We start from the raw sequence: 112,077 nt of genomic DNA, 5'->3' as shown, positions 1-112,077 counted from the left end.
CGTAGGGCAGAACGGACCGCCGGCTGTCGCAGCGGGAGGCGAGATCCTTGGCCAGCCTCACGGTCCTGTCGAATGTGCCGCGGTCCCTTCCGGCGGAGCCGATGCTGACAGCCGGCCAGTGGCACTTGAGAGGTGTGCTGCGTCCGACGAACCGGGGATCCATGCCGATCACGTCGTAGCGGGCAGCCAACGCGGGGGCGACGCGGCGGAGTTGCAGCGAGAGGTACCGGACGGGCAGGCCAGGGCCGCCGGGGTTGTAGAGGAGCGTGCCGTGCCGGTGGGCGGTGTCTTTGGCCGACAACCGGGAGACGGCAACCTTGATGTTCCGGCCGTCGGGAATCCGGTAGTTGAGCGGCACGGTGAGCTCGGCGCACCGGGCTCCGGCCTCGTCCAGTGCCGCGCCTTCGGTGTCCTCCGGTCCGTCCTTGCAACCGTGCCAGATGATCTTCTGGTGCTCGAATCGGGCCAGTCCGTCGTCCCGGGCCGGGATGGCGCCCCGGGGCGTGCACGCGGTGACCAGGGATGCGCTCGCCAGAACCGCCACGGCGGCAATCACAGCTGTCCCACGAACTCTCAGCATGGTCTCTCCTCCGGTTCGTTCGGTGTCACATGACGTGATCGACAGCGGGTACGTCAGCTGCTCCGCATGTCGACTACCGAAGCTAGGCTGCGGGACCTGCTCGGCACATCAGCTCACGGTCGGTCGCCCAGGCTCCGCGGCCATGGCGGCGCAGTCCTCGAGACGGATGTGTTGTACGGGGCTGTGACCTGCCGTTTCGGCGGTTGAGCCGCATCACGTGCGACGCGTCGTCTACGACTGCGGGCGCAGTTGCGGGGTCTACGCACCCCGCCACCGCGCCCGGGCCCCTGACGAACGGTGCAGGGCCCCAGGTCAGAGGCCGACTTTGCCACCGGGGTAGGACCGTCGCTCCTCCTGAGGGAGCAGTCCGGAAGAGGCGCGTTCAGACGACGGGCTCATGTCGCCGTCGTCCCAGCGGCCTAGCGTTGTCAAGCGTCACCACCGACACGGCCGTCACCACCGATACGGCCGTCACCACCGATACGACCTGCCGACCTGCACGACCGGCTGTCGACCTGCACGACCGGCGCAGGCGTTATCCGCGAGGGAACAAGCACATGATCACAGCAGCAGCACTCAACTGGCCCGCCACCAGGGCCCGGTGATCGATGACACCGCCCCGTGTCTACGCACTCCTGTCCGCCCGGCCGGCAACGGCCGTGCTTCATGCCGGCGCTCGGAACATCCCGAGCCTCGCGTGGGACGTCCTGCTGGTGACTGCGCTGGGGGCGGCCACGCTGCCCGCGGTCGCCGCCGAACCCGCGGCAGTGGCGGTCAGCTCAGGGCTTCTCCTGCCCCTGATCTGGCGCCGCCGGACTCCCTGGGCGGTGTTCTGCGCCGTGGCCGCCGCAGCGTTCGCCCAGTGGCTGCTGGGCTACCAACTGCCTGCTGAGATCAGCTTGCTCGTCGCCCTGTACACGGTGGCCGCATACACTACGCGGCAGCGGCTGCTGATCGCCTGCCTCATCATGGAGGGCGGCATACTGCTGGCCTGCCAGCGCTGGGCGACCGAGGGACGCTGGCTGCCCACCGCCGTCGCGCTCAGCGCGCTCGCTGCTGCTGCCGCCTCCCTCGGGGCGAACACGCGCGCCCTCAGAGAGCGAGCGGCACAGCTCCAACGCGAACGGGACCAGCAGGCGCGGCTCGCAGTGGCGGAGGAGAGGAGCCGCATCACCCGCGAGATGCACGACATCGTCACCCACAACCTGTCCGTCATGGTCGCCCTGGCCGACTCCGCTCCTTACGCACAGTCGGCCGACACGTCGTCAGCCGCACTGCGCCAGATCTCCGAGACCGGCCGGCAGGCGCTGACCGACATGCGGCGCTCCCTTCACCTTCTGAGGACCGACGAGCCGGACGCGCAGCGACACCCGCTGCCCGGCATGGCCGACTTGGAGAGCCTCGCCGAGCAGATGCGCCGTGCCGACTTGCCGACCCGCCTGGAGATCAGGGGCGACCCGGCGCGCGTTCCCGTCGCCGCACAACTGACCGTCTACCGCTTGGTGCAGGAAGCCTTGACCAACACGCTCAAACACACGCCTCGCGGCACCCGCGCGCGCATCAGGATCCAGTGCCTGACCGATACCGTCACGGTCGACGTCACGGACGACGGACCGCCCCGCTGGGATGCCGACGCCGCATCGGGCCTCGGTATCCGAAGCATGCGCGAACGAGCTGCCGCCCACGGCGGGACGCTGCGGGCCGGACCACTGCCGAGCGGTGGCTGGCAGGTCGCCGCCCGCCTCGACCTCGGCCGTGAAGCGGACGTGGTAGCGTGACCATCCGCGTTCTCCTCGCCGACGACGAGGCACTGCTGCGCATGGCATTCACCACCGTGCTGGACGCTCAGCCGGACATGAGAGCGGTCGGGGGCGCCGCGGACGGCGACGAAGCGATCCGGCTGGCCCGGCAGTTGCGCCCCGACGTCGTCCTCATGGACGTCCGCATGCCGGGTACGGACGGCATCGAGGCGACCCGTCGCATCACCCGGGTCTCACCGCAGAGCAGGGTGCTCATCCTCACCACCTTCGACCTCGACGAGTACGCGTTCGCCGGGCTCAGGGCCGGTGCAGCGGGCTTCCTGCTGAAGAACGTCCGGCCCGAAGTGCTGCTCACCGCCATTCGCGACGTCGCCGCCGGAGACGCGGTCGTCTCCCCCCGGATCACCCGGCGGCTGCTGGAGAAGTTCTCCCCGCACATCCCCAGCGGCTGCAGTGACCGGCAGCAGGAACGGCTGCGCCTGCTCAGCACCCGCGAACGCCAGGTCCTCGTCCAGGTGGCCCACGGCCTGTCCAACGCGGAGATAGCGGCCACGCTGTGCCTCGCGGAGGCGACAGTGAAGTCCCACCTGGGGCGCATCCTTCAGAAGCTTGAACTGCGCGACCGCGTCCAGGCGGTGGTCTTCGCCTACGACAGTCGCATCGTCCACCCCGACTGATTCGGCCCATCCGTGCACCTGCCGACCGTTCCCCATGGCGGCGAACGGACCGCACTGATCGTGGGCGCCTACCGAGCCTCGGGCCACCGCCACGAGCGGCTCCTGCGTGCCCTGCCGCCCGTCCTGGTGATCAAGGAGGACGTCGAGGTTTGGGCCTGGCTGGAGACGGCCGCCGCCGACGCCGCCCTTCTCTCGGCCGGTTCTCAGGCGCTGATGGACCGGCTCCTCGACTGGGTCCTGGTGTGCACGTTGCGCACCTGGTTAGACCAGGCCGGCGCCGACGCGCCCTGCTGGTACCGGGGCCTCGTCGACCCAGTCCTCGCTCACAAGCCTTCCACGACCGGCCCGCCGAGACCTGGACCGTGGCGTCGCTGGCCACTCGAGCCGACGTCTCCCGGGCGCTGTTCGCCAAGCGCTTCACCAAGCTGATGGGTCGCCCGCCCCTCGCCTACCTCACGGAATGCCGCATGGACGAGGCCGCGGCGCTTCTGACCGACACCGACCTCAGCATCGCGCAGATCGGAAGGTCAGTCGGCTATGCCGATGCTTTCGGCTTCAGTGCCGCGCGCAAACGTCGCAAGGGTCTGAGCCTAGCCCCAGTGCGTTCCGCGCCGCGGCGGCCGGAGTTCCCGTCCAGCGACCAGCGGTGCTCTTCTCAAGGTGATCAGCGCGGTCCTGGCGACCTTTGTGCTGCCGGTCCCGGTGCTCGTACTGTCATTTACCGGCGCCGCGCAGGTTGCACGGCAGCGGAGAGGACGCCGACCCGCTGCTGGTTCGCGGAAGCCGCGGACAATTGCCGGGATGACCGTTATCGTCTACACGGCCTCAGCAGCCGTCGCATATCGCGCTTCGTCCAGCACCGCCGCCTGAGCCACCGCCGCCGAAGACGACCAGCTGCGCACCTGAGTCATCGCCCGGGAGGCCACGGTCCCACTCGATTACGGCATCCCTAAGGGCTGTCCGGTAAATGATCTACGGCATGCGGGTTGACCAGTGTCTTGGTCTGTCACCCGGCGAGGGTGAGGTTGTGCATGAGGCTGATCCTTTGGAGTGGACACCCTGACAATGGATCTTGATGGTCCAGGGAGGGATGTCCAGGTGGGAGGTAAGTCTCCGTATTCGGAGGAGTTCAGGAGGGACGCTGTCGCGCTCTACCGCGCCGCGGGCGGGAAGCGGACGTACCGCGCCCGCCGGGTGCCGCACCACTCCCTGCCCCGCCATCGCCCACGGTGCAGCACTGCACCGAGGTGTCCCGCATCCGGTACGCGGTGCGCTGCGCGTACTGCCGCAGCTCGTGCCGCTGGCGCTCGCCCCGGCCCGGGTCGTACAACAGGGCGGCCGCGAGGACTCCGCTGCCGATCAGGTCGTAGATCTGCCGTTGCTGGGCGACGGCGGCCTCCAGGGTGGCGATGGCCTCCGCGCACTCGTCCACTTGGTCCCGGCTGCTGGCCAGTTGAGAAGTACAGACAGCTCCGACACGGCGGGCCGTCGGACCCCGGCCACGAGCCCGGACGACGTGGTGTCGCCCGCCCACCTGGGCCGACGAAACGCCACTACGGCGGTTCAGCCGACGGCGTCGCGCAGCAGGTCCCGCAGTTCCAGTGCCGCTGGCAGGGGGGTTGCGGGCAGGGCCACGTGTAGGGTGCGGCGCAGGGCGGGGTCGGTGAGGCGGCATAGGACGAGTTCGTCGGGGAGGGCCCAGGCGGCCAGCGAAGGGACCAGTGCTACGCCGAGTCCGGCGGCGACGTAGCCGAACTTTCCGGTCCACTCCGCGATCCGGATGATCTTGTGGGGGGTGAAGCCCGCCCGGGCGCAGGCGTCGGCGAGCATCGTCGGGCGGTCGCCGTAGGCGCTCTGTACCCAGGACTCGTCGCGGAGTTCGCGCAAATCGACCGTCCCGGCTTCGGCCAAACGGTGCTCACGGGGGAGGGCGACGAGCAGTTCGTCCTCGCACAGTTCGGTCGTGGTGACCCCGTCGGCCGACGGCAGCCCGGAGGGATAGTCGCTGACGACCGCGAGGTCGAGCGCCCCGTCCGCGATGCGCCGCATCAGCGTGTCGGTCGGGCCCTCGACCGCGACGACCTCGACGTCCGGCCTGGCCTGATGGAGGGCGCGCAGGGCGGTGGGCACCAGCCGGATGTTGGCGGTGGCGAACGCGCCCACGTGCAGAAGTCCGCCGTGCCCCGCGTGCAGGACGACCAGTTCCCGCTGCGCCCGCGCCAGCCGGTCGAGCACCTCCACGGCGTGCCGGTGCAGCGCGCGTCCGGCGGGATTGAGCCGTACGCCCCTCGCCAGCCGTTCGAACAGAGGCCCGCCCGCCTGCTGTTCCAGCGTGGCGATCCGCCGGGACACCGCGGACTGCGTGTAGTTGAGCCGGGCGGCGGCATGCGTGAACGACCCGGTCTCGGCCACGGTCACGAGCAGCCGCAGCGCGTCGATCTCGAACACGTTCCTCCCACCGCCAAGACCCCGGCCGCCACGACCCTCATCCGGCCGCTCGACCATCATGCCCGAACACATTCCTGTGGCGCATAGATCCCATGCAATCCAGTCGCTGGTGTCATGCCTGGCCCAGTCTTAACGTCGTTCACGCGGCGGCGCACCGGAGGAGAGTGCGCCGCTGCTGCCCCAATGGCCCATGAGACGCGAGGGGGAAGTGTGCTGTCACGACGGGGAATTGAAAAGGGGCGGGGCCGATGACCCGGGGGGCCGCGCTAACCCTGCCGGCGATGCTGGCCGATCTGAAGGAACTCGTCACCTGCGAGTCCTTTTCGGCCGACCATGCGGCGGTGGCCCGCAGCGCCGAGGTGGTCGGCGCCCTCGGCGCGAGGCTGCTGGGGACCGGGCCGGAGCGGATCGTCATCGACGGGGTGACCCATCTGCGGTGGGCCTTCGGCACCCCGCGGGTGCTGCTGCTGGGGCACCACGACACGGTCTGGCCCATCGGCTCGCTCGAGGAGCGTCCCTGGTCGGTGGCCAACGGGATCGCCCGGGGACCCGGGGTCCTGGACATGAAGGCCGGCCTGGTGCAGATGTTCCACGCGCTGGCCTCACTGTCCTCCTTGGACGGGGTGTGCGTACTGGTCACCGGGGACGAGGAGGTCGGCTCCCCAACCGCCCGGAAGCTGATCGAGGAGGCGGCGCGGGCATGCGCGGCCGCCCTCGTGCTGGAAGCGGCCGCGGACGAGGAGGGCGCGCTCAAGACCGCCCGCAAGGGCACCTCACGGTACGAGGTCGTGGTGCACGGCAGGGCCGCGCACGCCGGGCAGGAACCGCACCAGGGGGTCAACGCCGCCGTCGAGGCCGCCCACCAGGTGCTAGCCGTCGTCGGCATCGGGGCCGCGATGGGCGCCGTCGGGGCCGCCCACCCGGTCCTGGGCGTCTCGACGGTCACCCCCACCCTGCTGTCGGCCGGCAGCGCGCGCAACACGGTGCCCGCACAGGCGCGGGTGTCGGTGGACGTACGCGTCCCGACCGTGGACGCACAGGAGTGGACCGACGAGTTGATGCGGGAACTCACCGTGCAAAGTCCCGGCGCGCGGCTGGAGATCCGGGGCGGTGCGGAACGGCCGCCCATGCAACCGGAGTCCTCAGCCGACCTGTTCGCCCTAGCCTCCCGCCTCGCCGCCGAACTGGGCCAGGACCCCCTGCGGGGGATCGCCGTCGGCGGCGCCTCGGACGGCAACTGGACCGCGGCTGCGGGCTGCCCGACGCTGGACGGCCTAGGCGCGGTGGGCGGCGGCGCCCACGCGGACACCGAGCACGTCCAGATCGCGCAGCTGATCCCCCGCGGCCTCCTCCTCGCCCACCTCATCGACAGGGCCCAGCGATGAACCGGCCCGCGCGTCATCCCCCGCGCATCCGCACCCTGTTCCTCACCGCGTTCACCGCCTCAGCGCTGGCCGCCTGCTCGGGCGGCCCGCAGACCACACCAACCGACGAGCCGACACCGGCGCAGACAGCGACGCCCGCGCTGACACCGGTGGACACCGCCACGCCGACCACCCACTCGGCGCTGACCGCCGATCCCTCGTACATCGCCAACAACGTCATCTACTGGTGGAATTCAGGAGGCGAATCCGAGTTCGTCAGCCTGGTCAGCCAAGCCGTCGACATCCAGGACCTCCAGACCCAGGACGACTGGGTGCACGACTTCGGACCCTTCTTCGACACCCTCGACCGGGTCCGCGAATACGGCCCCATCCCCGACCGCAAGACCCAGGCCACCTGGTCGGCCGCCCTCAGCCATCTCCGCCACGGCGCAGGCGGCATTCTGAACGCGAACCGGCTGGCGAGCCCGCAGAGCAAGAGCCCCAGCGAGGCCGCGCAGGAGGCCCGGGGCTGGAAACAGTTCAGCGAAGGCATCAAGGACCTCAAGGCGACCCAGACGCGGCTCCACCGCACCTTCGGTCTCACTCCGCTGAACGACCCCTGGGAGAAGGACGTGCCGTGAAATGCCGCACCCAGCAGATCACCGACAGATGCTCTGCCCCTGGGGGCGGGGCAGGCAGCCGAGACGCACAGCGACGAAAGGACTCATGTGCTCGCGGCGGCCGAGGTGGCGGGCCAAGGCTCGCCAGTTCTTCAGGTGGGCAATGCCGTGCCCGGCGTCTCGTACGACGACGCCCCCACGACCCGGCTGCACCGCCGTCGACGGAGCAGCAGATCCTCGGCGAGCGCCGGCCGTCGGGCTGGGTCCCGCAGAAGCTGGACGGCGGCCCCGGTTCCGGCCGGGGCGTCATCCACGCCGTCGACTGCGAGGAAGCGCCTGCCGGGGTGCCGGTGCTGCCACTGGATAAGGCGTTGGACGCCGCGGAACTACCAGAACCCGGCTGTGTTTCTCTGTGCAGCGCAGCGAGCGAGCTGGACCCGTAGTCAAGGGGTTCGAGACGGCTTCGACGACGGCGATAGGCCTGTCCGGCTTCTTGCCCAGCTGCGGTGCACGTCTTGAGGACGGCTACTCCATCTTCACGAGCCCTGTAACTCCGAGACGACAGAAAGGGGAACGAGCACGCCCTGGAGCAGCACGTTGACGTACGTGCGGGGCGGGAGGTCGTGCATGTACGGGCCGGTGGCACTGGGCTCGTGCTCGGTGATCAACCTCCAAGGAGCCGGCGAACGATGCCGACCGCCGCCCAGCCGTGTTGCGGAGCCTGGGCCGACGCCGGGCAGTGCTGCCGACAGAGCTGTGCAGCCTAGAACAGCGGCGCGGATCTATCTGACGGAACGACCTGATGTGACCTACTGAAGCCCGAAGTCCACTCATAACGTCGGTCGTTCCTCACACGTTCAACGGAGACTCTCAAGAGGAGGAAGCTTGCGGGGAAGCCACTTAGCGCGCCTGCTGACGGTTACGGCGGCCGCGCTCTTGATCGCATCCCACGACCACCTATGCCGCCGACGAACCCGGCTCGGGGGCCTACGGAACGGATTGTGCAGGTATCCGCGAACAGCGCCACCCCATCGGACGACACCGTCACTTGCACCTTCCGCGCAGAAAAACCGAACTACAGCGGCAACAAGATGACTGATGTGGGCGGCATCAAGAGCTGCACACCGCACGCCCCGTTCTCGTGCAACAGCGAGTCCGAGATCGAGTGGTGCAACCCGGGACCGGGCCGGTGGCTCACCGTCGCTCAGTCCGGCCGGCAGTACCAATGCCCGCCCCCTACCGTACGACCACGGCGAAGTACACCTGTGAGTACCGCAATTCGGACCCGCTCTACAGCTACCGCACCCGAGTAATCGGCTCCGTGTTCTTCGGTGAGACGCAGTCTGCTGACGTCAGCGGGCAAATCCTCAACGCGCGCTGCCTTTAGCCATGGCCGCGGTGTGTGCAGGCCCCGGCACACCACCACTGCATGCCGAGACGAACGTGAGGCGATCGCGGACATCTGGCCGCAGTGCACCGCTTGGAGCAGCCGTATCATGGAGGCAGCCGATCAGATCCCGGGAGAACGCGGCGACCGCCATGAACGCTACCGGAACTGGTCGATGCAGCCCGCCTCAGCCGACAGGCTGCTGCAGACCCTGCTCGCGCTGAGCATCCATGCCCTCGCCCTTGACGGGGCCAGCGACAGCAGTCAGGACGTCCCTGGAATGCTCGGCCAGCTCCGCCTCACCGACATCGCGCTCGCCGCGACCGCAAGGCCGTCCCACGAACTACTCGCCGGCCTGCCGCACCTGTCCAGCACCGACCAACTGCATGTGAACTCCGTCAAGGTACTCATCCACGATGATGCGTCCGCCCTCGCTCTCGGCCGCTTGAGTCAGATGATCCGCATCACCCTGATAGCGCTGGCGGCCACGCTCCAGAACGAGAATCCGGTATGTGCCGACATTCCCGGCGGATGACGGTCACAGGATTCAACGTCACCGCCCACGCAGAGCCGCCAGTCACGGAGTGGCCGCGTGGCACCGCGGGCGCCGGCCGCCAGCTCATGACGTCGCCCCTCCTCATACCTCAGGTGTGGAAAGGGGCGGCGTCGTCGTTGCCCGGTCGCGTCAGTCGGCACAGCAGGCCGCGCAAGCAGCCTGTGGCGACGGGTGCGACGGGACCAACAACGGCACCACTTCTCGGGCTTCGTACGGGAAGTGAGGCCGCCGTCTCCCTCGCGTCACATCTAGACCCGAACTCCCTCCCTCTGTGATGCTCGTGCGTCCTGTGCTGCGCACTGGCACAGGCGCCGAGACGGACAACTGTCGTGCGCGATTTGCGTCCATCGGCTGCCTCGCGCCGTGGGCTGGGGCCGCGCCGGCCGGCAGGCGATCTGCGTCCGATTGAGGGTGGGTTCATGAGGCGAGACAAGCAACAGCCGTCGCATCGCTGGACCGGCGGCGGTACGTCCCGCTCTGCGACGCAGCTGGCGGGCTGCCGACAACGTTCAGCCCATCCAGGGGGTGGCCGCTCGAGGCGGGGTGGAGCAATGCGGCGGCCGCGGCGGCGGCATGAGATCCGCGCCTGGCTCACCACCATGCACCAAGGCAGCACGGTCACGCCGCGGCGCCACCCGCTCAGAGACGACCATCCGCCTCCACCTGCGCCGGCGCCGGGCCGTGCCCGCCCTCACCCGATGGACCGAGAACGACAAGACATCCCTGAACCTGGTTCCGCCCGCCCCGCGGCCGGGCCAGGAATACGTCGTGCTTGCGCGCCGCCCGCTCCCCACCCGCAAGTCCGGCCCGCTCCCCCGACGTCAGATCACGGCGGATCGCCCGGTGCAGCGTCGTCAGCGACGGTGCGTCTGCAGGCGGAGACTGCCTGGCAGCACGCAGGACCAGTTCGCGGTGGACCGCCCGCACGTTCCCCTTCCACAGCGCCAACAGTCCACGGACCTCGGGCGTGACCGTGAACCTTGCATCGACCCGGGAGCGTGCGCCGGGGTTGGCGACCGCGGTCTCATCGCTCTGAGCGGTGGCCAGCCAGCGCCACACCGTGCGCTCCGACACCCCAGGCGCGTCCGCAGCCACCCGTACATGGACTGCTGTCAGCTTCTTCCCTGCCCGCAGTGCGAGCAGCCGCCGCACGGCCGGACCGCGCAGCGCCGTCCTCGACGCCGCAGGCAGTCCGCCGTCTGGGCGGATGGCGTCGCCGTCCTTCATGTCAGCTCCCCCTCACGCGGGTGGGACGTCGTGTGCTTGCCGGTGGCCGGGAGCATGCGATCGCCCTCCCGTCTCTTGCAGGAGTGCTCCGTTCACAGTGGCGGCGCGACCCGCTGGAACAGCCGCCTCGGCAAGGCCCGGTCGATGGATGCATCAGCGGTGGTGAGCAGCGCGTTCTGCAGGTTGCGCAGTCAAAGCGGCCCACGTGCGGAACGTGCCGTGAGCGCACGACCGGTCGATCCACGTCAGGTCCGGGGCCGGTACGGTGCGCCACAGCGGATGGAAGCCGGTCACCACGGTTGCCACTTCCGCTCCGGTCAAGCGTGGAACCTCCTGCCATGCGCCGATACGCGATGCCAGCTGCGGCAGCCGGGACAGCGCCCGCTCGCTGCCCGCCCCGCACAGCACCAGCGTGATCCGGGTGCCGGAGTGGTCCCACAGGCTCTGCAGGTACGCCAGGCACGGCACGGGCAGGCGCTGTGCCTCATCGACCACCAGCACCTGCGCCTCACTCAAGGCCCCCGTGACCGTGGCGTCGGCCAGCGCCGACGTGTGCGGGAAGCGGCCCGCCAGCGCCAGCGCGTCGAATACCGCACGCCTCATGCCGGCCACCGACGGGCGCACCGGTACCGGCACCCACGTCACCTTCCAGCCCGGGGGCACTGCGCTGAGCGCCGTCCGCACGGCGGCGGTCTTGCCCCGGCCCGGGTCACCGAACAGTCACACCGCCCCCTGGGTCGCCATCGCCTGCCCGACCGCCTCGGCCACGGCCCGCACCGACGACGTCCGCACCAGCTGCGCTCCCGCCGGCAATGCCACACCGGCCAGCGCACCGTTCTCCCCCACCGGCAAGCTCCCGGTCACCTCTGGTACGAGACGCGGCAGCCGGCGCGCAGCCACTTTCGCCGCGCCTGCTTCACTCGGTCCGGCCAGGGCGAGGTCAGCCAGCGCCTGCCGCGTTTGCTGCTCTTCCCGCTCCCGCCGCGCCACCGCGCGGTCCGGCAGGACCCTGCCGGTGACAAGAAGCCGGCGATCGGCCGTGTGTGACAAGGACAACGCCTCCCTGGTGACGGTCCAGCTGCTGACGCGGGGCCGGCTCCTGCGCAGCCTGTGCCCGGCCAGCTCGCCGCGGCACCCACGCCCCCGGCCACACCCTGGTGCCGAGCGCGGTCCGCACGGCCGGCCCCGCCGTGGTCACCGCTCATCCGGAAGGAAAGCCGAACAGGCCGGGCCTTTACGTGCTTCAGCTGCCTACAACGAGCGCGGCCCCCCTCAGCGCAAAAGCCACAACCCCAGCTCACACACGCCGGCAACACACCAGGTCAGTCGACGCCCCGTACACCGACAACCGGCCCGCGCACCGTCCGTCCCCGACGCCGTGTCACCGACGCCGGGGCTTGTCCTCCCGACGGGCGTCATCCGGTCAGGAGCCGTCCTTCATCGGCGGGGCCTGCTCATGGCGCAGGTAGCGCTCGACCGAGCGGGTCAGCACCTCGTTGCCGCCGGCGGTGACCACGCGGTCCCACCAGGCGCCGTAGATCCGGTCGAAGCGGTAGCCGACGAGCAGTTCACCGGCGGCTCGGACGGCGTCGGGGCGCTCGGGGACGTGGTTGGCGTAGCTGTACATGATGCTGACCCACCGGGGGTCGGGGCCGACGTTGACGATGTCGCCGGTGAACAGTGCGCCCCGGCCGGTGTTCCAGTGCATCACCGCGCTGCCCGGAAAGTGGACGCCCGGGTTGATCAGAGTCAGTTCGTCAGTCAGCCGGTGAGTCTGCCCGCTCCAGAAGTGCAGGGCGGGGTCGGGGCGGCCGACCCACTGCCGGTCGGCCTCGTGCAGGTACACGGGCGCGTCGAAGGCGTGCGCCCAGTCGACCATGGCGGAGTAGAAGTGCGGGTGGCTGATGGCGATCGCGGTGATGCCGCCGAGTTGCCGCACTTCGCGGATCACGGCGTCGTCGAGGTAGGGCACGCAGTCCCACAGCACGTTGCCGTCGGCCGTGCGCACCAGCAGCGCGCGCTGGCCGATGGCGAACTCGGGGGTGCTCCCGATGCCGAGGACGTCCGGGCCCTGTTCCTCGACGCGGCTCCGGTGGCCGTCGGCGCGCAGCTCGGCCAGGCTGGTCCACTGCTGGCCGCCGCGTCCGACGTACTGACGCTCGTCCAGGCAGACCGGGCAGTCGGGGCGCGGGACGGCGTACTGGGTGCCACAGGTGCGGCAGACGGGCAGCGTCGTGCCGGTGAGTTCAGCCACGGTCGCCTCCGGCCAGCTCGGTGAGTACGTACGGGCGGCTGGGCCGCCAGCCGAGTTCGGTGACGGCGCGCTGCCCGGACACCACCTGGTTCAGACCCAGGGCCTCGGCGAACGGGCCGCCCAGGGCCTGGGCGGCCTGCTCCAGCGGCCAGGGCTCGGCCCGGCCGGTGCCGCCCGCAGCGAAGTCGGCGGCCGCGGCGAGCGCCACGACCGGCACCGCTTCGTGCGCCACGCCGTGCAGCACGCTGCCCGGGTCGGCCTTGGTCACCGCCAGCACGAAGAGTTCAGCGAGGTCGTCCACGTGCACCATCGGCCAGCGGGTCGCCGCCGAGCCGACGTACCGGCCGGTGCCGTGCTCACGCGCCCAGTCGGTCATCAGGCCGGGAATGCCGCCGCCGTGGCCGTACACGATGCCGGGCCGCACGACGACGGCGCGGACGTCGTCCCGGCCGGCGTCCAGCACGCGCTGCTCGATCCGCGGGCGGTAGCCGACGATGGCGATGGCGTCGGTCGGCGCGTCCTCGTCGAGGGCCGCGTCGCCGGTGGCGCCGAGCACCCAGACACCGCTGGTGTACACGAAGGCCCGTCCGGTGCCGCGCAGCCGCTCGGTCAGCGCGTCCACGGCCGCCGCGTCCACCGCCTCGTCGCCGGTCGGCGTGGCGAGGTTGACCACGGCGTCGATGTCGTCGGTGACGGCTGCCCGCAGCGCGGCCGGGTCGGCCAGGTCGCCTTGGAGTGCCGTCGCCCCGGCGGGCAGCCGGCTTGCGTCCTTCACGAGATGGACCACTTGGTGGCCCTGCGCCTCGAGCCGCCGCACCACGGCCGATCCGATGTAGCCGGTCGAACCCAGCACAAGTGTCTTCATAGCTGGTCTCCATTCGTTGGCTGACGAATACTTGGGGTTGGTCGTGCCCGCCTCACGGACGTGCACGGAATTCGGGCGACGGGGCGCCGCCCGTGGTCTTGCCGTAGCTGAGGGATTCGACGATCCGGCCGTCCCGTACCAGGACGAGGTTCACGCCGCGTACGGAGTCGGCCGGTCCGTCACCGAAGCGGTACCGCCAGCGGACCGTGGCCCGTTCACCGGTGACGACGACGGCCTCCGGCTCGAAGCGGCCCGCGCGGTCCTCGGCGAGGGCCCGGCAGAACTCCAGGCATGCGGCGAGCCCTTCGTAGCGGGCCCCGTCGGGTGCCGGGCCCCTCGCCTCCATCACGCAGTCCTCGGCGATCAGCTCGGCGAGCGATGAGGTGTCACCCTCGAGGAAGGCCCGGTTGAAGCGGTGGACGACCTCGGCCGTGGTACGGAACGACATGTCGCGCCCTTTCAGCAGCACCCGACAGGTCAGTCACGGGTTGCCCCGACCAAGCTCGGCCGCCGCGTCTTCGACCGCGGTGGCGGGGCCGGGGATCGCGTGTTCGGCGGCGCGGCTGACCTGCTCCCACGCCTCCCAGGTGGCCATGCGCGTGCGGGCGATGTCGAACGCGAGGTCGTAGACCATGCTGCCGAGGAGGAGGCGCAGCGGCGGCTCGTCGCTGTCGACCAGGGTGAGCAGCGCGGCCGCGGCGAGCTTCGGGTCGCTGTCGACCGAACCTTCGGCGAACTGCTCGGCCAGCTTCTTGCGCAGCGGCGCGTACGCCTCCAGGGGACTGGTGCTGTGCATGGCGGTGTACAGGTCCGTCCAGTAGCCGCCGGGCTGGAGGATGCTCACCTTGGTTCCGAATGTGGCGGCCTCCGCGGCGAGGGCCTCGCTGAGGCCTTCCAGGGCGAATTTGCTGGCGCTGTAGAGGCCGGTGCTGGGGAAGCCGCCCAGGGCGGCGATGCTGGACACCTGCACGAGGTGACCGGAGCCCTGCGAGCGCAGGACGGGCATGACGGCCTGGCTGACCCACAGGGCGCCGAAGAAGTTGACGTCCAGTTGGGCGCGGGCCTCGGCCTCGGTGAACTCCTCGACCATGCCCATCGACAGCATGCCCGCATTGTTGACGACGACGTCGAGCCGGCCGAAGCGGCCGACCGCCTCGGCGACGGCGGCGAACACCGCTTCGCGGTCGGTCACGTCCACCCCGAGGGGCAGCACCCGCCCGGGGTGGGCGGCCGCCAACTCCTCCAGCGGGGCCACGGTGCGGGCGGCCCCGGCGACCCGGTCGCCGGCGCTCAACGCGGCCTCGGCGAAGGCGCGGCCGAGGCCCCGGCTGGCGCCGGTGATGAACCAGACGCGGCCGGTGGTGTCGGCTGAGGTGTGCATGTGCGGTACTCCTGTCCGAGAAATGAGGCACCCGTGCTGGGCGTGCTCGATCGGGGCGACGAGCCCGACGACGGCGTCCACGTCCTCCTGCGAAACGGTGACGCCGGCGACGAGCCGCTTCATGAGATGTCTGCCTTCTGGGTGCGTGGGCGTACTACGTCTTGGGCAACGGCTTGTCTCCCGTCCGGCACGCTCCGGCGGCTGCAGGCAGTCCGCTGGGCGGTACGGGGTCACCGGTACGGGCGCCGCACCGCCCGAAGATCGCCGAGCAGCGGTTCCGGGCTGCTGTCGATCTTTCAGCGTCCTCCCATGCCCATCAACATCGAAGATCAGTAGGATCCGATAACTCAGGCTTATGACGGGGGTCGACGGCAGGTGGAAGTACGCGACATCGAGATTTTCCTGACGCTGGCCGAGGAACTGCACTTCGGCAGGGCCGCCGCCCGGCTGCACCTCACGCAGGCGCGCGTCAGCCAGGTGATCGGACGTCAGGAACGCCACCTCGGCGGCCTCCTGTTCGACCGCTCCAACCGCCGCCAGATCCGCCTTACCCCGCTCGGCCGACAACTGCGTGCCGACCTGCGGCCGGTCTACGCGAGCCTGCGCGAGAGCCTCGAACGCGCCCGGATGGCCACCCGCGGCAAGACCGCACGTCTGCGCGTCGGCATGATGCCGTTCAACGTGCCCGACCTGTACCGCTACTGGGACACCTTCCGCTCCCGTCATCCCCAGTGGGAACTACAGCTACGCCGGGCGCCCTACGTCGACCCCTTCGCCAGACTGCGCGAGGGCGACATGGATGTCTTCCTCACCTGGCTACCGGTGGACGAACCCGATCTCACCGTCGGCCCGGTCCTCTTCCGCGACCCCCGCGTCCTAGCCGTCGCCGCCGACCACGAACTCGCCGAACGGCTCGTCGTCCCGTTCGAGGCGCTGGCAGACTTCGCCCATGCCATGCCACCCGACATGCCCGACTACTGGGAGGACGGCTACCTGTCATTCCACACATCCCGGGGGAAGCCGATCGAACGCACTGAGCAGGTCACCAACGCGGACGAGCTGATCCACCTCGTCGGCACCGGCGAGATCGTCCACCCCTTCCCCTCCCACGTCACCCGCTACTGGTCCATGTCCTACGTCCGCTTCATCCCCGTCCCCGACATGGGCACGATTCCCTACGCCCTGGTGTGGCGCAGGGACGCCGAGAACGACCTCATCCGCGCCCTCGCCCAGACCGTCCGCGACATCGGAGTCCTGCACTTCTGACGATCCCGCGCGCAAGCGGCCTGGAAGCAGAGGCGGCTTTCCCAGGGCGGCGAGAAGGTCGTGGGCGAGGCCGTCTCCGCTGGTGGTGCCTGGGCCGGGGCGCAGGGTGATCCGGCCGGACGGCGGATGGTGGGCGGCCAGGCGGTATGCGTGTGCATCGCATCGTCGCCTGAGTCGATGACCACGCCGCACCGCCGCAATCCGGCAGCACGCCCCGGCCTCCGGCTCGAGTCCCACCCTCCGGCCCTCCTGCGAGCCGGTGACGACGCCGGGGACACGCTCGTCGTCGTAGACCAGTTCGAGGAATTGTTCACCCTCTGCGCCGATCCCGCAGAACGGCAGGCGTGCCTGAACCTGTTCCTGACCGCGAAATACCCACCAACACAATCCGGCCCCGACCAGCCGCATACAGGAATAGCCAACCCCATGACAGCCACCCGCCCTGCTGCTACGCAGCCTGTGGCAGCAGTCTGGTCACCCCATGACAGCCAAGATCACAACTCACACCATCGAGAGACCAGACACAACCCACCCCATCCCCACTGACGACCAACCAATGCCACCAGGACACCCGTTCACAGGCGTCACCTCATCGATCTATGGACTGGTGGTCCGTCAATGTTGCTGATCAGGATACGAGTTGTCCCTGTTGTGCGGGTCATGGTGCGGGTGCCCCGTATCCTGAGCCCTGGTCTTTCGCAGAGTTCCACTCACGCTTCACCAGGAGGCGGCAGAGAGGTCCCTCGTCGTGGAGGCCCGGCCGACCGGCCGGGCGGATGAGACGGACGAGCAGGAACCTGCCGAGCGGCGCCGGAAACGGCGTCGGATGCTCGGGCAAGTCCTGCTCGACTGGTCGCCGGTGCTGGCGAGACTGACCACCATCGTGATGCAGCACCTCTCCTGACAGGAGAGCGGCACGAGCGGGTCGCATGGCCCGGGCAGCAGTGAGCCCGGCCGATGCATGCGCGACCGGGCTCACTGCTGTATCGCGGGGAGGGCCATGAAACCGGGGGTAGGAGCCCGGGGACGGGGCCCTGCCGTGTGTAGACGTTGTGTCTACACTCGCACCTCGATCGTAGCGTGTGTAGCTACATAGGGGTCGCCGCGCAGCTAGAGCAGGATGAGCAGACAGAGCAGGAGCGCACCGCGCAGAGGTGTCCCGGCTGTTCCGGCCCAGCGCAGGGCCCGCCGCGAGTACGAGTACCGCGTCAGCGCGCTCACACCGGCCTGATCATGATCACCGGCTTAGCGTTAACCGCTGCAGGCACAGTGCTGGAAGCAGTCAGCCTGTCGAGGCAGTTCTCCCACTTGGTGTCGGTCGCTAACCACCGACCGCGGCGCGGGATGATACGCGATCTGCCCACCGGCGTCGGCCCACAGCTGGGCGTCTGCCGTGTCAGCGGAACGTGTTGCAGTCGGCGACGCGGCCGGAGCGGTAGCCGGTGGAGAACCATTGCTGGCGCTGGCTCGCGGAGCCGTGGGTCCAGGTGTCGGGTGTGGCCTTGCCCTGGTAGCGCTGCTGGATACGGTCGTCTCCGACGGCGGCGGCCGCGTCCAGCCCGCGGTTGATGTCGTCCTTCGTCAAGTCGGTGACCAGTGGCTTACCGCTGTTGGGGTCGGGGGTGGTGGTGGCGTGGTGGGCCCACACTCCGGCGTAGCAGTCCGCCTGCAACTCGAGTTTCACCGAGCCGCTGTTCTGGCCCTTTCCGCTGCCGCGGGAGATCGTTCCGCTGAGGTCCTGGAAGTGGTGGCCGTATTCGTGCGCGATGACGTAGGCCTCGGCGAACGGGCCGCCCTTGGCGCCGAACTTGCTGCTCAGGTCGTTGAAGAAGCCGAGGTCGAGGTAGACCTTGTCATCGGCTGAGCAGTAGAAGGGGCCGACGTCGGAAGTCGCGTTCCCGCAACCGGTGTTGACACTGCCGGTGAACAGGAACGTGGGGGCCTGCTGGTAGGGCTTGCCGGCGGCTGTCTCCGTCTGCTTCCAGAATGCCTGCACGCTGTCGACCACGGCGACGATCCGGCACTCCTCCTTGCGGTTGGCGTCGGCACCGGTCCGGCAGTCCGCCGCGAGGTCCGCGGCTGCCTTGCCGGACGAGGGCGTGTCGCTGCTGCCCGAGCCGAACATGCCGGGGTCGACACCCAAGAGCACGGACGCGACCAGCACCACGAGCCCGACCAGTCCCCCGCCGATGGTCTTCCCGCCGCCCGGGATCCCGCCCAGCGCACCTCCCCGCCCGTCTGTGACCTCGGACGTGTCCAGAGCAGCATCGTCGTCGAATTGCATACGTTGAACCTCCTTCACGCAGCGCGCCGGACCGCCCGCGTCGTCCCGCTCGCCTACCCCGTACGAGGACATCTTCATCCCGTCCTCTTCCTGCTCGGCCTCTTGGAAGAGCCGGCGGGCGACGCCGCGACGCCGCTCTGTGGGCGAACGGCGGACCGCCCGTGTGCGGTAACGCCCCCTCCATGCCGTCGACCGCGCAGCGGGGCCCTGCCTGTCGCCGGTGCCGGGACCGTACCCGCGAGATTCAGACGCCGCGGGTCGGTCGGAACGTTCGCGTACTCGTCGAAGAGCCGCTCAAGGGCTTCGTGACCGTGCGTGCGGCGGTACTCCATCACGGCCGCCGTCACCGACAGCACCCAGAGAATGCGGGCGTGTCCGTCGGCCAGCGGGCACTTCTCCAGATTGGGGCCGTGGAAGTAGGGGGCTGATCAGCAGGTGGTCGCAGTGGGACCCGGGCAGCCACAGCTCCCCGATGGACAGGCTGTGCGCGACGCCGGTGCAGGTGGTCGTCGTGTTGCTCAAGCCAACCATCGACAGCGGCCGTTGGCCTTGTTCGCAGGCCAGGTGGATTTTGGTGATTGAAGTCTCCCCGGGACCGGTCCAGGCCGTGGTCGTCGGGCTCGGTGCCGGCCGTGAAGCCAAGCAGCCGGTTCGGCATCGGACGCCGTCGGTAACTGCCGTCACCACGGACGTGCCCGGCAGCCCAGGCCGGGCCATGGAGGTCGGGTCACCCGGCGCGCTGGGTTGTCTCTCCGGCCTGAGCCGGTACGGCGGGCAGGGAGACGGTGCAGGAGGCGCAGCGTCGGGCCTGGGCGGGTACGGGGCTAAGGCATTCGGGGCAGTCCCGTTTGGGGGCCTGGACGTCTTGGTGCGGGGCGAGGCGTTCGTGGAGCTTGTTGATCGGGAGCACGACCAGGAAGTACAGGGCGCTGGCGAGGAGGAAGAAGCTGATCGCCGCGTTGACGAAGGCGCCGTAGGGGAACTTGGTGGCGCCTACGGTGAAGGTCTTGCGGCTCATGTCGCCCGTGGCGCCGGTGGCCAGCCCGACGAGTGGGGTCAGGAAGGCGCTGACGAAGCCGTTCACCACGGCGGTGAACGCCGCCCCGATGACGATGCCGACGGCCAGGTCGACCACGTTGCCGCGCAGGATGAAACTGCGGAAGCCCTTCACCTTCTCACCCCTAAGAGGTTCTTGACGTCGACGAGCTGCACCGAAAGCACGGTCAGCCCACCCCTTCACCTCGAATGCCCTGCCACCCCTCACCCATGCCGGCTCCGCCGCGCGGCGCGGCGATGTACCAGTTCACCAAGTGGCGCGACGACGACAGACCATCCATGACCTGCTGCGCCGACAGGTGCGCTGTGACCGCTGAGCGTTGAGGTCAGCCGCTGGCGAGTATCGGGCCCGCCGGGGCAGAGAGTGTCTGATGAACGTGGGGGCAGGGCGTGGCAGAAGTGGTTGTGAGAATGCGCATCCGGCGCAGGAGAGCACGGGTGGTGCGCTTGCTCAGCGTACTGCGCCAGGTCAGTCCCGGGTGGCGGGACCGTAGGTGTGACAGCGCACGGGTGCCCAGGCCGGTGCTGTGGAAGCGCTCGTCGATGACGACGGCGGTGATGACACCCTGGGCGCAGTCAGTGCAGATCCGGTACCGGACCTGGCCGACGACCTGGCGGGTGTGCACGAGGAGCAGGCATTCGTCGCCCGGGCCGGGGTCGTCCGGGATGTGCGTGGACAGCAAATCGATTGCCCGGTAGGCGAGGACGCGGCGGCGCAGGCGGCCGGTGCGTCGGCCTCGGTGTGAGTGTTTGGCGCCGTCGTGACCGGGCGGCGGTGTCTCGGCTGTGGAGACCTTGGCGATGAGACTGCTGCTGGTGGGACGCGCATGTAGTCCGTGCATGACGTCTCGTGTGCCCGAACAGCCGACGGATACCCGTTTCAGCGGGCGGGGCATCCCGCCCGGGCGCACCTCGGCGTCATGGGCTCGCTGCCGCCCATCACCTTTTACCAGTACCACCAGTGGCGGCGGCAGATGGCCCGCTGTTTCGACGACCTCGCCGCCGAGCTCGCCGAGACAGGCACCGTCCGCCCGCGCTGCAGCGGCGAGGAGATGGCCCTGCATCTGGGCATCGACCGGGCCAAGTCGCTGACGCGGAACCAGCCGCGCCTGGTAGCGGAAACAGTGGCGGGCCTGGATGAGGACCGTCGCGATTTCGACTGGGACTGGTGCTCGACCGTGTTGTTCGAGGACCACGACGTGCTGATGCTGTTCGACGCCTCCCTGGACGGGATCGAAGACAGCGGCAATGAACTCAACCATGCCCTCGGACTTGCCAACCTGGCCGCTGCGGCCTGGTTCGCGCCCTTCCGCCCCGACCAGGCCCGCGACCCCGACCGCTGCTTCCGCACCTCCTGACCTGCCCCAGGCTGCCCGGCAGCCTCGCGAGACAGCAGCCTCCTACCTCACCCGCCTCGCCGCCACCTACCACCTCACCGCCCACCTCCTCGACGGCCCGCACATCACCGCCACCGGCACCCCCACGGCCCCACCCCCGCCGAAATCCACGCGCCAGATGCCAGGGTCACCATGAACTCCACCCAGCCTTGGCCGCGATAGCGGGGAACTCTTCGAGGGAGGTGACGCCAGCTTCCGGCTTGTGCTGCTCGTCGCACCAGGTGGGGCACATGAATGGAGGAAGGGGCGATTGCGCGGTGGCAGCGTCCACGACCCTACATCCTGCCCAGTGCCACCTGGAAGGTGGCGCAAGGCGCGCCGGTCGGCGACGTCTATGCGAGTGATGCGCGAAGGAGTTTCGTCGGTCCACGCCCGCCGAACAGCACGGCGAGCAGGGTCGCCGTCGAACAGGCAGCGAATCACACGTGTGGCGGATCCATGTGCTCGGCATGGCGCCACGCGCAATGCCGGGGACCGCTCTGCGCGGGCCACAATTCCGGCGCACGCGCGGCCTCAAGGAGGTCAGGTCTGCAGGCCGCTACACGGGGGCGCCGGCGCCCCGTCGAGCAGGTCTCCAGCGCGATGCGCGCCGAGGTCAAGGGCGACGTGAACGCCTACTTCACCTCCCGGGTGGCGGCTGCCTCCTGGCGCCGCAGGAACCGCATGACCACCACCATGCCCTGGTGGCCCCGCGTCACCGGCGCAGCAGGCGCGGCCCCGCACACCTGGCAGAACCGCCGCGAGCGGGTAGGGCCCGGGGGCCTGCGGATACCGCGCCGGTGTCGGCGCGTACGGTCCCGGCACCTACGCGAAGGCCCCGCAGGCGGCTGGTACGGCCCCGGCGTTTGCGGGTGGGCGGGGTGCGGGGGCGGCGGCGTGCTCAACTGGGGCCTTTTCCAGGGGGACACGTCGGAACGGCATAGCACCCTACTCGGTGAGCTGTCCCGGCAGCGGTCCCGCGTGCGCGACGAGCAGAGGGGCGTCGACGTCTCTGGGCGGTCAGGCTGGGCGTACGCCCGGCTGGGCGCTTGCGCGGAGGAGTTGTGGGCTTGGCGAACCTGTTCCGCGGCGGGATCGGTGCGTGGTGCGGCGGGCGCGGTGGCCCTGGAGCATTCACGGGGCTGCGCTGCGATCCGGGCGGCGCGTGCGGCCGGCGCATCGGACGCAGACGGTTACGGACGCTGCGCCGTCGAGGGCTCTGAGTGCGCGGGTTGTGTTCGGGCGGCTGATGCGCATGTCGGCGAAACGGGTCTCGGCCCGCTGCAGTGCTGCGCGGGCCGCTCAACGTCATCATGCGATACGGACGGACGGCCGAAGGACACCGCGCCGCTGCGATAGGCGGCTTCCACGCTCTGAAGCTTCCGTGCGCTCTCACCGTTCGCCTGATAGGCCTGGTGGTAGGCGTCGATACCGAGCCCGGAGTTATCGAGCAGGTTCCTGCGTACCGTATGCAGGCCCGTGCTGGTCACCACGTAGGGGAAGATCCGCTACAGTGCCTCACGTGTCAGCTGGCGCTGCTCTGAGAGAGCTGAGCGATCAGGTCCTCGGCCCCGTTGATGTATGTGCTGCCAGAAGCTCCGCGTGATCTTGAGGTGGGGCCGGCAGCGGGGCCTTGCGACGGACCCGGGCCGCTGGCCCGCGGCCACCTGGCAGCTGTTCCTGGACGAGCTGGCCGCGACCGTCGGCGAGGCGACGGTGGCCAACCACGTGGGCGCCGTCCGCACCTTGCGGGATCTCGCTGCCGCCGTCACCGGCGTCACGCCTTTCGACGACCCCTGGGACGGCCGCTCCGCCGCCGAGATCGGACGGCAGGCGGTGCTCAACGCCGCCCTGGGCGAGGCTGCGCTGGCCACTCCGACGATCCCGCCGCAGACCTGGTGGCCCCTGATCCGCGCCGCCTGGACCTACGTGCACACCTTCGCCCCCGACATCCTGCGCTGGAAGGAGCAGTTAAAGCGCCGGGCCGTGGATCTCGGCCAGGGAGCGCCACCCCGCCGGCACGTCGCCAGGACCGCCGACGCCACCGACGCCCAGATCGCGGCCTGGCTGGCCTACCCGGAGAACCGCGTCCCGGTGCACGCCGTCAACCGGCCGGGCAGCAAGTCCGGCGAACCCGTCTGGACCGTGCTCAGCGAGCTGATCACCGCGGGGCAGCAGCAGAGCATCTGCGACACCCACAGCGGCTCGCCGCGCGCACGCGCCCTGGCCCGGCGGGAGGCTGTCCTCGCCGTGGTCGACCAGGGCCGCACTCTGGCCGTCCGAGGAAAGGTCGCCAGAGCCATGATGAATGCTCCCCGCCATGTCCCCACCAGCGCCCGCCCGTCCGCCGCCGTGATCGACGAAGAGCTCCGGCAGTGGCTGGCCGACCCGGAGAACCGCGTTCCCGTCCGGTCGGCCGACGACGGCGTCGGCCGGGCGGGAACGGTCATCTGGAGCACTCTCGCTCGTCTCATCTGGGGCATCCCGACCGGCGACCGCTTCACCTCGCACGCGGCCTCGGGACGGGCCCGGCGCCGGCTCGTCGAGGAGGCGGTCGCGGCAGGGCGAACCACGGTGATGGCCGCCAACCGCTACTGGTCACTTCCGACGCCCTGCCCCGACGCCGCCCTCACCCTGCGGACGGACGGCACCACCCGGCCCTGGCGCACCCACATCACCCAGTCCGAGCTGGCTATCGAACTGCGCATGCTCCGGGCCGCCTGCTACATCTTCGTCACCGCGATGAGCCTGATGCGCGATTCGGAAGTACAGGAGATCCAGCGCGGCGCCCTGACCACCTACTACGGCTCCCCGGCCATCAAATCCACCAAGGTCAAGCACGACCCGGAACGTCCCGAGTCGTTCTGGTGGATCACCGAGCCGGTCGCCGAGGCCATCGCCGTCGCCCAGCAGCTGTCCTGGCATCCCACCCACCTGTTCGCGAGCCTGAAGCCACCCCGCGGCAAGAAGAACCGCGGCAGCCGGGGCATCATCGCCGCAGACGACATCGACTACTTCATCGAGCGCGTCAACGTCAACGCCGACGCCTACGGCCTGGACCCCATCCCCACCGCGCACGTCCGCTCGCACATGTTCCGCCGCACGATGTCGGTGATCACCGGCCGTGAACCAAACTCCGAGATCGCCCTCGGTTCCAGCTCAAGCACGCCGCCCGCCGGGCTCTGGCCAACTGCACCACCCAGGGATACGCACAGATGGACACCGCCTGGGCCGCGGAGTTCGACCAGCAACTCGAGCGCGCCGCCGCCCTGCGGCTGGTCGACCTGCTCAAAGCCCGCCGAGCAGGCAAGAAGGTCGCGGTCGGGCCCGGCGCCGACCGGCTCCACGCCGGCCTGGACCACGTCATCACGGCCATGGACCACGACCCCGTGCAGCGCAGATCGCCGATGAACGGGCCGAAGCCGCCCTGCTCGCTACGCAGTTCCCTCACCTGCACCTAGGCACCGTCAACCACTGCATGTTCGACGCCCCGCAGGCCGAGTGCCAGACGCAGTTACCCGCCGATCAGCGGGGCACGGCCCCGCTGATCGGCGCCTGCCAGCCCGACCGCTGCCGCAACTCCGTGATCACTCGCCGACATCACCGATCTGGATCGCCGAGGAAGACGACCTGACGACCAGGGCGAAGGACCCTTCTCTGTCAACACCGGGCCGCAAGGCCGTCCTTGTCCGTCTCGCCAACGTCCAGCGCATCACCCGCGCACACTTCAGCACGAAGGAGTGACCCCCTGATGCCGGTCTCCGCCGCGAGTGCCGCCAGACTTCGCGAGGCCATGGACCGGCTTCTGGCCGGCCAGCCCCTGCACACCGACGGCGCCCTGACCAAGGAGAACCTCGCCCGCGAGGCCCAGGTCAGCCACGCCACCGTCCACCGCGCCGAGGACATCCTCGCCGAGTGGGACGCCAAAGTCGCCCGGCCCATCCTGCGCACACCCGGCGAAGTAGCCCGCGACGAGACGATCACCGAGCTCCGCAAACAGCTCCGCGCGGCCAAGGCCGAAGTAACCAAGCTGAACGGCAGGCTCGACGCTCTCGCGACGGTGACCGCAAACCTGTACCACGAAAACCAGGCCCTCAAGAAGCGCGACAGAGACCGCAGACTCGCGTCTCTTCCCTCCGCCCACTGACCGCGTGTCGCGATGACGCTGCCTTGGTCGGGTATCGGGCACATGTACGGGGTGGGTGAGTCGGAGGCCGACGAAGTCTCCGGTCAGCGACTGACCCACCCTGACGAGCGTCACTCTGATCACAGAGGACTAGGCAGTTTCGTTTGGATCAGTCGGTCGTCGGTCCGGGTGTCCCGTTGACTGACGCGCAGTCGGCGCGGCAACTCTCTCGAGGCCTACGCCGTGGCGTTCTAGCGTTGATGCAGCTTAGCGCTGGCACTGCTGGAGATACACAGCGCAACAGGTGAGGTGCTGTCGCTGGTTCGGGTGGTGGGCTGAGACAGCCATGCACAGGGATTGGCGGGCCCTCGGTGCACCTTTCGGCGACGGACAGGGCTTACGGGTGAAGCCTGCAAAGACTATGCGTTTGCTGGATCCATGAGCGGTCCCGGCCGGGGTGGGACGTGGAGGCGTCTCACCCCGGCCGGGTGTCATCGGATGTGCTTCGCCGGCTTGGTGGCGGCGTTGAGCAGGTACTCCAGGGGGCCGCGGCGGAAGAAGCGGGACCAGATCGTGGCGAACACGATCGCCCCGAGGACGTACATGATCAGCGGCAACCATGACTGCTGGGTGCTGGTCCCGGCGGGCGTGGACAGCACGGACTGTGCGACGAAGTGGCCGACGCATGCGGTCAGGGACATGGTGCCCACGGCGATGACCGGTTTCGCCAGACGGCGCAGTCGCGGCAGGCGGTCCATCAGCACCGTCGCGCCCACGATCACGAGGATCGCGACTCCGACGCTGCCGATGATGTCGAACGTGGTGCCGCTGTGCGGCCCGGCCGAAAGAAGCGACGACGCCGGCATATCGGGGAACGACCCGCCGTCGAGGGGCATCGACCCGCTGCCGGGGGGCATCGAACCGGAGCCGCCGGACGACGACCCGTCTTCCGCCGTGCTCCTCAGTGCGTTCTTGCCGGCGAGCAGCAAGGACATGCCGTACGCGGCCACGGTGAGGGAGGCACCGACTGCGGCCAGGCGCCGCCGGACAGTACTGGAGGACAGGTCGAGGCGGCCCAGCGCCATGCCTGCGATCACGAACGACATCCAGGTGAGCGCCGGGTAGAAGCCGGTGAGCAGCAGATCGAGCACTCCCACCTCGCTGAGGCGGCGGAGCGGGTCGTAGGCGTTGATGCTCTCCTGGACCGACGGAGTCAGCAGCGAGGTCAGGACGAACGCCAGCTGCGGTGTGACGAGGGCGAACGCGGCCGCGATGATCGCGAGCGTCTTGGCGCTCAGTCGCACCAGGGGCAGGGCCAGCAGGAAGTAGACACCGTAGAAGCCGAGGATGATCACTCCCCCGTACTCCATCGCCATCACGGTGCCCAGCGCCAGCAGGACCACGGCGCGGATCGCGATCCGCGCCTTCGCCTGACGGCCCGCCAGGCCGGTCTTCGGCTCCCGGCGGCCGGCGATCAGCATCAGTGAGAACCCGGCGAGGGTGGCGAACAGAACCGACGAGTGACCGTCCGCCACGTACCGGATCCAGCTGCCGACACCGGTCGTGGCGGACAGCGGGGGTCCGATGTGCACGATGTACATGCCGAACACCGCCAGCGCGCGGGCCAGATCCACCCCGACGAGGCGTCCCATCGAGGGACCGGGCGAGGCCAGCACGGCGGACTCGGGGGAGGTTCGGGGCGGCGGAGGCGAGTTCTCCTGCGGAGCTGACGTCTCCTGCGGCGGCTGTGTCTGTGTCATACGGAGAACCTCGCGCGGACGCCAGGGGGCTGACCATCCGGCAGTCTTCGGTAACGCCCCCGCCGATCGGGGGGGAGCGCCCTGCCGACCGGTGGAACCTCGGTGCCCGGCCGGTCCGGTGCGACCGGACGGCGGTCTTTCTTCAGCCACTCGGCGGAGGTGGCCCCGACAGTTGCCGGATGGGAGCGGGGTGGGCGGGCTTCCAGGCTGGAGGCATGACACAGCGCGCGACACGACGAGCGCGAGGGCTTCCGCGGAACATCGGCCGACGTACCGGGCCGTGACGCCGTCCCTGGCAGGGGCGAGTTTCTGGAGTTCCTCGGTATGGCGCTGGCGGCGGGCGCCTTCGTCCTGTGCGTCGTCCGCCCGGAGGTGACCGAAGCGTTGGTGCGCCACCTCGCCATGCGCACCACCGGACTCGGCCACTGACCCGGCACATGCTCACGCCCCGGCACACAAAGAAGAAGGGAATTTCGTGAACACCGCATACGCCCCGATGACGGATGAGACGTCCCCGTCCGCCCGAGAGACGCTCAAGGCACTGGGCTCGTACGTCCGGCCGCACCGGTGGGCCGTCGCCCTCGATCTGCTGTGCGCCTTGGTCGGGGCCGCCGGGGGACTGCTGCAGCCGCTGGCCACGAAGGCACTGGTGGACCGGCTCGCCGCCGGAGAGACCATCGCCGGGATCCTGATCGCGCTCACCGTGCTGGTGCTGGTGGGTACGGCGGTCGAGGCGTTCGGCGCGTACGTGCTGGAGCGGACGGCGGAGTCGGTGGTCCTGGCTGCGCGGCGCACCCTCGTGGGGCGGCTGCTGCGGCTGCGGATCGCGGAGTGGGAGCGGACCCCGCCGGGCGATCTGATGTCCCGGGTCACCTCGGACACCACGCTGCTGCGGGCGGTCAGCACCCAGGCGGTCGTCTCCGCCGCCACCGGCGTGGTGGCCTTCGTGGCGGCCATCGTGATGATGGCGTACCTGGACGTCGTACTGCTGGGTGTAACGCTCCTGGTGGTCGTGCTGGTCGGCGGGGCCGTCGCCCTGGTCATGCCCAGGATCGCGCAGGCCACCCAGCGCTCCCAGGAGGCGGTCGGAGAGATCTCCACCGTGCTGGAGCGGGCCTTCGGGGCGTTCCGTACGGTCAAGGCGTCCGGCGCCGAGGAGCGGGAGACCGCCCGGGTGGAGGCGGCGGCACGGCGGGCGTGGCGGCACGGCGTGAAGAGCGCGAAGTGGGAGGCCGTGGCGGGCTCGGCGGACGAACTCGCCGTCCAGCTGGCCTTCCTCGCGGTGCTCGCGGTCGGCGGGGCGCGGGTGGCGTCCGGGGAGATCCCCGTGTCCACCCTCATCGCCTTCCTGCTGTACCTCTTCTACCTGATCGAGCCGGTGTCCAGGCTGGTCGACGCCGGGTCCTCGTATCAGGAGGGGGCGGCCGCGCTGTCCCGGATCGCGCAGGTGGAACGCCTGTCGACGGAGTCGGCCGACCGTCGGACGGGCGCCCTGCCCAGGCAGGGGGCACCGGTCCCGGGTCCGGCGTCGGTCCGCTTCGAGGACGTGTCCTTCCGCTTCCGACCTGGCCAGCCGTACGTCCATCAGCAGGTGAGTTTCGAGGTACCGGGCACCGGGATGACGGCCTTCGTGGGCCCCTCCGGTGCGGGCAAGTCGACGGTGTTCGCACTCCTCGAGCGGTTCCACGAGACCACCGGCGGCCGGGTCCTGGTCGACGGCAAGGACGTACGGGACTGGTCCCTGTCCGAGCTACGGTCCGCCATCGGGTACGTGGAGCAGGACGCCCCGGTGCTGGCCGACATGCTCCGCGAGAACCTCGTCTTCGCGGCGCCCGGCGCGACGGACGACGACATCCGCGACGTCCTGGCCCGCACGAAGCTCGACACCCTCGTCGAGCGCCTGCCCCACGGCCTGGACACCCCGGTCGGACACCGCGGCTCGAAGCTGTCAGGCGGTGAGCGGCAGCGCGTCGCCATCGCCCGCGCCCTGTTGCGCAGGCCACGCCTGCTGTTGTTGGACGAGGCGACCTCGCAGCTCGATGCCGTCAACGAGCTGGCGCTTCGGGACGTCGTCGCGGAGGTGGCCCGCGAGACCACCGTGCTGGTGGTGGCCCACCGCCTGTCGACGGTGACGGGCGCCGACCGGATCGTCGTCATGGACGCCGGCCGGGTCCGGTCGGTGGGCACCCACGCCGAACTGGTGGCCCAGGACCATCTGTACGCGCAACTATCTGTACGCGCAACTGACGGCCACCCAGTTCCTGGCTCCCGCGCGATGACGCACCACACGCAGGGTGTCCGGTCGTCCACTGCCGCGTTCCCGGCCGGACACCCCCAAGCACCGACACCCACGCAAACCAAGACCGTGAAAGGCCCCGTATGCGCACCGAGTCCACCATCCGTTGCAGAGGTGCGGTGTGGGACTGGCTGGCCCAGCCGACCGCGCTGTTCGGCGGCGTGTACGGGCTCCTGGTGTCGAGTTCGGCCGTCGCCGCGCTCACCCAGTTCGGCGAGACGAGTCGAGCGGCACGCATGGACGACGCCCTATGGGTCCTGTTCACCGCCCTCGCCTCGGCCCTGGCCCATGGCTACGCCCACCAGATCGCCCACCGCGACGCGCAGGGCCATCCCGGCGTACGGGGTGTGGTGCGTGCCGTGCTCGCCGAATGGCCGCTGGTAGTGGCAGCGTTGCCCACCACGCTGGTGCTGTGGGGGGCGGGCCTTGGCTGGTGGCGCTCCACAGGCATCGAGTACGTCGCCTTCGGAATCAACACCGTCCTGCTGCTCGGCTGGGGCCTGCTCGCCGCCCGGGCCGCGGGCCGGACGTGGGGACGAGCCGTCAGGATCGGCTGTATCGAGGCGCTTATGGGAATGGCCGTCGCCGTGCTCAGCACCCTGCTGAAGTGACGAGGCGATGTCGCGGATGCCGCTGAGGGGGGCGGGGTCGATGTCGTCGGCCGCGTATCGGCCCCTGTCCGGCCCCTGTCCGGCCTCCGTCAGGCGCTGACGCCGGGCCGGGGCGTCGGCGAGCGTACGAGATCCACGCGGATCAGCCCACGGACCGAGGGCTCAACACCGTTCTGAAGGGGCCCGCGACAGGACACATCCCGCCGCCGGGCGGCGGACGAGCGGAACTTCGATTCGCGGCATGAGGTCTGGACGTGACCGATGGGCTCATCCAGTCACCACCACGGCACAGCATGAGGTGGCGTGCCGTGGCAGGCGGCCGGGCGGCGGCTGCGCCGCCCGCCGCCTGGTCGGTCAGTCCGCGCTGAGGGGAATGCGCAGCCGCACCCGGTAGCCGCCCTCCGCGGTCGGGCCCGCCTCCAGAGTGCCGTGCAGAATGTCGGCCCGTTCCCGCAGACCGACCAAGCCCTGCTGCGAACCGGGCAGGGACAGCGAAGGCCGGGTGGGCGGGGTGTTGGTGATGGTCACTCCGATGCCGTCGCCGGCCTGCCACAGCTCGACGCGCGCTCTGGCGCCGGGGGCGTGCTTGCGGACGTTGGTCAGGGCTTCCTGGACCGTGCGGTAGAGGGCCCGTTGCGCGGGTGTGCCCGCGGTGGGCGGCAGCTCGCCCGACAACTCCACGTGAGGGCCGCCTGATTCCACCAGTTTGCGCAGGTCGGCCAGGGTGGGCTGAGGCGTCAGCTCGGTGGCGTTGCCGCCGGAGGCGCGCAGCAGCGTGACCATGGTGCGCAGTTCGTCGAGCGTGGTGACGCTCAGCGAACGGATCGTGCGGGCGGCTTCCTTGGCGTCCGCGTCCTTGGTGGCGACCTGAAGCGCCCCGGCCCGTACGGCGATCAGGCTGACCTGGTGGGAGACCACGTCGTGCATCTCGCGGGCCAGTTGGGCGCGTTCGCGGGCGAGCACTGCCTGGGCATGCAGGGCCCGCTCATGCTCCCTGGCCTCCTCGATCTCGGCCAGCCGCCGCGCCAGGTCCCGTTGCGCCTGGAGAAGCTGGCCGAAGAGGACCGGGGCCGCGGCGGTCGCCAGGCCGTACACGAAGAAGACCAGTGTCATGGTCCGGTCGACCTCGGCCAGGGGCCACGGAGTACTGCTCGCGACGGCGGACAGGGCGACGCACACTGCAAGGAGACGACGATTTCGGGAGCGTTCGGCCAGGGTGAACAGTGCCGCGAGCACAGCAACGGCGACATCCTGCATCAGCGCGACGGGCAGGGTCAGCAGGAACACGCCGAGCGGGAAGCGGCGCCTGAAGGCAAGCGCGGTGCAGCCGATAGCGGCCAGCGCGAGCTCGAGGGGCGTGTGCTCCCACATGTTGAGCCATACATCCACGGCCGCCACCGCCACCAGGGCGAGGTCGGTGACCGGCGTGGGAAGCCGCTGCAAGATGGCGCGTGCGCGGCTCATCGGCCTGCCTCCTGCGCGTGCCCGTCGAGCAGTCCGGCCCGCTGGACCAGCAGCGCGGCCTGCACCCGGCTCGACACCCGGAACTTGGTGAGGATTGCGCTGACGTGGTCCTTGACCGTTCCGGCACCCAGGTGGATGCGCGCCCCGATGTCGGCGTTCGACAGCCCCTCCGCCACCAGGACGAGGACATCGCGTTCACGTGCGGTGAGCAGCCGGACCCGGGCCGCGTCCTCGTCGACGGCCGCCCCGGCGCGGGGGTGGCTGTGCAGCAGTGTCCGCGACGCCTTGGGGGAGAGCACCACACCGCCCGCGGCCAGGGTGCGCACCAGGTGGGCGAGTTGCTCCGGTTCGGTGTCCTTGAGGAGGAAACCGGCCGCGCCGGAGTGCAGCGCGGTCAGGATGTATTCGTCGGCGTCGAACGTGGTCAGCATCGCCACCACCGGGGCGTCCGGCGTCGTCCGCAGCTCGCGCAGGACGGTGAGCCCGTCGACGTCCGGCATACGTATGTCCAGCAGAACCACGTCGGGCCGCTCCCGGCGGACCGTCTCGACGGCTTCGCCGCCGCTCGCGGTCGCGACGACCTCGATGTCTTCGGACGCGCCCAGGATGAGTTCGAAGCCCGAGCGGACCAGTGCCTCGTCGTCGACCACCACTACCCGTATCACGCGCGCTCCGCCCCAAGTTCGTTCGTGCCGTTCGGCCCATGCCGCCTCGACCCTAAAGCTCCGCGGAGCCCCCGCGGCCCGGCGAGCGGCAGCTCCAGCCACACGGCGGGGTGGCACGGCAGCCTTCTGCCGGGTAGTCCATGATCGGCCCGGTCTTCAGCCTGAGGGTCAATGACCCATCACCCAGACTCCGTGCTGCTCCCGGCCGACGCCGCGCCCCCTGACCGTGAGCGTGGTGAGCCCTCGACCGGTGGGCCCGGGGTGGGCCGGCTGATCGGGCTGGACCTGGCCCGCGGCCTGGCCGTCTTCGGCATGTACGCGGTCCATGTCGGCCCCGCGCCGGATCAGGGCGGTGTCATCGGCTTTCTGATGGAGCTGGCGCAAGGCCGCTCCTCCGCCCTGTTCGCCGTCCTGGCAGGCTTCGCGGTCGCCCTCATCACCGGGCGCCGCACACCGAAGACCGGCTTGGCCGGCCGCCAGGCCGTAGCCAAGGTCGTCATCCGAGCCGTGATCCTGCTGGCCCTCGGCACCGTCCTGACCATGACCGGCACCCCGGTCGTGCCGATCCTCGCCTTCTACGGACTGTTCTTCCTGCTCGTGCTGCCGCTGCACCGGCTGAGCGCCAAACCGCTGGCGCTGATCGCCGCAGCATGGGCTCTGGTGGGCCCGCAGCTGCTGTACCTGCTGAAGCCGGTGGTCGGCGGCCGCTCGTTCCCCACCGTCGGCCAGGCCGACGGTGTCGTCTCGCTACTCTTCACCGGTGGCTATCCGGCCTTGACCTGGGTCCCGTTCGTCATCGCCGGTATGGCCGCCGCCCGCCTCGACTTGGCCGCCACGGCTGTCCGGATACGTCTCGCCCTCGCCGGCGTCGCCCTCGCCGTCACGGGCTATGGCGGCTCCTGGCTGGCGCTGCGTCTCGTGCCCGGTGCGGCCGCAGCCGTCCGGGAAACCGCAGGGGCACCGGGTATGTCGTCCATGTCGTCCGCCTCGCCCGGCAGCGAGGGCGTCTTCGGCGACACCCCCGCCGGGATGCTGGTCGCCTCCCCCCACAGCGAGGCGACCCTGTCCATCGTGGGCAACACCGGTGTGGCGATCCTGGTGATCACCGCCTGCCTGGCCGCCATGGACGCCTTCCCCCGGCTGCGCCGCCTGGCCACGCCCGTCATCGCGGTCGGCTCGATGTCCCTGACGGCGTACGTCTACCACATCGTCGCCATCTGGCTCCTGGACACCGAGGAAGCGACCGTCCCGCCCCTGTACATCCTGCTCGGCTTCATCGCGTCCATCACCGTTCTCGCCACCCTCTGGTCCCGCTTCTTCCAGCGCGGGCCGCTGGAATGGCTGATGGGCAGGGCGACCGGACTGGCCCGACACATCCCGTAAGACGTGTTCTTCTGGTCGTGGTGAGCCTGCTGACCCGCGGCATCCCGGCGACCTGCTCGACGACCACAGTCGTTCGTGTATGGCCAAGATCGACCCCTGCCAACCGGAGGGGGTCGGTCGGCCGACCGGCGGGACACCTCCTGAAGTTCGGCGGATGGTCGACCGTCCGCGCCTCGGCGAGGTTGTCCCGGTGACCGACATCGAAAGCGCCAAGAAGGCGCCTGTCCAGCCCTTACGCTCACCCGAGTCCGCCACGGCGACGGAACGCCCTTCGTCGACGGCGCGGCTGGTCGGAGTGGACCTCGCCCGTGCACTGGCGGTGTTCGGCATGTTCGCCGTGCACACCGGCCCCTTCAACCCCTTCCCCACGTCCGGCGACGGCGTTGGCACCTGGTTCGTCTGGCTGGCGAGCGGCCGGGCCTCGGCGCTGTTCGCCACCGTCGCCGGGTTCTCCGTGGTGCTGATCGCCGGCCGCCTGGAGCCGAAGACCGGACTGGCCGGCCGACAGGCGAAGGTCAGGATCGTGATCCGGGCCGTGATCCTGCTGGTGGTGGGCAGCGCGCTGGCGATGACCGACTTCGGCGGCGCCGTAATCATCAACTTCTACGCGGTGTTCTTCCTGCTGGCCCTGCCCTTGGTGCGACTGAGAGCCAGGACGCTCGCGACCATCGCGGTCGCGCTCGCGGTCGTCACGCCGCAGTTGGCGTACTGCCTGCGGGCGCTGCTCAGCCAGTCGATCGTGAACACCATCGACTCGTACGACTCGATCGCGCGAATCTCCGGTGTGGGCGTGCTCGACTTCCTGCTCACCGGCTTCTTCCCGGCCATCACCTGGATGACGTTCGTGGTCACCGGCATGGCGCTGGGGCGGCTGGACCTGACCTCCGGCGCGGTGCAGCGGCGGCTGGCCGTGGTCGGTCCCGCGCTGATCGCGTTCGGATACGGCGTCTCGTGGCTGGCGCTCCGGTTGACCGGCGGCGCGGAGAAGATCATGGGCGGGATGCCTGAGATGAAGGACTTCGACGTCCTGAAGGATCCCGGCATGGCAGAGGGATCCTTCGACCTGCCGGTCGGTGGTGGGCTGTGGGGCCCGGACGCGTGGGGATTGCTGGCGGCCGAGCCGCACAGCGCTTCCACGTTCGACCTCGTCGGCTGCCTGGGAGTCGCGATCACCGTGCTCCTGTGCGCGACGGTGGCGATGGACCGACTGCCGTGGCTGCGCCGGCTGGCGGCGCCGGTCATCGCCGTCGGCACCATGTCCCTGACCCTCTACGTGAGCCACATCCTGGTGATTCTCGCCCTGCCCGGCGAGGCGGTCACCCCACCGCAGTCCGCCTCCTTTGAGCTGTTGCTCTGCTTCGTCGTCGGGGCCACTCTGTTCGCGGCAATCTGGTCCCGCTTCTTCCGCCGCGGCCCGCTGGAGTACCTCCTCAACAACGCCACCCAACTGGCGAACCGCGTCCGCTGAGCCGCGGGCGGGCAGCCCGGGAGGTCCGTACAAGGAAGTGACTGCTCCCGGGATCACCGCCCCAAACGGGCAGGGCTCGGCCCGGCGGCGGTCAGATGGCTGTGTTGGGGGTGTGCGGCCGCCGCCACCGGCGACCTTGGCGGTTTCTGTCGGCGTTTGTCGTGGCTCTGGCGTTCGCCGTCTGGAGCAATGCCGAACGGGACGTCCCCGAGGCCGTCCTCAGCCGTCCAGAAGCACAACTCCGAGGACCGAGGGGCGCCCCCCGGTCCTCGGAGTTGTGGTTCTGGACGCGGGGCGCGCTGCAGGGCGCCGTTGACCAGAGCGTCGCCGATCTGCGGGCAGCGGCCTCGGACTTCGGTGGCTCGAAGCCGGGACGAGCCGGCCCTCACCGTCACTGCGCCGCTGTCGAGAGGCTGTCGATCACGCCGAAACAGGCTTCCTGATGCGCCAGCTGGGCAAGGGGTGCTTCATTGTCATCGCCTGTCTGACCGGGATGCGGGACCGGGCCGTCGAGCGCCCCTCGGCCAGGAACTGACGTCATCGGGGCGATGTGCACGATGTACATGCCGAACACCGCCAGCGCGCGGGCCAGATCCACCCCGACCAGGCGTCCCAGCGAAGGGCCGCCCGAGACCTGCCCGGCGGACTCGGACGAGGTTCGCGGCGGTGGAGGCGAGTTCTCCTGCGGAGCCGATATCTCCTGCGGCGGCTTTATCTGTGTCATGCGCAGGATCTTTCGGTGCCGTCAGAAGGCGGACCACCCGACAGGTTTCGGCAACGCCCCCACCGACCGGCCGGGGCCACCCCGCCGACCGGCGGAACAGCGCCGCGACGGTCGGCCGGCGGGCCCTGACGGCCAACCGCCCTATTCGCTCACGCCTCGCTCCTGGACACCGAAGCACTAACCGTCGCGCCGCTGTACATCCTGCTCGGCTTCATCGCGTCCATCACCCTGCTTGCCACCTTCAGATCCCGCTTCTTCCAGCGGGGGCCGCTCGAATGGCTGATGGGCAAGGCGACCGGACTGGCCCGACGCATTGACACAACGGTCCTACAGCGGCAAGAACGAACCGCCACCAGCGCCACGCTTCGCTGAGACAGCAGAACCCCTGAGACACTCGAAGTGTTCCTAAGCTGCGCACCGCGGAGAAGGGCCGACGCTCCCCGCTCGCCGCGCTGTGCCCGGATCCGGCAGCCGTACCGGCGTAAGCCTCCGAGATTCTTGCGCCCGCCCGCGTCCCACGCCGTCCAGAAGGCGGCCTGGGGCGCGGCGTTCTTCTTGCGTGCCGCTCACGCGTGCCCGGCAGCCGGCTCCCACAAGGGTCGGGCGAGCCCAGTCCCGTCGCAGTGGAAGCACCGGCCGCCTCCCGGCGTGCTGCGGGCACCGATGGTGCCAGCAGCGTGGCGGACGAGCCGGGTGAGGCCCGCAGTGTAGGCCTCGTGGATCGGGAGCTCCTGCCGTCTGCCGAGAGCGACCTCCAGCGCGGTGCCGGGGCCGGTGAAGTGGGCGTGCATGCCCCCGGTGATCGAGCGGAGCGTCTCGTTTCAGTTCGTGCATCGTCTCCGCGCCGGACAGCTGCACGCGGGCCGTGAGAACGGTGTCGGTGGCTGTGGCGAAGGACAGCAATGCGACCGGGCGGGCGAGCGGCCCGACGCGGCCCACGGGGATGGGGTGGGTGTGGTGGAGCTGGGAAAGGGCGTGCCACAGGTCGTCCGGCAGATCCTGGGGTGCGGTCTTTTCTCGGTTGCGTCTCATGCGGCCTGTGTAGGACCTGCGGTGGGTTGTCGCCGTCGGATAGCCCGTCCGTCCCGCCCAGCGATACGGCGCCTTCCCGCGGGCCGCGCGGCCCGAGCCAGGCACCGGTCGCGTCCGGGACGTCGTCACGCGCGGGCGTCCGGCAGTCGCGGGGGGGGGGGGGGGCGCCGCGACGCGAGGGCCGGAGGCGCGCCACGGTGAGCCCGCCTCGTGGGGAAGCCCCGGACCGGAGTCCGGGGCTTCCCCAGGTACATCGGCCGCAGCCGGTCGGCACGGCCCGAACGGGGCGCCGCCCCGCACGCCTCAGGCGTCGAACGCCTGGCCGAGCGCCGCCAGCCCCTCGGTGTAGATGCCGTGGAAGAGGGCGATCGCCTCCTCGTCGCTGACGCCGGCCGGGGTGAAGGTGCCGGACCACTCCACACGGGACGTACGGGAGCCGGGGACCTCGTGCACGGTCAAGGTGGAGCGGTAGCCGGTGACGGGGAAGGGCGCTTGGAGGATGGAGTAGCTGTAGGTGCGCGCGTCGTCGTCGAACGCTTCGAGGCGTTCGACGATCACCGAGCCCTCCTCATTGGTGAGGCTGCGGACGCGGCCGCCCTCGCTGAGCTTGCTCTCCGCAATGTACGGCAGCCAGTCCGGCAGTGAGCCGAAGCCGCCGATGAGCTGCCACACCCGGTCGGGCTCGGCCGTGATGTCGAGGGATGCGGTGGTGTGGGCCATGGTCGTCTCCTGGAGGTGCGGGTGGTCAGGCGGTGGGTACGGGGGCGTTCTCGGCGATCAGGCCTTCCTGGCGCAGCGCGCTCCAGAAGGCCGCAGGGACCGTCTCGCCGAGCGCGGCGACGTCCTCGGCGACGCGGCTCGGCCGGGTGGCTCCGGGGATGACCGCCGCGGTGGCCGGGTGGGCGAGGGAGAACTGCAGTGCCGCCGCCTTGATGCCGATGCCGTGCTGTGCGGCGAGCGCCTTGATCCGCTCGACCTTGGCGACGACCGCGGGCGGCGCCTGCTGGTACTCGAAGTGCTGCCCGCCGGCGAGGACGCCGGAGCTGTACGGCCCGCCGACCACGATGTCGACGTTCTGCGCGGCGGCGGCCGGCAGCAGCCGCTGCAGGGCGCGCTCGTGGTCGAGGAGGGTGTAGCGGCCGGCGAGCAGGAACGCGTCCGGCTTGGGCTCGTCGAGGTCGAGGGTCAGCTCGAGGGGCTCGACCCGGTTCACGCCCAGGCCCCAGCCCTTGATGACGCCCTCGTCCCGGAGCTTCTGCAGGACGCGGAAGGCGCCGGTGCGGGCCGTCTCGTAGACCGCCAGCCACTCGTCGCCGTGGAAGTCCTGCGCGACGTCGTGCACCCACACGATGTCCAGCCGGTCCGTGCGCAGCCGCTTCAGGCTGTCCTCGACGGAACGGTGCGTGGCGTCCGCTGTGTAGTCGTTGACGATCTTGTTAGGGCGGCCGTGTTCGAACAGTCCGCCCTTCTCGCCCAGGTCACGGGCGGAGGGGTCCTCCTCCTCGTCGAGGATGACGCGGCCGACCTTCGTGCTCAGGACGAACTCGTCCCGGGGGTGACCGGCGAGGACCTCGCCCAGCCTGAGCTCGGCCAGCCCCGCGCCGTAGAAGGGGGCGGTGTCGAAGTAGCGGATGCCGTGCTCCCAGGCCGCCTCGACGGTGGCGGCGGCCTCCTCGTCGGGGATGGCCCGGAACATGTTGCCCAGCGGTGCGGTGCCGAAGCCGAGGGCGCCGGGCAGGAGGGAGGCGATGGACATGAGTGAAGATCCTTCTGTTGGTGCGTGCGGAAAGTGCGGCGTACGACGACGAGAAGGCCCTTGCGGGCGATCGGTCGTGCCGACGGGTTCGAGGCTAGGATCGGAGACTTGAGACTGTCCAAGACTTGCTTGGACACACTTGAGTCCTCCGAGGTCTTCATGCTTGATCTACGCCAGCTCCACTACTTCGTGGCGGTCGCCGAGACCGAACACGTCGGCCGGGCCGCCGAGCGGCTGCACATCTCCCAGTCACCGCTCAGCCGGCAGATCGCCCAGCTGGAGAAGAACCTGGGACTCACGCTCTTCGAGCGTGGCGGGCAGAGGATCCGGCTGACGTCGGACGGGCGGGTCTTCCTGGCCGAGGCCCAGGCGCTGCTGCGGCACGCCGACCGCCTGGAGAACCTGGGGCGCCGGCTCGGCCGGGGAGAGGAGGGCGGCCTGTGCATCGGCTACATCGCCGACGCCATGCACACCGGCGTCCTGCCCGGCGCCCTGCGCGCCCTGCACGAGGAGCGACCCGCGATCCACGTCGCCCTGTACAGCCTGCCGCCCGCCGAGCAGTTCGAGGGGCTGCGGCAGCGCAGCCTCGACATCGCGCTCGTTCAGGAGCCCCCGCCGGCAGACGATCCGGACCTGCTGGCCTCGCCCTTGCTGGAGGACCCCCTGCTGCTCGCGCTGCCCGCACGGCACCCGCTCGCCGACCGGGAAGAGCTGTCGCCCGAGGACCTCGACGGCCTGCCGTGGATCGCCGTGGAGAACACCCAGGACGAGGCCTGGCGCGACGCCTTCGTCGCTTCGTGCGCCGCGTCCGGATTCACCCCGGACATCCGCATGGAGGCCGCCGAGCCGCTGACCGCGCTCGGGCTGGTCGCCTCCGGGCTCGGACTCGCGCTCGTGCAGAAGAGCATGGTCCGCGGCATGTCGGACACCGTCGCCGTGCGCGAACTGCCCTGGCACGACAGGTGCGTGCACCTGTGGGCGACATGGCACCGGGTTGACCTGCGGCCCGTGGTCGCGTCGTTCCGTGAGATCGTGCTCCGGTCCGGCCGCGCCGGACGGTGAGCGTCGGCGCGTGCGACCGGCCGGCGCCCCCACTCACGCAGCGACGGTGACCTTCTTCGTCCAGTTCAGACGGCTCAGGGATTCCTGGGGAGACCTCGGTCATGGGATGGGCCCAGCCGGTCCCAGGGCGAGGAGTGCACCGGCGCCGGGCCAAGGTGATCCCCAGCCTGGACGGCCAACTGCGGGAAGTTGTTGATCCAGGACAGTCCGCCCAGATCGAGGCGCTGACGGGCCCGGGTGACATAGGCGAGACGTGCCTCGCCGAGGTCAATGTCCGGCAACGGGTCACCGCCCTCGTCCGATTCGGTCTCGGGCGCCTTGTTGCCGGGGCGCAGCTCGAAGTCGGCGGCGATTCGTACTGCGGGCCATTCTCGGCCCTTGGACTTGTGGGCGGTGGAGATCACCACTTCTGCGTCGTGGTCGGGGTAGAGGCTGCGGACCGCCTGCAGGACGACGTCGACACCGTGGTCTTCGATGATCTCAACAAGGGGGAGCAGGTCGGTGCCGGAGGGGTCGGTGGTGGCGTACTCGTACAGTTCGTCCCAGGTGGTGAAGAGCACCAGTTCGGGGTGGCCGGTACGGCGTCCGGCCTTCAGTTCGCCGGCCGCGCGGGCGAGTTTTTCCAGTGCCTCGCCGCCGCCCACCATGGCGACGCGTCTGCCGTCGGCCAGCAGGGCGAGGACTTCACGGATGGCGCCGGCGTTGGAGCGGCACAGGACTGCGTCGGGGTTGTCGACCGGTCCGACGCTGGTGTCGATGGCGGGGCTGTCTTTCAGGCGCAGGGGCGATTCCACGATGGCCAGCCAGCGGTTGGCCTCGGTGGCCAGGGCCGGACCGAAGCGGAACGACTGGGTCAGGTGCAGCTGGGTTCCGTCGAAGCCCGTCATGACGTCCCGGGCGCCGCGCCATCCGTAGATGGCCTGGGCCGAGTCACCCACCGTGATGAGCTGGGCGTGGGAGCGCTGGGCCAGGGTGACCTGTTCCAGGACGGGGTTGGTGTCCTGGGCCTCGTCCAGGAGGAGGAAGTCGGCGGGGATGGTGGGCTTGGTGAGCGCCCAGATCTTGAGGTAGTGGTCGGGTTCGAAGCGTACGGCGCCGCGCTCGGGGTTTCGCAGGTCCTTCCAGGCTCGTCGGGCGTAGGGCAGCACGATCCGCGCGAGGTCGGGCCGGTAGTCGTCGGGCAGGCCTTTAGTGTCGGTACGTGCCGGTAGTGGATCTCGTCGTCGGCGGAGTGGCAGAACCGCTTGACCGTCTGCAGGACGCTGTAGGAGATGGTCTTGTGGGTGAGCAGCCGTGGTCCGAGGCGGACCTGCATTGTGGGTGGGATGCCGAGCCGTTCGCCGATTCTCCAGCTGGGTTCGCGTGGGGTGTTGAGACGGGCTGAGTACTGGCGGCCCGTGGTGCGCATGACCAGTCCGTGGCCGGTGAGGCAGGGAACGTTGCTCGGGAATTTGCGGGCAGCGTCGTCAACGACGGGCCGGTTGTAGGCGAGGTACATCCCGCGGCGGCTGTCGGAGCGGGCGGCCATGACCAGCACCGTGGTCTTCCCCGTCCCGGCGCCGGCCTGGAGCGCCAGGTGGGCGCCGGACCGTTTGGCCTCGATCACAGCGTCCTGTTCAGGTGTCGGCCGCGGCTGGCTTCGTTCACTCCAACCGACAGCGTTTGTTCTCGGGTTCCGGCGGCGCTTGGTGATCGTCGGCCCTCTGGATGTTCACTGGAAATGACGGCAGTTCCGGCGCCGTCGGCTTCCCCGCTTGTCCCGTGCGGCGTTTCGGTCGTGATCATGGACGCATAATGAGTGCTGCCGTCGGCTCTGAGGTGGCAGCATGCCGTGTCATGGCAGATGACAGCACAAGTAGGTTTCAGGCAGGCCAGACGGGACTCATCGTCAGGATCCCGGATGCGGAGCCGGCCGTCCGCGCATGGCGTGAGCGGTTCGATCCGTCAGCCCAAGCAGGCGTGCCAGCGCATATAACGGTGCTTTTCCCGTTCCTCGACGAGAGCCGAATAGATGCGCGTGTCTGCTCGGCTCTCGCTGACACGCTCGGCAGTCATCATGCCTTTGACCTGCGGTTTGAGAGCTGTGGGCGGTTTCCGGGGGTGCTGTATCTCGCTCCTGAGCCAGGCACTCAGTTGCGGCGGCTCACTGAGGTGATCGCTGATCGGTGGCCCGAGGCCCCGCCCTATGGGGGCCAGTTCGCCGAGATTGTGCCCCACCTGACCGTCGCTGACGGTCAGGACGATGCAGTTCTGGATGAGATTGAGGCCGAGCTGCTCGGCAGACTCCCCTTCACCGCGCGCGTCTCGTCAGTTGAGCTCATGGTGCATGACGGTGCGAAGTGGCAAGAGCGGGCGTCGTTCGCACTCCTTGAATGAACGGGGCCGTGAGCTTGGCTGGCCCGCCGCAACGGGCAGCGGACCAGCATGGAGACGTCAGTCAGCCGGCTTCGACCTGCTCGGCGCGGGCTCGGGTGATGGCCAGCCGGTAGGAGTCGGTGCCGGTCTCGATGATGGTGCCGTTGAACGTCAGGCGGTCGACGATGGCCGCGCAGAGGCGGGGATCGGTGAACGTCTTCGTCCAGCCACCGAACGACTCGTTGGAGGCGATGGCGACGCTGTTCTTCTCCTCCCGCTCGGTCAGAACCTAAAACAGCAGCTCGGCGCCGTGCCGGTCAAGTTCCATGTATCCGAGTTCGTCGATGCACAAAAGGTCGACGCGGCCGTAGCGGGCGATGGTCTTGTTGAGCTGCTTCTCGTCGACGGCCTCGACCAGTTCGTTCACCAGCTTCGTGGCGAGCGTGTAGCGGACGCAGTAGCCCTTCATGGCGGCCTCGGTGCCGAGGGCGATGAGCATGTGGGACTTGCCTGTGCCGGAGTCGCCGATCAGGCAGAGGGGCTGCCCTTTCTTGATCCATTCGCAGCTGGCGAGCGTGTTGATCGTGGCCGCGTCGATGTTGGGGTTGGAGTCGAAGGTCCGCAGTGACTTCTCCCGCGGGAACCCGGCGGCCTTGATCCGCCTCTCTGAGCGGCGGCGGGCCCGGTCGTCGCACTCCGCCATCAGCAGTTCGGCGAGGAAGCCGCGGTAGGTCAGCTGCTCCTTGGCGGCCCGGTCGGCGATGTCGGCGAACTCGTTGCGGATCGACGGCAGCCGCAGCAGACGGCAGGCGGTGTCGATGGCGGTGGTGGCGGCCTGCTCGGTCAATCCTCGCTGGCGGGGCAGAGTCACTGTGCTTCTCCCTCTCGGTGGTCACCGCCGCTGGCGCGACGACGTCGGAGCAACTGGTCGTAGTGCGTCACCGAGGGCAGTGGCCTGGTGTCGGGCGGCAGGTGGTTCAGCTTCCACTCGTGCAGGAACGTCACGGTGGCCGACGGCTGCTCAGCGGCCAGCGCAGACGGAGCGGCAGGAGCGGGTTCGTTCTCGGTCGGGGCGACCTTGCAGGCCTCCAAGGCGACCGCGTCCGCGGTCAGGGCCCCGGCCCGCAACGCAGTCGCGAGCCCGGCGACCAGGTGTTCGTGCGGGATGTGCCGGGCCATCAAAGGCACCTCGATCAAGGCCCGGGTGCCCTCAGTGTCGCCGTGTGCCCTGACCGCTGCGGCCCACCAGGCATCGTGGGCAGGGGTGAACTTGCCAGCGGAGCCGGCCTTGTTCGAGTGCGGTTGCGCCGGGGAAAGCACCTGGCTTGCGGATCAGGGCTTCGAGGTAGTGGTCCAGTTCCAGGCGGCAGCTGCCCTTGGCGATCAGCCGCTCATGGCGGGCCACTTCCACGTTCTTGTCGTAAACCACCAGGTGAGACGCGTGCAGGATCACCCTGACCCGCTTGCCGATGAGCCTCACTGGCACCGAGTAGCGGTTGGTGCGGACTGCGATCTGGCTGTAGCGGTCGACCCGCGGTGTGAACACCCGCCCGGTCTCGAACGGCTCCCCCGGCAGCGGTATCAGCAGCGGCCGTTCGACCTCGAAGTACTCATCGATCGTCCGCGGCCTGGACCCGATCCTGCGTCGGCCGTCATGCCGATCCCACTGCTCGACCAACTCGTTCAGCTCGGCCAGCGACTCGACCTCGGGCACCGGGGTGAAGTGGTTGCGGCGGAAGTACCCGATCTGGCCCTCGCCTCCACCTTTCTCGTGGGCGCCGTCGATGCCAGGCCGGCAGTAGAAGCTCTCGATCGCGAAGTGCGACTTGAAGGCGATCCACGGGTCTCCACCCTCGCCCGGCTCAGTCCGAGCACCCGAGCGACGGCGGCCTTCAGGTTGTCGTAGCGGACCTTGCTGCGGGGAACACCGCCCAGCGTCTGCAGGGCGTGCACATGCCCTTCGAAGAAGGCTTCCTGACCACAGGAGGCGAACACACGGTGGACGGCCTTGCCCGAATACGACAGCCGGAAGGAGAACAGATAGCAGGTCACCAACTCGCCGGCGAGGCGCACGCTGATGTCACCGAAGTCGGCTTCGGCCTCCATGCCGGGCTGGTGGGTCTGCGGCACGAACGCTTCGATCGGGGCCTTACCCGACTCCACCAGGATCTTCGGCTTCCGGTCCGCGACGTAGCGCCGGACCATCTGATAGGAGACATCGGCGCCGTGCTCCTCGACGAGGCGGTGGAAGATCCGCGTGACCGTGTGCCGCTGCTTGCGCGGCGCATCCAGGTCCGCCCGCAGGATCTCGTCGATCACCGGCTTGAACGGGTCCAGCGCGGTCGGGCGTGGCGGCAGCTTCTTCCGCGGCTCCGGCCAGACCGAGTCCACCGCCTTGCGGACCGTCCGCCACGGCACGTTGTACTTGCGCTCGATGTCCCGCATCGTCATGCCGCCGCGGTGGTCGCGCCGGATCGCGGCGTACAGCTCGACCTTCGACATCTGCGGCATGACCAGGGCCTTTCACCAGGAGCACCTCAATGCTCCCGTGGCAAGGACCCCAGTGACTTCAAAACTCGTGAACATCACCCGACCGTGGATCTGGGTGCCTCCCAAACCCGTGAACAACTGACGACGCAACTCGTGAACAAAGCCACCCGCGCGGCCGCGACCGCTTCGGCCGGCTCCCGCATGACCTTGTTCAGGTTCGGCTTCGGGCGGATCAGCGCGATGACCGTCTCGTTCACCGTCATCGGGTGCGAGGCGCCGGAGCGGCCCGCGCTCTTGGGCATGCCGCCCATCTCCTCTATCTCGCGGTCCAGGTCGATCGCGGCGGCGGCCAGACCGTCCTTCGTGAGCAGCCGGGTCTCCTCCCCTCCCCGCGTGCGGCCGCCGTCGACGGCCAGGCCGTGGCGCCGAAGGTCGTTCACCGTAGCCCGGTGGGAGGCGGTCCGGGCTTCCTTCTGCTTGGCCGCCGTCGGCTTGAGGGTGTGCCGGTAGGTCAGGTGCGGCGAGGACAGCCGCTGTATCTGGTCGGCGGTGGCGACCTTGAGCACCCCGAGGACGCGCAGCACATCCGCGCGCAGGTCGTTGCTCGATCCCGCCTCGTTCTCCTTGCCCTTGCCCGCCATCAGGCTCGCCCTCCCGTCGTCCGCGACCGGCCAGCGGCCAGTCGCCGGCCCCCGGCCGTGGAGGGGACTGGGCCCCCGGACCCGATGATCTCCCCCACCACCGACAACCAACTCAAGGACGAGAGGAGAGAAGAGGGTTGTGACGATTCGGCGCGGGCCCGAAAACCCGTGTGACAAGGGGAACCACCGGGTGTGCGGCTGCCGGGCACGGAAGTGGCTTCGACAGTGGGAACGCAAACGCCGGCGGCAGGGCCTCACGGGGGCTTGCCCAGCAGCCGACGCGACGGGCGCGGTCGGGCCGGGCGGCGACGGCGTGCGGGGTGGGACTCCAGGATCGCGGCCGCGGGGCGGCGGGAAAGGGTGGGTCGGTCGGGGGCGGGCACGGTCTGGCCGGGTCGGTGGTCGTCCGGCCCGCGCGCGGATGTGCGCACGGGCCGGGGCCACCTGAGGAAGGACTCCTTGTCCGCGGTCTGACGGCCAGACCCGGCAGGCGTCCGTTATCGCCTTGACCATCCCTTGCAGGATTGGTTTGTCTGTGGCCGACGCCACACGTTCGGGCGGAGTTCAGCGGGCGGGACGGGTACTGGACGGCGAGGCTCCGCGCCGGCAGTCCGAGGGCTTCTGGCCGCGGAACGTCTCGCCGCTCTCGATCCGGGCCTTGTTCCGGGGAACTCCCGCTCGGCTGCGGACATCTGCCGGGGCGCGCAGCCGGGGTGTCCCCAGCCGTCGGTCACCCTCGTGATGACCTCGCCCTTGGCGCAGTCCTTGAAGCAGGCCGGGCAGGTGCCGGGGTACGCGGCGCGTACCGAGCCGCGCGGTAGCGGCACCGCCTTCTTCGACGCCGTCTTCTTCGCGGCCGGCTTCCCGCCGCCCGCCTTCTTCTTCGCTGCCTGCGCCCGCTTGATCGCCTCGCGCTGCGCCTTGCCGGGCCGCTTCTTCGGCTCCTGCCCGCGTGCCGCCTTCGCGGCCTTCTGTGCCGGGGTCTGTCCCACGCGTGGAGCGTAGAGCCGACTCCTGGCGGCCGTCGCGCGCCACGCGCCATCCCTTGGGAACGGCGGCGCGCAGAGGCGTCCTCTGCGCGCCGCGGGCCGCGTCACCCGCGACCCGATCAAGCGTGCATGCGGTCCGGCAACTCAATGAACTTACGTCGCGGGCGATTGCAACCAGCCTGCGGAGGAACCAGGAGCACTCGTAGTGTGTCCACTCTTGGTAAAGGTGCGCGTACAGGGGGCGACAAGTGGATCCAGTTTCGGTGGCGCTGTTGGCGGCGTTGGCAGGTGGTTTCGGTGGTGAGGCAGGCCGACAGGCCTGGACGAGGCTAAGCGCTCTGGTACAGCGCCCCTTCCAGCGTTCTCAGGACGACTCCCCCAGCAGTCCGGCGTCGCTGCCGAGTTCAGGAGAGGCGGAGTTGGTCCGGCTGCAAGAGGCGCCGGCCGACCCGGCTCGGGCGCAGGCGCTGAGTACAGCGCTGGCGGTACGCGCCGTCGTCGACGATGACTTCGCCACGCGGCTCCAGGACTGGCACGAGCAGGCGAAGCGGGTGCGTACCGGTGACGGCGAGGTAAACAGCACGATCAGCGGCGGTTCGTTCTCGGGACCGGTGCTGATGGGCAGGGACTTCTCCGAGATCACCTTTCCCAGCCCGCCCCCCACCGCGCCTGGCAACGGTACAGCCCCTCCGCCCACGCAGGGCTGACCGACGTGACCGGGCGGGACACAGGCAGCACCGCGGACGTATCGAGCTCGGTGAGCGGCGGGATGTTCTTCCGCGTGGTGATCTAGGTGTATTTGATCACGAGCGTTTGTTAACGCGGCCGGGATTGAACATGGCGAAGGCCTCCATATGTGGTGGAGGCCATGAAGAAGGTAACGGGGCCCGGCAAACCGGCCCATCATGCCATCGGCCGGTCCTGCGGTGGCCTGACCACGAAGACCCGCTGGGGGGATCATTGGTCCCCATGGCCGTCCTCGTCGGTTTTCGGTGCTGCCGGGAGATGGAACGAGACCTGACCGATGGTGCCACTTTGGACCACGGGGCCATAGAAGGTGCCGTCGCTGATGGCGTTCTCGGTCGGACCGCCCCTGGTGGGGGCCAGCCGCTCCGGTGATGTGAGGGAAGTCGCGGGGTCCTGGGGAGCGGTCTGGATCGCGTTGACCGGGCCGTGGATCGTGATTTGTGTCGTCGAATGCTGTGGCACACCGGTCCCGTGCGGTGTGGGCGTGGCGACCTCAGTGGGGCGCAGGCGGCTGAGGGTGAGGTCGAGGAAGTTGGAGAGGTCTTCAGAGTTAGTGACGGCAGTGAAAAGCCTGCTGCCGGGTTCGGTTTGCCAGCGGTGCTCGTGCAGATGGTCCGCGTAGGGCGAGGACTCCTCCAGCACCGAGGCGCAGGCGAACATCAGGCGGGCCGCGGGAGGCCAGTTGGGCTGGATGGTGCCGTGCAGTCGCCGCCGGGTGCCCACCGGAGTGGAGGTCAGCAGGCAGCACGCAACCAACACACCAGTGTCCTTCAGTTCCTGCGCGGTCGCGGCGATGTCGTCGGGGGTGCCGGGGCCGGTGGGCTCGCCGTCGGAGAAGACGAACAGGATTGGCTGGTCAGCGACGGACTTCATTTCCCGCGCCACGCGCAGTCGCTCCTGCGCGGTCTGGAATGCCTCCAGCATGGGGGTGGCGCCGAACATGTGTCGCCCCAGAGAGGTGATGTGCGCCTGGTGGGACCGCCAGTCGCGGGCCAGCCGGTCGATACCGATCAACGGTTCGGATGCCTTCGGCAGGGCAAGCAGGTCCTGCACCGCCGGCCCCTTCCACCCTGTCAGGTACGACAGCGGGTTCCCGAAGCCGAATCCGTAGGCGAATAGGCTGATGCGTGAAGCGATCGCCGTCCCGGCCTCCGTCGTACAGTACGCGGCGGCTCGTTCGATCAGCTGGTCGATCGACGACCTTACGCTCTCGATGCGTTGTTGACCCGGCCCCGCGCCCGGTCCCACGATGAGAGTACGCATGGAAGCCGAGACATCGATCAACAGCCCCAGAACCAAAGGGTGCTCGACCGATGGCTCAGTCGTCGATCGCCGTGACTCGTTCATGGCCTCCCCTGTGTGTTGCGACTGAGCCGATTCGCACAGAACGCCGTCAGGATGGGCGCCGCAACAGGACGCAAAGGAAGTCTATGACAGGCGGATCACCCGAGAAGCTTCCACTGTCCGGTTTGCTCGGTCTCGCTTTCGACGTGTCTGCATCCATGAGAGAGAGCATCGAAAACAGCGATGCGCAGCAGACGACGGGGGTCGGCGCTCTGCAGGACCTCGTCGCGCGCCTCCGGACGCGCGGACTCACGGCCCTCGACGCCGCCTACCCGTCCGGCATGTCGACGTCCATGGACGTGTTCGCGTACGCATTTGGATTGCGAGTGCCAGACGATGGCAGCGGAGCTGCATTGGTGCGCAGTGTCATTGATGTCTTCAAGGCGATCTTCCACGCGTTCGGTGGCGGCAATGCGTCGCATGAAACGTTCCCCGTCGTCTGCGACCTGCTATCCGTACTCGCCACCGTACAGGGCTGCGACGACGAGGCACCGGCTGCAGCGGCTACCGCCGATTCCGATCAGTCAGCCTCCTTCCCTTCTCCGGAGTCTGCGGCGCCGGCGCTGGCCCGCGAACCCGAGGTCACCGACTGGGACAACGAGCTGGCACAGATCGCGAACCGGCACGGCCGAGGTGGCTGGGAGTTACTGGCCCGCGAACTCCTCCCCGAGCCTGAGCAGATCAAGAGACTCGTCCTACGCCTCCGTGCCGAGCCCTGGCTCGCAGAGAAACTCGCACAACTGGTGCCGCGCGCATCGCAGAGGGAGATCAACTTGGCCGTCCAGAGCGTGCGCGACAGCCAGCAGGGCAAGCACCTTGGCACCGCCTATGTCGAGCATCCCCTGGTCACCGCGCGCATGGCGCACTCCAACAGGGGCGAGTTGATGAGCGTCCGATCCAACCTGCGACAGGCACGCACCCTCTTGGAACGTCTCGCGACCCCGCCGGACCCGGACGTATCCCCGGCCCAGACCCTCCAGGAGATACGGCGCACTGTGGCGGCCACTGTGCTCGAGGCCGCCGACGCGATCGACACCACCCTGCCCGTGGAGGAGGTGCTTACCCGGCTGCGCCGACTCGACGCCTCGAGCCATCGAGGCATTGGCATCGAGGAATTCGTGTACGGCAGCACCCCCATGCGTCAGGCCATGGAGCGCATCGCTAGCCGGTTCGAGGCCGAACTCGCCAACCGACCGGCGAAAGCGCCTGCCACCTTCGTGCTCGTCAGCGACGGGCAGTCCACCGATGGGGACCCTTCCCAGGCCCTGGCCAGCATCTCAGCCCAGGGCGTGACGATCATCGCCTGTCATCTGACCGACCAGGACCTAACCCACCCGCACACCCTGCACTCGGCACCGGGAGCAGACTGGACGCACGGCGCCACCGTCATGTTCAACGCGGCCTCCCCCCTTTCCCTCGACCAGCCCTTCGCCGCCCGCCTGCGCGCCGCTGGCTGGCACATCGAAGAAGGAGCCCGCTGGTTCATCCAGATCAACCACTCGACGGTGATCTATGACTTCTTGGAGACCCTGCTTAGTATCTCCGAGCACTGACACGGCAGCTGTAGTTTCGGTGTCTGTGCTGGTCAGCTGCCTGCAGGGGCCGGATGAGGGTACGGGTACGGCCACCGTGATCATGAACGTTTGTGACGACGTTTCAAGAATTCGGTGGCCGTAGGACTCATCCCCAGCGGCGGCCCCGCACGGAGCGCCACGGGTTCGGCCGGCCGCCGGGGAACTGCCGGAGCGGCGCCGGACCGGCGGCGGCTTCGGTGACGGGTACAGCGCCGTGCGCAGCCCGGCCGCGTCGGCGAGCTGCTCCAGGCGCTCACGCTGCTCCGGCGAGAGGTGCGGCGGGGTCGGGTGGACCATAGGGCCTCCGTGCTTCGGTGGGTTCGCTCCCCTGCACCTTCGCCTGCTGCGTCGCCTGCGGGGGCGCTCGCGCGACGCCCGTCCCGACAGGCGCTCCAGGCGCTTCGCCCGTCGTCCCATGAGACGGGCACGAGGGCTCCGGTGCCCTCGAGGATGCGAAGCGCCGGCGCCCACGGACATCTGGTCCGTGGGCGCCGGCGCGGTCAGCTGTCGGCGGTCAGCTCGCCATCATGGCCTGGAGGTCGCTGAGCCACAGCTCGTTCGTGCCACGGTCCGCCGCCTTGCTCTGCGTCCACGCGAGGATCGCCGCGTGCGCATCCTCGTACTGGGCGCCGGCGGTCGTGTGGTGCCCGTCGGTGGTGGCGACCTGGGTGAGGTAGGCGGCCAGGGCGTGCGGGCCGCCGCCGTTGTACCCGATCTCGTAGCCCAGGGCGTTCCTCTGCGGGAGGAACGACAGAACGCCCTTGTCCGTCCGGGCCCAGAACAGACCGCGGCCGGTGTGGAAGCGGCTGAAGATGTCGTCAGGGCGCAGTTCGAGCGGGTGTACGTCGTGTAGCTCCACTGGTCCGTGCCGCCGGTGCCCGCGTGCTGCCGCCGAACACGCCGCGCTCCCCGCACCGGTGAACCGCACGCCGGCCATCTTTCGTCGCGTCCTGCAAGTCCTTCGTCTGCCATCTCCCCCAGAACTGCTGGCAGCCATTCGCCGTGTAGCACCACTAGGGCCGGTGACCGTCCTCACGCTCGACGCCGAACAGGAGCGACAGTATCGCGATCACTGCGAGACGGTTGTCGGGATTCTCAGCGGTGATGACATTTTTACCTACGCCACGCACCGCGCACTGTATACAACGTGAAAACAGGGTGTGTCGAGGACGGCAAGCAGCACCAGCCATTGACTGTCCCAGCCGTATAGCTACACGGGCACCATCTCGGCAGCGGCCTCCGCGGTGTGAAGCATCGGATGCTCACCCATCACGCCATCCAGTACAGCGAAGCCCTCCGTCAGCTGCAGAGCATGCGGCACTAGCGCCTCGATCAGTGCCTCCTCCGTGTGGAGCAGTTGATGAATGTGATCGGGAGTGATGTAGCCGCTGGCCAGCAAATCCCCGCTGTGCGCCTTTACCTGACGCAGGGCGAACAGACGGTGCAGCCGCTCGAGGACTGCCCGGGCTTGGGAGTCGGACGCCTTGCCGACAGCGCCCAGCAGCGCTTCCGCCGCCAGGCGGTGCACGTGAGCTTCGACAAGCTGCAGGGCCGATGTCACGGTTCCGTTCCACCGCGCGAGGGGGTCGCCCCGGCGGCCGCTCCGCAGTCGGCTGCGGGCCCTGCCATGCCATATGCGCTCGACGTCTGCGAGTAGTTCCTGCAGGTGATCGGAGTTCTCCAGTGAGCGGCTGCCAGCGGGTACCTCGGAAGGCGGCGTTGGAGTAAACCCGCCTGTGAGCATCTCGCCGGCTGCCTTCACCCAGATCACACGGTTGTCGCCCTCAGCGGTGACAGTTCCCTCATTGGCCGCCAGCTGGTAAGCGATACCATTCGAAAGCAGTAGGCCTTGTGCTCCGCAGCGCTCACGACATTCGGTCATCACCGTCCTGGCCTGCCAGGTGATCCAGGCTTTGACCACAGCCGCCAGACGCTCAATCTCTTCATGTTCTGCCTCACCGCTACTCGTCCATCGCTGTACCACGTCGCGGTGCAGCAAGGTCGCAGCGTAGGTGGTGGCCACTGCGGCGAGGAGCGGGGCGTGGTGGCTGCGGTGCTCGATGAGGGAGACCTTGCGGCCGGTCGTCATTCCAGAGGTGAGTCGCCGGTGAGAGTGCCTCATGGCGACGGCCAGGGCGTGTCGTGTCACTCCGAGGCTGTAGGCGCTCATACACAATTTGCCGGCGTGAACGCGCTGGATGGACTTGAGGAATCGTTTGCGCGGATTGCCCAGCGTGCTGACGAACGTGCCGTCGCGTGACAGGCGGCCCTGTTCGCCCTGCAGCAGGGCTTCGAAGGGAAGCAGCACGCCGTGGAAGGAGGTGGCGCAGTGGTCGACAGGCGCGCTGGCGGTCTGCGGCAGAGGCCGTACGTCCACGCCTGGGTAATGTCGGCCGGCGCTGTCAGTGAGCGGGACGAGAAAGAGGAACACGCCTTGGTCGACATCGTCCACGACCAGACGGGCCGCCACGACGGCGTTCTTGGCGCCACCCGTGCCGGAGGTGTTGGGCATCCACTTGCACGCGCCAGGGCTCGGAGTGTCGAGGATAAATCCGCTCGTTTCGGGATCGAATCTAGCTGTTGTCTCCAGCGACGCGGCGTCGTTCCCATGGTCCAACTCGGTGCACAGGAAGGTCCCAACGGTCTCCATGCGGGCATACGGGTACAGGTCCCGCCCACCAGGGTCGTGGTCAAGCAGACTGCCGATGTGCAGGTTCCAGTGGATACTTGCGATCGTCGCCATGCCCGCGTCCACCACTCCGGCCCACTCGTGCATCGCCGTGAGCGACTCGATGTCCGAGGACAAACCCACCGGGTCCGTCAGCGCTTCGTTGATGAAGCGGAGTCGCTCATACGACAGTGCTATGCGCTCCTGTGAGCTCAAACCCTCCTGAAAGGCGAACCGAGGGTCGTCGAACAGGCGCCTCCAAGGCTCGTGAATCTGCTTTGCGCGAGGCCCGAAGAGAATGCGCGTGAAGTCTGCAGTCATTCCTTCTAAGGAGTGCAGTTGAGAGTCAGTCACGATCTGAAAGATAGTGGAATCGATCACTCCAACACAGCGTGATGATCAACACGATTGGCTGCTGCTCAAATGTGGAAGCGACCTCGAAGTGCGCCACGCTGCGACCGGCTGAGGACGATGGGTTCATGCGGCAGCACCGCGAGAACGTCGCCCGCAGAGGCCTCCAGGGGGCGAGCAGAAGCGGTGCCACCTCCAGGCACCCGGCTGCCGCGCCCCTGGCGAGGACGGCCTTCCGCCGCGTCCTGCGGCCAACAGCAGGTGATGAGTGCTCGACCGCTTGGGGCAGGTCGCTCTGCCACCGCTCGCACCGTCGGAAGACGTTATGGAGGGTGCCGAACGGGCTGCCCAGGCCAGGCGACAACCGCCGGGGTGACGTCGTGGACGGCGACACCCGGAGTGGGGGGCAAGTAGTGGAGCAGGCTCCACGCAATGGACTCACCCGTGATCCAATCGAGACGGCCGTATCCGCTGGGTGATCACGGTCGGTGGCACGGGACGGGATCGGGGTGGCGGAGCGGTTGCCCTGCGCGGGCCCGGGGCCTCCTGCGCTGGGATTCCGGACGGCCCGGACCCTGGCCCGGACGCAAGGGCGCTGATCGCCATGCCGGCCGGGCTTAGACGTCATTTCACTTGGCCAGTCGGCGGTGGCATATGAGGGTCGCGGCGATGGCTGTGAAGGCAAGGAAGTGTTCCGGCTTGCGCTCGTAGCGGCGGTGCAGGCGGCGGCAGCCGGACAGCCAGGACACGGTCCGCTCCACCACCCAGCGGTGCCGGCCCAGCCGCCCCTGCGACTCGATGCCCTTGCGGGCAAGGCAGTGCCGGATGCCGCGAGAAGCAAGCCATTGCCGCAGGTGGCGGTAGTCGTAGCCCTTGTCGCCGTGCAGCTTGGCGGGCCGCCGGCGTCGAGGGCCGCGACGTGAGCGGATGGGCGGGATGCCGCGGACCAGCGGGATGAGGGCCTGGCTGTCGTGGAGGTTGGCGGAGCAGATGCCGATCGACAGGGGCAGGCCCTGGCGGTCGACGATGAGGTGGATTTTCGATCCCTTCTTGCCACGATCGGTCGGATTCGGTCCCGTCAGCTGCCCCCTTTGAGGGCCCGGACGCTGACCGAGTCGATCGCGCACCGCGACCAGTCCAGCTCACCTCGGGCACCGAGTTCATCCAGGACCAGGCGGTGAAGCTTGGCCCACACCCTGGCCTCGGTCCACTCGGTGAAGCGGCGGAAGGCCGTCACGCCCGACAGTCCGAAGCCTGGTGGCAGTTGATTCCAGGTGCAGCCTGAGGTGGCCACGAAGATGATGGCGGCCAGCACCTCACGGTCCCCTCGCCGCCGGTACCCTCCACCCTTCTCGCTGCGGATCCGGGCACGCTCCTTGCGCTGGGCGGCCAGCACGTCGGGGTGTCGGGCGTTCTTGTTGCGCCAGCACAGGTAGGCGTGCAAGGCCCGGGTCTGGGTGGGGTGGCTGCGGTGGTTGGAGTTGGCGACGGTGAACTGCCGCAGTGGTCCGAAGTGGGCCTCGATCGGGTTGGCCCAGGATGCGTAGGTGGGCGTGAAGCACAGCTTGACCCGGTTCCTCCTGGCCCAGCGCCGGATCGTCTCGCCCTTGTGGGCGGACAGGTTGTCCAAGATGACGTAGATCGGAGCACCGTCCGGGCGGGCCGCGCGGATCGACCTCAGCGCGGCCAGGGCGTTCGCGGCGCCCTTCTTGCGGCGGTTGACGCCCCACAGGGTGTCGTCGCCGATCGAGAAGCAGCCGTGGAAGTAGCGGACGCCGTGGGTGCGGTGGTAGGTCGCGGGGTGCCGCTCGGCGTGGCCGGCAGGGGCCCAGCCGGAACCGCCGGTGGGGCGGATGCCGAGCGGGCCGAACTCGTCGAACGCGAACACCCGGTCCGGAAACCGCCCCAGGACGTGCTCGATCCGGTCGAGCTTGGTGTCCCGCTCGGGGTCGGGTGATTCCTTCCAGGTCTTGGTGCGCTGGAAGGTGATGCCGCGGCGGGCGAGCAGGCACCGTAACGCCTAGCGGCCGATCCTGATCACCCGGCCGTGCACGCGTCGCAGGTGGGCGGCAAGGTTGCGGACGGACCAGCGGGTGAAGGGCTGGCCGAGCTTGGTCGGGCGGGTGGTGGCCGTCGCGACGACGAAGTCCTCGTCGTCAGGACTGAGCAGGCGGGGACGGCCTCCCGCCCACTGAGGGTTCAGGCAGGCCAGGCCGATCTCGTTGAACCGGTGGATCGCGTCGCGGACGGTGTCCTCGTCTGCCTGCACCAGCTGGGCAATCACCGGGACCCGGTTCCCGCCGGTCGAGGCCAGCAGCATCATCGCGCGCCGGTAGCGCACCGAACTGGTGCTGCCCCGGCGCACGATCTGCTGCAGCTTCTGCCCCTCCTGGTCGGTCAACCTGCGCACACGGACAGGCTCAGCCACCACACCCCCAGCGATCGGACGAACGTACGTCACCGGACATCCAACCGCCGCGACCACCAACCCCGCGAACCTTCCCGGTCAGAGCACTAGCCCGGCAACTACCACCCACACGGGGCGCCCTGGGCCGGCGGAACGGAGGGCCGACCGGCCCGCCGGGGGGCAGACGGGTCGACGTGCCAGGCCGCATAGGACAACCTGCTCGACTCAGAGCAGAAGGGCCTGGCGTACGAAAAGGGGATGCACGCCTGCGCTGACGTACCCGCACCGTAGGCGGGCTGCGGAGTTGTAATCTTCGGGCATCATGCAGGCCGGATGCCGGGGGGCAGCACGTGATCGTCCGCACCATCGCGCCGGAGGGAATGCCGTGCCCCACCGGGAAGGATGGACATGTCCTTCTCGAGACAATCTGGGCATACTTCAGCGAGCACCGTCGTTGGCCGACTTTCGACAACGTCGATCGGACGCTGTACGCACAAGGCCTGCAGTTCGAGGAGGTCGTCCAGGAGCTGTGCCCCGCACTGCTGCTCGGAGTTGCCCACGACCTCTCGCAGACGCCACAGGGCTCTCAGGAGCTGTGCTTGACCATCGCTGGCGCCGCGAACTGCACCGGCACCGGAATGACCATCGACGCATTTGTCAGGATGGCACGGAAGGCAGCCGAACTGGAGCTTGCCTGGCTGCCTGCGGACCGCGGTGAGCTGCCATGGATGCAGCCCGGAGACCTTGGAATCCGCCTCCCGACGAGCCTGAGAGCCGAGGAACTCTTCGCGGAGGCCGCGTTCGCCGCCGCCGCGATCGGGCAGCGGGAAGCCTGCTTCCGGGGTGGAAGCTTCAACCGAGAGGGGCTGGACTGGTCGCTCAACTTCGACCGGGACATTCGGCGGTTCGCTGACGTGCAGCGGCTGGAGGACTACTGGCGCACTCGCGAGCAGGTGCTGGGGCCCGAGCGGACCGAGGCCGATAAACGGCCCTTCGGCAAGCGACCCGCATTGCACGTGGTTCCCGCGCCGGTAGCGTCGCCGACGCCAGTCGCCCCCGCCCACGGTTCGCCACAACCCATGTCTGTCACCTGCATCCTGCATCCGAAGATCGCGGAGGTCGCTGCCGAGCGGTACGACCGCGGTGCCTACAGCGACGCGGTGAGGAGTGCGTTCCAGGCGGTGGAACACCGGGTACACACGCTGGTCGGCCCGACCAACCTCGTCGGTGAAAGGCTTATGGGAATGGCCTTCAACGCCAACCCGGGCCCCCCGATGATCACAGTGACTCGGTTCACGGACGGCTCCCTGGAGAGTGAGCAGAACGGCATGCAGGCACTGTTCAAGGGTGCCGTGCAAGCACTGCGCAACCCTCGCAGTCACGGGCCGGACCGGGAAAACGACCCCGACGAGGCCGGCGAGATGTTGGCGTTCGCCAGTTTCCTGATGCGGCGCCTCGACATCGAGGACGCGAAACGGGAGCAGGCCGCCGCGGCCGACGCCGAGTCGGCGACTTGATCACGCGCGCGCAGAGGGTACGCAGCGCATCTCGATGGCCTGCACGTCGGGCGGGTTCACGAGCTAAGGGTGGTCTGTCGACTGTGGGCGTCATCGCGGAACTCCCGTGCCGAGAGCGGCCAGTTTATGGGCTCGGTCAGAGGTTGGCCGGGCGGTAACGGCACACTCGACGCTGGCACTCCAAGCCCCCCAGTTCCATCTGACCAGGGCAGACTAGTCAATTGCTGATCCGCTCGGCAGAGCACTCGCTTCGGCAGTTCGGTTATTCCCACATCGCGATCGGAGGACACGCTTCAGCCCCACACCCCTCGCACCGGCGGACCCGGCACTGCGGCACAGCGGAGTCCGGTTTCGGCAGCGGCGGGCGACGACCGCCGACGGACTCGACTATGAGTCGAGCAGTACGACGCCGCGATCCGCGTCGTCACCGGCTAACACCCGACCCGGCCGCAGCTGAGTCGAGTGGAGTCACTCCCTGCCGCGAAGCGCGGTGCAGTGGTTATCTGATGAAGGTCTCGCCTTGGAGGAGGGCTGTTCCTAAGGGGGTGAGGGCGTGAAGGACGGCGGTGCCGGTGCGGGTGGTGGTGATGAGTCCTGAGTTGCGTAGGACGGTGGTGTGCTGGCTGGCTGAGGGAAGTGAGATGCCAACGCGCTCGGCTGTTTCAGTGGTGGTGGCGGGGTGGCGCAGGCTGGCCAAGATGGCGGCACGGGTGCGTCCCAGCAGAGGGCCGAGGCTGTCGCCGGCGTGGGCTGGGTGCTCTTCGGCGGTGTGCAGGGGATAGGTCAGGGTCCACGGTTCGCCGGTCCGGCGGCCGTACATGGGGCTCTGGGCGAAGTAGGACGGGATGAGAATCAGGCCGCGGCCGTCCAGATGTACGTCGGTGGGGTCGCACGGTGAGGGGACGTGCCAGGTTGGTGGCTGCCAGTGCCAGCCGGGGACGAGGGTGGCGAGCAGAGCATCGACGCCGCCGCGCAGCAGTGTCTCGGCGCGCAGGGCGCGGTCGGCGACGGCAGTGGACTGCATGTGCGGCCACAGGGGAGCGAGGGTGGAGTCGAAGTAGCGCAGCGTGTCGTGTGCCAGGGTCTGGCGGCCGTTGTCGGTGCCTTCCGAAAGTTCCCGCAGCGGGGAGGTCTCGCGGGCACGGTGGTCGAGGAAGGCGATCTCTGTCGCTAGCTCCTGAACCGGTGTGCTGGCGGCGAGTTCGACGCCGGCGTGCAGCTCGGGGGTTGAGGGATGGATGAAGAAATCGAGCAGGCCCCCCTGGCGTGGGTCCAGGTTCAGCAGAACACCGGCCCGAGGCGCCAGGGTTCGGACGAGCGTCGTCCGCCATTTCGTGAGGCCGGGACGCGACCGGAGCGTGCCGGTCGGTCCCGTACGTAAGTAGCGCACGCTGAGGGCCGTTTCGAGTAGCGCGTTGGGTACTGAGGCGACACTGGTCTGACGTAGGTCGGCCTCGGTGAAATGGATACGCAGCATGCGTGTGATGATGCCGATCGCCGACCCTTTTGGCTACGACTGAAAGGCCTGGCGGTTGTCGCTGGCCGGCGGGAGCATGGTCAGCAAGGCGCGAGGCGGCGGGGCCTGGAGGACACTCAGCTCCCCCTTACAGGCTTCAAGCCCGCAGTCTTGGCACCGAAGGAGGAAGGGTCGCACTGTTCCTGCCAGCTGGGCGTCCCTGTGGCGTAGGTAATCGTCGCAAGGCCGGTCTCACCAGGTTCCGCGCCACAACTACTGTCGCTGAGCGGTCGGGCCGGAAGGCCATCAGGAAGCTCCTCCTCGTCTCCTAGGGGGTGGCAGGGCAGAACAGCGCTTGCCGGGGCTGTCCACGGACAGGAGAAGTGGTGCAGCGGTAACGCTTTGAGTAGGTCCAGGAGGTTGCCGCGGAGCTGGGCTGCCCGGGGGCGGTGGAGTCGGGAAACGTGTCGCCTTGCTCACGGCGGCTATGGCGTTCCACCAGATGCTGTTGAGCAGGCCGAGCAGGTCGTGCCTGCCCGCGCAAGTGTGCCGAACCTGTCGTTCGTCAGCGCTATTCGGCCAGGCGCATCGCCGGTGAGATCTGTGGAGGCAGCAGCCATGGTGGGTTTGGAGCGCGGTCAGGGCGCTTTGTGCAGAGCGCCCTCGCTGGAGAGGAATAGGGAGTGGTCGAGTGTTTGCAATGAGACGTTCCAGGCGGTTATCCGTAGCTTGCGCGTTAAGCGTGCTGGCGGGACTGGTCACCACGACGGCAGCTCACGCGAGCTCTGCTGCTCAGCCGTCTTCGCTATCGGTATTGGCACGTACCGTCGTCGACCGCACCGAGACGTCGACGACGTATCGGTTCGCTGACGGTCGGACCGTCACCGAGTTGCACTCCGCACCGATCCGGGTGCGACGGGCCGGTGGCGGATGGGCCGACATCGACACGGCGTTGGTCGAAGAGAGCGGCGCTGTGCGGCCCAGGGCTGCTGTGGGCGACACGAGGTTCTCCGCCGGTGGCAAGGGAGCTTTCGCTCGCCTGAGGCTCAATTCCGGCCGTCTCCTGGAGCTGGGCTGGAACGGTAAGCTGCCCCGGCCGGTCATCAAAGGCAGCAAGGCCGTCTACCGGGGTGTCGTCGCAGACGGTGCAGGAGATCTGGTCGCTACCGCCCTGCCGGCCGGGCTGCGCTTCGACGTTGTGCTCAACCGAAGGCCGACCGGTCCCGTCGAGGTGAAGGTCCCCGTGACCGCCAAGGGCCTGACGCTCGGCGAGGCCGACGGAGGACGGCTGAGCATCCAGTCCGGCGACACGGTCCTTGCCACCTCTTCCACGCCAGTGATGTACGACGCGCGCTCCCCCCATGCCCGCGCCCAGCGCGAAAACAAGCGTCAGCGTGGCAGCCAAGCCAGTCAGGCCCGCACCGGTCACATCACAGCCACCCTCGCCGATGCCGCTGGCGGTGGCAAAACCCTTCTGCTCAAGCCGTCGGCCGCCTTCCTGGCCGATCCGGCCACCACCTACCCCGTCACCGTCGACCCGTCGGTCGTCCTCCCACTAAGCAACGACACCGACGTCAACAGCGTCTTCGACGGCAACAACGTATCCGGCAGCTATCTGAAGGCCGGAACCGAAGCGGACGGCGAAAAGGCCCGCACCTACCTGCGCTTCGACACCCGCGGCCTGAAAACCCCCACCAGGGCCGTTCTCAAGCTCACCAACCTCGGCGCGCCTGCCTGCGGCCCCGCCGTATCGGCGGGCATCCAGGTTCGCCGTGTCACCAGCCACTGGGACGCCACCACCCAAACCTGGGCCCCGCAGCCCACCAGCACCATCGAAGACGCCGTCGTCTCCACCGAGGGTTCTCAGCTCGGCGCCTGCGGCAGCGGCACCATGACCTGGGACGTCACCGCCATGGTCGCCAAGTGGGCAGCGGGAACCGCCAACCACGGCCTGGTTCTGCAGTCCCCGACCGAGACCGCGCAAGCCAATTACCGCGTCTTCGCGGCCGCGGAGAACACCGACGGGCTGGCTGCTCCGGTCCTTGAAGTGACCTCGGACGAGGTGATCACCCCCGGGGAGGGGGAGGACCCCGCCGACCCGGGGCCGGCGGACTTCAAACCCGGGCACGTCGACCCTCCGACCGGCAACTGGATGACGTCCGCCATCGACCTGTCCGACGACGGCCTCCTGGTGACCCGCAACCACACCGCCGGTCAGCGCCTCGACGTCACTCGTCCCAACGAGCAGGTGCTCGGCCCCCTCTGGCAGCTGGAGCCCCTGGGGGGTGTGCTAGGCCACCGGCTCAAGGACTACAGCACCAACGGCTACGTCGAGATCGCCCTCAACGTCGGCACCGAGTCCTACCGGTTCCAGGCCAACCCCGACGGCACCTTCGCCTCGGCCGACGGCGGCGGCACGCTGGTGAAGAACGCCGACGGCACGTTCACGCAGACCCTGCAGGACGCCGACATTACCTACACCTGGTCGAAGATCGGCCAGGAATACCTGGTAACCGCCATCGGCAGTCGCAGTGACGGCAGGCAGGCCATCCAGTACGACACCACCGGGCGGTTCAGCCGTATCCTCTCGCCCCCCGCAGCGGAGGACTGCGTAAGCACGCCTGCCGCCTGCTCCACGGCAACCTTCCAATACGCCACGACGACGACCGCGACCTCCTCAGCCCTCGGTGACGTAGCCGGGCAGCTCAAGGCGATCGTCTACGACGCCGTGGGCGACCCCGTACCGGTGACGGCCATCTCGTACCAATACGACGCCGCCAAGCGACTACGCAAGGTCGAGGACACGCGTCAGACCGACGGCGATCCCGTGCGCCAATTCACCTACACCTACGACTCCCAAGGAAACATCAAGAATCTGACCACAACAGAGGACGGCACCTGGACGCTTACCTACTCGGGCCCGGGCAAGATGACGTCCGCTGTCGCTGCTCCCACGACTTTCGGTGCCACGGCCGCCGCCGAGTCATGTCCCGCGCCTTACGCCTCCGACTACCTGCTGCGCGGGAAGTGCAGAGTCCGGGTCGATGTGGAGAAGGACCCCGCGGTGAAGGTCTTCCGTACTCCTTTCTGGAAGGGAACCCTCACCGGTGGCTCGGTCATGGGCATCACCAACGACGGCTGCACCATCGTGCCCAACAGCCCCATGAGCGGTGTTAGCTTCAAGGCCGCCTGTGACGCGCACGACTACGGCTACGGCCTCATTCGCAACCGGAAGAACGGCGAAATCAACGGCCTGCGCTGGCGTCCCCCGTACTCCCAGCGCACGGCCGTCGACGCCGTGTTCTACACCATCCTCAAGGAACGCATCTGCGCCGCCGTCACGGGCTACGACATCGGCCCCCGGGGCATGCGCTTCTCCCGACGGGCCAAGTGCTACGACTGGGCCCGTACCTACTACAACGGCGTACGCGCCTGGGGTAACGGCGCTATCTGACCCGCGCCAACAGCGGCCTGCGTGAGCCCTCTCGGGCTCACGCAGGCCGCCTGCGCTGGGCCGTCGAACTCACCGGAGCCCGTGATGGACGCAAGTGCCGCTGTCTGCCCATCGGAAGCATGACAGTCACGCCCGCCGCCGTACTCAGTCCGGGCAGGACAATCCGCAAACGTACGGATGTTCTACGGACATACGCTGTATTGCTTCTTGCGTCGTTGCCTGCAACGCACGTAGCCCTCCGGCCACGGCGGGTGGCCGGGGCTCCGCGGGCATGGAACAGGCGTGCGGCATAGAGCAGTCACCCGATTCGTGCCCGTATTGCACCGACAAGGCCGCACGCTCAGGTCACTGCCAGGCCTGCCCCGTGCGCGGTGGCGGGTACCTCTCCAGCAGTCGCCGCATCGTCCCGCGAACCGAAGGGCCGAACCCGGCCGACCAGCGAAGTACGGAATCCCTTTCTCTCACGAGCCGCCCGTACCGTCCCACGCGCAGGATGCGCACTCACCTGCTGCGGCTGTCGGTGGCGGGATCGCACACCACGATCAGGGCTGCATCAGCCAGTCACCAACGCAGTCGCCTCCTCCTGGCGCGTTCTCGTCCATGGCGACGAGCCGCCGCCACGGCCGTGGCCACGACGCGCCGGCCTCCGGAATGCCCACCATGTACGCCGGGACGCCGACGTCTGAGGGCTGCGCGGGCATAAGCGCCGCCTGCTGCGGAGGGCTCATCGGACCGAAGGCGCCTGCTGGATAGCGCCTCAGCAGGGTGCGCGCTGTCCGCCGCACTCCCCCGGCGAACGCTTTTTTCCTGGGCAGGACGAAGCGTGCTCGACTCGGAGCTGGCCCGTCCACGTTGGCACACAGTGCCGCCACTCCCCTCTCACCACGCTCCTCTTAAGCCACGGCGCCCTCCGGCGCAGCGCAGCCCGCACGCCTGTGAGCGGGCGAGACGAAGGCGGGCAGCGCCGACGGTGCGGCTCATCGAGCACGGGCCGGCCGAGCGGCGGTCGGCGGTGCCCAACGAGCGAGCGGTGTGGGCGCGGTGGGCTCGGAGTGTGGCGGTCATGCCGAGTCTTCGAAGATCGTGTGCAGGCTGCTGTGGGGCTTGGGTCAGGTGCGCGGCCGCCCGGGGACGCGGTGGCGGTCACCCGCCCCCCGGGGGGAGGGTGACCGCAGCGCCGGAACGGGGCCGGGACGCGGGCGTCAGACGCAGAGAGCCGGGGTGGCGGGGCAGCGAGGTAGAAGAAGATGTCACCAACCAGGCGGGAGTGGAGGGTGACGATGCCAGTGGGCAGTTCCAGGTGGACGCTCACGGTGCGGGGGCGGGCGGCCTGCCGGGCCAGCTGGCGCAGCCACGGGCCGGAGACCGGCTCGGTGTAGGTGGACGCGCCGTCATGCAGGCTCGGAGCACGGAAGCTACTAGTGTAGTGGTCGCTGGTGTTCAGGCCCGTTGGACAGGGAGTGCGGCGGCACCAGGGCTTCCTCATGTTGCTCGGTGATTCGACACCAGCGATGGTCAGGAGGCCCCATCCGTATGCGACAAGCGTCGGGCGACCACCCGATCTAACTACCAGGCGTCCGCGTTAGGGCTGGCCTGTGTACAGGGGCAATTATCCGGCGGCCGGAGGGCGCGGAGGAGGACTGGGTGTCAAGTAGCGGGTGAGGGTGTCGCCGGACTCGGGGGTGAGATTCCTGGTAAGGCTGTCAGGGCTATTGGAGTCGGCCGGATCGGTGGGGGTGAGGCCAAGATGGTCAGCGAGCTGGCGGGCGTGTAGGCGGGTGGCGGCTTCCAGCAGCAGGGCGTAGGTGTCTGTGGCGGTGTGCGTGCGGGCCCGGCCAGCGAGGGCGAGGGTGGCAGCGACGAGGGCGGCGGGCCACCACCACACCGTGAGAGAGAGGTAGAGCAGGGCCCAGGCGGTCAGGGTGGTGGCGCGCGTGAGGTTTTGGCGGGCGGTGGTGATTTCGGTGCGGACCTCCTCGGGCAGGGTCAGCCACAGATGAGGCCAGACAGTGGCCAGGTCGAGGTGCAGGTCGCGCTCCAGGCGGACGGCTGCTGCGTTGAGCCGGTCCCCGCTCCAGGTGGGACGCTGGGGCTCCTCCGGAGCGATGCGGATCATGGCTCGGTAAGCGGCCTGCCGGGATGCCGGGTCGGTCTGCTGGCCGAGAGACCGGGCGCGGGCGGCATGTTCGCGGTGATCATGCCAGACGTGGGCGGCGGCACTCCAGCGGTAGCGGCGGCGGGCGGTGCGCCAGGCAGCCAGGCGGTGGTAGGGGGCAGACCAGGCGGGCCAGTCAGCGGCAAGGCTCAGCCGTTCGATCAGGGAGCCCAGGGCCTGGGCTGCCAGACCGGCTGCTGCAGCGCTAGCCAGCACTGCGGTCAGCGCCATCACCTGGCCGCCAGCGGTGTCTACGGCTGGGCGGTTAGCCCAGGCGGTGATCTGTCCGGTGAGGCGGGGCAGGTCGAAGGGGTGAGCTTGGCCGAGGGCCATGGCGGCGGTGGCGACGGCCAGGTAGAGAGCACCTGGCAAGACCAGTAGGGATAGCCAGCGTTCGGCGAGCTTCTTGCCAAGTTCTGTCAGCAGGCCGCCCACTGGTTCAGAGCCGTTCCGGTTGCAGTGCGTTGCCGCTGATCGCGCAGCGTGGCACCTCGCCGGTGGACTGGGGCCACCAGTAGCGCGCGCACCGGCCGTCCGGGCACAGGTACACCCGCTCGCCCGGCTGGACGCTGATTCCGACTGACCGCACGCCGCGGGTGGCCGACCCGGTGTCGGCGTAGCCGTCCAGCCCCTGCGGGTCGCCGCCGGCCTGCAGGACGGCATGCAGCAGCATCAGCGGGCCGGCAAAATCCTGGCCGTCGCGTGCGGCGTCCAGCAGCCGCTCCACCGGGCCCTCGCCTGGCCCCTCGCGCAGATGTCGGCGGATCTCTTCCAGATGCGCGCAGACCGCGGCCAGCCTCTCCGCTGAACCTCGCGCCGCAGGCTCGTCGGTCATTGTCCCTCCCCACTGAAGCGTGCCACAGGCCCCTCCCGTTGCTTCTTGTGCGGTGCGGCAGTGCCCGGCTCTGACACGGCGAGCGTACCGACACAACTCCCATGTGCCTTAAGGATGGTGCAATGATTGTCACGGTGGTGGCGGGTGAAGGGGGGCAGGGGTGCGAGAGGAACAGTTGGCTGCGGTATGGGCCCGACTGCGGCGGATGACCGATACCGACAATCCCTCCCTAGTGCTTGAACCCCAAGCACTCACTGAAGCCCGACAACTCGCCGCACTGCTCCGCGACAACCCTGGCGACTTAACAGTCCGGCAGGCGCTCGGCTGGCTCCACGCGGCTCGGTCCTTAGCGCTCTCCGACGGCGAAGACGGTCCGGACCGGGATGCCGCAGTGGAGGCGTTCGTCCCCCTCTTTCTCACTGGTGCCGGTAATATCCCTCAATTCCTGCTGCTGCCGCTCGCCGTGGCTGTGTCTGAGCATGCCACCGAATTTCTCGATCAGGCGCTTGATTCCGCTGATCCTGCCCTGTTGTCCTCCGCCATAGACCTGTGGCAGCGCATGGTGCATGCCACCCCTGCAGATCACCACGCCTTAGGGGGTGCCCTGTCCAACCTGGGGGTCGCGCTGCAGGCCAGATTCGAGCGCACGGGGGACAGGGCGGACCTGGATGCGGCCATCGCCGCCGGGCGGGAGGCGGTGCAGGCCACCCCCGCCGACCACCCCTACCGTGCGGCGTACCTGTCCAACCTGGGGCTCGCGCTGCGGGTCCGGTCCTGGCGTACCGGGGACCGTGTAGACCTGGATGCGGCCATCGAGTGCTTCCAGGCCGCGCTGCGGGCCACCCCGGCCGACGACCCCGACCATGCACGGTATCTGTCCCATCTGGGGCTTGCACTGGATATCCGGTTCGAGCGCACCGGGGACCGCGCAGACCTGGATGCGGCCATCGAGTGCTTCCGGGCCGCGGTGCGGGCCACCCCCGCCGGCCACATCGAATGCCCGATGCATCTGTCTAACCTGGGGAAGGCGCTGCGGGTCAGGTTCGAGCGCACCGGGGACCAAGCGGACTTGGATGCGGCCATCACGACCGGGCGGGAGGCGGTGCAGGCCGCCTCCGCCGACCACCCCGACCGCGCGCTGTACCTGACCAACCTGGGGGGCACGTTGCGGGTCAGGTTCGAGCACACCGGGGACCGCGCGGACCTAGAGGAAGCTGTTGACCGTTTCCGGACTGCGGTGCGGGCCCTCCCTGCCCATCACCCCGACCGAGCGATGGCCCTGTCGAACCTGGGAATCGCGCTGCAGGCCCGGTTCCGGCACATCGGGAAACGGGCGGACCTGGATGCGGCCGTCGCTGCTGGGCGGGAGGCCGTGCGGGCCGCCTCCGCCGACCACCCCGACCGCGCGCTGTACCTGTCCAACTATGGGGCCGCGCTGCGGATCCGGTTCGAACGTTCGGGCGACGGGGCGGACCTGGATGCGGCCATCGCCGCCGGGCGGGAGGCCGTGCGGGCCACCCCCATCGGCCACCGCAACCGCGCGAAGCGCCTGTCCAATTTGGGGACCGCGCTGCAATTCCGGTTCGCGCAGACCGGGGACCGCGCAGACCTGGACGAGGCCAGCGATCAGCTTCAGGCCGCGGTGCACGCCGCACCTGCCCACCATCCCGCCCGAGCGGGTTCCCTGTCCAACCTGGAGGGCTCGCTGCTGCGCCGGTTCTGGCGTACGGGGGACGGGGCGGACTTGGATGCGGCTGTCGCTGCCGGGCGGGAGGCGGTGCAGGCCGCCCCTGCCGACCACCCCGACCGCGCGCTGTACCTGTCCAACTATGGGACTGCGCTGCGGATTCGATTCGAACGTTCGGGCGACGGTATGGACCTGGACGAGGCCATCGCGACCGTGCGGGAGGCCGTGCGGGCCACCCCCACCGACCACCCCAACCACGCCCTGTACCTGGCCAACCTGGGAGCCGCGCTGCGGGACCGGTTCGAACGTTCGGGCGACGGGGCGGACCTGGACGAGGCCATCGCGACCGTGCGGGAAGCCGTGCGGACCACCCCCACCGACCACCCCAACCACGCCCTGTACCTGGCCAACCTGGGGCCTGCCCTGCGGGAGCGCTTCGAACATTCGAGGGACCCAGCGGACTTGGACGCGGCAGTGTCCGCCTGCAGCGCAGCGTTTGAGGTAGTTTCGGCGGCACCTTCGCTCCGGATCCAGGCTGGCTGGGCGGCGGCTGCTTTGGTCGCGGGATCTGCGGCGGGGCGGGCGGCGGATATGGCGGAGGCTGCGGTGCGGCTGCTGCCCGAGGTGACCCCCCGCCAGTTGAGGCGCGGTGATCAGCAGTACGCGCTCGGCAGCTTCGCCGGCCTGGCATCAGATGCCGCCGCGCTGGCCTTGGCGGACCCTCGTGGGTGTCCGCAGGAGCGCGCGACTCGGGCACTGCGGCTGCTGGAGGCCGGGCGGGCAGTGCTGCTCAGTCAAGCTCTGGACGCCCGTAGTGATCTCACTGACCTGAGCCAGCGCCACCCCGAGCTGGCCACGCGGTTCGTCCAGTTGCGCGACCAGCTCGACCAGCCCGCGGACACCGCCACCGCCGTCGAGGACCAGGATGCGGACGCTGCCGGGATGCACTCGGACCGCACTGTACGTGACCAGCACCGACTGGCCCGCAACTTCGCTCAAACCCTGGCCGAGATCCGCAGTCTGGAGGGGTTCGCCTCCTTCGCTTCCCCGCCCACCACCGATGAACTCCTCGTCGAGGCGACCCACGGCCCAGTAGTGGTCTTCAACATCAGCCACTACCGCAGCGACGCCCTTCTGCTCACCCAAGATGGCATCACCCACCTGGAACTCCGCCAAATCACCGCAGACTCCCTGACCGAAAAGATCAACGCTTTCCACCAGGCGTTGCACACCACCACCTCGGGCGTGAGTAGAGAACAGCGGCGCCGAGCGCAGGAGGTCCTGGCTGTGGTCCTGCAATGGCTGTGGGACACCGCCGCAGGGCCCGTGCTGGACGTTCTGGGTCATCACCACCAGCCGTCGAAGGAGGACGACTGGCCACGGGTGTGGTGGGCACCGGGCGGGCTGCTGGGACTGTTACCCCTGCACGCCGCCGGATACCACACCGACCCTGCTGACGACGCGCACCGCCGCAGCGTCATGGACCGCGTCATCTCCTCTTACACCCCCACTGTCCGAGCCCTGCGCTATGCTCGCCAGCACACCCGGGTCCCGGACGCCCAAAACAGGGGGCTCGTCGTGGCGATGCCCACCACCCCCGGTCTGTTCGACCACGGCCGTCTGCACCACGTCGGCGCAGAGGCCAAGCTGGTGCACCGTCACCTGCCGCGCACCGTGCTGCTGCGCGAACCCGACCCCACCGGCCCAGACGGTCTTTCCCCGCACACGCCGACCAAGGCCGCCGTCCTGGAACACTTGCGCGACTGTTCCATCGCCCACTTCGCCTGCCACGGCGCCAGCGACCCTACCGACCCCTCGCAGAGCTTGCTACTACTGCACGATTACGCCACTGACCCACTCACCGTCGCCAGCCTCGCACCCGTCCACCTGGACCACGCCCAGTTGGCCTACCTGTCGGCCTGCCGTACCGCAGCCATCGACACTTCTGATCTGGCCGATGAGGCCATTCACCTGACATCCGCCTTCCAACTGGCCGGGTTCCCTCATGTGGTGGGCACCCTCTGGGAGATCGACGACCAGGCCTCCGTCACCGTCGCCGACGCCTTCTACACCCACCTGAGGACCCCCGCAGGGACCCTTGATCCAGACCGGGCGGCCTGGGCTCTGCATCAGGCCGTGCGCAGTCTGCGCGACGGCCACGACCTGCCCGGCCAATACGACCGAACGCAGGTCCCCTTCCTATGGGCCGCCTACCTCCACGCCGGCGCCTGAGTTGGGCGTGGCAGCGTCACTTTCGAGGAGCTCTAATCCACTTCTTATGGTCGCGAGGGCAGCGTGACGGTTGGTCGTCGTTTCGACGGCGGTTGAGGTCGCCCGAAGATCCTCCTGCCGGAGGGTGATGGCGTCGACAGTTCTGCGCCGTGAATAACGTGCGGCCGCAGCTGGAAGAGCTGCTGTCCGGGGCGGTGGAGAACATGTTAGTGGAGTCGGTCAACGTGGCTGACACCTGTCGTAAGCGTGGAGGGCCGGTCCAGGGCCAGGCGGGCGGCCTGTCCGGGCTGCGGGTATTGGTCGAGTCGCATACACGGCTTTTACCTGCGGTTTCCCCGAGATCTACCCACGTCGGGCAAGCTCGTCGTCATGTCGTTGCGGGTGCGCCGGTTCGTATACGCGGAGGGCTCCTGCCCGCGCGAGACGTTCGCCGAGCAGGTGCCTGGCATGGGCAAGTGCCGGCTGAAGTGCTGCTCTAGGCCTGAGTCCTAAAACGATCAGTTAGCGCGTGCGAGGGCAATCCGTCGCGCAGGATGGCTGTGTTCGGCCCCTGCCAGGGCTTCACCGGGTCGAAGGTGAGAACCGCATCCGTTCCGCGAAGAGCGTGCTGTTCCTGGCAAAAGCGGTCTGAGAGGGGCACCCCGAAGTAGGCCGCGGCCATTCCGTCCGGCAGCGCCGGGTCGGCCACCCTGCCTTCATCTGCAGGCACCAGGCGTGGTCGAAGCCGCTGAACGGAATCGCGGACGGGACTAGCACGAAGCCTTCTACGTACGTCCACCCCGTCTTTGCCGCCCAGCGGCGGGACGTGCTGAAGCAGTGGCCCATGAGCTGGCCCTCGCGCATGGGCCAGGCAGCCGGCTCGTACGAACGCCCGTGCTGCGCGACGAGGTCCGCGAAACTGGTGTAGGCCCATGAGGCGTCGCCGAGCGGCAACTGCCGGTAGGGATCGATCCACTTCTGAAGCGTGTCGGCCGCTGTTTCGCCCGTCGGGTCTTCGTCGCTTGTCACCTGGAACCGTCCGCATGCCGATCCTGGGTCTCGGCAGCGAAAAGGTCCGCCAGCGACACGAACTCTTCGCCTGCGCGCTCACGCTGCGGCCGGTCCCGCAGAAGCGGGGCCAGCGCTGGGTCGTCCTCTGCCACACCGTTGGCCACAGCCACCTCCGCGTAGTCGTCGTACAGTTCGACGCCTTCTGGGAGGGTCGGCGCCTGCATACGCTGCGACCTCAGCAGATCCTGCACTTGCCGATTCCCGGACGCCCCGCGCAGTATCCAGCCGGCGCAGACTCGTGGTGCTTCGGCGGTGGAGGAGTGGCACCCGAACCTGCTGTCGAGGCCCTTGATACTCCAACGTCGTCACGCCCCAGACCGCGTCCGCCGCCCGCTGTCGGAGAACGGTAGCGCGCTTCGGGCTGCTGGGGAGCCCGGTGGGATCTGCCTCGTGCTCCCCCTGGTTATCGGCGAGCGGAGGCTCCCCGGACGTCATCGCCGCATTCAGCGCCTCGAGGAGTACCTCTACCGACGTGCCGCGTTCTTCTGCTAGCTCAGCCAGCTGCGCACGGACCCGTTCGTCGTGCTCGGTCTCGTCACCGCTTGGGCGCTCGGAAGGCGGCGAGGTGCGGTCTGCATCGAGGGTCATGGATAGCTACTCCTGGAAAGGACGGAGAGAAGGTGAGGATCGCACAGGAGCGTGGGTCAGGACGCCTAGTCTGAGCTTCTTCCTGGACACGGATCGCGTCCTGCGAATCCTTGTCCAAGAAGCGTTCAGCGAGGATGGGGAAGGGCAGGGCTGGCCTCCGCACGGTGAAGGCAACTGGTCATCCGTCGTAGGTCAGATGGGCTTGCCAGGGCACTCCACGGCTGGCGGGAGGTGGTGACGGTGCAAGCACGGGCTGGCCGCCCACGAGCAGGTGCCGTGCGACCACCGTCAGCTCAGAGGCCACGATGGCCTGGTGCACAGCGTGCAGTATCCGTGACCGGTCATCTGTGGCCTCGGCCGTGGTGGCGTCGGCCCAGGCGAAATGTGTCGCCGGTGCATCGCCTGGGCCCTCCACGGTGATCCCGGCAGTGTCGGCGCGCGGCTTCTGGCCAGGCAGGGTGGTGATGTCGGCCAGGTATGCGGCATGGTCACGTATCGCTGTCGAGGCGGCTGGGGGGTGAGCGGTGGCTTCGCGGCCGTACCTCAGCCACAGCACCACTGCTCCATTGCCGTCCGGGCCGTTCTCCTCGTCGTTCGGGAGGCCGGGATCGCACCGGTGGGGTGGAAAGACCTGTTCGCCGCGGAAGGTGAACCACTCGCCCACCTCGTGAACCGCGAGCGTGGCGATGGCGTAGTGGGCTTGGGCCACCGCAAGCGCAAGCACCTCTTCGTCGCCGGCCCCGGCTGCGCAGGCGGCAACGAGCATGTCATCGGCCCAGTAGTGGAACCAGCGCAACTGGATCTGCTTGCGATGAGGATCCGTGACGTCGGGAGCCGTGAACACGACGTGGGGGTTGAACGCCCCCGGATCTGCACAGGCATCGGACCATGCCAGGTGAACTCCGCGGTGATTGTAGGAGATGTCTGCGAGTAGGTGGGTGAGGCGGTCACCGTGCCTTTCCACGGCCTTGCCACGGCAGGGCGGACACATCACCTCTTCGACGACCCACCGTGTCGCGCCACATACACAGGTCGCTGATGCACGAGCGATCGGCGGCAGGTACGGCACGAGCGGCAGCATGAAGAATCTCCTGGGCGGTCTGGTGCTGTGCCGCACCGGTGCGGGTACAGCCCAGTCAGTTTGAACCGGTCCACCCGTCCTCGCCCTAGCCAGCGCGAGACTGTGGCCCACGAGGTGACGGCGCACCTCGCGGGCCGCGGCGCCGGCGCAGATCATGCACGGTGCCGTCCGTTGCCCAGGCTGGCGACTTGGTCAGTGGCACGGCGGCGATTGCATTCCCTGGGCGCGCCGGGGCAGTCAGGTGGGCTGGCAGGCGGGGCGGTGTTCGTGACTGTCGTAATCGTGGGCGCCTTGGTGGTGGTCGTCGGCCAAGTCGGCACAGACCGGGCAGTAGGTGTCACAGCTGTCGTCGGGCCGGGGGTGGAAGGGGGATCGGCAGTGGTGGTTTCGGCAGGACCGGTTGGTGGTGGGCCGGGTCGGCTGACTGGGGATGCGGGGCATGGCGGGGCTCCGTCTGTGTGGGAGGTGAAGAGTGGTCGGGTGCAGGGGTGGCCGGCGTCGCTCCGCCCATGACCGCGCGCTCGCAGCTCACGGGGAGCGAAAGCCGTGCGGGGCGCTAACCGGCCGACCTGACCGTCGTGCTTTAAGGGGCAAGTGACACCAACCCGCCCCGGCTGCTTCGGTGGGCGGGTGACCTGGCGGGTTGGTGAGCGTGCAGGGGGATGCAATGGCTCCCGCCCTCGCGGGTGGGGCGGGAGCGCGGGTACCTGCGGTGGGTCGGTGTGGAGTGAGGTGGGCCGGGGCGGGAGGGTTGTCACTGCCTCCGGTCCTTCCGGGGCGGAGCTCGACCGTGGCCGGGAGACGAGGCCGGACAACTCGCCTTGCTGGAGGGCCGGCACGGAGAGCGACAGTCGTAAGGACGCGATCACGGGGCGGTCTGGGCCTCACTCATACCGGCCCGGGTGGTGTAGACGCCGCCGCTTCACGGGGCAGGAATCCTGCTCGGCGCGGAGTTCGCGCAGGGCTGGGGGCGTTGGTCGGGGTCAGCGAATCTTGGGCGGCGCGGCCGGGGCGGGCGCCTTGGGAGCGGCGGGTTGCCTCGGGGCGGGCGGTGCAGGTTTCGGCGCGGGCGGCACCGCCTTCGGGGCCCGGGGCTTCTGGAGGGGCTGGTTGGCCTTCGTGGGCAGGCTGCGGGAGTGGTGGCCTGTTGACGTGGCGGGGTGAGCGGGCAGCGAGGTGGTGGTGTGCGTCGGGCACGGGGCGGGGTTGGGGGAAGCCGCGTGCGGTGGGTGGGTAGCGGTCAGCCGTGCCGGGCAGTGCGGCGGGGTGCTGTGACGGTCGTCGTGGGAATGCGTGGTTGTGATCAGTACCGTGAACAGTGCCAGGCACAAGATCACGGCTAGGGCCCCGGGGACGGCTTGAGGGGTGCTGTTGGCGGGGGTGTCCTTGTTGAGACGGACGTTGGGCATGGGGCAACCGGTCCTTCCAAAATGTGGGTTGAGGAGCCGGCCGGAGCGGGCTGCACGAGAAGCCCGGTGTTCGTCCGGCAGGTTGGATGGTGGTATGGCGGCGTGCAAGCTCCGCAACCCACCGACCCCAGTGCACGGCGACCCTGGCCGGCCAACCGGGTGAGGTTAGATCTCGGCGCACAGCATGGGAGGAGCCGGGCATGGAACATCCATGGACCGCGCTGGACGGCAGACCGGATGCCAGGCGGGCTGGGGCTCGGTTCAGGCGGAGCGGCCCGCTGGAAACGTCCCTTGTTCGACAGGGCTCCCGCGGCGGGCACGATGGCCATGACCGCCGAAGAGTAGCGCCGCAACCACCACGCCGGAGCCGAACGTTGACCGGTGCCGGGCCGTCGGCTGCTCCGCGGCAGTGCACTGGCTACGGCTCACACTGCCGGTATCCGGCTCTCGGTCCCGCACTTCGGCGGGACCGAGAGCCGGATACGGGGCGCAATCGGTGTAGCGGGCTAGCGTCAAGCGGCGGTGGGGCTTTGACGCTGGGTGGAGTCGACGCGCAGCTCGACGGTCTCGCTGCCGGTCTCTTCGCCGTCCATGAGGTAGCGCTCCTCAGCGTCCTGGCCGGAGGCGGCGCGCAGGGTGAAGGTGATCATCTCGGTGCGGACCACGGTCACTTCGAAGACGTCCATGGAGTTGGGGCGTTTACCGTCAGTGGTCCTCTCGGAAGGCCCATGGAGGCTTCGATCGCTGCTGCCTCTGCGTCGGCGTCCTGTGTGCATGCTTCGCACGGGTCGATCTCGGTGCACTCCGGCGGGCGGTTGCCGTTCGGGCACCTCGAACCGTCGTCCTCGCCGTCGGTGGACTCCTCGTGCTGGTCCAGGAGGACCAGGACGTCGTAGGTGAACAGCGGCGGGCGGGGGGTGCGGCTTGGGGCGAGGGTGCGCGGCTCCCCGTCGGTGTGGGTCAGGAACATGGTGATGGACGCGCAGAGCTGTTCGTGCTGCGCGAGGGCGGTGACACCGTCGGCCAGGGCGCGGACCGTTGCGACGTCCAGCATGAGGGGCTCGCGCAGGCCGCTGATGCTGTAGGTGGTGCGCTGTTCGCAGACCATCGCGTCGGTCCATGCGCGCACGCGGTGGGCGGCGGTGTCCGAGGCGGGGCGGGCGCCTGCGGTGATCTCCGCCAGGCGTGCCGCGTGCCGGGCCCAGTTGGCCCGGCAGTCGCTGCAAGCTGGCACAGAGCCCATGGGCCCCGCGGGAAGGCGGGTGGTCGCGTTGACGCCACGGTGTGCATGGTCGGGGACGTAGGTGCACAGCATCGGCATGCCTTCGTCATTGGTTACGTAGCGGTTGGGGTGAGCGTCCATGACGGGCTCCTTCAGTGACAGGGTGGGTGGGCTGCTCGGAAAGCGGGGCGGGGTGTCGCCCGGCTTCACCGAGGCCATTGCTGGGCACGATGGCCTGGCCACTGGCAACGCCCGCAAACAGGACGTGGAGTGGGAGCGCGCCGGGTATGGGTGGGCCCCCGACGCCTGGGGAGGTGTCGGGGGCCGGGGCGATGCGATCAGCTGGCCTTGCGGATGGGTCGGATCAGCATGCCTCGCATCGCGCTGTCCCCGTCGAGGAAGAACAGCTCCTGCCGGGAGGTCCGCAGACCGATGATGATGTAGCGCCGCTGCCCCTGCCTCGGTGCGGCCCACGTCTGCGAGTACCTTGTCTTCGAGGGCGTTGGGGATCCGGGTCAGCGCCGTGCGGAGCGCGTAGCCTTGCGAGAACGGGTGGGTGCCGTGCACCGGCACCCAGTCGGCGGCTTCGATCACTTCCAGCAGTACAGCTCGTCGCTCTCTGGGCACCAGGTGCGTGGCGGCGTCGACGTCGATCCAGCTGGCATGGGTGTGCTGGCATAGGGGACCCTATCGGGTCAATGACATCAACCTCCGCATGGCCGGGACCGGGCGGCGGAGTAGGCGTCTCGGAGTGGGGCGGTCAGTGCCCGGGCTGGCCGATCAGGACGCGGCCGCCACGGACCAGCTCGTGCGTGCACTCCCCCGCGTCCGCACGGGTGGCGTGGGTGAGCTGGGCGGTGTGCAGGCGGGCCAGGTCGGTCCAGAACCGGTACAGGTGCGGCTTGCCCGGGCGCGAGTAGTACGGCGGCCGGACGATGTAGCCGCCGGGAGCGGCGGCATGGGGGACCTTTTCGGCGTCGAGCTCGACCCAGATACGCCGGTGCTCAAGGTCGACGCCGAAGATCCGGTACACGGCAAAGACTCCCCGGTCGTCGGCGTGGTCGCGGCCCGATCCGATCGCGTCGACAGCGGTCTGGTCGTGGCCGGGGGTCTTAGGGCCAGTCCGTGTGGGTGCAGTGCAGGGTGCAGGCGGGGGTGGCGGGCCGGTCGCTGGTGGCCAGGCGCAGGTCGGGGCCCCGGCAGCCGCGGCGGCTGATCGGGGCTTTCGCGCACTTCACATGCTCGCGGGTTGGGGCCTCGCTGTTGCCCGTCCGGTCCCGGTCGGGGGTGGGGAGCTGGATGCGGTAGGCGAAGACGCAGCGCAGTCGGCGCCCAGGGCGCTGTCAGCTGGCGGGGTGGATGTTCCGGGCCAGGGAAGCGCGGACGTTGGCGTTGCCCGCCTGGGCCGGGATCTGCCGGCAGCGGGGCGCTCTGCGTGCACCGACGGCCGGGGCCTCGGAAACGGCGAGAGCGGCGGGGGGTCGCGGCGGGGGGATATGGACATGCGGAAGGTTCTTTCGAACGCGGTGTGCGCAGCCGGATTGGCCGCGGTCGGTGGTGCGCCGGACGGGGACGCCGTGGTGGTCACCGCCCCTATCCGGCCGGCGGACCGCACCCTGACGGGGCGCGGGGCAAGCCCCGCAACATCGCCGGGCGGCCGGCGGGGCGGAGCAGGCCGGGGAAAACGGGTGATCCGCCCGCTTTGCTCCCGGCCGGTGACCGCACAATGACGCGGCACGCGGCATCCAGCACCGAATCGCCGGAAGGGACACGGTCTCAGAGTGTGCCCGGGTGATCACGCTCGACGTCGTACCCCTCTGGTGGTGGGCGCTGATGCAGCCAGGTGGCGTTGGAGATTTCGGTGACGGAATTGATATACGGCTCCCGATTGCCGTAGGACACCGCGACGCTCGTGCGCATCGGCAAGAAAACCCATCAGGCGCAGGGGTGTCTTTCTGAGTACGCCCAGAGTGAGGCGCACCAGAACGAATTTCCACCATCCTGACAAGGTGCACCCGAAGCTGAGGCCCACCAGGAGCGCGGCAATCAGGCCGATGAAGATCCGATCAAAGATGGGGTCGGTTGCGATACCAGCCAGCAGTCCGGCGGCAAGCCCGCTAACTGAGCCGGTCAGCAGGGTGATAATCCAGAAGTTGCGGCGGTCTTGGGTCAGCACCTGCCGCGGTCTGACTGTGGCAGCTGGGTCCGGGGGAACTGTAGTGATGCCGGCCGCGAGCCAGGCCAAGGAGCCGCTCACGAATGCTGCTGCGAATCCTGCCGCGAGGCCGGATTTTGCGCCTGCCGCGATCCCCATGCCCATTGCAACAGCCGGAACCCATTCAGAAATTACCCTTCGGTTGAATTTCCAGGAGATTCGCTCATTGGGTTCTTGGTCTCTTTCGAATGAGGGACTTTTATAGATCGCCCATCCGAAGGCAGATCCGAACCCAAGTCCCACGGTTAGCCCGAAAATGAGAGCAAAAGCCCAATATTCTACTGTATAATCGCCGCCCACCAGAAAGCTGAGTACGGTCGGGATCATCAGCACGAGTCCGGTCGTGCACCCGGTCACCAGTGCCAACGGGCCTTTCGGCACGGCATTCTGGAGCTGCCACCAGGCCAGGTCGGGGGTGCCATGTCGGGTGTGCTCCAGATGATTGGCAAGGAATGTGAGAATGCGTTTTGCGTGCTCAGGGTCCCAACGTGTGGGAGCGCGGTAGACGGCGGGGATGTAGGCGGCGAACAGGTGGGTTTCGATGGCGTGGCGGGTGGAGAAGCGGGTCTGATCGAGAAGTTCGTCGGGTTCGGCGAGGCTGGTCAGGTCGGTTGTGTAGTCGTCGGGGCGCGGGTTGTAGATCGTGCTGGCCAGGAAGAGCCCAAGAGGAGTGCTCAGCGCTTGGGCGACGGGGTAGTCGGTGCCGAGCGAGGCGGTGACCTGCTTCCAGCGGGCTGCGGACTGGGTACCGCGGCCTCCGGCGTCGCGTTCCAGGTAGGCAGTTGCTTTCGTCGGATCCAGGGGAAGGAGGCGGATGCCTGCGGCTCCGTTGAGGAGCACGGTGATGCCCGCTGGTGTGGTCCGTGCGTCGCGGTACTCGGCGGTGCGGCTGGAAAGCACGAGTGGCTGTCTGGCCGGCAGTACCTGGTTGATGGCGTGCAGGGCCCGGGCGCGCATGCCTTGAGGAAGTTCATCCAGGCCGTCGAGGATAGGCACGATCAGTCGCTGTTCGAGCAGGGCGCGGGCGTGGGTGCTGGTGGCGGTCTGCGCGATATGGGCGGGGACGGCAGCACCCAGGGCGGGGTGATCCCGGGTGAGCTGATCAGCCATCCATGCGTATAGGTCCTGCCCGGCTGGACTCCACGAGGCCAGGGAGAACAGGACAGGTACCGGACCACCGGGAGAGCGATCTTCGAGCAGCGCCAGCAGGAGGCGGATCAGCAGCATGGTCTTGCCGGAACCGGGCTCGCCCAGGACGATCAGACGCCGGGTGGGGACGCGCTCGAAGACCTTGGCGATCTCGCCGCCCTTGCCGGCCAGTCCTCTCGGGCTGACGGCCCAAGTGGAGTTGCCCCGCGAATGGCCGGGCCAGTCCTCGGCCAGCTCCTTCAAGCGCGGCCACGACTCGACAAGGTCCGCGTCGGCCGCCGTCCATTCGACGGGCAGTGGGAAGGGGTCGTTGAGGCGGCGCAGCTGCGCCTCTGTCTCCCACTGCTGGCGTACCGCCTGGGCAAGTTGGTCGCTGACGAGCGCGGTGGGTGCCGGGGCGGTCTTGCCAGGGCGGAGCACGGCGATAACCGCGGCAGGCAGCGCGACCAGAGTGGTGAACGCGGTGACAAGGGTGACCAGATAGTCGACCTGGTGACCGTGGGTGACGTACCACGAAAGGAATGCCGCCACCAGCACTACGTAGAGCAGTCCAGCCCACTTCGGTACGTGTCTCACACGGTGATCATGAGGGATCCCGCACAGCTCTCCCAGGATTTGGCATGGCTGATACCGCCAGACCGGTGAGCGACTAACACCGGCTAACACGATGAGCTGAGTTGTCGGTGGGTGATCAGGCAGCAGGCGAGTTTGAGGAACACTTCGTGGATGTCGGCTCGGCGTTCCCCGCGGATCCGCAGGCGTCGGAAGCCGTGCCGCCACGCGAAGCTTCTTTCGATCACCCAGCGGTAGGTGCCCAGTCCGGTGCCGTGGCGTGTTCCACGGCGGGCGATGGCGGGCACGATGCCGCGTTCGCGGACCTGGTCGCGGTAGATGTCGTGGTCGTAGCCGCGGTCGGCGAAGAGCGAGTTGGGTTTACGGGGTGCCGTGTCCGTCGGTGTTGAGGTGGGGTTTCGAGCTGGCACGGCCTCGGTCGACTGGCGAGGGGCCCGTGTGGCTCCCCCCTTTTAGGGCCCTGACGTGGGAGGAGTCGACCACGCAGCGGGACCAGTCCAGGCGTGAGGCCGCATTGAGTTCGGCGAGCAGGACCTCTTGGAGCCGCTGCCAGACGCCGGCCTCGTTCCCGTCCCGCAACCGTCGCCAGCAGGTCATGCCCGAGCCGAAGCCCAGGTTATTGGTGGGGCTGACCGAAGGGGTGGATGTGGTACTCAGCGCGAGGGCACGGTGACCTGGATCTTGTAGCCGGTGGTGTTGAAGGGCCGCTCGGTCTCCCGGACGGCGCGCGGCTCTTGCCCGCACCGCCGACGGCGGACGTCTCCGTCGGCGGGACGGCGCACTGCCGGGCTACGTGATCGGAAACCCAGTGACCCCCCGGCCGTGGGGCGTCAGCCGGATGCGGCCGTACCCGACCATGGCGCCCGAGTACGAGCGCGTCGAGCTCGACCCGACCACCCAGACGGCTGTCTTCTTCGACGGCAGCGGACAGACCATGGAGATGCCGGGCCACGGCACCAGCACCGGAACGAGCCCGTCGACCGGCACGAGCCCCGACGGGCAGAGCCAGGGCAACACCGACTCCGACACGGGCAGCGACAACGACCAGTGACAGACACACGTCCGGTGTTGGTCGTCACCAGCCTGCACGACCCAACCGCCGACGTGGTGATTCGCGAGCTGCACGGCCGGGGCGTCCCGGTCGTGCGGTTCGACTCAGGGGACTTCCCCGCATCACTGTCGGTTCAGGCTGAGATCACCGAGCACGGCGTCAAAGGCTCTCTGACCACGCCGTCTCGGACCGCTGATCTCGCACGCATCCGCGCCCTCTACTACCGTCGGCCGACCGGCTTCGCGTTCCCGCACCTCGACGAGCAGGACGGGCGTTTTGCAGTCACCCAGGCCCGGTACGGGCTCGGCGGCGTCCTGGCGTCTCTGCCCGGCTGCCGCTACGTCTCCCACCCGCACCGGATCGGCGACGCCGAGTTCAAGCCGTCCGGGCTCGCGGCCGCTGTCGACGCCGGCTTCCTGGTGCCGCCCACCCTGATCACGTCCAGCCCCGACGCCGCCCGCAGGTTCGTGAGGCAGCACGGCCCTGTGATCTACAAGCCGTTCTACAACCCCATCTACCGCATCGACGGCGTCTCGAATGTCGTCAAGATCGCGGAAGTGGCGGAGGCCGACATCGGGGAGGGCGTTGCCGGTACGGCGCACCTACTGCAAAAGCGCGTACACAAGGTGGCCGATGTGCGGGTGACCGTGATCGGCGCCGAGGTCTTCTGCGTCCGTATCGACTCGGACCTGCTGGACTGGCGCACCGACTACAGCCGGCTCACCTACACGCCCGTGGAACCGCCGGCCGGGATCAAGTCTGCGCTGCACCGCTACATGGAGCGCTTCGGGCTGCTCTTCGGGGCTTTCGACTTCTGCGTGGCCGAGGACGGCCGATGGTGGTTTCTGGAGTGCAACCCCTCGGGCCAGTGGTACTGGCTGGAGACCGAAACGGGTCTGCCGATGTGCGCCGCGCTCGCGGACCTATTGGAGAGGAAGACGTGACGGATCAAGCAGTACTCCACAGGAAGCTGCTCGACATGATGGCGGCGAGCGGCAGTCTGCCAAGCCCGGAGTGGAGGCGCGCCGCCGAGACCGTCCCCCGGCACGAGTTTCTGCGCGGTGGGTACTTCCGGCCGGTGCCGGGCTCGGCGCCCACGGCGTGGGAAGCGGTCCACGAAGGCGACCCGGGCTGGCTCGCCGGCTGCTACGCCGACGAGTCGCTCGTGACCCAGATCGCGGACACGGTTGTGCCCGCCGACATCCGCGGGCAGATCATGCAGCCGCCGAGCAGCTCCAGCACAGTGCCGTCGCTGGTGCTGCGCATGCTGGAGGACGCGCACGTCGAGCCCGACTCGCGGGTGCTGGAGATCGGAACCGGTACCGGGTACTCGACGGCGGTGATGTGCGCCCGGCTGGGTGAGGACGCGGTCACCTCGATCGAGTACGACGAGCAGGTGGCGACGCGCGCCCGGGCGGCCCTCGGCCAGGTCGGAATGTTCCCGACGCTCGTCGTCGGCGACGGCCTGCTCGGGCACGCGGAACGCGCGCCGTATGACCGGATCATCGCGACGTGCGGTGTGCGGGAAGTCCCCGCGGCGTGGCTCGAGCAGACCCGGCCCGGCGGACTGATCCTGGCGACCGTCGGCGGCTGGCTCGGCGCGTCCGAACTCGCCCGGCTGACCGTGCACGAGGACGGTACGGCGTCTGGCCCGTTCCTGGGCGGCGGAGTCAGTTTCATGCTGGCCCGCCCGCACCTGCCGCCTCCGCTCGGCCTGCTGCCCGACCTGAGCGAAGGCACCGAGCGGGGGACCTCCGTCGTGGCCAACGCGCTAGACGATTGGGTGATCCGGTTCCTCGTGCAGGATGTCGCACCGCGGGCGCAGCGGCTCACGCTCGACCGCGACGGGGTCTCCGAGGACGTTCTGATCGACGTCGAGCTGGGCGCCTGGGCCGCGCTCCACCGAGAGGCCGGCCGGTGGGTCGTCCGCCAGGGTGGGCCGGCAGCGCTGTGGGACGCCGTTGAGGACCAGCTCGCCCACTGGCGCGCCGACGGTGCGCCCGAGGTGGACGAGCTCACCGTGCACGTGGGCCCGCAAGGACAGTCCATTCGCTGGTAGCCCGTCTGCGGACTGGCTGGGCCGAAAGAAACAAGGAAAACTTGGTGGACGCTCACACCTGGCAGCAGATCGGCCGCCTGTGCCGGGCTGAACAAGGAGACGCCGTCGGCATCGAGCAGTGACGTGCGGCTGCTGCGCGTGCTGAAGATTACCGAGGAGATGGGGAGGTGGCTGAGGCGGTCCATGGCGCGCTGGGCACCAACCCCCGCAAGGGGGCATCCCACACCTGGGACGACGTGGAGAAGGAACTGATCGACGTCGCTGTAAGCACGCTCGTCGCGCTGCAGACCATCACGCCGGACGCGGGGAAGCTGTTCGCTGCTCGTCTCGACCATCTCGTTGACCGGGTGCTGCCCGAGCCGAATTGAACCCCGGGTGCGGCGTGCGGAGAGCACGGTTGGCTGCGTAGGTGAAATCGGAGAGCACTTGTAGGCGGTTTCGAGAGCGGTCGGGGTCTCTGAACCTCTGGAATGTTGCTGAGAACTGGCAGCAGGCAGTTGCGTCGGAGCCTGGGTGACGTCAAGCAAATGTTGACCGTAGGCTCTCGGCGAAAGGCAGGTGCAGTGGACATCACGGTGCAACAGATCAAGACTTCCTGGACGAAGCAATCTCGGGGCGGGGAGGCCGCTGCCCGCAGGAACGCGGTGCCGGTCGGCTTCTCATTGCCCCAGGTTCCCTCGGAGTTTGCCCACTTCGTCCAGATGTCCGAGCGTGACGGCTTCGAGCCACGTTCGAGCCAGAAGGACCATCGCGAGGTCGGTGTCAGCCTGCGGGACGAAGGTGATCGGCTCCGAGTACTCGCTCGTGTGGAGCCGCTCTTCGGGTTGCCACCTCGGCCGCGCAGGCCGCCGGCAGTTCGACTGCTTCCCGGACAGTGGGTCCGCTGGCAGTTGAACTACCGGTTCACCAGCGCCCTGGGAATCCGCGGATGGTCGTACTGGCTCGACACATTCAACATCGCTTACGGCCCCGTCGACCGGGATGTCTTCCTGTTAGAGCCGACCGTGATCGTCGATGAGTGCGGGCCAGTTCGATAGCCACTCGGATTGTGCTCAGACGCCTGCGCGTTCCGCTTGAGCCCGGGTGGTGGCGAGGCGGTAGGAGTCGGTGCCGGTCTCGATGATGTTGCCGCCGAAGGTGAGGCGGTCGACGATCGCAGCGCAAAGCCGGGGGTCGGTGAAGGTTTTGGTCCAGCCGGAGAACGACTCGTTGGAGGCGATTGCGACGCTGTTCTTCTCCTCGCGCTCCGTCAGAACGATGGTCTTGGTCAGCTGCTTCTCGTCGGCGGCTTCGACGAGCTCGTTGACCAGCTTGGTCGCCAGGACGTACTTGACCCGGTAGCCGGCCATCGCGGCCTCGGTGCCCAGCGCGATCAGCAGGTGGGACTTGCCGGTGCCAGAATCGCCGATGAGGCAGAGCGGCAGGCCCTTCTTGATCCATTCACACTTGGCGAGGGTGTGGACCATGGCCGCGTCGATGTTCGGGTTGGCATCGAAGTCGAACTTGCGCAGCGACTTGTCGCGGGGGAAGCCGGCGGCCTTGATGCGGCGCTCGGACCGGCGGCGGGCCCGGTCGTCGCATTCGGCCAAGAGGAGTTCGGAGAGGAAGCCGAGGTAGGACATCTGCTCGCGGCCGGCGGCTTCGGCGAGCTCGGGGAACTGGGACCGGATGGTGGGAAGCCTCAGCATCCGGCATGCCTGGTCGATCGCTGCCGTGGCGGCCTGCTCGGTGAGTCCTCGCTGGCGGGGGATGGACACGCGGTTCTCCTTCAGGGGGTGGGGCGGTCGCGGCGGAGCCGCAGGAGCTGGTCGTAGTGAGCGACCGACGGCAGAGGCCGTTTGTCCGGTGGCAGGCGGGCTCGGACGGCAGCCGGCAACGGCGCGATGCTGGTCCGGTTTCCTGCTGAGGGTTCTGGGGCCTCGGCAGGGGCAGTGTCGGCGTCTGCTGCCTTGCGGGCTTCAAGAGCGACGGCGTCCGCCGCAGCGCCCCGGTCTTGAGGGCGGCGGCGAGTCCGGTGACCAGGTGCTCGTGCGGCAGGTGCCGGCCGAGGAGAAGGACCTCGATGAGCGCGCGGGTGCCGTCCCTCTAGCCGTGGGCCTTGTCGGCAGCGTCCCACCAGGCGTCGTGGACGGGGGTAAACCGGCCTGCGGAGCGTGCCTGGTCGAGCGCGGTCGCTCCCGGCAGGGCACGGGCTTGCGCACGAGAGCTTCCAGGTAGTGGTCCAGTTCGAGGCGGGTGCCGCCTTTGGCGATCAGCCGCTCATGCCGGGCGACTTCGTCCCGGCCGTCGTAGACCACCAGCTCGGAGGCGTGCAGCATCGCTCGGACGTTCCGGCCGATCAGCCGGACCGGCACTGAGTAGCGGTTGGTTCGGACACTGATCTGGCTGTAGCGGTCGACCCGCAGGGTGAAGAGCCGACCCGTCTCGAAGGGCTCCTCCGGCAGCGGCGTCAGCAGCGGCTGCTCGGCCGCGAAGTACTCGCCAATCGTGCGAGGACGAGCCCGGATCCGGCGGGCTTCATCCTCCTGGTCCCATCGGTCGATCATCGCGTTGAGCTCGGCGAGTGTCGCGACCTCGGGCACTGGCACGAGGTGGTTGCGGCGGAACCAGCCGATCTGGCCCTCGACGCCGCCCTTCTCGTGGGCGCCGCGGATTCCGGGCTGGCAGTAGAGAGCTTCCAGGCCGTAGTGGGAGCGGAACGCGGTCCAGCGTTCGGCCTCGACGCGATGCCGGGAGAAGCCCAGCACCTGGGCGACCGCGGCCCTAAGGTTGATGCCCCTATGGATGTCAACTCACAGCTCCGGCCGGGCCTGCATGGTCAGCAGCCGTCCTGGCGGGGATGATCAACCGGAAGATCTCGCGCGCGACGTACCGCTTCAGGCACCGGATGATCTCTCGACGTGTCTTGCCCTCGGCCAACCGCCGACACAGGTAGTCCTGGGAGCGGTCGTCCCAGCGCAGGCGGCTGAGGACGATCCGGTAGAGGGCCGCGTTGGCCTGGCGGTCACCGCCTCGGTTGAGTCGGCGCCGCTGAGTCTTGCCGGAGGACGCCTCGACGGGGCTGGTGCCGCACAACGCGGCGAACGACGCCTCGTTGGTAAGGCGCTCGGGATTGTCGCCAGCCGAGATCAGCAGGGTCGCGGCGCTGTCCGGACCGATGCCACGGACGTCGAGCAGACCGGGAACGCTGGCCTCGACGCCCTCGGCTATGCGCTTGTTCAGGTCGTCGATCTCTCCGGTCAGGTGCTGGATGCGCCGAGCCAGGAGCTTCAGGACGTGCCGGGCGGTGCCCGCTGGCCCTGTGGCCTCCGTGTCGTCGAGCTCGGCGCACTGCTTGAACAGGCGCGGGTTGCTCAGCCCTGCCAGCGCTTCGCGCAGGCCGGCGTCGGCCGAGACCAGGACGCTCTTGAGCTGGTTGATGGCCTGGGTCCTGGACTTGATCGCGGACCCCTTAGCCAGCTTGAGTAGCCGCAGCATCTCCACCGGGCCGTCGCTCGCCTTCGCGGTGGCGGTCGCGCGTCCGGACAGCACGGCGCGCGCCGCTGCCTCGGCATCGATGGCGTCGGTCTTGCCACGGCGTCGGCGTGCTGCCTTGTCGGGCTGGTTGACCTCGGTCACCTCAATGCCCTCGGCTCGTAGGTGACGGGCCAGCGCGGCACCGTAGGAACCGGTGCACTGGACCCCGGCGCGGCGAAGTACTCCGAAGGATCGGGCCCAGTCGATGAGTTGGCGGTAGCCATCGGTCGTGGCCGGGAAGGTGCGGCCGTCCAGGGCAGCCCCGAGGACCGTGACGACGGCCGCCGCGTGGAAGTCCTTGTGGGTGTCGACGCCGAGCAGGACCTCCTCCGCGGCGTCGGCCGAGACGTGACATGGGGCAGAGAACTGGGTGATGCTGGGCACGGTCGCCTGTCTCCTGATCTCCTCGGAACCGGTGGCCGGCGCCGGGCCTGGGAGGTCAAGTTGGTGACGGTGCCTGATGCGAAGGCCCCTATCGGGACACATCCCCTGCCCGGCGGCAGCCGATACCGCTCCGGGCGGTGGCCGACAGATCAACACTCAGGGCACGAGGCCAGTCGTAGCGCGAGTCAGGCCACCGCTCGAAGCGGCACCTGATCATCCTCACAGTCGTAGCGGACCTTCCCGGTCGGCACCCCGCCCAGCACGTTGAGAGCGTGGACGTGGCCCTCGAAGAACCCCTCGACCTCCACGCCGAGCGCTACCGCGCGGCGATCGCGGCCACCGCCCCCGAAGAGCCCCCGAGGAAGGCTGACGCCGAGCCAGCCGAGACGCCGCTGGTCCAGCCCGAAGCGGGGGCCGAGTGAACAACGACCAGTACGGAGCCCCGCAGCACGAGCTCAACGTCGTCAGCAGCCTGCTGCGCGACAACTCGACGGTGAACCAACTTGTCGACTGGAACCGCAGAGAGCCCCACTACTGGCTCAAGCCCGACCACTTCCAGGCAGCCTGGCTCGGCGACGCCTACGAGGCCCTGCTGTCCGGCGGGCTCGGCGACATTCAGCAGCGACTGCAGGCATACCCCGGCGCCGACCGGGCTCAAGCCACAGCAGACGCCGTCACCGCCAGGATGATGACCCTCTACCAGCAGCGCGCCGCGGCGGGGGACGTTGACGCCCAGCGGGCTGTCGACCAGGCGTACTACACCCACTCCAACTTCTGGGCAAGCCTGCACGGCGCCATCCGCCAGATGGCACAGTCCACCTGGCCGGCCACTCCCTCCTGCCGGTCGGGCTTGATCATCCTGACCAAGGAGGCGAGGAGATGTCAAGACGGTAAATATTCAGCAAACTTGTGGCTGACTAAGATGTAACATGTACCGGCCATTTGAATGGAAGGTGGCATTGGACACCTATGTCCGATCTAAGGTTGGAGCCCTCGCCGCCTCGCGCAGGTTGGCTAAAAAGTGATTGCCTTTAACGACAGTGCGACTAAGATGCAAACCTGCCTGTTCCTGTCGGCCGCGGCTGTGTGTCGACAGTGCTGATGGCGCTCACGACTGCTGCTAGCGTCGTTCCGTGTGAATGACAGCGTGTACGTGGGCAATGCAGGCAAGGATGCGGCACTGGACCGGGGCTGGCTGCTGGGGCACTTTAAGGACATTGACGATCCGCGTCACAGCGAGGCTGTGGAGATCAAGTGGGGTGTCCATCCCCGCGGCGATGAGCGATTGCAGTGGGTGCAAGGTGAGGAACGTACAGCCCTCCTGGTTCTCATCAGCGGACGCTTCCGTGTTGAATTCCCCGGTCGGAGTGTCCTTCTGGAACGGCAGGGTGACTACGTCGTATGGGGACGCGGAGTCGATCACTCATGGTTCGCAGAGGAAGAGTCGGTGGTGCTGACCGTTCGGTGGCCTTCCGTCCCTGGCTATGCGGTGACGGAGAAGGATCAGATGCGACTGCAGACCTGACCCTGGTCCGGGTCGGCCGCCGTACGGCGAGCTGGAGCTGACGCCTGCGGCGCTGTCGCCGTACGCGCACCGCAGGCGTCGGCGAACCCCTCGAACGCCTCCGAGCCGTTGGCTGACACCGAATTGCACTCGATCGCCCGAACCAGCAAACCCCTCCACCGCAGGAATCCCTCGCCCGGGTGCAGCCAGCGAGGAGTTCCCCGACGACGCCGAACGCAGCGAAGCCGTACGTGCCTACCGTCGCAGACGCCCGCGATTACCAGCAGGCCGCCACCGGCTGGATGCACGCCGACGGCCACGTCATCGACACCGGCACCCTCACCCCCGAGCAGACCCTGCACGCGGCCCTCGACCACCTGCATCTCCCAGTCCCCACACGGCCCCGATCACCGGAGACATCACAGGCATGACCGCCACCAACCACGCCGTCCCGGGCTGCGATCACGGCCGTCGGCGCCCGTCCGCGATCGGCCCGGGCCGCGCACGCGGAGCGCGGTCGTGAGCACGACGGCCGGCCGCGCGGCCGGGGCCCCGTCCGCGGCGGTGTTCGTGCCGCCGCACGCCCGCGACGACCAGGTCAGGATGCGTCACGCCCACGCTGCCGCGGCCCGCATGTTCAATGTGGCACCGACCGGCCCGGACGTGTGGGGCTGGCAGGGCCCCACCCTGGGCCGCCGGGCCGGCCAGTGGTGGCTCCGCCTGGTCTGCGCGCCGCAGGACAAGCTCAACCTGCGCCTGTGGGAGGGAACGGCCACGGCTGACCAGGCGCTGCCCCCGACCGTGCCCCGGCCGCGGCTCCACGACGTGCTCGAATGGTCCGCCCACGGTCACGCCTACCGCGCGGAGCTGTCCGAGTACGTGCCGCTGCCCGCCCTCCAGACCGGCGGCCCGGTCCTCACCGCGGACCCCGATCTGCCGTCCGCATGGTGGGCCGACCTGCGCCTGGCGCTGGAGGCAACGTCGACCGTCCAGACCGACCGGCAGGCCGTACGGGCAGCAGTGGGTCGACAAGAACCTCGCCCGGTTCCTGGGCATTCCGGCCTTCCGGGTCAGCGCCTGGACCACGGGACACGGCGACCTGCACTGGGCGAACCTCACCGGCCCGCCGCTGGTCATGCTCGATTGGGAGGAGTGGGGCCTGGTTCCCGTCGGTTTCGACGTGGGGCTCCTACACGCCTACAGCCTCACCCGCCCGGCCACGGCGGCTCGGATCCGCGCCGAGTTTGCCTACATCCTGGACACGCCCGCCGGACGGGCCGGGGAGCTGATCGCGCTCGCCCAGCTCCTCCAGGTCGCCGCGCGTGGCGGCCACCCCGGCCTCGCTCCCCGTCTCACCCGGCACGCCGGGCACCTCACCAATGCCCCCGTCCCCGTCCCGTGACCGCCCTGGAGATCCCCGTGCTGCCCAGCTTGCTTGCCGTCTTCGCCCACCCGGACGACGAGTCCATCCTCGCCGGCGGCGTCCTCGCCCAGCATCATGCCGCCGGGGCCCGCACTGCGGTCGTCACTGCCACCTGGGCCCCCGACAGCCGCCGGGCACCCGAACTCGCCGCCGCCCTGACCGTCCTGGGCGCCGGCGCCCCACGCATGCTCGGCTACAACGACGCCCGAAACCCCGAAGCCGCGCCCGACCAGCCCCGGCTCGTCGACGCTCCCCTCGACGAAGCCATTGGCCGCCTCGTCACCCACATCCGGGACTTCAAGCCCGAGATCGTGGTAACCCACGACGCGGTCGGCCAGCTGACAGGACACCCCGACCACGTACGCACCCACCAGATCACCCTGCTCGCCGTCGAAGCCGCCAGCCTCACCCACCTGCACCCCGAAGCGGGCGCACCGTGGCAACCGGCCGCGGTGTACGCCGCCACGCACCCCGAGTCCGGCATCGACCTGCTCCGCCCTCTGCTCGAAGGGGTGGGCAAAAGCGTCCTCGCGGTGCCGGGCTCCTACGTGACCACCAGCGTCGACGTCACTCCCTGGGCCGACGTGAAGTGGCGCGCGATCCTCGCGCACGACGGCGAGGTCGCACGCCAACGGACCCTGCCCGGCATCCTCGCCCGCCTCCCCGAAGCCGACCGCGCCCAGATCATCCGCACCGAGCACTTCACCCGGCTCACGCTCGGCCCCGCAAAGGGCAACCCGCACCAGCTGACCATCTGACACCCCAGCCCCGTGCCTGCCACCCCTCCACCGCCCACGAGCAAGCACTCACTGATCGGAGAAGGATGACGACGCCTTCCGCACCCGACGAGCCTCCCAGCGTCGCGATGAACGAGGAGGCGTACGGGGCGTTGCGCGCCTCGCACGCCCTGTGGGCCGGCACCTCTGTGCTGATCCCCAACCGGCGAGGGCGGGTCCTGCTTCAGCGCGTGACCTACCGGCCCACCCGCCTGCTGCCCGGTAACTCCGTGGACAAGGGCGTGTCCCCCGCGCAGGGCGCCGAACGACCCTGTGGGCGGGCAGGTCCAGCACGCCATCAACGGATGGAATCACGCCAGGCGAGGTCCGCCGTATGCGGCCGGATCACCGGCGTGCACCTCATCGAGGTCGCCGCGGAAGACGAGCGGACGGGAAGCCGCGGGCAGCAATGCGACGTCGCGGGCGAGCAGGCCGGCCAGCACCGCCCGGATCACCGCGACGTCCCAGTGCGCGGGATTGCCGCGGCCGTCCGGGTAGGCCGTCGCTACGAGTTCACGCAGCAACGCCACCACCTCGGAGTCGGGCAGCCGGGCAGGGGCCTCCTCGGTGATCTGCTCCCGCAGCTTCTCCTCCTGGACCAGGACGGCCGCCATCGCTGCTTGGGCTCCAGCCGGATCTCCGGCCGCGGCCTGCGGCTTGGCAGCGTTCTCGGCGGGCCACGCGCTCGGTGACGGCACGCCGGCTCAGGTAGCCGGCGTGCTCGTCGTCGACTCCGGGCCCAGCGGGCCGCCAGGCGCAGCCTCGTTCCCACCGCCGGACCGAAGCTGGCGCGCAACCGCGCGGTGTCAGCGAGGACGGCGCGCACCGCCGCGGCGCCGACGACGCCGCCGTGGCGCAGCGCGAGGCCCAGCAGCGCGTCCAGGGCCGGGCGGCCGGCCGCGGCGACCTGCTGCGCCCGGCTGAACGCCGGGTCCTGGCCCGCCGGCGCGGCCAGCCACCCTCCTGTCCTTGTCGATCAGACCGAGGAGATGGTGGTGGCGGGCCGTGTTGCGGTTCGGCGGCCGCGTCTGGGTTCCGACAGCGGTGTGGGCTCCGGGACCATGATCTTGACCGGGCGGCTGTGGTTCTCGGCGCGCAGGCGATCACGTGCCAGTTCACGCAAGGCGAGGAGCTCGCGAGCGATCTGGTCGGTGGGGGCGGGGAAGCGGCCGGGGTAGGTGTCGGCGAGGATCGCCGCTGCCTGCCAGTTCGCCGTGCAAACGCGGGCTGGCGGCATGGTGAGCAGGGCGGCTTCGAATGCCGAGAGTTCGGCATAGAGCTTGAGACGCTTCTCCGGCAGGGTGACCAGCCATTTCTTCATGTCCCATGTGCGTTGTGGCCGGTCGGGGAAGTTCTCAGCGAGGCGCTTGATCCGTCTGGCCATGTGCTGGTGGGTCATGCGCGCAATGTGCGTGGCAAGGATTTGGGCTGCCGCGCGTTCGTGCCCGGTCAGGTATCCGTTGAGGTCTGGCTCATGTGGGGCTGCGGCGGCCGGCCCTCCGAGGGGGCCCTGCGGCGGTTCCAGAGACACGACAGAAAGTGTCTGCGTCAATGCGGCGCCGGTGAGGCAGCGACGCGCTGGTGGTTCGCCCGTACGCCCTCTGGCCAGTCCCTCGCGTACGGCCGCGGTGACGTCTGTCGTACGAATGTGAGCAGCTGCCCGGCGCCGTACGGCGGTTCAGGCCCGGAAGGCACCGATCTCGCCGGCGCCGGACAAGCACTTTCCGGACGTTGTCCGCACACCCCAGCGGATCACCGCCCGGTTCGGCAGACTGACAGGCGATGAAAGCCGCCTCTGTACGCCAACTGGCACTGACCTGGGGGAACTTGTGATCATCCGGCGATTCCTCGACAACGACGGTGAGCTGGCCCAGCACCTCGCCCAGCAGCTCAACACTCCACTGGACTGGCCACAGGGCGCAGGGTTGACCACCGGGCACGTCGCGAAGATCGCTTCTGCGGCAGCCTGCGACGTCGCGTACAACCAGGCAGCCAACGGTCATCTGATCGACCTCTTCGGCGCCCTCCCCCTGCCGGGCACGCCCGACGGCAACGCATTCTGGGGCGCACTGGAGGAGGCGGGAGGCACTGCCGCCTTGTACATCGACCCCTGCAACATGGGCGGCCCGACCTTCGACCGCCTGGCCAGGGGAAACGAAGCGGGCATCGCCGACCGCGTGCTCAGCTTCCTGGCAGAACTCAACGACCAGCAGCGCGACGCCGTGACCAAGGTGATCGGCGACGCACTGGCGCATGACACGCTCGTCGCAGACGGCCGCTACCTCGGGCAGCTGTGGCTGCGGGACGCCGAGACCACCGCCTGGCACGTGCTGCTCGCCAAGCGCCGGCTGCACGAGACTCAGGACGACCGCACGCGATTCTTCGAGGCCTGGGGCAACGCCTGAGCGGTACGGCCCTGTCGACGATGCGACAGCCCCTGCTCCGGCGCCGGCAGCATGGGGCAGTCCGCCCGCACCCCGCGCAGGACCGGGCTGGGGCGCCCAGCCCTCCCCCGCCAGCGGTGGCGGCTCGGGTAGGGCGCCCGCGCAGTACGGGGACTGGCGCGCCGGACTACGGGGTGTGCATGATCTGCGCCCACTCAGGAAGCTGCGTCGATGCGCCGAGGGCGGCGTCGAGCAGGAGCGGGTCCCCGATCGAAACACGCACCGAGCGAAGCGCCATCTTGTACCGGCCTGCGACGACGTCCCCCACCCACGAGGGCAGGCCCTGTTCGGTGACTCCCTCGCCTTGCGGAACGTGGGACGTCCCGGCCTCTTCGGGCAGAGGCTCCAGCACCACGCACACCCGGGCCTGGGCGTCGTAGGGCCCGGTCGGCGAGGCTGCGGTAACCCAGTCGTCCGAGACCCGCAGTGGAGCCCCGAGCATCTGTCCGTGCGGAGCGAAGCAGCACAGCTCGTTGTCCTGGACGTGCAGCGCCACCGGCAACGGCAGATTCGGGATGTCGTCCTGGGTGTCGGCCGCGAAAATCAGGACCGCGTTGTCGGTGTCCGCGCCGGAACGCGCCGCGGGCACGACAGCCGTCGTGAAGTGGATTCCCATGCGGTGGACCCTAGCGACCGCCTCCGACAGAGCCGGGTGTTGCCGCCATCCTGGGGCGGGCCTCGGCCAGGACCAGCCGGCCTCCGTCCCGGCGGCCCGTGGGGCGGCCCGCGAAGTCTGCGACGTCGCGCGGGCCGGACGGCGGCTGGAGGAACTGCTCGACCGCTGGGCCGCCGCGCCACCAGCACCGGAAGGCTTCGCCGCCTGGGCGCACCGCACCGCGCAACAGCGTCTTGCCGCCCTCCCCGAGGTGGCGGCCCGCCTGGAGAAGCTGCCGGTCACACTGACGGCGCAGATCGTGCACGGGAACCTCGCCGCGCCCAACCTGCTGCTGCGCGGCGAGGAAGTCGCCGCGGTGATCGACTTCCGGCCCCCAGGGCATCGCAGTGGCCGTCTGGGAGCTCGGCCGTATCGTGCTAGACCCGCGCACCGTGCTGGCCCGCCCGGACGACTGGATCCCAGGCCTGGCCCGCGCGGTTGGCGCCTACCGGTTGGCGAACCCGCAGCTTCCGGCCGAGGACCTCCTCGCCGTGCCGCGCGTCGCCGCCGGGTACCTGGCCTGCTCGGTCTCTCCCCTGTCCGAGCCGCCGGACAACCCTGCCTCGCTCACTCTGGCCCTGGAGGCGTACGGGCGCGCCCGGCACGAGGCCGCGACGGTGCTGTGGGAGCGCCTGGAAGAAGCCGAGGAGGTGCTCCGTGACGTCTTGCGCTGAGCCCCCGCCCCACCCGCTCGCCACCAGCCCGAACGGCGCCCTGAGCTGGCAGCTTCCCAGTACTCCTGGAGATTCACGATGACCCGCCCCCACCAGGCGGCCTCCGCGGCGGTCTCGGACGAGGCCCTGTTCGGGTCCGAGGCCGCCGACGCCCGCTACCGTCCCGGCCTGCCCGACGCCACAATCCACCTCCTGGCCGCCACCCAGCACGGCGTCCCCGGCCCCGTCCTGCTGGACGTGGGGACGACCGGCACCGGCCAGGTGCCCCACGCGCTGCTGCCTGTCCTGCGCCGATCTGGACGAGGTCACCAGTTACCACTGCACCGCGTATGTGGACTTCCGTGGTGAGCGGCTCGGCGACGACGGTGAAGTGGTCGCTGACTCCCCGTCGACCAGGGCCGTCGCGATGGGCGCGGTGATCGGGCTCGCGCAGTACCGGGAGCTGTTCACTCGACAGAGGTTCCGAGATGGCCTGCGTCCCTTCAACGGCGCGAGTGCCGCTGGGGGCTCGGGGCGTACTGCCGAACTCGCCGGCGCGAACAAGGTGCAGCCGCTAGCGTCCGACGCTCAGCAGCCCCTCCTCGCCGCGGTGCTGTACATGATCCAAACGCTGGCCCCGCACATCCTGCGAGAAGCCGATTCGAAACGAGAGCGTCAGGCCGCGGACCGCAGCCTCACCGCCACCACCCATCCCGGACACGAGGCGTTCTTGCGCAATCTGGAGCGCCGAGTTGAAAGCGGAGAACCCCTGGAACTGATGACACAGGTCGGCGCGAAGGAGGCGCGTGCTCGTGGACTGCGCGAGGAGCACGACCCACTGGCCGGTGTTTCCCTCAGCGCACTCGCTCGGGAGTGTGGGACCAAGCAGTTTCGGCGACCTGGAGCGGGCCCTTGCTCTTGTCGGGGCTTGCGCTCCATATGGCCGCCACGCAGCCGAGGTAGAGCGCGCCGACGGGCAGGGCCACGCCGCTTGGACGGAGCCACTCTTCTCGGTTGAACTGAAGTTCCTGGTCGGATACCTGGCCACGGCCTGCGGCCTGGCGCTGACCGCACTCGTCGGGATGCGGCACTGTGAGTTGGGCGAACTGGTCGTCGGTTGCCGCCAACCGCCCCAGGAGATCGCTACTGGCCTCTTCCGCTACCGGCTCACGGGCAAGCTCATCAAGGGCCAACCGCTCGCCGGCGTCCGGGACGAATGGGTGGTGACCAGGGAAGTCTACGAAGCAATTTCCCGAGGACAGGCGATGACACGTGGCTTCCGTGGTGCCTTAGCACTGGAATACCGCAGCTACGGAACAAGTGCACTCCGCCAACACCGCTGCGCACCCAGGGCTGCTGCGACCCGTGCGCCAGGGGCTACGAGCCCAGCCCCGACACCTACTTGCCGTCCACGGCCCCGGTCGTCCACCGGCTGGCCGCCTGATCAACGAGTCCCCCGAAGGAGAAGTCACCCATGAGCCTGTTCACCCGCCGCCTCGACGTGCAGGACCCCGCGACCTGGACGCCGCCGGGCACGACCGTCGTCCAGCGCTACCGCAACACCCTCGGAGAGCGGGAAGGAGCGATCGTCCTCGTCTACACGGCCGAGGGCGACCGAGGCACCTCGCGCTACGCCGCCGTCTGCCTCGGCTGCACCTTTCGCGCCTCGCAGACCGTCGCGCACAACCCGATGTCCGAGCAGGACGCCGCCAAGGCGGCCAACGCCCACGCCGCCAGCTGCCGCGCGATGAACAGCGGCGTCCCGGCCGCGCCCGACGACACCGAGGCCGCGACGATCGTCCGCGACCGGCTCTGGATCCTGCGCCAGCACGGCACGCACACCCACACCGTCATGCTAAGCGACTTCCACGCGGACCGCGTCGCCCTCCAGCGGCCCGCCGACTTCATCAAGGAGACGATGCGCCAGCTCGCCCATCGCGAGCCGCACTTCGTCACCGCGGAGCCCTGCGCCAGCGGCACGGGCACCCGCTTCCTGGTCCAGCCGCACCCGGCCCGGACCTGACCGCGCGCTCCCGCATCGCCGTGCTCCTGGCGACCGCCGTCGGCGCGGTCGTCCTCACGCTCAAGGCCGGCCGCTGGCAGTTGTGCGCCGACCGGTACCGCATCGAGCTGACGCCCCGGCCCCGCCGCTCCTGCCCCGACTGCCGTGGCGCGGGCGGCTGGTGGGTCGGCAGCGCGAACCCGGAGATGGAGGCGTGCGGCTGCTGGTCGGACCGGCGCGAGCTGCGCATCCCGCTCCTGTCCGTCCCGGCCTGGCCGGACGAACCCCCGTTCTGAACGACCCGACCCCGGCCACACCGGCCGGGTCGGGACCGCCGGGTGGCCACGCATCGGCAAAGGGCCGGCCACCCCGCTCCCTCACCCTCTTCGAGATCAGGAGACCTCCCAGCATGCCCCGTCTCACCACCGAGCGTCTGGCCCTCTTCGGCACACTGTCCCGGAGCGACCCAGGGCGGCACTACCTCACACTCGGAGGCAGTACGGGCTACGCAGCCCTCAAGTGCACGCTCGACAACCACGCCAAGCACCTGTCCGCAGCGATCGACGCCGGGCACTCAACTGGCCAGATTGCGCACTCACTGGACAACTAGGTGTGCAATGCCTATCAGACGAGGCCGCCACATTCGCCGTCGCAGCAAATGTAAACTTCGCCGTCGAACTCCAAGATTTCACAGCCTTCGGTCAACTCCCCATCGAACCTACGACTCGGGAGAGGCTTTCCGGAAAGCTCGAAGGCGCGAGCCGCAGATGACTTAAGCTGGGTGCACAGGCCCAACAAGAACTCCACATCCTGGCGCTGATCACCTGGCTTCTTGAATCTGAGCCGAACGGCTGAGTATTTAACTGTTTCACACAAGAGGAACCTGAGATGCGTAACAGATTCCAACAGCTCGATCGGTAGAGGGATCCAGTCAATTTTAGGACAGCTGAGCGCTCTGGAGAACCCGATGAGCGCGGAAGAGCCTTCAATGCACTTCACAACGCCGACGACTTCTAGAGCTTCCGCACCCTTAGACTCAACGGATTGCCCAGCTTCATGTTCCGTCAGCTCACTGTTCGCCAACCTGGCCACGAAATCACTCGGAGCATATACGTTCATGTTGGCACTCAATTCTACTTGCCGGAAGAAGCATTGCAATCCTGAAGCACCAACCACACGCTAATGCAAGCGTGCCTGGCCTGCATCCTGAGTAGAGCGATAGCGCGAGAGGCCACGACCAGAATTAGCCCGCAGGCTCTCCAGGCGGCCCATGACTTACCCGCCGACAGCTCCCCAACCGTCGCAAGTGGGCAGACGCGGGTTCCATCAACGCGCCCGCCGATCAGTTCGGCGACTCAGAGCTCAGCTGGCCAAGCCCAACGTTCACTGGACAATTAGAGCGCTCAGTCATACCTGGAAGGCGTGCACGTCTTCACCGGCCAGGCCGACAGCCGTAGCGCCGCCATCAAGGCCGCTCACGAGGTCTACGACGCGGCACGCGCCGCAGCGGAGGCCGGACTCGAGATTCCCCACGGGCGCCCGGACGGCTGGGGCACCTGCGGATACCGGCCCGGCTGGGAGCTCGACCGGCCCGCCACGAAGGCCGGCCCCTAAAGGAGCCCGTACAGCTGGCTCAACTCCAGCCCCTTCGAGCTGTAGCTCTGCCCCGGGCCCACCCAACCCGTACGAGACGAGAGGGAGAATCTCAATGACTGTGTCAAACCAGCCGCATGGCTCGAGGAAATTCCGACGGTACAGGGCGCTGCTTGTGGCGGACGGTCAGAGGCCTTGGACCGGCGCTTAGCGCTGGTGCCAGACCAGTGTGTAGCACCAGAACAGTCGGCGGCGTAGCCGCGCACCTGGCAACACCTGGCGGGCGTCGCGAACAATGTCGGGGAAACTCATGGTGGCTGGCTGGGTTGGGGCGGTCATTGATGCTGGCCGTGGGGCCTTGCGGCCCTTGTTCTTCATCAAGGCCATGGCGACGTTCGACGGGATGGCGGCCGCCCCCAGCAGGTGATCGCTAAGAGACTGTGCACGGGCAAGACCAACGACGATCAGGGTCCCTCCAGGTGCCAGGCACTGGCGAAAGCGTGTGAGTGCGTCGCTGAACGGCAGATGGTGAATGGTGGCGACGCAAGTGATGACGTCGTAGGGGCCAGGTGGGATGTCGCTGAGCGCGTCGCCGACGGTGAACGCCACTGGGGCAGCGGGAGCGGTGAGCTTGCGCGCCTGGGCGACGATGGCGGGGTTTGCGTCTATTCCTTGCACTGTTTTGGTACGGGTGGCCAAGAGCCTGGCCAGGTCACCGGTGCCGGATCCGACATCCAAGGCGTGGTCGAAGCGTCTCGGAAGTCGCCGCAGGATCCACCGGTGACAGTGGGCGTTGTGGTCCCAGGGATGGTCGGCATGGAACTGCTGAAGTGCGCGGAGGACGCGGGGCGCCAGTGTCGTCATGGTGTAAGTCCATCAGAACTTCGGTTGCGTGCAGGGCTGCTGTCGAAGGGCTGTTCAGGCACGTAGCTACGCCGACGTGGTCGGTGCAGCGGTGGTGAAAAGCCGCTTGTCTCGTAGCATTGCCCAGAGCACATCCACCCTTCTGCGCGCGAGTGCCAGCAGGGCTTGGGTGTGGTGCAGGCCCTCGGCTCGCTTCTTGAGGTAGTAGTCCCTGGACGGGCCGGGGCGCATCATCGCGGACTGTGCGGACAGGTAGAGAACGTGCCGTAGACGCCGGTGGTAGCGCTTGGGTCGATGGTAGTTGCCGGTGCGGCGACCGGAGTCTCTGGCAACTGGAGCCAGGCCAGCGTGGGAGGCGAGGCGGCCGGCGTCCTTGTAGCTGGTCAGGTCGCCGACGATCGCGACGAACTCAGCACCCAGGATGGGGCCCATACCGGGCAGTGATTCGATGATCTCGGAGCGTTCGTCGGCGCGAAAGGTCTCGCGGATCTCCCGATCGTTGCTCCGGATCCGTTCGTCGAGGGCCAGCAGCTGGTGGGCGAGGTCGCAGACCAGCTTTGCGGCTCGCTTCTCGCCTGGCAGGGCGACTTGTTGTGACTGCGCGGCCTCGATGGCCTTGGTGGCGATGTCGCCAGCGCCCCGAACCTTGCGGCGTTCCAGCCAGGAAGTCAGCCGCTTGATTCCGATTCGGCGCAGGGCCGCCGGCGTCTGGTACTCGGTCAGCATGACAATCGGGCCTTTGGCACCTGAGTAGTCGAAGGCCCGCTCCAACGCAGGCCAGACGCCCACGAGCAGGTCGCGAAGGCGGTTGATCAGCCGGACGCGGTCGGCAATGAGGTCTGCCCGGTAGTTGGTCAGCAGCTGCAGCGTGGTGATCAGCTCTGGTGGTGTGCTGAGCGCAGCGAAGTCCCGTCGCATCCGCGCTTGATCAGCGATGACCTTGGCGTCCTTGGCGTCGGTCTTTGCTTCCCCGCGGTAAGCCCCGGACATGCGGTTGACAGTACGACCCGGGACGTAGACCACCTGCTGCCCGTGGACCACCAGCAGGGCCAGCAGCAGCGTCGAGGCACGACCAGAAATGTCCACGGCCCATCGCACCTCGTGGGCACGCTCACGTGCTGTCTCGATGAGTGCCAGGATCTGCGCTTCGTCATTGATCACCTTGGTCGAGAACAGTTTCTCGCCTTCGGCATTCAAGGCCACAGCCCAGTGATGTCCCTTGCCGGCGTCGATGCCGACCCATATGCGTTCCTGCGGCGTGCTCACGCCCGTTACTCCGTCTCCCCGACCAGCACTTCCATGGTCCGAGGAGCACTCCGCCGACGGGTCCTTAACCAGCGATGTCCGCAGTTCTCAATCAGCAGTCGGAGCGTCCCGGAGAACCGGGCGGCCATTCTCCCAGAGCCCTCGACGGCATCCCAGTATCAGCCACACCCGGTCCTCCCGGACCGGGTCCATTCTTAAGGATCCTCAGTATGGACTCCGTTCTGCACCACCGGGGCCGGATCGGCTCGCGCACACTCCTTCTGACCACCGCCGCCATGCCGTTGACCGGCTGGGCAGTGCACGCCATCGCGCTGCACAAGCGGCTCGCCGCCACGCGGAAGGACCCGCTGACCGGGCTGCTGCGCCGCGACGCCTACACCGCACGCGCCCGCCGCATCCTTACCCGCCACGGCGACAGCGTGGCCGTGGTCATGGTCGACGCCGACCACTTCAAAGCCGTGAACGACACGATGGGACATCCGGCCGGGGACGCTCTGCTCGCCGCGTTCGGCGCCAGGCTTACCGCCTGGGCGGCCCCGCGCGCTGCGGTCGGCCGCCTCGGAGGCGATGAGTTCGCCGTGGTCCTGGACCTGCCCGCCGACGGCCGCGCGCACCGCCTGAAGCAGCTGGCCCGGATGCTGCACACCCCGGTCGTCCTGGACGACGGCCGCACCGTCGACGTCGCCGCCTCGGTCGGCGCTGCGACCTCCGACGTCCTCGGCACCCGCGACCTGTCCGTTTTGCAGCGGGCCGCCGACGCCGCCCTGTACGACGGCAAACACTCGGGGCGCGCCGCCGTTGCCTCGTCCGCGCACACCACGGTGCCGTCCATCTACGGTCGCCGCGCTGGGCGTCCGGGAACGGCCGTATGGGGGCGGGCAGCATGAGCAATGCGACGCTCCTGCAGGGCGACTGGATCCGCGGCATCAGCGTTCAGCAGCCGCATGCCACCGGCGCCAAGGGCATTGAGAATCGCCCCAGGCCCTGGAGCTGGCGGCTGGATGCCCTGCACGTGGGCCAGCGGATCGACCGGGTCGCCCTGCGCGTCCCGCTGATCGCCCGCGCGATCCGCGGCCGGGAGCTGACCACCGGAGCCGTGATCGGCGTGGCCCGCCCTGTTCGACTGTCACCAGTACCCCGAGGGCTCCGAGCCCTGCACGCCGTGGGCGCAGGCCGGCACCTGGCACCTGGTCCTCCAGGAGCTGCCGCTGCCCGTTCCTGCCGCCGGGCAGCTCGGGCCGTGGAAGCCGACCGAGGAACTTCTGGACCGCGTGTTCCAGCAGCTGCCCGCCTTCCGGCCGTGACCCGCGCGGGACGCACGAAGCAGAAGCCGCCGTTCGAGCCGGGTCTGATCCCGGCTCCCGGCGAGCTTCTCGTCTGGCGCGACGGCCAGCACTTTAACCGCTGGCAGGACCTCCCCTGCACGCTGTGCGGCCAGCCCACGCCTATGCGCTCCCACTCCGGCGAGCCGCGCACAAGGCATGCGCTCAGGACTGGATCACCGCCAACCCCGTTGAGGCCCGCCTCGGGCGGTTCGCCTCCGACCTCGCGCCGAAGCCCAAGTCCAAGGGCCATGGCGACCACGCCTGACCTCCACGTGGAGGACCTCCATGAGCAGCACCAAGCCCGACGTCGACCGCGCCCTCGCCTACCCCGAGCCGCCCGCCTCCCCGCTCTGGCACCGCCACGGCGCAAAGGCCCGCCCGCTCACGCCCGCCCAGCAGCGGCGCAACCGGGAGCTGCTGGACATCGCACAGCGCACCGCCCGACCCCGCTCCCCTCGCCCCATCGAGACCCTGGCGGAGAACTAGCTGATGGACAACAAGCACTGCGCCGTCGACGGCTGGGTCGACGCGATACCCGCCCCCGGCCCGCGCATCGGGACCGCGACCTTCGACCTGATCGTCCGACCCGCCGACATCGACGCGCTCGCCGACGACGCCCCCGACACGGTCGTCACCTGCACCAGCGGAGACCCCCGGATCACTCACGAGCTGCTGAACGGCATACAGCCCGGCGATCTGCTGCGCGTCACCGGCACCCTGGTCCAGCCGCCGGCGCCCGGCGAGAACGCCCGGCTCACTGTCGACGCCCTGGAGGTCCTGGACACCGGACTCATCCCGGTTATTGGTAACTGCGGATAACAGAACCTGCGGAGTGCCGTCAGGTGAGGTGGGTCAGCGGCCTCTGTAGATGTCTTCGTCCACTGGCGGTTCGTCCCCTAGGTAGTCGTAGGGATCGTCGTCCAGGAAGATTTCCTCATCCAGGTCTCCCAAGTGAGGGAGGAGCTTGCTGTCCACTTCGAGGTCGCATGCCGCGCAGTGAAATCCGTAGGGGATGAGGTAGGCCCCTTCGTGAGCGGGGATTCCTTGGACGTTCACCTCACCAGCCACCCAGCCCTGAGCGCCGCAGGCTGGGCACGTTTTCGGTGCCTCATAGCTCATCGTGATCATCGGCTTGCTGGTGATTGTGGCCAGAACCACATCGCGCTCCCTGGGTGGCATGTGCCCGAAGCGTTGCTCGAACAGTGAGCGGGCCTTGACCAGTAGGGCTTCTGCCGCGACGCGTTCCTGTCGTACTTGCTCATCGACCAGCTTGTCGTGCAGGACCCGGTAAGGGCCCCAGTAGCTAACCGGATCGACTTTCAGCTCTTCGAGGATGGGGTCAGCCAAGCGCAGGCAGACCGTGAACACCGCTTCCGCTTGGGTCGAGTCGTGTATCGCACTGTGGGCGACTCCATTGCGGGCATCCGCCAGCGGTTCGAGAGCCTTCTTGTCGATCGGGATCTTCCTGGGAAGAAGTTTGAGTACCCGCTCGTGAGCGTCGGCCAGGCCGATGGTCTTGGCCTTGGTCAGCGGAGCCGCATGAGAGCCGAGGCCCGTGGCATGAAGCAACGAGTCGAAGTGTCGACCATCGACGATCAGAGCTGGATGGATCCCGGCGAGGTATGCCTTGAGCAGGTGCTCTGTAGCGACTCCAGCGTGGTGAACGGCGAAGTCGTAGCTGTCGGGGCCCTCGGCGAAGGCCGCAAGGGCGGCATTCATCCATCGTTGAGATGAACTTTTCAACTGCTCTGATTCCATGGCGGAGACGATAGGACCACTGGGCCATCAAGCGCCCGGGGTTTCGCTCGCATCCGTTGTGTGGTGAAGCCTGGGGGGAGGGCGGTCCTGGAGTCCTGCGGCGTATCGAGCCCAGTTGCCTCCTGACTGAGTCCATGCGGTGGCTCCCTCGGGGCTGATGCCCAGAAGCTTTGAGAGGACCGCCGCCGGCAGTTGAGTGGACAACCCCATCAAGGCGGACGTCCGGCCCGGACGAGAGTAGATACCGAGACGCTTCAGCCGGACTCCCAGGTGATGGCTGCTGAGGTGTTCGCCCGCATAGGCACCGGGGAAGAGCCAGGTCGAATCGGATGTGGCGCCGATCGTGGTGTGTCCGCGTCGTCGGGCGAGAAGCCTTCGGGCGAGCTTGTCCAGAGGATCTGGCAGCAGCAAGGGCGTGGTGCCCAGCAGCAGAAATGTCTGTGACCCCTCGACCGTCACTGCCGTGGTCGGCAGCCGAGAGACAACGGTGATGTGCTGGGCATATAGCAGGACGAGGAGGCCGGCGAACCGGTCCTCGATGGCGAGGTCCTCATCGTGCATGAGGCGGCGGGTGATGGCCCAGCGCTCGTCTTCGTCCGTCGGCCGGACATGGCTCAACGTCTCGAACGCCGGGATCGCCAGGTCTTTGCCGATGTGCCGGTTCTTGCGGCACCACTCGATGAACCCGCGAGCTTTGTAACGGGTCGTTTTGCCGCTGTCGATCCACTCGTCCAGCCTGGGTGCACTGCCCGAGGCTGGCGCCCTGCCCGCGGAGCCAGGCCAGCAGGGCGACTGCGGCGCGGATCCCGGCCCGGGCGGTCGCGGCCTGGGTTGGCCTGAGGGGGCGATTCTCGGATTCGCGCCGGAGACGTCGCAGGTGGTGCCAAGTCGCGAAGCGCCGAACGAGCTTGCGCTCGTTGTCGTCCGTGACGGCCTCGGTTGTCGAGGCGATCCACCGTTCCAGGGCTGCGAACTGCTCGTCGCGTGGAGAGAGCACTCCGGCGGTGACGAGCGCGGCCCGCAGGAAGGCCACCGACTTGTTCGGCAGCAACGTGTCCAGGCCTTCATGGGTGAGGGGGCAGCCGCCGTCTACGAGCGCGTCAAGGACTATGCGGAAGCTGGGTTGCCCCAGCCGCTTCAGTCCGGCCTTCGCTCCGTCGGCGACCAGGACGTCGTACACCGGCTGCAGATCGGGACGTATCGCGCCGTCGCGGCAGAGCGCATCGCGAGCCTGCTGATCACGGACGCAGCTGTGACAGCGTCCGTAGCTGTGCAGGTACTCGACCGTCCCGCAGAGCCGACAGGGGTTGTGTGAGACCGGGTTCTTTCGCCAGCAGTCCCCGCAGAGGTGACCGGCTTCGGTCCGGGCGAGGGCGTACTTGTTTTTGCCGCAGCTCGCACACGTGCGGCGAGTGCGTGAGCAGGTGTCGCATCGGGGCATGCCGGTCGCGGCTCGGTAGCAGCGTTGAGGGCCTCTCCCGCAGAACGAACAGATCCGCAGCGTCGGCCAGTAGCAGGCACGGCAGAGCGGCCCGTCCTTGGTGCGTCGCCCGACGGGACGGGCCTGGTCGCAGAGGACGCAGATGATCACAGGGTCGGCCTCGTAGCGCGTGCAGGACGAACACAGCGGAGTTCCGTCTGGGCGGCGGGACGCAACGGGTTGGTCATGTCCGCAGTGTCCGCAGGCCGTCGAGTGGGCTTTGCGGTAACAGGGCAGGCAGCACCGCAGTCTGTCGACCACGTGCGTAAGCGGTCGGACCTCGCCGCAGCTGCTGCAAGCAGGCGCGGCGACGGCCACGCCGACGTCGATGAGCGCGGTGATCAGCCGGGCGGCCCTCGCTGATGCCTTGGCGCCCTCGCCGGTCAGCAGGCCCGGGGTGTCCTCGATCTCCCAGAGGAGGCGGAACATCGGGTAGACGTTGCCGACTGGGGCGATGGACTCGATGACCTGGCGGACGACCGCGGGGTCGGCATCGGGGCGACGGAGGAGACGGCCGCAGCGATCAGGCGGACGGGGTCGCCGTCGGGTAGCCGCCAGCAGATGCGGCAGATCGCCTCACCGGTGCGGGTGCGGCGATAGTCCCGGGCCGGCCGGGAGCACTCGACACACCTCAAGGATGCAACACGGGACTTGGAGTCGCAGGGCTGGCAGATGCGTTTGCCGTCGTCCCGCAAGCTGGTCAGCTTCTTTGTGCTGGAGCAGTCGGCGCACTTCGGCAAGACGGCCCGGCGGGAACCGTGCGCGAGCAGGGCCCGAGTGAAGTCGCCGATCACTCCTGACCCCTCGGGACGGCCGGAGGTCAGGAGGTCCGGGTCATCGGTAAGAGCGCTGGCCAGGCGGCGGCGCTTGGCCCGGGAGGCCGCCGCGTCGGCGACGGCCTGGCGGACGGCTTCCTCGGCCAGGTCCGGTTCGATGCCGGCCATGACAGAGACGACGGTGTCGTCCGGATCGGGCAGCGGAGCAGCAGATGCAGAGGTCATTTCTCCGGGCCGGTGATGCGTGCCCTCTTCGGGCGGAAGGTGCCGACGCCCGCCTCGGTGCCATCGGCCGCGGGTTTGGCGCGGGTGGCCTTGGCGGCGGCAGTCGGCTTGATCAGGTCGTCCATGGGACAGCCGAAGATGTCGATCAGAGCCATCAACACCTTCAAGCTGAGCCGTTCCGGCTTCTCCGTCACCAACCGGTAGACCTGGCTCGTGGACAGCTTCACCCCGCGCTCGGCCAGCAGCGGCTGCAGGGCCGCAGTGGTGAACATGCCCTTCCCGGCCATGATTTCGCGCAGTCGCCAGGTGTAGTCCAGCTTGGCCGTCATCCGGTACCTCCCAAGTCCGCGTCCCGTTCGAAGGCCCGGTCCAGGGCCTTGCGCATCATTGTGTTCATGAAGTCACCGCTGACCGCCGTGTAGATGGCTGTCGTGCTCGCGTAGCGGTGACCGACCTGGTCCTGTACGAACCTCGGGTCCACACCATCCTCAATCTGGTGCGTGACGTGGCTGTGACGCAGGGAGTGCGGGGTCAGCTCGGGCGGCAGGCCGATCGCGTGCCGGTAGGTGGTGAACCGGTCGTTGACCTCGCGCGGCTGCAGACGGCCCCCGCGTTCGGTCAACCACAGTGCCGGGTGGTCCGGGGCGCCGAACCGCGGCCGGATGTTGATCACGTAGTCCTCAACGGCCTCCGCCGCCCAGGGCATCACCGTGGCAACGTTCCGTCGCTTCGGCGGTGAGCCCTTCGTCGCCTTGCCCCAGCGGACCTGCAGCATCCCGTACCGGCCCAGCTCAGGTGCTGCCGCGTTGCGGTGGAAGTCCACCAGGTCGAGCTTGCAGCCTTCGTTGCGGCGCAGGCCCCACCCGTAGAGCACCTTGAACAGCGTTGCGTCGCGATAGGCGGCCAAGGCGCCCTTGCGACGGCTGCGGGCCGCGACGTCGATTCGGTCGTCGCAGTAGTCGAAGAACTTCTGCAGCTCCTCCCGGGTGAACGGCCGTCTCTCTCCCTGGCCCTCATAGTCGGTCAGGTGCTGAACGGTGTTCCACTCGTGACAGATCTGCACCGGGTGCGTGCCGAACCGCTTCTCGCACTCGGCCGCCCACTCGTAGGCCGAGCTGACCAGGAAGTCACAGAACAGCCGCACCGTCAGCTGGTAGGACCGCAGCGTCGAGTGGGCCAGCCCCTTCTCGCTGATCAGGGACACCATCCATTCGTCCATGTGCGAGGCCGTCCATTGCCACGGGTACTCGTTCGTGAACTTCGCGAACCGGCGCAACTGCCCGTCCCGACCAGCGACCGTCTTCGCCGTCAGCCGCCGGCCGCCCCGCTGCTGCTTGGCGAACCCACTGAGCATCGCCTCGAAGACCGCGTCCTGGGGATGCAACAGTGCGACCCCGTCCACCAGCTCCAGCCGAGCCGCCCCCTCGATGGGCGGTCTTGCACCGTTCGACACCCTCAGCCCCCTCCCTTTGAGTGCACGAATCTTGCATTAAACGGGAAGTTGTAGGCAGGCTACCAGGTCAGAGGGTTGCTGTACGGTGGCGGAGTCGTCGAGTGTTGTCCGAGTTCAGAGTCTTGAAGCCCATTCGGATCGTGCATCGGATGCAATACCGCGCACTTCCTGCGGGACATGGTGATGGACCGCTACGGCGACTACTGCGTCATCTTCGACGCCGACCGCGAGAAGGTGCCGGTCTTCACCGCGCTCGGGCAGTGGGTCGGCGAGGCGGACAACCCCGACGCCATCGCCACCCTCATCGACATCCACGAGCGCGTGAACGGCGGTGACGCCTGATGGCCACGACCAGCACGCAGACCCGCACGGTCCTGGAGCGGTTCCCCGCCGGAGGTCCCCGCGGCTCCTGGCCGGCCGAAGAGTTCGCCGCCAACCAGCGCGCCCAGGGCACCAACGCTCAGGTCGTCATGGACCTGCGCACCGACCAGTTCCTCGTGGTCACCGACACCACCACCGAGTAGCACCACTCCGAGGGCCGCGCCCCGCCCTTCCCGGCCGGGCGCGGCGCTCCGCACGTTCCCGCCCCTCACCGGCATCCCACCCGCGTTCCAGCATCTGCACGCCCGCGCCATCGACGCCGAAGCCGCCGCCCAGGCCCTGCGGGAGGACAACGCCCGGCTTCGCGACCGCGTCGCCGTCTATGCCCAGGTCATCCACGAACTGCGCACCGAGCTGGACCGGCGCACCGACACCAGCAGCCAGCGCAGTCCCGTCCGGAGCCTCCCCACCAGCATCACCTGACGCGCGAGGCAGTCGCGGCCTGCCCAAGGACGTCAAAGGGACTGGTGACCGGCGACGTCCCCGCCGGGGTCGTCGGAGCGTTTGACGATGTCGAGGGTGAGCTGGAGCTTCTCGGCCGCCCAGTCGACGAGCCGGCCCGTGTAACCGTCGTCGGCCCAGACGAGGCGGACAGAGAAGTACAGCCTGCGCAGCCGCTCGAGCAGCGTCACGGCCGCGTCCCGGTCCTGCACGCTCGCCGCGGTCACCATCACCGCCAGGACCAGGCCGAGGCAGTCGACGACCAGGTGCCGCTTGCGGCCGGCCACTTTCTTCCCGCCGTCCCAGCCGGACGTCGAGCGGGGGATGTTCGCCGCCGCCCGCAGTGACTGCGAGTCCACGATCCCCGCGCTAGGGTCCACCGCGCGGGCCCTCCTTCTGCCGAACTCGGTCACGCAGCCGGTCGCGGAGTTCGGTGAGCAGGCCCTGGATCTGCCAGCGGCGGGCAAAGGCGTGCACCCGTTTGAACGGCGGGAAGCCGCAGGGCAGATTCGCCCACTTGACTCCGTTGTCCACGACATAGCGGACTGCATCGATCATCTGCCGGTTGCAATACCCCTCCGGGCGGCCGCCCCGCCCTTGCAGCCAGGCCGGAACGGGCAGCAAAGCCCGGACAATCTGCCATTCCCCCTCCGTCATGTCCGAGCCGTAGCAAGGGGCACGGTCTGGGCCGTCCGCCGCATTGCCGAACCTGTGCGCAAGGCAGTCACACGCAGGAGACGACGAGTTGGACTCCACACACGCGAGCGCGAAAGACTGCGGCAACAGGGCCTCCCGGAACCGCTCGTTGGCTTCGACAACCCACGAGCTACCGCGAGGCCCTGCCTTCATGCGCCGACCCCACCGCGATCACCCGACCAAGGCCCTCGTTCGACCAGACAAGCCCGTTTGTCGGTAAGCGGATGGCTTCTCAGACGGACAACTGACAACCCCAAACACCGTCAGAGCCATCCTTGCGAAAACCATTGGTGCCCGGCTTGCTCCGCTGATGGACTGACGTCCTACCGTGAGTCGCGTGACGGAGGTAGTGGTTGTGACAGGTTATGACGTGCTTGCCGAGGTGTACGAATGGCTCATCTCGGATGCAAAGTTGCCTCCAGCCGAGTTCGCTGCGTCGTTCGACGACGTCCTCAATCTCCTGCCGTCGAACGCTCAGGTCCTTGACTGTTCGTGCGGAACCGGACAGTTGGCGGTTGGCCTCGCCGGTCGTGGCATGCAGGTTGTCGCAACTGACGCCAGCGAGGCGATGGTTCGTCGGACTGCAGAGATGTCTGAGGAGTTCGGGGCATCCGTCCGGACCGTACGGGCGGACTGGGAAGAGTTGCCCGACCATTTCCAGGACAACACGTTCGACATGGTGTTCTGCGTTGGCAACTCGCTTCACCATGCCACGGGCGCGACAGGCAGGGGTGCTGCTCTGGAGTCGATGTCACGGCTTCTGCGCCCCGGCGGACGCTTGGTACTCACATCCCGCACTTGGGAACTCGTGAGGGCCAGAGGTTCCCGGCTAGAGATCAGTGACCGACTCGTCCGCCGGAACGGTCGCGATGCCATCGTGGTCTACCGCTGGGAGATTGCGCCGCATTGGGAGGAGGAGCACCACATCGAGATTGCGATCGCGCAAGTTGATGCGACCGGATTGGTTCTTGTCCGCTCAGAACTGCTGTCCTGCTGGCCCTACCGGTACGAGGAACTCGAAGTCGAGCTGCACCGGGTCGGACTCCAGACGGAACTGAGCACGTTCGATCTTGAGGCCGAGAACTACATGGTGGTCGCGAGCAAGGTATAAACACCGGACTCTCAGTCCCTGGCCGGACCGCGCGGTTGCTCGCAGGACGCTTGCGCCCTCTCATCGGTGCGGGTTGAAGTGGTCAACGCAACGCCTCGGACGAGGAGTGCTAGTCGATCAGACGACGGTAGATCCGGGGTGACGGTGTGGCGCTGTTTCCTGGTCGCATCCAGATCAATGAGCAGGATCTCGTCGATCAGCGGCGTGAACGGATCCATCTTCGACGGCCGCGCCGAAGCGGTTGTCGTGCGTGGCTGCGGCCCAGCCGAGGTCAGGGCCGGTTGACCGTGCTCCAGGTGACGCCGTACTTGCACTGCAACGCCCGGTTCGACATGCCATCGCGGGAGTCGCGCCGCAGTGCGGCGTACAACTCGACCTTCGACTGGCCAGGCAGCATCGGGGGTGCTCCTTTACTGAGCACATCCAGCTTGACACCGCAACCCCGATGCTGACGTCAGAATTCGCGAACATCTTTCTGGGCCATCACCTGGTGCGGTCAGCTTTCACGAACAACTGACGTCACCAACTACCGACAGAACCACGCACTGCGGAGATTCAGATCGCACACGACTACGGAGCGTCTTCGTCATGTCGTGGACTGCATCAACAACGGCCACTGGCATCGGAAGCAATAGCTCGCAATAAGCGAGAGAACAGGCGGCAGGCACAGGGCATCCGGACTCACCGAACTCCTGGCCCGCGAACTGCGCGCCCGCGGCCTCCAGGTCGACGTCGAACACCTCCACTGCCATCTCCCGCGCGTCCTCAAGGCGACCGACACCAGCACCGGAGCGTGCGCATGACCACCACCGGCCTGTACGACCTCGTGACCAGCGAGGGTGACAACGGCACCATGCACCCCGCCGAACAGCTGTGGACGCCGGGCGAGGACGCGGTGGAGAACGGCTGCATCGTCCATCGCGGCCTGTACGTCACCGGCATCGACGACCCCACCGACGATCACCTCTACCCGGTCGGCTTCGTCTTCCTTGGCAAGTCAGCGTGTTGAGTCAGGCGCCCCGAACTCGAGGTCCGTATCCACCATGGCTTGCCACAGCGTGCGCGGAGTTCGCCCCTTTGAGTGGATCATTGCGTGGCGTGGTGCCGGGGGCGCTGGGCGCCGCGCAGGGCGGTCGGCGGGTGCTCAAGGCAGTGTGCCGGCTGCCGGTGCTGGCCCGGCGCAAGGTGGCCCAGCGCCCGCTTCTGCCCAAGGAGATCGACGCCGAGCTGGTGCCGCCGGCGTGGAAGAAGGCGGTGTACTCCAACACCGCGCTGCCTGAGGGCGCGGTGGACCGCGACGCCTACGTGGTGTGTGTCCTGGGGCAGCTGCACCGTGCGCTGACCCGCCGCGACGTCTTTGCCTCCCCGTCGAACCGCGTGACGATCGACCGACGGCTACGGATTGTCAGCGCCCTGTCTTACGATCCCGCCTAGCCAGCTACGGGCAGGAGGGGTGCAGTGGAAGCTATTCGCCGAGGCGACAGAGGCAAGCAGAAGGCCTGGGTGTGGCTGATGGTGCTGACTGCGCAACGTGGCCTGTGCGTGTATTGCGGCCGCTCCCCGTCCACCACACTGGACCACGAAAGGCCGATCGCCGGGGCAGGCCACGACATCTGGTGGAACTTCGTCCCTGCCTGCAAGCCCTGCAACCTCCGGAAGAGCAAGCACGAGAGCGCCGCGCATTGGGTTGCAGATATGGACATCTGCCACCGGTATCCGGAGCTGACGCGCTCCAAGTGGAGGATGAGCCCGAAGGTCTTCGCCGGCATCACAAGGCGCGTGGAACGCGTCCAGCGAGAGATAGCCGACGCGGATCGCCGCGAGTGGTTCGAGCTGCACTACGGCGAGGAGAAGTGGGGAAACAAGACTGAGCTGTTCAAGATCCTTGATCGCTGCAAGGCGGAGCTCAAGGGGTACCCGCACTACCCATGGCGGACCCCGAAGGTCAGGGAGCTGAAGGGGCACTGCACGCGCCTGATCTGCTGCGGTTACTTCCATCCGCAGGCGAGGCTCCTGCACGCGTTCCTGGAGCGGGAGGAGGTCAAAGCCTTCCAAGCGCGCCGTCTTCAACGAGCGCGCGCACGAGGGTGAAGTGCTCGGCCGCCTCGTCCGGGAGTACCTCGCTGACAGGCAGCGCGATCTCGACGACGAGGCATAGTTGTGCAGGCGAGAGAAGAGGTCGATACAGCACTTCGCCGCCGCTGACCTGCACGAACATCAGGGTTGACTGGAAACCGCACGTCCCTGGTCGACCCTGGCTTGCTGAGAAGCTGGGCGTCACCGAGTAACCCGCTGCCACCCCGGACGTGTAGACGTACGAGCTCGCGCCTGAACGGATCGGGCCGGTCCACCGCTTTCGGTGGGCCGGCCCGATCCGTTGCTGCGGCAGGCATCCGGTTGATACCTCGGCCACCCGGCGGCCCAGTTCTCCTGCCATGCTGGCTGCCCACGCCTGCCGGTCAGGGCCGGAGGGGGATGACGTTCGGTGCCGGCAGCTGGAGCTGCTGGCGCAGTGCTTCGTTCTCAGCGGTGAGCTGACTGAGTACGCGGACGAGTGCAGGGACGCCCTCACGCAAGCGGGCAAGCTCCTCGCTCCCATTGGCAATGGTCTCCTTGAGCTTCACGATCGTCGAGCGGAGTCGGGCTTCTACGTCGGGGACAGCGCCTCGCTCCTGGACGCGGGCGTGGAACTCGTTGCGGAGATCCGGATGGCGTTGGGTGAGGGCGTTCAGGGACCTGCGCTTCGATCGCAAGGGCGTGGCGGGACTGGCGGGAGGTGCTTAGACGGCGCCGGCTGCTCCTACTTCGGCCACGACCCGTCCTCAGCGGCCGAGCGTGTCGGCGACAACGTCCGGCTGACGTTCGACGCCGACGCGAAGGACGGAAGCCGGGTGATCGAACTGCCGGTGGGCCAGGTGCGCGCGCTCGTCACCGGTGCCGAGGCGGACTTGCGGGACTTCCACAGCCTTGCCGGAATCTGGCCGAACAACACCTGCCGACACACACCGCCGCCGTCACGGCCGCCTTGACCCGGGCACTGGACCTAGAGCTCACAGAATGACCAGCTTCCTGACCCACCGGGCGCTTGTGCACGACGCCCGGCCCCCCGTCCACCGGCGGCACAGCGCGCTGCGCACATGCCTCACCGTTTTTGCCCCTTACGGCCTGCGGGCGACATACCACCACCTCACGCTCAGCGCCGCGATCCCCCGACGGCTGGAGGCGGACCCGGACGCGCTGGCACGGGCGGTGGAGGAACTGCACGAGGCGCGGGCGCTGTGGCTCGTGCGGGCAGAGGAGTATGCCGTGCAGCGTCGGGCGGAGAAGCAGGCCGGGCGGCGGGCTGTACCGAATCCTCGTCCGTGGTGGCTGCGGAACTGGTGGGAGAGCCCAGACCGTGCATGGTTCGAAGACCCGTTTCGCCACCCGTTGCTGCGACTATCCGCGTACGTCCGGCGGCAGAACGCGCTACTGGACGGCGCCGATCTGCCCGGCTGCCCGGCTTGCGGGGACGAGGGACCGCGAGTACTGAGCTCGACCGGGCATGACTGGGTCGCGCTGTTGCGTGGGTGCGCATGGGTGCTGGCGCCATGTCCGTGCGGCCAGCGGCACCGGCTCGTACCGATGACCCCATTCAACTGGAACGGGATCTGGCAGCGGGCGCACATGAGCGATGACGGCACGCCGAACCCACACTGGCCTGCGAGATAGCCACTCGGATGCGGCACGGCGAACGCTCGGGAGGCCAAAGCCCTTAAATCACGGTGAACCCACGCGCAGGACCACGACAGCCATCAGCTGACATACAGGTTCCGCCCTCCCAACGCTCAGCATTCCGGGAACCCGCGCACCTTCGGACGTACGGACGGCAAAGCGTCCTTACTCCTCGCCTTCCACGGCGCCGTTCTTGCCGGTCTGGTTTCCGTCGCCGACAAGGACCTCCGACCGCAGCTGGTCGACCTCCTCACCGACCAAGCACCCTCACCGCGGGAATCAGGAGACCCCGATCATGCACCCGATACGCCTGATCTCATTCGGCTACCCGCACCTGCCCGCGGCCCCGGACGGTAGTCCGATCCTTGCGGCCGCTGATCGCGTCGAAGACGTCCGCAGGCGACTCCGCGACCCGGCAGTCGCCCCCGACATCCTCGACCTCGATGGCCTCACCCACGCGTCCAGGCCGTCGTTCTGAACACCGCCGGCGCATCCGAACTGCTCGACACTGGTGTCCCAGCGTTCTGATCTGCTTGCCGTCCAGCACATATGTCGGTCTCACGGCCCGGAGGATACGTGCGGGTCCGCCCCGTGTCTCTCCTATTCCGGCCGTCTGCCCTTAGGCCGGAAAAGGGCAGCCGGACTCACCGAACTCCGTGCCCGCAAACTGCGCGCCCGCGGCCGCCAGGTCGACGTCGAACACCTCCACGTCCATCTCCCGCGCGTCCTCAAGGCGGCCGACACCAACACCGGAGGGAGCGCATGACCACGCGAGGCGACCGTCATCCCGTCGACGCCGTCCTGCGCGTCGTCCCAAGCCGGCGCCCCGCTGAACCTTTCCACGATGCACGGCCTCGGCCCGGGGCCCCATCTGTACCCAGCCCGAGCCC

General features: G+C 68.8%; 106 protein-coding genes and 9 pseudogenes (1 of these 115 only partly in view). 58 read left to right on the top strand and 57 right to left on the bottom strand.

Annotated elements, in window-relative coordinates; translation table 11 throughout:
• Positions 1-544, bottom strand: the 5' portion of a protein-coding gene (locus ACIP4Y_RS35965; protein ID WP_401400587.1) for an alpha/beta hydrolase. 965 nt of this gene lie to the left of the window's left edge; only the first 544 of its 1,509 coding nucleotides appear in the window; it begins with the start codon at positions 542-544; its stop codon lies beyond the left edge, outside the window.
• A gap of 644 nt (positions 545-1,188) precedes the next feature.
• Between ACIP4Y_RS35965 and ACIP4Y_RS35960 the strand changes: the two genes are divergently transcribed.
• The 4 genes from ACIP4Y_RS35960 to ACIP4Y_RS35945 are packed head-to-tail and all read left to right on the top strand — an operon-like array spanning position 1,189 to position 3,970.
• A complete protein-coding gene (locus tag ACIP4Y_RS35960) occupies positions 1,189-2,358 on the top strand; it encodes a sensor histidine kinase (RefSeq protein WP_401400585.1) in 1,170 nt (389 codons plus the stop codon).
• A complete protein-coding gene (locus ACIP4Y_RS35955) occupies positions 2,355-3,017 on the top strand; it encodes a response regulator (protein WP_401400582.1) in 663 nt (220 codons plus the stop codon). The genes ACIP4Y_RS35960 and ACIP4Y_RS35955 overlap by 4 nt, the downstream gene beginning before the upstream one ends.
• A gap of 12 nt (positions 3,018-3,029) precedes the next feature.
• A complete protein-coding gene (locus tag ACIP4Y_RS35950; protein ID WP_401400579.1) occupies positions 3,030-3,446 on the top strand; it encodes a cupin domain-containing protein in 417 nt (138 codons plus the stop codon).
• Positions 3,446-3,970, top strand: a complete 525-nt coding sequence (locus ACIP4Y_RS35945) for a helix-turn-helix domain-containing protein (RefSeq protein ID WP_401400643.1) — start codon at positions 3,446-3,448, stop codon at positions 3,968-3,970. The genes ACIP4Y_RS35950 and ACIP4Y_RS35945 overlap by 1 nt, the downstream gene beginning before the upstream one ends.
• Before the next feature lie 176 nt (positions 3,971-4,146).
• On the opposite strand, the gene ACIP4Y_RS35940 is transcribed toward ACIP4Y_RS35945, so the two are convergent.
• Entirely contained in the window at positions 4,147-4,449 is a 303-nt protein-coding gene (locus tag ACIP4Y_RS35940; RefSeq protein ID WP_401400576.1) for a hypothetical protein, read from the bottom strand.
• A 131-nt stretch (positions 4,450-4,580) separates the two neighbouring features.
• Positions 4,581-5,465: a LysR family transcriptional regulator gene (locus ACIP4Y_RS35935; protein WP_401400573.1), complete on the bottom strand. Its 885-nt coding sequence runs from the start codon at positions 5,463-5,465 to the stop codon at positions 4,581-4,583.
• 281 nt (positions 5,466-5,746) lie between these two features.
• Between ACIP4Y_RS35935 and ACIP4Y_RS35930 the strand changes: the two genes are divergently transcribed.
• From ACIP4Y_RS35930 to ACIP4Y_RS35920, 3 genes are all read left to right on the top strand, one after another.
• A complete protein-coding gene (locus ACIP4Y_RS35930; protein ID WP_401400570.1) occupies positions 5,747-6,850 on the top strand; it encodes a M20/M25/M40 family metallo-hydrolase in 1,104 nt (367 codons plus the stop codon).
• On the top strand, positions 6,847-7,470 hold the full coding sequence (locus tag ACIP4Y_RS35925; RefSeq protein WP_401400567.1) for a hypothetical protein: 624 nt from the start codon (positions 6,847-6,849) through the stop codon (positions 7,468-7,470). The genes ACIP4Y_RS35930 and ACIP4Y_RS35925 overlap by 4 nt, the downstream gene beginning before the upstream one ends.
• A gap of 1,475 nt (positions 7,471-8,945) precedes the next feature.
• Complete coding sequence (locus ACIP4Y_RS35920; RefSeq protein ID WP_401400564.1) at positions 8,946-9,371, top strand: hypothetical protein; 426 nt, start codon at positions 8,946-8,948, stop codon at positions 9,369-9,371.
• Positions 9,372-10,031: 660 nt separating this feature from the next.
• Here the strand turns inward: ACIP4Y_RS35920 and ACIP4Y_RS35915 are convergent.
• The 7 genes from ACIP4Y_RS35915 to ACIP4Y_RS35885 all read right to left on the bottom strand — a co-directional run bounded on the left by ACIP4Y_RS35915 (position 10,032) and on the right by ACIP4Y_RS35885 (position 15,119).
• Positions 10,032-10,619, bottom strand: coding sequence for a hypothetical protein (locus tag ACIP4Y_RS35915; RefSeq protein ID WP_401400561.1), 588 nt, complete (start codon positions 10,617-10,619; stop codon positions 10,032-10,034).
• A 153-nt stretch (positions 10,620-10,772) separates the two neighbouring features.
• On the bottom strand, positions 10,773-11,282 hold the full coding sequence (locus ACIP4Y_RS35910; RefSeq protein ID WP_401400628.1) for an AAA family ATPase: 510 nt from the start codon (positions 11,280-11,282) through the stop codon (positions 10,773-10,775).
• Positions 11,283-11,339: 57 nt separating this feature from the next.
• Positions 11,340-11,669 carry a hypothetical protein gene (locus ACIP4Y_RS35905; RefSeq protein WP_401400558.1) on the bottom strand — a complete coding sequence of 110 codons (330 nt, stop codon included), beginning with the start codon at positions 11,667-11,669 and terminating at the stop codon, positions 11,340-11,342.
• 373 nt (positions 11,670-12,042) lie between these two features.
• Complete coding sequence (locus ACIP4Y_RS35900) at positions 12,043-12,873, bottom strand: MBL fold metallo-hydrolase (RefSeq protein ID WP_401400555.1); 831 nt, start codon at positions 12,871-12,873, stop codon at positions 12,043-12,045.
• Complete coding sequence (locus ACIP4Y_RS35895) at positions 12,866-13,738, bottom strand: NAD-dependent epimerase/dehydratase family protein (protein WP_401400553.1); 873 nt, start codon at positions 13,736-13,738, stop codon at positions 12,866-12,868. Before ACIP4Y_RS35895 ends, ACIP4Y_RS35900 begins: the two co-directional genes overlap by 8 nt.
• Before the next feature lie 52 nt (positions 13,739-13,790).
• Positions 13,791-14,186 (bottom strand): nuclear transport factor 2 family protein, encoded by a 396-nt coding sequence (locus ACIP4Y_RS35890; RefSeq protein WP_401400551.1) that lies wholly within the window; start codon positions 14,184-14,186, stop codon positions 13,791-13,793.
• A gap of 33 nt (positions 14,187-14,219) precedes the next feature.
• A complete protein-coding gene (locus ACIP4Y_RS35885; protein ID WP_401400625.1) occupies positions 14,220-15,119 on the bottom strand; it encodes an SDR family NAD(P)-dependent oxidoreductase in 900 nt (299 codons plus the stop codon).
• Positions 15,120-15,494: 375 nt separating this feature from the next.
• On the opposite strand from ACIP4Y_RS35885, the gene ACIP4Y_RS35880 reads away from it, so the two are divergent.
• The 3 genes from ACIP4Y_RS35880 (at position 15,495) to ACIP4Y_RS35870 (ending at position 17,289) form a co-directional block, all read left to right on the top strand.
• Positions 15,495-16,385 (top strand): LysR family transcriptional regulator, encoded by an 891-nt coding sequence (locus ACIP4Y_RS35880; RefSeq protein ID WP_401400548.1) that lies wholly within the window; start codon positions 15,495-15,497, stop codon positions 16,383-16,385.
• Between the two features lie 126 nt (positions 16,386-16,511).
• Positions 16,512-16,931, top strand: a complete 420-nt coding sequence (locus ACIP4Y_RS35875; RefSeq protein ID WP_401400622.1) for a hypothetical protein — start codon at positions 16,512-16,514, stop codon at positions 16,929-16,931.
• A gap of 202 nt (positions 16,932-17,133) precedes the next feature.
• The gene (locus ACIP4Y_RS35870; RefSeq protein ID WP_401400545.1) at positions 17,134-17,289 is read left to right on the top strand and encodes a hypothetical protein; all 156 of its coding nucleotides are present in this window, start codon (positions 17,134-17,136) and stop codon (positions 17,287-17,289) included.
• Between the two features lie 492 nt (positions 17,290-17,781).
• Here the strand turns inward: ACIP4Y_RS35870 and ACIP4Y_RS35865 are convergent, their stop codons facing one another.
• A complete protein-coding gene (locus tag ACIP4Y_RS35865) occupies positions 17,782-18,669 on the bottom strand; it encodes a neutral zinc metallopeptidase (RefSeq protein ID WP_401400543.1) in 888 nt (295 codons plus the stop codon).
• A gap of 727 nt (positions 18,670-19,396) precedes the next feature.
• A complete protein-coding gene (gene mscL, locus ACIP4Y_RS35860; RefSeq protein WP_373912323.1) occupies positions 19,397-19,840 on the bottom strand; it encodes a large conductance mechanosensitive channel protein MscL in 444 nt (147 codons plus the stop codon).
• 412 nt (positions 19,841-20,252) lie between these two features.
• On the opposite strand from mscL, the gene ACIP4Y_RS35855 reads away from it, so the two are divergent.
• The 4 genes from ACIP4Y_RS35855 (at position 20,253) to ACIP4Y_RS35840 (ending at position 25,248) form a co-directional block, all read left to right on the top strand.
• The gene (locus tag ACIP4Y_RS35855) at positions 20,253-20,471 is read left to right on the top strand and encodes a hypothetical protein (RefSeq protein WP_401400540.1); all 219 of its coding nucleotides are present in this window, start codon (positions 20,253-20,255) and stop codon (positions 20,469-20,471) included.
• Positions 20,472-20,645: 174 nt separating this feature from the next.
• The gene (locus ACIP4Y_RS35850) at positions 20,646-21,083 is read left to right on the top strand and encodes a hypothetical protein (protein WP_401400537.1); all 438 of its coding nucleotides are present in this window, start codon (positions 20,646-20,648) and stop codon (positions 21,081-21,083) included.
• Between the two features lie 1,620 nt (positions 21,084-22,703).
• Positions 22,704-24,512 carry a hypothetical protein gene (locus ACIP4Y_RS35845; RefSeq protein ID WP_401400535.1) on the top strand — a complete coding sequence of 603 codons (1,809 nt, stop codon included), beginning with the start codon at positions 22,704-22,706 and terminating at the stop codon, positions 24,510-24,512.
• A 340-nt stretch (positions 24,513-24,852) separates the two neighbouring features.
• A complete protein-coding gene (locus ACIP4Y_RS35840) occupies positions 24,853-25,248 on the top strand; it encodes a hypothetical protein (RefSeq protein WP_401400532.1) in 396 nt (131 codons plus the stop codon).
• Positions 25,249-25,718: 470 nt separating this feature from the next.
• Here ACIP4Y_RS35840 and ACIP4Y_RS35835 read toward each other — a convergent pair whose 3' ends face one another.
• Complete coding sequence (locus ACIP4Y_RS35835; RefSeq protein ID WP_401400529.1) at positions 25,719-26,987, bottom strand: DUF418 domain-containing protein; 1,269 nt, start codon at positions 26,985-26,987, stop codon at positions 25,719-25,721.
• 496 nt (positions 26,988-27,483) lie between these two features.
• Here ACIP4Y_RS35835 and ACIP4Y_RS35830 point away from each other — a divergent pair, with 496 nt between their 5' ends.
• Together ACIP4Y_RS35830 and ACIP4Y_RS35825 are read left to right on the top strand one after the other, a co-directional pair.
• Positions 27,484-29,667: an ABC transporter ATP-binding protein gene (locus ACIP4Y_RS35830; protein ID WP_401400620.1), complete on the top strand. Its 2,184-nt coding sequence runs from the start codon at positions 27,484-27,486 to the stop codon at positions 29,665-29,667.
• 8 nt (positions 29,668-29,675) lie between these two features.
• Positions 29,676-29,894, top strand: a complete 219-nt coding sequence (locus tag ACIP4Y_RS35825) for a hypothetical protein (RefSeq protein WP_401400527.1) — start codon at positions 29,676-29,678, stop codon at positions 29,892-29,894.
• A 354-nt stretch (positions 29,895-30,248) separates the two neighbouring features.
• Here ACIP4Y_RS35825 and ACIP4Y_RS35820 read toward each other — a convergent pair whose 3' ends face one another.
• The gene (locus tag ACIP4Y_RS35820) at positions 30,249-31,358 is read right to left on the bottom strand and encodes a sensor histidine kinase (RefSeq protein ID WP_401400524.1); all 1,110 of its coding nucleotides are present in this window, start codon (positions 31,356-31,358) and stop codon (positions 30,249-30,251) included.
• The gene (locus tag ACIP4Y_RS35815) at positions 31,355-32,011 is read right to left on the bottom strand and encodes a response regulator (protein ID WP_401400617.1); all 657 of its coding nucleotides are present in this window, start codon (positions 32,009-32,011) and stop codon (positions 31,355-31,357) included. The genes ACIP4Y_RS35820 and ACIP4Y_RS35815 overlap by 4 nt, the downstream gene beginning before the upstream one ends.
• A gap of 183 nt (positions 32,012-32,194) precedes the next feature.
• Here ACIP4Y_RS35815 and ACIP4Y_RS35810 point away from each other — a divergent pair, with 183 nt between their 5' ends.
• Positions 32,195-33,406 carry a DUF418 domain-containing protein gene (locus tag ACIP4Y_RS35810; protein ID WP_401400521.1) on the top strand — a complete coding sequence of 404 codons (1,212 nt, stop codon included), beginning with the start codon at positions 32,195-32,197 and terminating at the stop codon, positions 33,404-33,406.
• A 190-nt stretch (positions 33,407-33,596) separates the two neighbouring features.
• The gene (locus tag ACIP4Y_RS35805; protein ID WP_401400518.1) at positions 33,597-34,874 is read left to right on the top strand and encodes a DUF418 domain-containing protein; all 1,278 of its coding nucleotides are present in this window, start codon (positions 33,597-33,599) and stop codon (positions 34,872-34,874) included.
• A 532-nt stretch (positions 34,875-35,406) separates the two neighbouring features.
• Here the strand turns inward: ACIP4Y_RS35805 and ACIP4Y_RS35800 are convergent.
• The 3 genes and pseudogenes from ACIP4Y_RS35800 to ACIP4Y_RS35790 form a co-directional block, all read right to left on the bottom strand.
• A pseudogene (locus ACIP4Y_RS35800) lies at positions 35,407-35,598 on the bottom strand (hypothetical protein); the annotation flags it as partial.
• Between the two features lie 1,335 nt (positions 35,599-36,933).
• Complete coding sequence (locus ACIP4Y_RS35795) at positions 36,934-37,350, bottom strand: SRPBCC family protein (RefSeq protein ID WP_401400515.1); 417 nt, start codon at positions 37,348-37,350, stop codon at positions 36,934-36,936.
• 25 nt (positions 37,351-37,375) lie between these two features.
• A complete protein-coding gene (locus ACIP4Y_RS35790) occupies positions 37,376-38,386 on the bottom strand; it encodes an aldo/keto reductase (protein ID WP_401400512.1) in 1,011 nt (336 codons plus the stop codon).
• 159 nt (positions 38,387-38,545) lie between these two features.
• Between ACIP4Y_RS35790 and ACIP4Y_RS35785 the strand changes: the two genes are divergently transcribed.
• Positions 38,546-39,448, top strand: coding sequence for a LysR substrate-binding domain-containing protein (locus ACIP4Y_RS35785; protein ID WP_401400614.1), 903 nt, complete (start codon positions 38,546-38,548; stop codon positions 39,446-39,448).
• 74 nt (positions 39,449-39,522) lie between these two features.
• Here the strand turns inward: ACIP4Y_RS35785 and ACIP4Y_RS35780 are convergent.
• Positions 39,523-41,054, bottom strand: a pseudogene (locus ACIP4Y_RS35780) (UvrD-helicase domain-containing protein).
• A gap of 230 nt (positions 41,055-41,284) precedes the next feature.
• Here ACIP4Y_RS35780 and ACIP4Y_RS35775 point away from each other — a divergent pair.
• Positions 41,285-41,824: a 2'-5' RNA ligase family protein gene (locus ACIP4Y_RS35775; protein ID WP_401400509.1), complete on the top strand. Its 540-nt coding sequence runs from the start codon at positions 41,285-41,287 to the stop codon at positions 41,822-41,824.
• A 61-nt stretch (positions 41,825-41,885) separates the two neighbouring features.
• Here ACIP4Y_RS35775 and istB read toward each other — a convergent pair.
• The 5 genes and pseudogenes from istB to ACIP4Y_RS35750 form a co-directional block, all read right to left on the bottom strand.
• Positions 41,886-42,674, bottom strand: a pseudogene (gene istB, locus ACIP4Y_RS35770) (IS21-like element helper ATPase IstB).
• Entirely contained in the window at positions 42,671-42,982 is a 312-nt protein-coding gene (locus ACIP4Y_RS35765) for a hypothetical protein (protein WP_401400506.1), read from the bottom strand. Before ACIP4Y_RS35765 ends, istB begins: the two are co-directional and overlap by 4 nt.
• Positions 42,983-43,013: 31 nt before the next feature.
• On the bottom strand, positions 43,014-43,517 hold the full coding sequence (locus ACIP4Y_RS35760) for a Mu transposase domain-containing protein (RefSeq protein WP_401400503.1): 504 nt from the start codon (positions 43,515-43,517) through the stop codon (positions 43,014-43,016).
• The gene (locus tag ACIP4Y_RS35755; protein WP_401400500.1) at positions 43,487-44,254 is read right to left on the bottom strand and encodes a hypothetical protein; all 768 of its coding nucleotides are present in this window, start codon (positions 44,252-44,254) and stop codon (positions 43,487-43,489) included. The genes ACIP4Y_RS35760 and ACIP4Y_RS35755 overlap by 31 nt, the downstream gene beginning before the upstream one ends.
• A 134-nt stretch (positions 44,255-44,388) precedes the next feature.
• On the bottom strand, positions 44,389-44,934 hold the full coding sequence (locus ACIP4Y_RS35750; protein WP_401400497.1) for a hypothetical protein: 546 nt from the start codon (positions 44,932-44,934) through the stop codon (positions 44,389-44,391).
• 741 nt (positions 44,935-45,675) lie between these two features.
• Between ACIP4Y_RS35750 and ACIP4Y_RS35745 the strand changes: the two genes are divergently transcribed.
• Together ACIP4Y_RS35745 and ACIP4Y_RS35740 are read left to right on the top strand one after the other, a co-directional pair.
• Positions 45,676-45,939 carry a hypothetical protein gene (locus ACIP4Y_RS35745; protein WP_401400494.1) on the top strand — a complete coding sequence of 88 codons (264 nt, stop codon included), beginning with the start codon at positions 45,676-45,678 and terminating at the stop codon, positions 45,937-45,939.
• Positions 45,940-46,342: 403 nt separating this feature from the next.
• Positions 46,343-46,630: a hypothetical protein gene (locus ACIP4Y_RS35740; RefSeq protein WP_401400491.1), complete on the top strand. Its 288-nt coding sequence runs from the start codon at positions 46,343-46,345 to the stop codon at positions 46,628-46,630.
• A 250-nt stretch (positions 46,631-46,880) separates the two neighbouring features.
• Here the strand turns inward: ACIP4Y_RS35740 and ACIP4Y_RS35735 are convergent, their stop codons facing one another.
• Complete coding sequence (locus tag ACIP4Y_RS35735; RefSeq protein ID WP_401400489.1) at positions 46,881-48,017, bottom strand: vWA domain-containing protein; 1,137 nt, start codon at positions 48,015-48,017, stop codon at positions 46,881-46,883.
• A 155-nt stretch (positions 48,018-48,172) separates the two neighbouring features.
• Here ACIP4Y_RS35735 and ACIP4Y_RS35730 point away from each other — a divergent pair, with 155 nt between their 5' ends.
• Positions 48,173-49,567 carry a VWA domain-containing protein gene (locus ACIP4Y_RS35730; protein WP_401400487.1) on the top strand — a complete coding sequence of 465 codons (1,395 nt, stop codon included), beginning with the start codon at positions 48,173-48,175 and terminating at the stop codon, positions 49,565-49,567.
• Between the two features lie 535 nt (positions 49,568-50,102).
• Here the strand turns inward: ACIP4Y_RS35730 and ACIP4Y_RS35725 are convergent.
• The 4 genes and pseudogenes from ACIP4Y_RS35725 to ACIP4Y_RS35710 all read right to left on the bottom strand — a co-directional run.
• Positions 50,103-50,447, bottom strand: a complete 345-nt coding sequence (locus tag ACIP4Y_RS35725; protein ID WP_401400484.1) for a hypothetical protein — start codon at positions 50,445-50,447, stop codon at positions 50,103-50,105.
• 351 nt (positions 50,448-50,798) lie between these two features.
• Positions 50,799-52,637, bottom strand: coding sequence for an acyl-CoA dehydrogenase (locus tag ACIP4Y_RS35720; protein WP_401400481.1), 1,839 nt, complete (start codon positions 52,635-52,637; stop codon positions 50,799-50,801).
• 599 nt (positions 52,638-53,236) lie between these two features.
• Positions 53,237-53,958: pseudogene (locus ACIP4Y_RS35715) on the bottom strand (IS5 family transposase); the annotation flags it as partial.
• Positions 53,953-55,035: pseudogene (locus ACIP4Y_RS35710) on the bottom strand (IS630 family transposase); the annotation flags it as partial. The pseudogenes ACIP4Y_RS35715 and ACIP4Y_RS35710, both read right to left, overlap by 6 nt.
• A gap of 329 nt (positions 55,036-55,364) precedes the next feature.
• On the opposite strand from ACIP4Y_RS35710, the gene ACIP4Y_RS35705 reads away from it, so the two are divergent.
• The gene (locus ACIP4Y_RS35705) at positions 55,365-56,531 is read left to right on the top strand and encodes a TIGR02391 family protein (RefSeq protein ID WP_401400478.1); all 1,167 of its coding nucleotides are present in this window, start codon (positions 55,365-55,367) and stop codon (positions 56,529-56,531) included.
• 499 nt (positions 56,532-57,030) lie between these two features.
• Here ACIP4Y_RS35705 and ACIP4Y_RS35700 read toward each other — a convergent pair whose 3' ends face one another.
• Positions 57,031-58,008 carry an ArsR/SmtB family transcription factor gene (locus ACIP4Y_RS35700; RefSeq protein WP_401400475.1) on the bottom strand — a complete coding sequence of 326 codons (978 nt, stop codon included), beginning with the start codon at positions 58,006-58,008 and terminating at the stop codon, positions 57,031-57,033.
• A gap of 793 nt (positions 58,009-58,801) precedes the next feature.
• Here ACIP4Y_RS35700 and ACIP4Y_RS35695 point away from each other — a divergent pair.
• On the top strand, positions 58,802-61,441 hold the full coding sequence (locus ACIP4Y_RS35695) for a phospholipase A2 (RefSeq protein ID WP_401400472.1): 2,640 nt from the start codon (positions 58,802-58,804) through the stop codon (positions 61,439-61,441).
• A 1,609-nt stretch (positions 61,442-63,050) separates the two neighbouring features.
• On the opposite strand, the gene ACIP4Y_RS35690 is transcribed toward ACIP4Y_RS35695, so the two are convergent.
• Together ACIP4Y_RS35690 and ACIP4Y_RS35685 are read right to left on the bottom strand one after the other, a co-directional pair.
• Positions 63,051-64,031: a hypothetical protein gene (locus tag ACIP4Y_RS35690; RefSeq protein ID WP_401400469.1), complete on the bottom strand. Its 981-nt coding sequence runs from the start codon at positions 64,029-64,031 to the stop codon at positions 63,051-63,053.
• A gap of 4 nt (positions 64,032-64,035) precedes the next feature.
• Positions 64,036-64,431, bottom strand: coding sequence for a hypothetical protein (locus ACIP4Y_RS35685; protein ID WP_401400466.1), 396 nt, complete (start codon positions 64,429-64,431; stop codon positions 64,036-64,038).
• A gap of 205 nt (positions 64,432-64,636) precedes the next feature.
• Here ACIP4Y_RS35685 and ACIP4Y_RS35680 point away from each other — a divergent pair, with 205 nt between their 5' ends.
• Positions 64,637-68,350, top strand: a complete 3,714-nt coding sequence (locus ACIP4Y_RS35680) for a CHAT domain-containing protein (protein ID WP_401400463.1) — start codon at positions 64,637-64,639, stop codon at positions 68,348-68,350.
• A 246-nt stretch (positions 68,351-68,596) separates the two neighbouring features.
• Positions 68,597-68,842, top strand: a complete 246-nt coding sequence (locus tag ACIP4Y_RS35675) for a transposase family protein (RefSeq protein ID WP_401400461.1) — start codon at positions 68,597-68,599, stop codon at positions 68,840-68,842.
• Between the two features lie 69 nt (positions 68,843-68,911).
• Here the strand turns inward: ACIP4Y_RS35675 and ACIP4Y_RS35670 are convergent, their stop codons facing one another.
• The 8 genes and pseudogenes from ACIP4Y_RS35670 to ACIP4Y_RS35635 all read right to left on the bottom strand — a co-directional run bounded on the left by ACIP4Y_RS35670 (position 68,912) and on the right by ACIP4Y_RS35635 (position 78,381).
• On the bottom strand, positions 68,912-69,358 hold the full coding sequence (locus ACIP4Y_RS35670; RefSeq protein ID WP_401400458.1) for a hypothetical protein: 447 nt from the start codon (positions 69,356-69,358) through the stop codon (positions 68,912-68,914).
• Positions 69,355-69,693 carry a DUF6283 family protein gene (locus ACIP4Y_RS35665; protein WP_401400612.1) on the bottom strand — a complete coding sequence of 113 codons (339 nt, stop codon included), beginning with the start codon at positions 69,691-69,693 and terminating at the stop codon, positions 69,355-69,357. Before ACIP4Y_RS35665 ends, ACIP4Y_RS35670 begins: the two co-directional genes overlap by 4 nt.
• A 473-nt stretch (positions 69,694-70,166) precedes the next feature.
• Positions 70,167-71,069 carry a hypothetical protein gene (locus ACIP4Y_RS35660; protein WP_401400455.1) on the bottom strand — a complete coding sequence of 301 codons (903 nt, stop codon included), beginning with the start codon at positions 71,067-71,069 and terminating at the stop codon, positions 70,167-70,169.
• Between the two features lie 1,921 nt (positions 71,070-72,990).
• Positions 72,991-73,164: a hypothetical protein gene (locus ACIP4Y_RS35655; protein WP_401400452.1), complete on the bottom strand. Its 174-nt coding sequence runs from the start codon at positions 73,162-73,164 to the stop codon at positions 72,991-72,993.
• Positions 73,146-73,841 carry a hypothetical protein gene (locus ACIP4Y_RS35650; protein ID WP_401400449.1) on the bottom strand — a complete coding sequence of 232 codons (696 nt, stop codon included), beginning with the start codon at positions 73,839-73,841 and terminating at the stop codon, positions 73,146-73,148. Before ACIP4Y_RS35650 ends, ACIP4Y_RS35655 begins: the two co-directional genes overlap by 19 nt.
• A 619-nt stretch (positions 73,842-74,460) precedes the next feature.
• On the bottom strand, positions 74,461-74,733 hold the full coding sequence (locus tag ACIP4Y_RS35645; RefSeq protein WP_401400447.1) for a hypothetical protein: 273 nt from the start codon (positions 74,731-74,733) through the stop codon (positions 74,461-74,463).
• Between the two features lie 762 nt (positions 74,734-75,495).
• Positions 75,496-77,640, bottom strand: a complete 2,145-nt coding sequence (locus ACIP4Y_RS35640; protein WP_401400444.1) for an NACHT domain-containing protein — start codon at positions 77,638-77,640, stop codon at positions 75,496-75,498.
• An 83-nt stretch (positions 77,641-77,723) separates the two neighbouring features.
• Positions 77,724-78,381: pseudogene (locus ACIP4Y_RS35635) on the bottom strand (transposase).
• A 64-nt stretch (positions 78,382-78,445) separates the two neighbouring features.
• Here ACIP4Y_RS35635 and tgmA point away from each other — a divergent pair.
• The 5 genes from tgmA (at position 78,446) to ACIP4Y_RS35610 (ending at position 81,784) form a co-directional block, all read left to right on the top strand.
• Positions 78,446-78,688, top strand: coding sequence for a putative ATP-grasp-modified RiPP (gene tgmA / locus ACIP4Y_RS35630; RefSeq protein WP_401400441.1), 243 nt, complete (start codon positions 78,446-78,448; stop codon positions 78,686-78,688).
• The gene (gene tgmB / locus ACIP4Y_RS35625; RefSeq protein ID WP_401400438.1) at positions 78,685-79,632 is read left to right on the top strand and encodes an ATP-grasp ribosomal peptide maturase; all 948 of its coding nucleotides are present in this window, start codon (positions 78,685-78,687) and stop codon (positions 79,630-79,632) included. Before tgmA ends, tgmB begins: the two co-directional genes overlap by 4 nt.
• A complete protein-coding gene (gene tgmC, locus ACIP4Y_RS35620; RefSeq protein WP_401400436.1) occupies positions 79,629-80,747 on the top strand; it encodes an ATP-grasp peptide maturase system methyltransferase in 1,119 nt (372 codons plus the stop codon). The genes tgmB and tgmC overlap by 4 nt, the downstream gene beginning before the upstream one ends.
• A 167-nt stretch (positions 80,748-80,914) precedes the next feature.
• Entirely contained in the window at positions 80,915-81,115 is a 201-nt protein-coding gene (locus tag ACIP4Y_RS35615; RefSeq protein ID WP_401400433.1) for a MazG-like family protein, read from the top strand.
• Positions 81,116-81,310: 195 nt separating this feature from the next.
• The gene (locus ACIP4Y_RS35610) at positions 81,311-81,784 is read left to right on the top strand and encodes a hypothetical protein (protein WP_401400430.1); all 474 of its coding nucleotides are present in this window, start codon (positions 81,311-81,313) and stop codon (positions 81,782-81,784) included.
• Positions 81,785-81,799: 15 nt separating this feature from the next.
• Here ACIP4Y_RS35610 and ACIP4Y_RS35605 read toward each other — a convergent pair whose 3' ends face one another.
• The 3 genes from ACIP4Y_RS35605 to ACIP4Y_RS35595 form a co-directional block, all read right to left on the bottom strand.
• Entirely contained in the window at positions 81,800-82,504 is a 705-nt protein-coding gene (locus ACIP4Y_RS35605; protein ID WP_401400427.1) for an ATP-binding protein, read from the bottom strand.
• Positions 82,505-82,705: 201 nt separating this feature from the next.
• Positions 82,706-83,494 (bottom strand): Mu transposase domain-containing protein, encoded by a 789-nt coding sequence (locus ACIP4Y_RS35600; RefSeq protein WP_401400424.1) that lies wholly within the window; start codon positions 83,492-83,494, stop codon positions 82,706-82,708.
• 40 nt (positions 83,495-83,534) lie between these two features.
• On the bottom strand, positions 83,535-84,647 hold the full coding sequence (locus ACIP4Y_RS35595; protein WP_401400422.1) for an IS110 family transposase: 1,113 nt from the start codon (positions 84,645-84,647) through the stop codon (positions 83,535-83,537).
• Between the two features lie 278 nt (positions 84,648-84,925).
• Here ACIP4Y_RS35595 and ACIP4Y_RS35590 point away from each other — a divergent pair, with 278 nt between their 5' ends.
• The 6 genes from ACIP4Y_RS35590 (at position 84,926) to ACIP4Y_RS35565 (ending at position 88,332) form a co-directional block, all read left to right on the top strand.
• The gene (locus ACIP4Y_RS35590; protein ID WP_401400419.1) at positions 84,926-85,069 is read left to right on the top strand and encodes a hypothetical protein; all 144 of its coding nucleotides are present in this window, start codon (positions 84,926-84,928) and stop codon (positions 85,067-85,069) included.
• Positions 85,066-85,575 carry a hypothetical protein gene (locus tag ACIP4Y_RS35585; protein WP_401400416.1) on the top strand — a complete coding sequence of 170 codons (510 nt, stop codon included), beginning with the start codon at positions 85,066-85,068 and terminating at the stop codon, positions 85,573-85,575. Before ACIP4Y_RS35590 ends, ACIP4Y_RS35585 begins: the two co-directional genes overlap by 4 nt.
• A 207-nt stretch (positions 85,576-85,782) precedes the next feature.
• Complete coding sequence (locus tag ACIP4Y_RS35580) at positions 85,783-86,172, top strand: signal peptidase I (RefSeq protein WP_401400413.1); 390 nt, start codon at positions 85,783-85,785, stop codon at positions 86,170-86,172.
• A gap of 230 nt (positions 86,173-86,402) precedes the next feature.
• The gene (locus ACIP4Y_RS35575; RefSeq protein WP_401400410.1) at positions 86,403-86,582 is read left to right on the top strand and encodes a hypothetical protein; all 180 of its coding nucleotides are present in this window, start codon (positions 86,403-86,405) and stop codon (positions 86,580-86,582) included.
• 704 nt (positions 86,583-87,286) lie between these two features.
• Positions 87,287-87,553, top strand: coding sequence for a hypothetical protein (locus ACIP4Y_RS35570; RefSeq protein ID WP_401400408.1), 267 nt, complete (start codon positions 87,287-87,289; stop codon positions 87,551-87,553).
• A gap of 11 nt (positions 87,554-87,564) precedes the next feature.
• Positions 87,565-88,332 carry a PIG-L deacetylase family protein gene (locus tag ACIP4Y_RS35565; protein WP_401400610.1) on the top strand — a complete coding sequence of 256 codons (768 nt, stop codon included), beginning with the start codon at positions 87,565-87,567 and terminating at the stop codon, positions 88,330-88,332.
• Between the two features lie 329 nt (positions 88,333-88,661).
• On the opposite strand, the gene ACIP4Y_RS35560 is transcribed toward ACIP4Y_RS35565, so the two are convergent.
• Positions 88,662-88,964 carry a hypothetical protein gene (locus ACIP4Y_RS35560; protein WP_401400405.1) on the bottom strand — a complete coding sequence of 101 codons (303 nt, stop codon included), beginning with the start codon at positions 88,962-88,964 and terminating at the stop codon, positions 88,662-88,664.
• A 362-nt stretch (positions 88,965-89,326) separates the two neighbouring features.
• Positions 89,327-89,749, bottom strand: coding sequence for a hypothetical protein (locus ACIP4Y_RS35555; protein WP_401400402.1), 423 nt, complete (start codon positions 89,747-89,749; stop codon positions 89,327-89,329).
• Between the two features lie 430 nt (positions 89,750-90,179).
• On the opposite strand from ACIP4Y_RS35555, the gene ACIP4Y_RS35550 reads away from it, so the two are divergent.
• Positions 90,180-90,755, top strand: coding sequence for a hypothetical protein (locus tag ACIP4Y_RS35550; protein WP_401400399.1), 576 nt, complete (start codon positions 90,180-90,182; stop codon positions 90,753-90,755).
• A gap of 166 nt (positions 90,756-90,921) precedes the next feature.
• Here ACIP4Y_RS35550 and ACIP4Y_RS35545 read toward each other — a convergent pair whose 3' ends face one another.
• On the bottom strand, positions 90,922-91,410 hold the full coding sequence (locus ACIP4Y_RS35545; protein ID WP_401400649.1) for a hypothetical protein: 489 nt from the start codon (positions 91,408-91,410) through the stop codon (positions 90,922-90,924).
• Here ACIP4Y_RS35545 and ACIP4Y_RS35540 point away from each other — a divergent pair.
• The 5 genes and pseudogenes from ACIP4Y_RS35540 to ACIP4Y_RS35520 all read left to right on the top strand — a co-directional run.
• Positions 91,310-91,765: pseudogene (locus ACIP4Y_RS35540) on the top strand (hypothetical protein); the annotation flags it as partial. The gene ACIP4Y_RS35545 and the pseudogene ACIP4Y_RS35540 sit on opposite strands and share 101 nt — an antisense overlap.
• Before the next feature lie 31 nt (positions 91,766-91,796).
• Complete coding sequence (locus ACIP4Y_RS35535) at positions 91,797-92,123, top strand: hypothetical protein (RefSeq protein WP_401400646.1); 327 nt, start codon at positions 91,797-91,799, stop codon at positions 92,121-92,123.
• A gap of 78 nt (positions 92,124-92,201) precedes the next feature.
• Positions 92,202-92,471, top strand: coding sequence for a hypothetical protein (locus tag ACIP4Y_RS35530; protein ID WP_401400396.1), 270 nt, complete (start codon positions 92,202-92,204; stop codon positions 92,469-92,471).
• 1,105 nt (positions 92,472-93,576) lie between these two features.
• Positions 93,577-94,125 carry a hypothetical protein gene (locus ACIP4Y_RS35525; RefSeq protein ID WP_401400393.1) on the top strand — a complete coding sequence of 183 codons (549 nt, stop codon included), beginning with the start codon at positions 93,577-93,579 and terminating at the stop codon, positions 94,123-94,125.
• A 20-nt stretch (positions 94,126-94,145) separates the two neighbouring features.
• On the top strand, positions 94,146-94,400 hold the full coding sequence (locus ACIP4Y_RS35520; protein ID WP_401400390.1) for a hypothetical protein: 255 nt from the start codon (positions 94,146-94,148) through the stop codon (positions 94,398-94,400).
• A gap of 328 nt (positions 94,401-94,728) precedes the next feature.
• Here ACIP4Y_RS35520 and ACIP4Y_RS35515 read toward each other — a convergent pair whose 3' ends face one another.
• Positions 94,729-95,223 carry a hypothetical protein gene (locus ACIP4Y_RS35515; RefSeq protein ID WP_401400387.1) on the bottom strand — a complete coding sequence of 165 codons (495 nt, stop codon included), beginning with the start codon at positions 95,221-95,223 and terminating at the stop codon, positions 94,729-94,731.
• Between the two features lie 303 nt (positions 95,224-95,526).
• On the opposite strand from ACIP4Y_RS35515, the gene ACIP4Y_RS35510 reads away from it, so the two are divergent.
• Positions 95,527-95,718 carry a hypothetical protein gene (locus ACIP4Y_RS35510; RefSeq protein WP_401400384.1) on the top strand — a complete coding sequence of 64 codons (192 nt, stop codon included), beginning with the start codon at positions 95,527-95,529 and terminating at the stop codon, positions 95,716-95,718.
• Positions 95,719-95,904: 186 nt separating this feature from the next.
• On the opposite strand, the gene ACIP4Y_RS35505 is transcribed toward ACIP4Y_RS35510, so the two are convergent.
• The gene (locus tag ACIP4Y_RS35505) at positions 95,905-96,561 is read right to left on the bottom strand and encodes a class I SAM-dependent methyltransferase (RefSeq protein ID WP_401400381.1); all 657 of its coding nucleotides are present in this window, start codon (positions 96,559-96,561) and stop codon (positions 95,905-95,907) included.
• A gap of 66 nt (positions 96,562-96,627) precedes the next feature.
• Positions 96,628-97,827, bottom strand: coding sequence for an IS110 family transposase (locus ACIP4Y_RS35500; RefSeq protein WP_401400378.1), 1,200 nt, complete (start codon positions 97,825-97,827; stop codon positions 96,628-96,630).
• A gap of 209 nt (positions 97,828-98,036) precedes the next feature.
• Here ACIP4Y_RS35500 and ACIP4Y_RS35495 point away from each other — a divergent pair, with 209 nt between their 5' ends.
• The 4 genes and pseudogenes from ACIP4Y_RS35495 to ACIP4Y_RS35480 all read left to right on the top strand — a co-directional run bounded on the left by ACIP4Y_RS35495 (position 98,037) and on the right by ACIP4Y_RS35480 (position 99,971).
• On the top strand, positions 98,037-98,714 hold the full coding sequence (locus ACIP4Y_RS35495; protein ID WP_401400375.1) for a GGDEF domain-containing protein: 678 nt from the start codon (positions 98,037-98,039) through the stop codon (positions 98,712-98,714).
• Positions 98,711-99,131 (top strand): annotated as a pseudogene (locus ACIP4Y_RS35490) (hypothetical protein). Before ACIP4Y_RS35495 ends, ACIP4Y_RS35490 begins: the two are co-directional and overlap by 4 nt.
• Positions 99,132-99,437: 306 nt before the next feature.
• Positions 99,438-99,638 (top strand): hypothetical protein, encoded by a 201-nt coding sequence (locus ACIP4Y_RS35485; RefSeq protein WP_401400372.1) that lies wholly within the window; start codon positions 99,438-99,440, stop codon positions 99,636-99,638.
• A gap of 3 nt (positions 99,639-99,641) precedes the next feature.
• On the top strand, positions 99,642-99,971 hold the full coding sequence (locus tag ACIP4Y_RS35480; RefSeq protein WP_401400369.1) for a hypothetical protein: 330 nt from the start codon (positions 99,642-99,644) through the stop codon (positions 99,969-99,971).
• A gap of 33 nt (positions 99,972-100,004) precedes the next feature.
• Here ACIP4Y_RS35480 and ACIP4Y_RS35475 read toward each other — a convergent pair whose 3' ends face one another.
• Complete coding sequence (locus ACIP4Y_RS35475; protein WP_401400367.1) at positions 100,005-100,910, bottom strand: hypothetical protein; 906 nt, start codon at positions 100,908-100,910, stop codon at positions 100,005-100,007.
• A gap of 27 nt (positions 100,911-100,937) precedes the next feature.
• Positions 100,938-101,471 (bottom strand): hypothetical protein, encoded by a 534-nt coding sequence (locus ACIP4Y_RS35470; protein WP_401400364.1) that lies wholly within the window; start codon positions 101,469-101,471, stop codon positions 100,938-100,940.
• A gap of 148 nt (positions 101,472-101,619) precedes the next feature.
• Between ACIP4Y_RS35470 and ACIP4Y_RS35465 the strand changes: the two genes are divergently transcribed.
• Positions 101,620-102,225 carry a hypothetical protein gene (locus tag ACIP4Y_RS35465; protein ID WP_401400361.1) on the top strand — a complete coding sequence of 202 codons (606 nt, stop codon included), beginning with the start codon at positions 101,620-101,622 and terminating at the stop codon, positions 102,223-102,225.
• Positions 102,226-103,387: 1,162 nt separating this feature from the next.
• On the opposite strand, the gene ACIP4Y_RS35460 is transcribed toward ACIP4Y_RS35465, so the two are convergent.
• On the bottom strand, positions 103,388-103,720 hold the full coding sequence (locus tag ACIP4Y_RS35460; protein WP_401400358.1) for a helix-turn-helix domain-containing protein: 333 nt from the start codon (positions 103,718-103,720) through the stop codon (positions 103,388-103,390).
• Complete coding sequence (locus ACIP4Y_RS35455) at positions 103,717-104,844, bottom strand: tyrosine-type recombinase/integrase (RefSeq protein ID WP_401400355.1); 1,128 nt, start codon at positions 104,842-104,844, stop codon at positions 103,717-103,719. The genes ACIP4Y_RS35460 and ACIP4Y_RS35455 overlap by 4 nt, the downstream gene beginning before the upstream one ends.
• 177 nt (positions 104,845-105,021) lie before the next feature.
• On the opposite strand from ACIP4Y_RS35455, the gene ACIP4Y_RS35450 reads away from it, so the two are divergent.
• Both ACIP4Y_RS35450 and ACIP4Y_RS35445 read left to right on the top strand, forming a co-directional pair.
• The gene (locus tag ACIP4Y_RS35450; RefSeq protein ID WP_401400353.1) at positions 105,022-105,186 is read left to right on the top strand and encodes a hypothetical protein; all 165 of its coding nucleotides are present in this window, start codon (positions 105,022-105,024) and stop codon (positions 105,184-105,186) included.
• Positions 105,186-105,368, top strand: a complete 183-nt coding sequence (locus ACIP4Y_RS35445) for a hypothetical protein (RefSeq protein WP_401400350.1) — start codon at positions 105,186-105,188, stop codon at positions 105,366-105,368. The genes ACIP4Y_RS35450 and ACIP4Y_RS35445 overlap by 1 nt, the downstream gene beginning before the upstream one ends.
• A 312-nt stretch (positions 105,369-105,680) precedes the next feature.
• Here the strand turns inward: ACIP4Y_RS35445 and ACIP4Y_RS35440 are convergent, their stop codons facing one another.
• Together ACIP4Y_RS35440 and ACIP4Y_RS35435 are read right to left on the bottom strand one after the other, a co-directional pair.
• Positions 105,681-106,046: a transposase gene (locus ACIP4Y_RS35440; RefSeq protein ID WP_401400347.1), complete on the bottom strand. Its 366-nt coding sequence runs from the start codon at positions 106,044-106,046 to the stop codon at positions 105,681-105,683.
• Positions 106,036-106,323 carry a transposase gene (locus ACIP4Y_RS35435; RefSeq protein ID WP_401400344.1) on the bottom strand — a complete coding sequence of 96 codons (288 nt, stop codon included), beginning with the start codon at positions 106,321-106,323 and terminating at the stop codon, positions 106,036-106,038. Before ACIP4Y_RS35435 ends, ACIP4Y_RS35440 begins: the two co-directional genes overlap by 11 nt.
• Before the next feature lie 394 nt (positions 106,324-106,717).
• On the opposite strand from ACIP4Y_RS35435, the gene ACIP4Y_RS35430 reads away from it, so the two are divergent.
• Positions 106,718-107,473: a class I SAM-dependent methyltransferase gene (locus tag ACIP4Y_RS35430; RefSeq protein WP_401400607.1), complete on the top strand. Its 756-nt coding sequence runs from the start codon at positions 106,718-106,720 to the stop codon at positions 107,471-107,473.
• 271 nt (positions 107,474-107,744) lie between these two features.
• Here ACIP4Y_RS35430 and ACIP4Y_RS35425 read toward each other — a convergent pair whose 3' ends face one another.
• Entirely contained in the window at positions 107,745-107,870 is a 126-nt protein-coding gene (locus ACIP4Y_RS35425) for a hypothetical protein (RefSeq protein WP_401400342.1), read from the bottom strand.
• Positions 107,871-108,272: 402 nt separating this feature from the next.
• On the opposite strand from ACIP4Y_RS35425, the gene ACIP4Y_RS35420 reads away from it, so the two are divergent.
• The 3 genes and pseudogenes from ACIP4Y_RS35420 to ACIP4Y_RS35410 all read left to right on the top strand — a co-directional run bounded on the left by ACIP4Y_RS35420 (position 108,273) and on the right by ACIP4Y_RS35410 (position 109,564).
• Complete coding sequence (locus ACIP4Y_RS35420; RefSeq protein ID WP_401400339.1) at positions 108,273-108,482, top strand: hypothetical protein; 210 nt, start codon at positions 108,273-108,275, stop codon at positions 108,480-108,482.
• A gap of 101 nt (positions 108,483-108,583) precedes the next feature.
• Positions 108,584-108,898: pseudogene (locus ACIP4Y_RS35415) on the top strand (hypothetical protein); the annotation flags it as partial.
• A 33-nt stretch (positions 108,899-108,931) separates the two neighbouring features.
• Positions 108,932-109,564: an HNH endonuclease gene (locus ACIP4Y_RS35410; protein WP_401400336.1), complete on the top strand. Its 633-nt coding sequence runs from the start codon at positions 108,932-108,934 to the stop codon at positions 109,562-109,564.
• Here ACIP4Y_RS35410 and ACIP4Y_RS35405 read toward each other — a convergent pair.
• Positions 109,515-109,691 carry a hypothetical protein gene (locus tag ACIP4Y_RS35405; protein WP_401400334.1) on the bottom strand — a complete coding sequence of 59 codons (177 nt, stop codon included), beginning with the start codon at positions 109,689-109,691 and terminating at the stop codon, positions 109,515-109,517. The two genes, ACIP4Y_RS35410 and ACIP4Y_RS35405, sit on opposite strands and share 50 nt — an antisense overlap.
• Before the next feature lie 217 nt (positions 109,692-109,908).
• Between ACIP4Y_RS35405 and ACIP4Y_RS35400 the strand changes: the two genes are divergently transcribed.
• Both ACIP4Y_RS35400 and ACIP4Y_RS35395 read left to right on the top strand, forming a co-directional pair.
• Positions 109,909-110,502: a hypothetical protein gene (locus tag ACIP4Y_RS35400; protein ID WP_401400331.1), complete on the top strand. Its 594-nt coding sequence runs from the start codon at positions 109,909-109,911 to the stop codon at positions 110,500-110,502.
• Between the two features lie 28 nt (positions 110,503-110,530).
• Positions 110,531-111,184 carry a hypothetical protein gene (locus ACIP4Y_RS35395; protein WP_401400328.1) on the top strand — a complete coding sequence of 218 codons (654 nt, stop codon included), beginning with the start codon at positions 110,531-110,533 and terminating at the stop codon, positions 111,182-111,184.
• Positions 111,185-112,077: the final 893 nt, after the last annotated feature.

This window comes from Streptomyces sp. NPDC088810 (genome assembly GCF_044750305.1).
Classification (GTDB): domain Bacteria; phylum Actinomycetota; class Actinomycetes; order Streptomycetales; family Streptomycetaceae; genus Streptomyces.
Note: the sequence above shows the minus strand (reverse complement) of the source record. Positions and strands in the feature narration are given on the sequence as shown.

What these genes read in the sequence shown, in the direction of transcription:
- ACIP4Y_RS35960 (WP_401400585.1), top strand. Translation starts at nt 1,189, where the DNA reads ATGACACCGCCCCGTGTCTACGCACTCCTGTCCGCCCGGCCGGCAACG.
- ACIP4Y_RS35945 (WP_401400643.1), top strand. Translation starts at nt 3,446, where the DNA reads ATGGGTCGCCCGCCCCTCGCCTACCTCACGGAATGCCGCATGGACGAG.
- ACIP4Y_RS35930 (WP_401400570.1), top strand. Translation starts at nt 5,747, where the DNA reads ATGCTGGCCGATCTGAAGGAACTCGTCACCTGCGAGTCCTTTTCGGCC.
- ACIP4Y_RS35925 (WP_401400567.1), top strand. Translation starts at nt 6,847, where the DNA reads ATGAACCGGCCCGCGCGTCATCCCCCGCGCATCCGCACCCTGTTCCTC.
- ACIP4Y_RS35920 (WP_401400564.1), top strand. Translation starts at nt 8,946, where the DNA reads ATGGAGGCAGCCGATCAGATCCCGGGAGAACGCGGCGACCGCCATGAA.
- ACIP4Y_RS35915 (WP_401400561.1), bottom strand. Translation starts at nt 10,619, where the DNA reads ATGAAGGACGGCGACGCCATCCGCCCAGACGGCGGACTGCCTGCGGCG.
- ACIP4Y_RS35895 (WP_401400553.1), bottom strand. Translation starts at nt 13,738, where the DNA reads ATGAAGACACTTGTGCTGGGTTCGACCGGCTACATCGGATCGGCCGTG.
- ACIP4Y_RS35890 (WP_401400551.1), bottom strand. Translation starts at nt 14,186, where the DNA reads ATGTCGTTCCGTACCACGGCCGAGGTCGTCCACCGCTTCAACCGGGCC.
- ACIP4Y_RS35885 (WP_401400625.1), bottom strand. Translation starts at nt 15,119, where the DNA reads ATGCACACCTCAGCCGACACCACCGGCCGCGTCTGGTTCATCACCGGC.
- ACIP4Y_RS35875 (WP_401400622.1), top strand. Translation starts at nt 16,512, where the DNA reads ATGGTGGGCGGCCAGGCGGTATGCGTGTGCATCGCATCGTCGCCTGAG.
- ACIP4Y_RS35865 (WP_401400543.1), bottom strand. Translation starts at nt 18,669, where the DNA reads ATGCAATTCGACGACGATGCTGCTCTGGACACGTCCGAGGTCACAGAC.
- ACIP4Y_RS35850 (WP_401400537.1), top strand. Translation starts at nt 20,646, where the DNA reads ATGGGCTCGCTGCCGCCCATCACCTTTTACCAGTACCACCAGTGGCGG.
- ACIP4Y_RS35840 (WP_401400532.1), top strand. Translation starts at nt 24,853, where the DNA reads ATGCCGGTCTCCGCCGCGAGTGCCGCCAGACTTCGCGAGGCCATGGAC.
- ACIP4Y_RS35835 (WP_401400529.1), bottom strand. Translation starts at nt 26,987, where the DNA reads ATGACACAGACACAGCCGCCGCAGGAGACGTCAGCTCCGCAGGAGAAC.
- ACIP4Y_RS35830 (WP_401400620.1), top strand. Translation starts at nt 27,484, where the DNA reads ATGACGGATGAGACGTCCCCGTCCGCCCGAGAGACGCTCAAGGCACTG.
- ACIP4Y_RS35820 (WP_401400524.1), bottom strand. Translation starts at nt 31,358, where the DNA reads ATGAGCCGCGCACGCGCCATCTTGCAGCGGCTTCCCACGCCGGTCACC.
- ACIP4Y_RS35810 (WP_401400521.1), top strand. Translation starts at nt 32,195, where the DNA reads ATGACCCATCACCCAGACTCCGTGCTGCTCCCGGCCGACGCCGCGCCC.
- ACIP4Y_RS35795 (WP_401400515.1), bottom strand. Translation starts at nt 37,350, where the DNA reads ATGGCCCACACCACCGCATCCCTCGACATCACGGCCGAGCCCGACCGG.
- ACIP4Y_RS35790 (WP_401400512.1), bottom strand. Translation starts at nt 38,386, where the DNA reads ATGTCCATCGCCTCCCTCCTGCCCGGCGCCCTCGGCTTCGGCACCGCA.
- ACIP4Y_RS35785 (WP_401400614.1), top strand. Translation starts at nt 38,546, where the DNA reads ATGCTTGATCTACGCCAGCTCCACTACTTCGTGGCGGTCGCCGAGACC.
- ACIP4Y_RS35775 (WP_401400509.1), top strand. Translation starts at nt 41,285, where the DNA reads ATGGCAGATGACAGCACAAGTAGGTTTCAGGCAGGCCAGACGGGACTC.
- ACIP4Y_RS35765 (WP_401400506.1), bottom strand. Translation starts at nt 42,982, where the DNA reads ATGGCCCGGCACATCCCGCACGAACACCTGGTCGCCGGGCTCGCGACT.
- ACIP4Y_RS35755 (WP_401400500.1), bottom strand. Translation starts at nt 44,254, where the DNA reads ATGACGATGCGGGACATCGAGCGCAAGTACAACGTGCCGTGGCGGACG.
- ACIP4Y_RS35750 (WP_401400497.1), bottom strand. Translation starts at nt 44,934, where the DNA reads ATGGCGGGCAAGGGCAAGGAGAACGAGGCGGGATCGAGCAACGACCTG.
- ACIP4Y_RS35745 (WP_401400494.1), top strand. Translation starts at nt 45,676, where the DNA reads ATGACCTCGCCCTTGGCGCAGTCCTTGAAGCAGGCCGGGCAGGTGCCG.
- ACIP4Y_RS35735 (WP_401400489.1), bottom strand. Translation starts at nt 48,017, where the DNA reads ATGAACGAGTCACGGCGATCGACGACTGAGCCATCGGTCGAGCACCCT.
- ACIP4Y_RS35730 (WP_401400487.1), top strand. Translation starts at nt 48,173, where the DNA reads ATGAGAGAGAGCATCGAAAACAGCGATGCGCAGCAGACGACGGGGGTC.
- ACIP4Y_RS35700 (WP_401400475.1), bottom strand. Translation starts at nt 58,008, where the DNA reads ATGCTGCGTATCCATTTCACCGAGGCCGACCTACGTCAGACCAGTGTC.
- ACIP4Y_RS35685 (WP_401400466.1), bottom strand. Translation starts at nt 64,431, where the DNA reads ATGACCGACGAGCCTGCGGCGCGAGGTTCAGCGGAGAGGCTGGCCGCG.
- ACIP4Y_RS35680 (WP_401400463.1), top strand. Translation starts at nt 64,637, where the DNA reads ATGACCGATACCGACAATCCCTCCCTAGTGCTTGAACCCCAAGCACTC.
- ACIP4Y_RS35660 (WP_401400455.1), bottom strand. Translation starts at nt 71,069, where the DNA reads ATGCTGCCGCTCGTGCCGTACCTGCCGCCGATCGCTCGTGCATCAGCG.
- ACIP4Y_RS35655 (WP_401400452.1), bottom strand. Translation starts at nt 73,164, where the DNA reads ATGGACGTCTTCGAAGTGACCGTGGTCCGCACCGAGATGATCACCTTC.
- ACIP4Y_RS35650 (WP_401400449.1), bottom strand. Translation starts at nt 73,841, where the DNA reads ATGGACGCTCACCCCAACCGCTACGTAACCAATGACGAAGGCATGCCG.
- ACIP4Y_RS35570 (WP_401400408.1), top strand. Translation starts at nt 87,287, where the DNA reads ATGCTCGATTGGGAGGAGTGGGGCCTGGTTCCCGTCGGTTTCGACGTG.
- ACIP4Y_RS35560 (WP_401400405.1), bottom strand. Translation starts at nt 88,964, where the DNA reads ATGGCGGCCGTCCTGGTCCAGGAGGAGAAGCTGCGGGAGCAGATCACC.
- ACIP4Y_RS35555 (WP_401400402.1), bottom strand. Translation starts at nt 89,749, where the DNA reads ATGACCCACCAGCACATGGCCAGACGGATCAAGCGCCTCGCTGAGAAC.
- ACIP4Y_RS35545 (WP_401400649.1), bottom strand. Translation starts at nt 91,410, where the DNA reads ATGGGAATCCACTTCACGACGGCTGTCGTGCCCGCGGCGCGTTCCGGC.
- ACIP4Y_RS35530 (WP_401400396.1), top strand. Translation starts at nt 92,202, where the DNA reads ATGACCCGCCCCCACCAGGCGGCCTCCGCGGCGGTCTCGGACGAGGCC.
- ACIP4Y_RS35525 (WP_401400393.1), top strand. Translation starts at nt 93,577, where the DNA reads ATGAGCCTGTTCACCCGCCGCCTCGACGTGCAGGACCCCGCGACCTGG.
- ACIP4Y_RS35515 (WP_401400387.1), bottom strand. Translation starts at nt 95,223, where the DNA reads ATGAACGTATATGCTCCGAGTGATTTCGTGGCCAGGTTGGCGAACAGT.
- ACIP4Y_RS35505 (WP_401400381.1), bottom strand. Translation starts at nt 96,561, where the DNA reads ATGACGACACTGGCGCCCCGCGTCCTCCGCGCACTTCAGCAGTTCCAT.
- ACIP4Y_RS35495 (WP_401400375.1), top strand. Translation starts at nt 98,037, where the DNA reads ATGGACTCCGTTCTGCACCACCGGGGCCGGATCGGCTCGCGCACACTC.
- ACIP4Y_RS35485 (WP_401400372.1), top strand. Translation starts at nt 99,438, where the DNA reads ATGAGCAGCACCAAGCCCGACGTCGACCGCGCCCTCGCCTACCCCGAG.
- ACIP4Y_RS35480 (WP_401400369.1), top strand. Translation starts at nt 99,642, where the DNA reads ATGGACAACAAGCACTGCGCCGTCGACGGCTGGGTCGACGCGATACCC.
- ACIP4Y_RS35475 (WP_401400367.1), bottom strand. Translation starts at nt 100,910, where the DNA reads ATGGAATCAGAGCAGTTGAAAAGTTCATCTCAACGATGGATGAATGCC.
- ACIP4Y_RS35470 (WP_401400364.1), bottom strand. Translation starts at nt 101,471, where the DNA reads ATGCACGATGAGGACCTCGCCATCGAGGACCGGTTCGCCGGCCTCCTC.
- ACIP4Y_RS35460 (WP_401400358.1), bottom strand. Translation starts at nt 103,720, where the DNA reads ATGACGGCCAAGCTGGACTACACCTGGCGACTGCGCGAAATCATGGCC.
- ACIP4Y_RS35450 (WP_401400353.1), top strand. Translation starts at nt 105,022, where the DNA reads ATGGTGATGGACCGCTACGGCGACTACTGCGTCATCTTCGACGCCGAC.
- ACIP4Y_RS35445 (WP_401400350.1), top strand. Translation starts at nt 105,186, where the DNA reads ATGGCCACGACCAGCACGCAGACCCGCACGGTCCTGGAGCGGTTCCCC.
- ACIP4Y_RS35435 (WP_401400344.1), bottom strand. Translation starts at nt 106,323, where the DNA reads ATGACGGAGGGGGAATGGCAGATTGTCCGGGCTTTGCTGCCCGTTCCG.
- ACIP4Y_RS35425 (WP_401400342.1), bottom strand. Translation starts at nt 107,870, where the DNA reads ATGCTGCCTGGCCAGTCGAAGGTCGAGTTGTACGCCGCACTGCGGCGC.
- ACIP4Y_RS35420 (WP_401400339.1), top strand. Translation starts at nt 108,273, where the DNA reads ATGACCACCACCGGCCTGTACGACCTCGTGACCAGCGAGGGTGACAAC.
- ACIP4Y_RS35405 (WP_401400334.1), bottom strand. Translation starts at nt 109,691, where the DNA reads ATGTTCGTGCAGGTCAGCGGCGGCGAAGTGCTGTATCGACCTCTTCTC.
- ACIP4Y_RS35400 (WP_401400331.1), top strand. Translation starts at nt 109,909, where the DNA reads ATGCTGGCTGCCCACGCCTGCCGGTCAGGGCCGGAGGGGGATGACGTT.
- ACIP4Y_RS35395 (WP_401400328.1), top strand. Translation starts at nt 110,531, where the DNA reads ATGACCAGCTTCCTGACCCACCGGGCGCTTGTGCACGACGCCCGGCCC.